The sequence below is a fragment of the Rhodococcus sp. SB1D genome, assembly GCF_048573875.1.
Lineage (GTDB): Bacteria > Actinomycetota > Actinomycetes > Mycobacteriales > Mycobacteriaceae > Rhodococcus_F > Rhodococcus_F qingshengii.
On record NZ_JBMAIQ010000014.1, the window covers coordinates 1 to 115,343 of the forward strand.

The following is a 115,343-nucleotide window of genomic DNA, read 5'->3' on the forward strand; positions in this document are numbered from 1 at the left end:
CTAGCCGGCCACCGCTTCGAGCTGCGGCGTGATCGATTCGAGCGAGTGCTTCAGCGACAGCGACGACGGAGTGTTCAGGCCGGCAACAGTCGGATAGTCGACGATGGCCAATCCGCCACCCTTGACTGCAGGCAGGTCGGCAAACCCCGGCAGCTTCATCATGTCGTCGAGCGACCCGCCGTTGGGCAGCAGCACCACGACGTCGGCGCTGAGAGCGTCGACCCGTTCCGGGCTGAGTATCAGCCGGCCACCGGTCACACCGGCCTCGTCGACCAGCTTGGGCGGCAACGACATTCCCAGACGCGTGAACAGTCCCGAAGCACCGTCCTTGGGATCAGCGACGATCACCAACTGCGACGTCGGGAAGACGTACTGCGACAAAAGAGCGGTCTTACCCTTCAGCCCCGGCAACCGCTGTGCGAGCGCATCGATCTGCCCGTTTGTCGCCTCGACGATCTCGTCGGCTCGCGACTCCTTGTCGAGAACCCGGCCGAGAATCTCCACCTGGTCCTGCCACGGATCGACCTGGACGTCGGACAGACCGGCAATTGTCGGAGCGATCTTGCTCAACTGGTCGAAATCGTTCTGATCGGCGACGGAGAACCCGCCGAGAATCAGATCGGGATCCAAGGCTGCAATTTCTTCAGCTTTGAGCGGGACACCGAACTGCTGGATCGCCGAGCGATCGAGTTCCTTCGCCGACGCGTCCACGCCACTCTCCCACGGGAACAGACCACGCTCGTCGCCCATCGGGCCGGCAGCCAGGTACCCCACCGGCTGGATTCCGAGTTCGAGCAGAGCGTCGAGCCACTGGGTGTCGGCCGCGACGATGCGCGTCGGCGTCCCGGTGATCGTGGTGGCGCCGAACTTATGGTCGATCGTGGTCACCCGACCGTCCGCGATCTCGTCGGCGTCCGAGGACGAACATCCGCTGATACCTACGACCAGCGCTCCCAAGAGAGCCACCGCCGAAAACTTCATCGCACGCACGAAAATACTCCTCCACTAGTTAGCAGAGGCTTACCTTCTCATATGGGACCCGGCTGTGTCCGACCTTGCTTTCAGGCGAAACGAGAGAGCAGACGCTCCGCATCGGCGCCGATGCGTCGAACCACGTCGCCGGCCGGATGGGTTCCGTGTACGAGTCCGACAGCTTCTCCGGCGTAGACGACTCCGCTGTGCGGATCCGACGGGTCGTACGCCTTTGCCAGCATTTCCTCATCGGCGTCGACTCCGTGCCAGGCGGCAGTGAACTCGTTGGCCACCGCGCGGCCACCCCACCGCTGCGGCCACGGTTGACTGCGCGCTCGGTCGAACACCGAGGTGTAAATCGTGTCGGCACTTCCGGCTTCGACGACGCGGTCGCGGGCATAGTCCGGCCCGACCGTCTCCGGGCTGGCGAGCAGCGCCGTTCCGATCATCACGCCTTCCCCGCCGGCTGCCAGGACTGCGGCCAAACCGCGGCCGGTCCCGATTCCGCCGGCCGCCAGTACTGGAAGTGATGTCGTTTCGAGGATCTCCTGCAGCAGCGGCAAGGTTCCGATTCGGCCCGTGTGACCGCCTGCCTCACCGCCTTGCGCGATCACGCCGTCGACACCCGCGGCCTCGACAATGCGAAGGTCTTCGAGCGTATTGATCTGTGACACAACGGGAATGCCCGCATCGTGGATTCGTCCGACATACGAGGCGGGATCACCGAACGACAAGGTGATCATGGTCGGCTCGACGGCAATCGCGGCGTCGAGCATCAACTCGTTCTCGGGCAGCGACCACGTCATCAGGCCGACGCCGAACTTTCCGCCGATCGAGCGGGCCACTTCGGCTTCGGCCTCGATCCACTCCGGTGTGTTGTACCGAGCCGCGCCGAGCAGCCCCAACCCGCCGGCCGCCGATACAGCTCCGGCGAGCGCGCCGCCCGCGCGACCACCCATGGGCGCCCCGAGAACCGGGATTTCGATTCCGAACTCTCGGGACAACCAGGTGGTGACCATGCGCTCCTACTTCTTGGGCTTCTCGCCGACCGATTCCGACGTCAAGGCCGCCACGAATGCTTCCTGCGGCACCTCGACGCGACCGATGGTCTTCATGCGCTTCTTGCCTTCCTTCTGCTTCTCGAGCAGCTTGCGCTTACGGCTGATGTCGCCGCCGTAGCACTTGGCGAGAACGTCCTTGCGGATTGCGCGAATGTTCTCGCGCGAGATGATCTTCGCGCCGATCGCGGCCTGGATCGGAACCTCGAACTGCTGGCGAGGAATCAGCTCACGAAGCTTCGACGTCATGCGTCCGCCGTAAGCGCCGGCGTTGGAACGGTGCACGATCGAGGAGAACGCGTCGACGGCCTCGCCCTGCAGCAGGATGTCGACCTTCACCAGATCGGCCTGCTGCTCACCGGCCTCCTCGTAATCGAGGCTGGCATAACCCTTGGTGCGGGACTTGAGGGCGTCGAAGAAGTCGAACATGATCTCGCCCATGGGCAGTTCGTAGCGCAGTTCGACGCGAGTCTCGGAGAGGTAGTCCATGCCGCCGAGCTCACCGCGACGGGACTGGCACAGCTCCATGATGGCGCCGACGTACTCACTCGGGGCGATGACGGTGCACTTGGCGACGGGCTCGTAGACCTCGCGAACCTTGCCTTCCGGCCAGTACGACGGGTTGGTGACGATGACCTCGGCCCCGTCCTCCATCACGACGCGGTAGACGACGTTGGGCGCGGTGGAAATCAGTTCGAGGCCGAACTCACGCTCGAGGCGGTCGCGGGTGATCTCCATGTGGAGCAGGCCGAGGAAGCCGCAGCGGAAGCCGAATCCGAGGGCAACCGACGTCTCGGGTTCATACGCCAGGGCCGCGTCGTTGAGACGGAGCTTGTCGAGGGCATCGCGCAGCACGGGGTAGTCCGAGCCGTCCATCGGGTAGAGGCCCGAGTAGACCATCGGCTTGGGATCGCGGTAGCCGACCAGCGGTTCGGTCGCGCCGTTGCGGGTGGTGGTGACGGTGTCACCGACGCGCGACTGACGGACGTCCTTCACACCGGTGATGAGGTAGCCCACCTCGCCGACGCCCAGACCGATACTGGCCTTCGGCTCGGGGGAAATGATGCCGACCTCGAGCAGTTCGTGTGTGGTGCCCGTGGACATCATCGTGATCTTCTCGCGGGGACGGATCCGACCGTCGACCACACGCACGTAGGTGACCACGCCGCGGTACGCGTCGTAAACGGAGTCGAAGATCATCGCGCGGGCGGGGCCGTCTGCATCGCCGACAGGCGCAGGTACCTGCTTGATCACCTCGTCGAGCAGTTCCTTGACGCCCATACCGGTCTTACCCGAGACGCGCAGGACATCACCGGGCTCGCAGCCCGTGATGTGCGCGATCTCTTCGGCATAGCGGTCGGGATCCGCGGCCGGGAGGTCGATCTTGTTGAGGACGGGAATGATCTTGAGATCCTTCTCCATCGCCAGGTAGAGGTTCGCCAGCGTCTGAGCTTCGATGCCCTGAGCAGCGTCGACCAGCAGAATTGCGCCCTCGCATGCTTCGAGCGCACGGGAGACCTCGTACGTGAAGTCGACGTGGCCGGGAGTGTCGATGAGGTGGAGGACGAACTCTTCGCCGTCGACGGTCCAGGGCAGACGAACGTTCTGAGCCTTGATGGTGATGCCGCGTTCACGCTCGATGTCCATACGGTCCAGGTACTGCGCACGCATCGCCCGCTCTTCGACCACACCGGTGAGCTGAAGCATGCGATCTGCCAGCGTCGACTTACCGTGGTCGATGTGCGCGATGATGCAGAAGTTCCGGATCTGCGCAGGATCCGTGAACGTCTTGTCGGCGAAGCTGCTGATGGGAGACCCCTTAGTCGGACCGGCACCGGCCCGGATCCGGGCCACTGTCAACCCTCAGGATATCCAAGTCTCGGCGCCGCCGTACCAGGGGTTCCCACGGGCGGGTGATTATGCTCGAACGCTATGGCAAGCATGTGGAAGCAGATCGGCAGAACCCTCGGCGCCCTCGCGGTGGAGAAGGGCCCTGCGTTGCTGCGCCAGCTGCAGTCGTCCACGTCCCAGTCGTCTGCCTCGAAGCCGGGTCCGTCCGGCCGCCCGATCGCCGCGCGGACGTCTCCGACCGCACATCGCGCCCGCAAGGTCGAGTACTCCCCCGACCTCGACGGCAAGGCCGATCCGGGCGAAATCGTCTGGACCTGGGTTGCCTACGAGGAGGATCCGACCCAGGGCAAAGACCGCCCGGTGCTGGTTGTCGGCCGCGACGGCAACACGCTGCTCGGTTTGATGCTGTCCTCGCAGAGCAAACGCGAAGGCGAGCGTGATTGGCTCGCAATCGGTTCGGGTCCATGGGACGGCGAGGGAAGGCCCAGCTGGGTCCGGCTCGACCGGGTGCTCGACGTTCCCGAGAGCGGGATCCGGCGCGAGGGCGCCATCATGGATCACAAGAAGTTCGACGCGGTCGCGGCAAAACTTCGGGCCGACTTCAGCTGGAGCTGAAGCCGACCCGGACGATGGAAACAGTGTCGATCAGCTGTCCATACGGTTGAACCGTCCGAAGAGTGCTCGATAGATGAGTGCACCGAGCGCACCGCCGATGAGCGGGAACACGATGAACAACCACACCTGACCGAGTGCACCGTCCTGGAACGGCGCGACAGCGAGGCTTCGAGCGGGGTTGACGGAGGTGTTGTCGATCGGGATCGAGATCAGGTGAATGACGGCCAGGGTGAAGCCGATGGACACCCCGGCGAGAGGCACGTCGGAGATCTGGTCGGTCGACGCGAGAACGACGAATACCAGCAGTGCTGTCAGCAGGATCTCGATGATCATGGCGGCACCGATGCCGTAGCCGTCGGAAACCACATTTCCGAGAAGATTCTTCTCGGCAGACGGACTGTGTGCGCCCCAACCGTTTGCACCCAAACCGTCAGCAGCACGGTTGTACGCCGGGAGACTGTTGGCCACCGTGTAGATCACGACGCCTGCGACCAAGCCGCCGATCACTTGCGCGACAACGTAAATCGCCGCATTGACGGCTGAGATTCGCCCGATCACGAATTGGCCGAGAGTCACGGCTGGGTTGACGTGGCAACCGGAAATCGGGCCGATCGCATATACGAGGAACAGCAGGGTCAGGCCGAATGCGAAGGCAACTCCGAGGTTGCCGACTTTCGCACCTGCAAAGACGGCAGTTCCGACTGCGGAGAACACGAGCACAAATGTTCCCACCGCTTCGGCCGCATACTTCTTCACATCCGAGATCGGTTCGATCTCAGTCAATTCCTGTGCAGTTGGAGACATATTCCCACCTTCTTCTCATCGAACGGTAGTAATGCTCACGCGCCTAGATTTGCCGGACTTTACGCAAGCCTGGTGATCTCCACAACAACTTCGAGATCTGTGGAACGTCCACCGGAAAAGATTCCCTTCAAAGGCGGCACATCCGAATAGTCCCTTCCTATTCCGACCGAGACATGCTGTTCATTCACAGCTATCGCATTGGTCGGGTCGTATCCCCACCACGCGCCGGTCCACGCCTCGATCCACGCGTGCGATTCGCCGACCACCGTGTCCCCGACTGCCGCATCACGTTTGGGGTGGAGATAGCCGGAAACGTATCGACACGGTATCCCCATCGTTCGAAGCAATACCAAGGTCAGATGCGCATAGTCCTGGCAGACGCCTTTCCGTGCCGACCACGCCTCGACCGCCGACGTATGCACTCCGGTCGTACCGGGAACATATGACATTTCGCCGTAAACCCATTGCGACGCAGCCACTACTGCATCTTCAGGTGATTTATCTTTGCGCAATTCCTTGGCAATTGTCGCCAGCTTACGATCACGCGGAACATATCTCGTGAAACTCAGTTGTTCGTTGAATCGATCTTTAATCGCGTTTCCCGACAATTCATCCCAGTCGACGGTTTCCTCGGGCTGAACGAACGGTTCCGTCTCCACCACCGACAGCCCGGTCACTTCGAGTTCCGTATGCGGGGCGTGCAAGTCGAAGGCGGTCACCGCGGTGCCCCAGTAATCGGTGTATCGGTAGGAACGCGTTGCCGGCTGGGTTTCGACGCGCGTGAGTATCACCGTCTGCCTGGTGTCGCCGCGAGGTGTCAATCGCGCTTCGTTGTACGACGACGTCACCGGGGCGTCGTACGCATATCCCGTGGTGTGCACGACCCTCATCCGCCAGCTCACAGCTCTCCCTCCACCGTCGACTCCGCATACGCGGCGCCGGCATCCGTCCACGCGACCCACGGCGCAGCGTGGAAGTACTGCAATGCAATTGCCTCACCCAGTTCGCGGCAGGTCTCCTGCCAACCGAGCAACCGTCCCTGCAGATCCTCGAGCAACACGCCCTGCGGCAGGAACTCGAGTTCGCTGCGTGCGCGGCCCAGAAGCCGCGGCGCCTCCGCCCGGATTCCGACGCGACTGCCCGGCTGCGGGTCGAGCTCCTGCAGGCACTTCTCGGCCTGCCTGATCGAGTGGAACACCGAGCGCGGAAAGAGCCTGTCCAACAAGATGAACTCGACGACGCGATTGGCGTCGAGCGCTCCGCGATACGTACGCAGATACGTGTCATGTGCGCCCGCCGAGCGAAGAACGCTGACCCATGCCGGCGACGACGGGCGGTCACCGGCGCGCGCCAGAAGCATCCGCACGATCATGTCGACACGTTCGATCGACCTGCCCAGCAGAAGGAACCGATAGCCGTCGTCGCGACTGAGCGTGGAATCCGCCAGGCCCGCGAACATCGCTGCGCGTTCCTCCACATAGCGGAAGAACTCGTGTGGCCCCAGCCTGCGTGAGGCACGTTCACGCTCGGCCAGTCCGTTGTACGTGGTGTTCAGGCACTCCCACATCTCACTCGACGTGACCTCACGCGCCCCGCGAGCATTCTCACGAGCACTTGCCAGCGAGTCCACGATCGAACCAACCTGGTTGCGGCTGAACGCAACCAGATCGGTGAGCGAGCGCACGTCGAGCTTGCCCTCCGGCGCCTCGATGCCGAGGACACGCAGGAGCAGACGCGACGTGCGGTCCGGGTCGACGGTGGCGTCGTCGAGCAATTGATGGACGGCGACGTCGAGGATCCGAGCAGTGTCGTCGGCGCGCTCGACGTAGCGGCCGATCCAGTAGAGGGACTCTGCGTTGCGAGCAAGCATCGGTCACCACGCTCCGTTCACTGATAGTTCTTGGTAGCTGGGCACTTCCGAGGTGTTCACTGTTGCTGCTGCTGTTGTTGCTGCGAGGTGCTCAGTTCGGGACCCTGCACCGGCTCCGCGGATTCCGGGGGCTCGGACACCAGTTCCTCGCCTGACAACTCTGGGTCTTCGTCAGAGGTGCGACTCGCAAGCACCCACGTGTCCTTGCTTCCGCCGCCCTGGCTGGAGTTGACCACCAGCGAACCTTCCGGAAGTGCCACCCGGGTCAGGCCGCCGGGCAACACCCACACGTCCTCACCGTCGTTGACGGCAAAGGGCCGCAAGTCCACGTGGCGCGGCGAGAGAACATCGTCGATCTTGGTCGGCACCGTGGACAACTGCACGAGTGGCTGCGCAATCCACCCGCGCGGGTCTGCCTTGATCTTGCGGGTGATCGCGGCCAGTTCCTTGGGGCTCGCGTCGGGTCCGAAGACGATTCCGTAGCCACCGGACCCTTCCACCGGCTTGATGACCAGTTCGGCGACGCGGTCGAGGACTTGCTCGCACTCCTCGTCCAACCAACAGCGGAACGTGTCGACGTTCTGCAAGAGCGGCTTCTCACCGAGGTAGTAGTCGATGATCTGCGGAACGTAGGTATAGACGAGTTTGTCGTCACCGACTCCGTTGCCGACGGCGCTCGAGATCACCACGTTGCCCGCCCGCGCCGCATTCAGTAGGCCTGCGACGCCGAGAATCGAATCCGGACGGAAGTGCATCGGGTCGAGATACTCGTCGTCGATGCGGCGATAGATGACATCGACCTGGCGCTCGCCTTCCGTAGTGCGCATGTACACCATGTTGTCGCGGCAGAACAGGTCGCGACCTTCGACGAGTTCCACACCCATCTGACGAGCGAGCAACGAATGCTCGAAATAGGCGGAATTGGCGATACCCGGTGTGAGAACAACCACTGTCGGGTCCGCTTCGTTGAGTGCAGCACCCGCACGCAGCGCCCTCAGCAGGTGTGTTGCGTAATCACCGACCGCCCGCACCTTGTGGGACATGAACAGATCCGGGAACACCCGAGTCATGGTGCGACGGTTTTCCATCACATAGGAGACACCGGACGGAGATCGCAGATTGTCCTCGAGGACTCGGAACTCTCCCGCCTCGTCTCGGACCAGGTCGATACCCGCGACGTGAATTCGCACACCGTTGGGCGGCACGATGCCGGCTGCTTCACGGTGGAAGTGCTCGCACGAGGTCACCAAGCGGCGCGGCAACACGTGATCGCGCAGGATTCGCTGCTCGCCGTAAATGTCCGCGAGGAACAACTCGAGCGCCTTCACTCGCTGCTTGATGCCCTTTTCAAGCCGCGACCACTCCTGCGCGGCGATGACGCGCGGCACCAGATCCAACGGAAACGGTCGCTCCTGCCCGGACAGCGAGAACGTCACGCCCTGGTCGATGAATGCGCGTCCGAGTGCGTCGGCACGCGCGGCAAGGTCGGCGCTGCTCGTCGGCGCCAGGGCTTTGTACACACCCTTGTACGGACCACGCACCGAGCCGTCGGGCTCGAACATCTCGTCGAAAGCCAACTCGTAGCGACCGATGTCTGAATATCCGTCGAACACTGCGGCAGGACGCGCTCGGGTGGTGGTCGAACCTGTTTTACTCGAACTTTTCGAAGGCGGCGGCGTCATAGGGCAACATGCTGCTACAAGTGGGGCTATTCGGCAGCGCGGCGAGAAATCGGGCGCTCGGTGTACCCTTCTCGACAGACGCAACGTGCGACGGTTTGGGTTCTTGGGCCCTCGGCTGGTAATCTTGCCAGTCGGTGCATCAGTGCGCCCACAGCTTTCTCGACCGTAACCAGCTAAAGACGACAAGGATTTTACGCGTGGCCAACATCAAGTCCCAGGTGAAGCGAATCCGTACCAACGAGGCGGCCCGACTCCGTAACCAGTCGGTGAAGTCCTCGCTGCGTACCGCGATCCGTTCATTCCGCGAGGCTGCGGCAGCCGGTGACAAGGACAAGGCCAACGAGCTCCTCGTCTCCACCAGCCGCAAGCTCGACAAGGCAGCCAGCAAGGGCGTCATTCACGCCAACCAGGCTGCCAACAAGAAGTCTGCACTCTCGCAGGCTGCCAACAAGCTCTGACGTTTCCACTGTGACGGTTCGCCGTCACACTGGTTCGTCTCGATAGCCGCCAGGTCGAAAGACCAGGCGGCTATTTTGCGTATTCAATCGGGTCAGTGCGAAGACCCGCCATCCATGTCTTGCAGCGAATATGTGGAGCGGGCTGCAACCGTCTGATGATGGCGATCAACGGGCACGGGAAGCGCCCTCGCAGCTGGTTGTTCCCGACTGTCTTCTGGGCGGTCGTCGCTTTCGGCGTAGTGGCCGCCCTGGGAATCCCTCGTTGGTGGGAATCATTGACGGTTGCAGTCGTCGGAGGTGCCGCAAGCTACGGATGGTGTAGGCGCAGGCAACGTAGCGAATTCCGGATCTTCTTCGGCGTGATGTGTTCACTCGTTGCGATTCTGGCGTTTCTCGCCGTTGGACGAGCGGTACTCACCACCGTGAAGGTGCCGGTGGACACAATCGGCCAAGAAACCATTGCCTGCGGCAGTGTGGTGAATCCGGTGTCGCACGACTCACTACGGGTGACCGACATCAGAACAGGTGAACCAACGACACAGCCTCAGGCCATTCCGCATACTCAGTTGGAGCAAGCCTGCGTGAAACGCCTCGACTACCGGGCGGGTGAGGCCACGGCCGCCACTGTCGTCGGACTACTTCTGGCCGGACGCGCAGTAGGCCACGTTGTACTCAGTTCTTCCGCAACGCGCACACTTTCCGCACTGCCATCTCCAGGGCGAAGGACGAGTCGACTGCGGCACCCTTCACGTCGGCATTGAGGGCGGCGACGATCTGCATCGCAGCGCCGATCGACGTGGGATCCCAGCCGCCGACCTCCTTGATCGCCTTCTTGACCTTCCACGGCGGCATTCCGAGATCCGACGCCAACCGGAACGGGTCACCGCCCCGTGCAAACGGGCCGACCTTCGCGATGGTGTGGACTGCGTCAGCGAGGGCATCCGCGAGCAGAACATGGGCTGTTCCGATCTGATCTGCCCATCGGAGCGCCTCGAGCGCACCCCGGGTATCGCCGACGATGACTTTGTCGGCCACGTCGAATCCGGAAACCTCGGCCTTGCCCGAGTAATACTTGTGGACCGCATCGACGTCGATCTTGCCGCCCGTATCTGCCGCCAATTGCGAGCAGGCCGACGCTAGTTCGCGGAGGTTGGAGCCGACGCTTTCGATCATCGCGGCGATCGCATCTGGCGCAACCCTGACGTCTGCGGTCCGAAACTCACCCCGGACGAAGTCGACAAGCTGACTCTTGTTCAGTTTTCCGCAGTTGTGAACCGTCGCGCCGAGCTTCTCGAGGGCCGGCGCCAACGCTTTCGCGCGACCGCCGCCCGAGTGCACGACGATCAGAACCACACCTTCTGCCGGCTCGCGTGCAGCCTCCAGGACAAGCGCTACGGCATCTTTGCCTGCTTCTGCAGCCGATTCCAAGACGATCACACGGTCTTCGGCAAAAAGAGAAGGGCTGAGCAACTCGGCCAACTCGGGAGCATTGGTGTCGCCCGCGCGCATCTTGGTCACCGGGAGATCCGAAATACCCTGGCCGCGGTCACCGCGGACGGCTCTGATGAGCTGCGATACCGTGCGGTCGATCAGGAACTCGTCGTCCCCGAGAACAAGATGCAGCGGATCGACTCCAGACGGATTACTCACCCGAAGATGGTCCCACGAGGAACCGACACGATCGACACAGACCCGCCGCCCCCGCCGTACACAGCGACGGTGCCGTCGACGTCGGTCCGAACCACCGCCCCGCCCAATGAATCCAGTTCATCGAGAACCTCCGCATTCGGGTGCCCGAAACTGTTGCCGACGCCGACGCTGATCATCGTCAACCTCGGACGCACCGCTTCCAGAAATGCCGACGACGTGGTCCGAGAACCGTGATGGGGCAGCTTCAACACATCGGCCTTCACGTCCGTTCCCGATCGGAGGATGGCCTCCTCCCCCGCAACTTCGGCGTCGCCCGTCAACAGAATTCGACCCGCGCCCGTGTGCGCCATCACCACCAGCGACTGATCGTTGGCTGCATCTGCGGCATCGACGGAATCGCGGGGAGCTGGAACCAACGGACCGAGAACCTCCACGTTCACCGATCCCAGCGTCAACTCCATACCTGCGAGCAACGAGACAACCGGAACGGCCTGCGAGTCGGCGGCATCCTTCACCGCTCGAAAACCTGACTCCGGCAACAACATCGACCCGACTCCGATCGCAGCGACCGAACGCCCACTCAGGACTGCTTCCAATCCACCGATGTGATCGGCATGAAAATGACTGATCATCAGCAACGCGATGTCGTTGACGTCCAACATGTTCAGGCAACGATCCATCGACGTGGGATCAGGACCGACATCGATCACGATTACCCTGCCGTCTCCAGTCGAGAGCACAAGACCGTCCCCCTGACCGACGTCGCACATCACCAGCGCCCACCCCGGAGCAAAACGGCCACCCCCGAACACGTGTTGAAAGATCAGGGCCAGAACAACTCCCAGAACAAGAACGCCGAGCACCCATCTCGAAATCCGATTCCACAGCGTCAGGGCCGCGGCCAGTAGGACTCCCACGACGACGAGGGCACCGATGAGTCCTGACGGCACTACCACCGACGCTCCGGGAAGCGCCGCCGCCCGTTCGGACACGCACAGCAGCCACCCCATCGGCGGCCGCACCAATGGCGCGACGAACACCGCGATCGGTGGACAGATCAGCGCACACAAGGCAATCACCGCACCGAACACCGTGATGATTCCGATCACGGGCGCCACCGCCATGTTCGCGGCAATCGTGACTACGCTGAAGGTTCCCGCCATGGCGCCCACCAACGGTGCAGTCACGACAAACGCAGCACCCGAGACAGCTGTCATCTCCGAAAACCAACGGGGCCAGCCTCTTCGGCGAAGCACGTCCACCCACACCGGCGCAATGATCACCAGCGCGCCCGTCGCAGTAGTCGACAGCGCAAACCCCCAGTCGACGGCCAGCTCGGGCATCACGACAACCAGAACGATGACGGCGGCAGCAAGAGCAGGCAGCGCCTGTTTGCGCCGACCAGTGACCAGACTGAGCAGGCCTACCAAGCCCATCACCGAGGCGCGCAGAACACTCGGCGACGGCCTCGCGACGACAACAAAGGCAACGAGGGCTACCGCCGCCAAAGCGGCGCCGACCCGCGGACTGAGCGCCGCGGCTCTGACCAACAGCAGAACGGCCCCGAGCAGAATGCTGATGTTGGCGCCGGACACCGCGGTGAGATGGGAAAGTCCGGCAACGGTGAAGTTGTCCTTCACCACCGGCGACAGCGCCGACGTGTCTCCGACGACGAGGCCAGGCAGCAGACCCGCCTGATCCGGCGGGAGTGCAGCCGAGCACGCAGCCGCGAAACGAATGCGCACCACACTCGCCCATCGCTGATACCAGGGCACTTCTCCCACCGCGACGGGAGGCCCTTCGGACGTGATCACGGCGAGCGTGGAATCGCTACGCCATGGCTGACTCGCCCGGCCACGAACCGTGAGGCTCTGCCCTGGAACAACTTCGAGCCACGACGAACTGGGCGCCCGGATGGTGACCAAGCCGCCTCCGGAGTACCTGCGGTTCTGGGCAGTCACCGAATTGACGGTTGCCCTGAAGACGACCTGACCTTGACCCACCGCGCCGGAGACCGCGTGCGGATCCTCAGTGGGTTCCACTTCGACACTCACCCAAGCTCCCTCGAGAGAAGCTCGGGTCAGTGGGTGCCTCTCCGCCTCGGACGCCCGCCACCCGCCGACGGCACTACACCCGGCACCGAACAGCAATGCAACCAACATGATTCGTGCCCACCCCGCAGATGTGCGGCGCACAATTACGACAGCCACGATCGCCGCTGGAACCGCACACGCCGCCAGCACCCACGCAGTGGTCGCACCGTACAAGATCCCCACCGCACTGCTCCCCCACACCGCGACGGCAGACGGAAGCAGTCGAGCGTCGAGGACCGGCGAGGCTTCCGGTTCGTTCACACCGACACCAGCACTCGCAATTTGGCCAACCTTGCCGGGCCGATCCCGTCGACTTCCCCCAATTGTTCTATGTCCGTGAATTTTCCGTTGGATGTGCGCCAGGAGATGATCGCCGCAGCCGTTACCGGCCCTACCCCGGGAAGCTCGTCCAGTTCGGCCTCGGTGGCGGTATTGAGGTTCACCAGCCCAGCCCCGCCGGATTCCCCCGTAGCTGCGGGGCTGGTCCCTCCTGCAGTGGTACTCGAAGAAACACCACCGGACTGATCGGCCGCACCAACCACGATCTGATCGCCGTCGACAAGTTTCTGAGCCAGATTCAGGCCCACCGTCTCCGCTCCGTCGAGCACGCCACCTGCCGCAGCAAGCGCGTCGGCGATGCGCGAGCCCGAATGAAGATTGACAAGCCCAGGCGTGCGCACGAGCCCGACGACACTGACCACCACAGCCTCGGGCGGCTGCTCTGCCACGACGCCGGTCGGTACAGGACTGGCTGATTCACCATCGCCGGCAGTCACATTCTTCTCCGTGACATTCTGGGGCGAGGGCAACGTTGGGACCGCCTGCATGCTCGGAGAATCCCACCACACGGCGAACAAGCCGATTCCCGTGGCCAGAACTGCAACGATCGCCAACACCCAGGTCGCCGACCGACTCGGGCGCCAACGTGTACCGCGCCAATGTTCGGGCAATCGGTCGAACCGTGACGAGTCGGGCTGAGCGTCGTAGTCGTCCTCGTCGAAGTCCCGAAGCCACTCGGGGGACCTCTCGAAAGACCCTGAATCCTCGAATTCGTCGACGGCCGGTCGCTGCCGGTAGTTTCCGTCCATCGCCGCGAGGCGATCACGCGCCCGCTCGCGCTCCTCGCTGATCCTCATGACTGGACGCTAACGAGAGACCTCGCCACCGAAGACGATGAATTTCGACCTGTGGAGAACTCGGGGATTGTGGAGAAACGATCAGGTGTTCGCGTCGATCTCCGGCAACGGGCACACCACAACACCGATCGCGCCGACACCGACGTGCGCTCCGATAACCGCGCTGAAGTCGGTAACCACGGATTCCGCTACATCGGGAATGCGCTCGGCCAACTGTTCCGCTATCCCGTCGGCACGCTCTCGTGCTCGCATGTGATGCACGGCTATCGCCACGCGGCCGAGACCGGCGCGCTCGACTGCCGAATCAACCAAGCGTGCAAGCGCTTTGGTGGTGGTGCGCGTTTTTTCGCCGAGCACGAGTTTGCCGTCCACCAGATGCAGGATCGGCTTCATCGCCAATGCAGTACCCAGCAACGCAGCGGCGGTTCCGATTCGTCCGCCCCGACGCAATTGATCAAGTTTGTCGACGACGATGTAGCAGCGCCCACGGCTGGCGACGTCGACCGCCCGGCCGTACGCCTCTTCGAGTGAAGCGCCCTTCTCGGCCAAGCGTGCAGCTTCGAGAGCCGGATAGCCCAAACCCATACCGGCGGACTGTGAATCGACGATCCGGACGGCGCCACCGAATTCCTGGGCTGCGACTCGTCCGGCTTCCCACGTTCCCGACAGTTGACGTGAAATGTGAACGGCGAGAACGCCGTCACCGTCGCTCATGTCCAGGGCGCGTGCATACGCTTCGGACAACTCGGCGGGCGACGCTCCGGCCGTTGTCACTCCCGACAGGTCGCTCGGCATTGCGTCGACGCCCTCTCGCAAGTCGCAGCCGTCACGGAGCACGTGGAGCGGAACAACCTGAATGCCACATGCGTCGGCCGACTCCTGCGGGATGCAGGCGGAGGAATCCGTGACGACGACGACCGGCATTCTGCTACCCGACTTCGCTCGGCGGTGCTACCAGTTCCGGCGAAACCACTTTCTGCGCCTCGACCCCGCGAATCGCAGCGATCATCGCGCGGGCTACGCCGAGGTGACCGTCCCAACCCCAGTGAATGCCGTCAGGATTGCCGTTCTCGGAAAAGACGTTGTCACGCACTGCATCTGCAAGGTCGACTACGGGAACGTCTTTCTCCGTAGCCCACTCGGTGATCGCGGACACCGCGGCAGGTCGTCCGGCATGCACGCTGGCGTAGGCATCACTGCGGTGCACCGACGGCAGGGTCGCGATCATCGGCAGTTCGGGCCGCATGTACTCCAACGCATTTCGCGAGCTTTCCAGATACTCGACGCTCAGCTTGGGCGGAAGTGCGACCGGGCGGCCCAGAGGTGCAAGCCGCGGCTGCAGCCACTGATAACCCTCGCGCACCACGCGTCGAAGCGCGGGTGGCCGAACGTAGCGGATGGTCTCGCGGAGCGCGGTAGGCAATGGGGACGGCAGCGAGTCCATCCCGCCGACCGCGAACACGACGGCGCCTGCCCGCGGCACCGCCGCCCACACACGAGGATCCTGAGTCAGTGCCCACCACGCATCGCGGCACGTCCAGCCGATACGGGCGACCAACTCGACGTCCCAGCCGAGTTCGTCGGCCACGATGTTGGGCCAGATCCGTGGGTGGTCTGCCGCGAGGCCGCCTTTGGGGCCGTAATACGACAGCGAATCCGCGAGTACGAGGAGGACGGGGCGCTGCCCGTCGGCACTTTCAGAGGACGTCATTTGCGACACTCGCAGAAGCATTCCATACGTCGAGTCGCCACTCGATCGACTTGACGTCCCCGTGTCCGCTGAGTTGCACCCAACTGGTGTTTCCCAATCCGCCGAGGACGGCCCAGCGATCGACGGGTAGGTCGAGCAATGCCGCTGTCAGTGCCGCGATCAAGCCTCCGTGCGCCACCAGAACCACGGGCCGTTCGGCCCAGTCCGGGTGCGTCTCGAGCAATTCGTGAACTACGGGGAGGCTGCGATTCGCGACGTCGATTCGGCTTTCGCCGCCGGGCGGCGCCAACGTGGCATCCGCCCGCCAGGCAGATCGCACACCGGGAGTGCGCTCGTCGACGTCGTGATGAGTCAGGCCTTGCCATTCGCCCAGGTGTGTCTCACGCAGACGCGTGTCGGTGAGTACCGGAAGTCCGGCGGCATCACCGACTGCGACGGCCGTGAAGTACGCCCGACGCAGATCCGAGGACACGATCGTCAACGGCCTGCGATCGGCGATCACCGGACCTGCACTCTTGGCCTGCGTGCGTCCCAACTCCGACAGGTCGGTGTCGAGTTGCCCCTGCATCCGAGAGTCGGCGTTGTATTCGGTCTGTCCGTGACGCAGCAGGATGAGCCGGCGGACAGGGTTCGACGCCGCACTGGGCGCCGGCGAAGTCACAGCGAGGGATCCTGCGCGTCCGGCTCGGAAACCGTGTCGGTCTCGAACACCGTGTTGGCGTCGGCGGGGCCGGGACGGTTCTGTCCGAGGCCTTCGACCTCGACCGTCGGGCAGTCCTTCCACAGACGATCGAGAGCGTAGAAGTTGCGCTCCTCGTCATGCTGGACGTGGACGACGATGTCGGCGTAGTCGAGCAGTGCCCAGCGGCCCTCGCGGGTGCCTTCACGGCGGACCGGCTTGTGTCCCGCTTCGCGGAGACGGTCTTCGATGTTCTCGACAATCGAGTTGACCTGACGCTCGTTCGTCGCAGATGCGATGACGAAGCAGTCCGTGATGACCAGCTGTTCGGACACATCGAGCACCACCACTTCGGTGGCCAGCTTCTCGTCGGCTGCCAAGGCCGCGATGCGTGCCATGTCGATGGCTTCGGTGTTTGCGCTCACTCGATGTTCTCCAGTTTCGTCTTCAGAAAGTACTTGTTGTGCTCGGCTAGCTCGATTCGGCGCCCGGGACGGCTTCCGACTTCCCCGGTGCGGGCTCCGACATCGTTGTAGCTCCGTCGCGGCGCTCCGCGTCGACAGGTCGATACAGGTTCCGCTTCGAGATGTACTGCACCACTCCGTCCGGCACCAGGTACCAGACGGGGCGGTCTTCACTTGCCCGACGCCGACATTCGGTCGACGAAATGGCAAGTGCCGGAATCTCTATCAACGTGACCGCGTCGGCGGGCATGGTGTCGAGGTGACCGGCCAGGTGCTCTGCATTGAGATCGAAACCCGGTCGCGATACCCCGACGAACTTCGCCAATGCGAACAACTCTTCCCAATCTTGCCAGGAAAGGATGCTGGCCAGCGCATCGGCACCGGTGATGAAGAAGAGTTCGGCGTCAGGGTGGTAGGCCCGGAGGTCTCGCAGCGTGTCCACGGTGTACGTCACTTTTTCACGGTCGACGTCGACCCGAGAGACGGAAAACCGCGGGTTGGAGGCGGTGGCGATGACCGTCATGAGGTACCGGTCCTCGGCAGGACTGACGCCCTTCCCCTGCTTCTGCCAGGGCCGCCCGGTGGGGACGAAGATCACTTCGTCGAGTCCGAACCGGTCGGCGACCTCACTGGCCGCAACGAGGTGGCCATGGTGAATGGGGTCGAAGGTGCCACCCATCACTCCTAGGCGTCGAGCACGTTCCACCGATAGTCCCTTCTGCACGAGTGTCGAGCTTACGGGTCAGACCGGCAGCAGACGGGACACGACGTCGGCAAGCTGCTGGGCCGAGCGGCACTCGTGCATGCTGATGACCTCGTTGTAGACCTTCGCCGCGGAGTCACCCGTTCCCCATTGCCCCTTCGGCTCGGGGTTGAGCCAGTGCGCGTGCTTGGCTACTGCCACCATCTGCGACAGCGACTGAAGGTTGGGATCGCGGTAGTTGTTGCGACCGTCGCCGAGTACCAGTAGCGACGTGCGACTGGTGATCGACTGCGCGAACTTCTCCTGGAACACTCCGAAGGCGTGTCCGTAGTCTGAGTGGCCGTCGTAGGTGATCAGTTCGGCCTCACGCACCATCCGTGACATCGCTGATCCGAGGTCTGCGTTCGAGTCGAAGAACCGCGTGACCTCGTCGGTCGTGTCGATGAACGCGAACACCCGCACGCGCGAGAACTGCTCACGCAAAGCGTTCACGAGCAGCAGAGTGAAATGGCTGAACCCCGCCACCGAGCCGGACACGTCGCACATCACCACAAGTTCGGGCCGCGCCCGCTTCGGCTTGCGCTGCACCAGATCGATCGGCACTCCGCCCGTCGACATGGACTTGCGCAACGTACGACGTAGGTCGATCGAACCCGCGCGAGAGCGGCTACGACGCACGGCGAGACGACTGGCCAACAAGCGAGCCAGGGGTGCGACGTTCTTCTTCAGCGTGGTGAGTTCGGCATCGGACGCTCGCAAGAAGTCGACTTCCTCGGCGAGTTTCGGAACGCCGTACGTGGCGACCCGCTCCTTGCCCAAATTCTCGGCTGTGCGTCGACGCGTTTCCTTCTCGACCATCTTGCGGAAGTCCGCGATGCGCTGCGCTGCCGTGCGCTTGGCGACCTCGGACTGGTAGTCGGAGTTGTCCTTGCCCTCTGACCCGGAACCCTCCTGGTTGCCGAGCAGGCCCTGCAGGATCTTGTTGAGCAACGTCTCCGGGGCGACGTCGCGCAGCGCCTGGTAGGCGGAGAACGACGGGCCGTTACTCGACTGGTACTGCCCGAGTTCCTCGACCATCGCGGCGGTCAGGAGTTCGGTCATCTCCATCGCCTCGTCACTGCCGTCTGTCAGCAGTTCGGCGATCAGCTCACGCAATGCCTGCAGGTCGATCGAGCCGTCTGGCTTGCGCGGCAGTGTGACGTCGACGTCGCCGACCGCACGGTCACCGATCGCCTTGGGGAACCACAGGTCGAAGACGGCGTCGAACGTCGCCCGGTGGGTCGGCCTGCGCAGGAGCGAGCATGCCAGCCCTTCACGAAGCGCTTCACGATCGAGCAGGTCGAGAACAGACATGACCTGACCGGCGTCGACTGTCTCGGACGGGCCGACCATGATTCCGCGTCGTCGCAGAGCCTCGACAAAATCGACGAGGTGACCGGGAATCCCGTGCGGCGCTGCCAGGCCGCCAGGTGAGAGCGGCGACGTCGATCCTGCGGGAGCCATGTCAGACCTCAGTTCAGCCGAAGTTCAGCGGCGGCACGCACCTGGTCCGACTGGTGCTTGAGGATCACGCCGAGCGTGGCGCGAACGGCATCGTCGTCGAGAGTGTCCATGCCCAGAGCAAGAAGGGTGCGTCCCCAGTCGATGGTCTCGGATACCGAAGGGACCTTCTTGAGCTGCATTCCACGAAGAACACGAATGGTGTTGACCAGCTGCTCGGCAATCGCTTCAGGAAGCTCCGGCACACGGCTTGCGAGAATGCGACGCTCGAGGTCGGCGTCCGGGAAATCGAGATGCAGGAAGAGGCAACGACGCTTCAGAGCCTCCGAGAGTTCACGAGTGGCATTCGAGGTCAACACCGTGAACGGCTTGCGGGTGGCGGTAATGGTTCCGAGCTCGGGGATCGTGACCGCGAAGTCGCTGAGCACTTCGAGGAGCAGACCTTCGATCTCGACGTCTGCCTTGTCCGTCTCGTCGATCAACAGCACCGTCGGGTCCTCGCGGCGAATGGCCTTGAGCAGTGGACGTGCGAGCAGGAACTCCTCCGAGAAGACATCCGCCTTCGTCGAGTCCCAGCTGTGGTCGACCGCGACATCACCCCTCGCTCCGCTCGCCCCGCCCGACTGAATCCGAAGAATCTGCTTCGCGTGGTTCCACTCGTAGAGTGCACGAGCCTCGTCGACGCCCTCGTAGCACTGCAGACGCACCAGTTCTGCGCCCGTGGTCTGGGCGACTGCGCGGGCGAGTTCCGTCTTTCCGACACCGGCCGGGCCCTCGATGAGCAGCGGCTTGCCCAGACGATCGGCCAGGAAGACTGCCGTCGCGGTGGCCTTGTCGGACAGATAGCCGGTTTCGGCCAGCCGTTCGATCACGTCGTCGACGGTCGAGAAGAACGGCGTCGTGTCGGGAAGTGCTCGGTCCACGGTTAACTCCTTGAGAGGTGGGGCAAGTCTGGTGAACTTTTCAGGCGGGTCGGGTATGCCCGTCGCCCCAGACGATCCACTTGGTGGACGTCAGTTCCGGCAGCCCCATGGGGCCACGCGCGTGCAGTTTCTGGGTGGAGATGCCGATCTCGGCGCCGAACCCGAACTGCTCACCGTCGGTGAAGGCAGTCGACGCGTTGACCATCACTGCCGCAGCGTCGACTCGAGCGGTGAACTCGCGGGCAGCCGAGAGATCGGACGTCACGATGGCTTCGGTGTGGCCGGTTCCGTACTGGTCGATGTGCTCGACGGCAGCGTCCAAGTCCTTGACGACCTTGAGGGCGACGTCGAGGGTGAGGTATTCCTTCGACCAGTCGTCCTCGGTCGCGGGAACCAGTCCCGGCAGATCACCGTGCACGACGACGTCGTGCATCTGAAGCGCTTGGAGCAGCTTCGGCACGGCAGTCTCGGCGATCGCAGCGTCGACCAGGACGGTTTCGGCTGTATTGCAGACACTGGGCCGACGGGTTTTGGAGTTGAGAAGAATCTTCTCGGCCATCAGTAGATCGGCGGCCGAGTGAACATAGACGTGGCAGTTACCGACACCGGTCTCGATGGTGGGCACGGTGGCATCACGCACGACGGCGCTGATCAAGCCGGCACCGCCGCGCGGGATGACTACATCGACGAGGCCGCGGGCCTGGATGAGGTGCGTGACCGTCGACCGATCCGCACTCGGCAGAAGTTGAACGGAATCCTCGGGCAGTCCCTGATCAACCAACGACGCACGCAGAGCCGCCACCAACGCTTCGTTGGACTTGACCGCCGAGGACGAACCACGAAGCAGCGCAGCATTTCCCGATTTGAGGGTGAGCCCGAAGGCATCGACGGTCACGTTGGGACGAGCCTCGTACACCATGCCGACGACACCGAGCGGAACGCGCTGCTGCCGTAGTTCCAAACCGTTCGGCAGAGTGGATCCACGAATCACTTCACCGATCGGATCGGGTAGTCCGGCAACCTGACGCAAACCCGACGCGATGCCCTCGATCCGGTCAGCGGTCAGACGAAGACGGTCGAGCAGCGATTCCTCGGTGCCGCCCGCCTTCGCGGTGTCGATATCGAGAGCGTTGGCCGCGAGAATCCGATCACTTGCCGCGATTACCGCGTCGGCTGCGGCGTGGAGCGCAGCATCCTTCTGCGCCGTGGTCAGCAGAGCCAGGACACGCGAAGCCTTACGGGCTCGGCGTGCGGCGTCGTGCACGACGGACTTGGTGTCGGACGCGTTCGAGTCGACGGTTTCTGCGTTGGAAGTCACAGCGGTCATGAATACACATTAACCACCCACCGTGACGGCCTGCTCGGCGGAACGAGGCTGTGACCACCCGGGACCATTCCGGCGGACCGCCTGCGAACATTTAGGCGGACCGCCTGCGAACATTTCGGCGGACCGCCGGGGAACAATTCCGGCGCGCGACACTGTTGCACCCACCGACCTTCTTCTTCGAGTCAGGAGCCATCCGTGAGTGTGTTGTTCGAGCCTTTGACCCTGCGCGGCGTCACCATCCCGAACCGCGTCTGGATGGCACCGATGTGCCAGTACTCCGCTGACGTCATCGGCGACCAGGTCGGAGTGCCCAACGAGTGGCATCGCACGCATCTGGTGAGCCGTGCAATCGGCGGCACCGGCCTGATTCTCACCGAGGCGACGGCCGTCAATCCCGAAGGCCGCATATCGGCAGCTGATCTGGGGATCTGGAACGACACGCAGGCGCAAGCCTTCGCCGAGATCAACGCGCAACTCGCGTACTTCGGCGCAGTGCCCGGAATCCAGCTGGCCCACGCCGGACGCAAAGCGTCGACGCAGGTTCCGTGGCGCGGCGGCAAGAGCCTGCCCGCCGACGACCGACTCTCGTGGCAGACGGTGGCCCCGAGCGCGGTTCCGTTCGGTCACCTTGCCGATCCGGTCGAGCTCACCACCGAGGGCATCGAAAAGGTCGTCGCGGACTTCGCAGCGGCGGCAACCCGTGCATTGAAGGCCGAATTCAAGGTCGTGGAAATTCACGCGGCTCACGGATACCTGATCCATCAGTTCCTCTCCCCCGAGAGCAACAAGCGGACCGACCGCTACGGCGGCAGCTTCGAGAACCGCATCCGGTTGCTCCTCGAAATCCTGAGCGCAGTCCGCGAGGTGTGGCCGGCCGAGCTACCGCTCTTCGTCCGGGTCTCGGCGACCGATTGGCTCACGGAAGAACGTGGGCTCGAGGTCGACAGCTGGACCGCCGATCAGACCGTTGCCCTCGCCAACATCCTCTCCGACTACGGAGTCGATCTCGTCGACGTCTCCACCGGCGGTAATTCACCGGCGGCGCAGATTCCGGTGGAACCGGGATATCAGGTTCCGTTCGCCCGTCGCCTGCAGAACGAGAGCCTGCTACCGGCCGCCGCCGTGGGCCTCATCACCGACCCCGAACAGGCCGAGAAGATCGTCGAGGACGGTAGCGCCGTAGCTGTGCTCCTCGGCCGCGAGCTGCTGCGTGATCCCTACTGGGCGCGCCGGGCGGCCCGGGAACTGAACGCCGAGGTAGGACCACATATCCCGTCGCAGTACGCCCGTGCCTTCTAGCCCGAAAATCGGCTCCCGCGCACAACTTTGATAGCGTAAGCGTCTTACTTGCCGGTAGTCCGGAGCCCTGTGGGCTCCGGACACTGCCGCGGGCCAGAGCCGTGCGACGGGGGTCGCAACGAGCCACAGGGCACGCGGACGCTCGATTTCCCGACCGGCTCATCGGCGAGTGGGCAACGAAAAGATGCGTGCATCAGGTACGTGCCCCGCTCGGTTCGATGATTGCGCTGGGGAGCGCATGTCATGACTACACCAGAGAACTCGATCAGCGCTCTCGAAGTGGCCGAATCACCCGATGTCTGCGTCACCGACAATGCGTCCGTCAAGCGCGCTGTCAAGGCGACGATGCTCGGAAATGCCATGGAGTGGTTCGATTTCGGCGTTTACGCATATCTAGCTACCACTATCGGAAAAGTGTTCTTCCCGGACGCGAGCGGCAGCGCTCAACTCCTCTCTACCTTTGCAATTTTTGCGGCAGCCTTCATCGTCCGCCCACTCGGCGGATTGTTCTTCGGTCCACTCGGTGACCGCATCGGACGCAAGAAAGTCCTGGCCACCACCATCATTCTGATGGCGGGCAGCACCTTCGCCATCGGCCTCATCCCGAGCTACGAATCCATCGGTATCGCCGCCCCGATCCTGCTGGTACTCCTACGCCTACTGCAGGGCTTTTCCACCGGCGGCGAATACGGCGGAGCCAGTACGTTCGTCGCCGAATACGCACCGGACAAGCGCCGCGGTTTCTTCGCCAGCTTCCTCGAATTCGGTACTCTGGCAGGATATGTGGCGGCAGCGGGCATCGTGACGATCATCCAGACCGTCGTCAGTGCCGAGGACCTACTCCAGTGGGGCTGGCGCATCCCCTTCCTCATTGCCGGACCTCTGGGTCTCATCGGCCTGTACCTCCGTCTGCGTTTGGAGGAAACTCCCGCATTCCAGATGATGGAGCAGGCCGAAGAGCGCTCCCTCGCAGATGAATCCACAGGCAAGAAACTACGCGAAACTCTCGTCGACAACTGGCGTCCGCTTGTTCTGTGCATCGTCCTGGTGGCCACGTACAACATCGCTCACTACGGACTGCTCAGCTACATGCCGACGTATCTGACCAACACGTTGGGTTACGACGAATCCCACGGACTCGTTCTGATGATCATCGTCATGATCGTGATGATGATGGGAATCAGCTACGTCGGAAAGTTCTCGGACCGCGTCGGGCGTAAACCCTTGCTGCTCAGCGGTTTCATCGGATTCTTCGTCCTGTCCCTGCCTGCCTACCTTCTGATCGGCGTCGGCAACTACGTGACGGTCTTCCTGGGACTCGCAATTCTCGGCGGCTTGCTCCTGCTGTTCGTCGGAGTGTTCCCGTCCGTGCTTCCCGCACTCTTTCCGACCGGAATCAGGTACGGCGGCTTGGCAATCGGATACAACCTCGCGGTCTCCATCTTCGGCGGGACCACTCCCCTGGTGCTCACCGCCCTCGAAAGTGCAACGGGCAGCAACTTGGTCGCACCGATGTACATGATGATCGCCGCCGTGATCGGCGGTATCGCAGTCCTGATGATCCCCGAGACCGCACGCAAGCCACTCGACGGCTCTCCGCCCTCTGTCGCCACCGACGAGGAAGCACGTCGGATCATCCGCAAGGTTCGTCGAAAGAGAATGAAGGCCGATAACCTCGAGGTATGAGCACGCCTCGAATCGTCGTCGTCGGCAGTATCAACATGGATCTGACCACGTCAGTGTCCAGATTCCCCGCTCCGGGAGAAACGCTGCTCGGCACTGCCTTTGCCACCGCGGCGGGAGGCAAAGGCAGCAACCAGGCCATCGCCGCCGCGAAAGCCGGTGGGGACGTGTCGTTCGTCGGCGCGGTCGGCGACGACGGTTTCGGCACCCAATTGCGCGAGACCCTGCAAGACGCCGGGGTCGACACCGCGTTGCTTCGTAGTGTCGACGGCCCGAGCGGCGTTGCCGCCATCACCGTGAGCGAGGACGCGGAGAACAACATCATCGTCGTCCCGGGCGCCAATTCCTCGGTCACCTCGTTGTCCGAAGTAGACCTCGACGCGATCGCACACGCCGACGTTCTCCTGTGCCAACTCGAAATACCCCTCGACACGGTCACCACAGCGGCCCGGCACGCGCGTGCCAACGGAACAACTGTCATCCTCAATCCTTCACCGGTACAAGACCTTCCGGGCGCCCTGATCGAGTCTGTCGACATCCTGATCGTCAACCAGACCGAGTCGGAGCAGTTGGCCGCGGTCACCGGTCGCGTCCGATACCTCGTCACGACGCTCGGGGCCGGCGGCGCGGATCTCCGGTCGGGCGAGGAGACAATCCACGCCGACTCCCCGGCCGTGACACCCGTGGATACAACTGGCGCAGGCGATGCTTTCACCGGCGCCTTCGCCGTGGAGTGGGTGCAGGGCCAGGACCGCGCCCTGCAGTTCGCTGCCACGGCGGGAAGTCTGGCGACGACGGTCCGCGGCGCGTCGGTGTCGTCACCCACTCGCGCTGCGATCGAAAAAGTCCTGAACCGACAGCTTGACTCTGACACCGTGTGAGGTCGTAAACCTGTAGGTATCGGGTTTGTGAGAGAGAAACGGGGCGAGCAAGGATGTTGAGCATCGGAGACTTCGCGAGAGCAGGTCGTGTGTCGGTGCGCATGCTCCGCCACTACGACGCCATCGGTCTGCTCAGACCCGCGAGGGTCGACGCATCCACCGGGTATCGCTCGTACACCGCGGGCCAGTTGGCGCTGCTCAACCGCATCGTCGCTCTCAAGGAGTTGGGCCTGACTCTGGCCCAGGTCCAGCAAGTGGTGGAGTCAGCGGTCACCGTCGACGAGATCCGCGGGATGCTCACGCTTCGCCGAGCAGAACTCGAAACCCGAATCCAGGAAGACACCGCGCGACTGGCGCATGTACAGGCGCGCCTACGGATCATCGAAAGTGAGGGACAGATGTCCGCATACGAGGTTGTGATCAAGTCAGTTCCGGCGCTGCGGGTCGCGGAGTTGACCGGTACCGCCAAGACGATGGATCCGTCGTCGATCGGCCCGGTGGTTCGCGGGTTGTACGAGCGCCTTTGTACCGGTTTGGATCGTGCCGGTATCGCCGCGATCGGACCCGCTGTCGCTTACTACGAGGATGCCGGTGACGACGAGAACGTCGTCGTCCATGCGGCGCTACCGGTAGACGCGAATCCCGATGGCGACTACGAGTTCGCTGTGGTGGACCTGCGGGCCGAAGAGCACGTGGCCTCGCTGCTGCACAAGGGTTCGATGGACAACTGCCTGCCCGCTTATCAGGCGTTGGCCCAATGGATCGACGCAGCGGGATACCGCAATGCCGGCCCCAGCCGTGAGGTGACGCTGGCGTGCCCGGAGGATGTCGACGGCTGGGTCACCGAACTGCAGGAACCTGTTGCCAAGGCCTGAAGCCCGCACGTGTCGGCAGGGTCGTGCACCATGGGGTCCATGACCACCGCCACTGCCCCAGCCATGCGCGACGAAGCCGAGCGGCTGCTCCGCGAACTCGCGGGGCCGGATGCCCGCCTACGCGAGGACCAGTGGACGGCCATCGAGGCGCTGGTGGTGCAGCGCAAACGCGCGCTCGTCGTACAGCGGACCGGCTGGGGCAAATCTGCGGTCTACTTCATCTCGGCGAAGCTGCTCCGGGCAACGGGCCACGGCCCCACCGTCATCGTCTCTCCGTTGTTGGCCCTGATGCGAAACCAGGTCAGTTCTGCCGAACGTGCTGGAGTGCGCGCCGCAACCATCAATTCGGGCAACGTCACCGAATGGGACGACATCCATGCCCGCGTCGCAGCCAATGATCTCGACGTCCTTCTGGTCAGCCCCGAGCGCCTGAACAACCCTGACTTCCGCGATCAGGTGCTCCCGGCCCTGGCAGCTGATGCCGGCCTGGTCGTAGTCGACGAGGCTCACTGCGTTTCCGACTGGGGCCACGACTTCCGTCCCGACTACCGCCGCATCAGGACCTTGATCGCCGAACTCGGCGAGGGCATTCCCGTCCTCGCAACCACGGCGACGGCCAACAACCGCGTCGTCGAGGACGTGTCCGCCCAACTCGGCGTCGGCGGTGAGGAAACCCTCGTCCTTCGCGGCGGGCTCGAACGCGAGTCGCTTCACCTCTCTGTAGTCCACATTCCGGAGGCGACGGCGCGCGCTGCCTGGCTTGCCGACATGCTCGAGACGCTGCCGGGTTCGGGCATCATCTACACGCTGACGGTTTCGGCCGCGCGCGACCTCGCAAGCCTGCTCTCCGAGCGCGGCCATACCGTCGCCGCCTACACGGGCCAGACCGATCCCACTGAACGTGAATCTCTCGAGCAGGACTTGTTGGGTAATCGCGTCAAGGCTCTGGTGGCCACCTCGGCACTCGGGATGGGCTTCGACAAGCCTGATCTCGGGTTCGTCGTCCACCTCGGCGCACCGTCGTCGCCGATCTCGTACTACCAGCAGGTGGGCCGCGCCGGTCGTTCCACCGACAGGGCAGACGTGATCCTCCTGCCGGGGGCCGAGGACAAGCAGATCTGGAGTTACTTCGCCTCGGTCGCCTTCCCCCGCGAGCACCTGGTCCGCAGCGTCATCGAACACCTCGACACCGAAAAGGCCACGTCGACACCGGCACTCGAACCTCTGGTGGAGCTCAATCGCACGCGTCTCGAGATGGTCCTCAAAGTCCTCGACGTCGACGGCGCGGTCAAACGCGTCAAGGGCGGGTGGATCAGCACCGGCGAACCCTGGGTGTACGACGCCGAGCGCTACGGCCGACTCGACGACGCTCGCCAGGCCGAGCAGGCCGCAATGGTCGAGTACCAGAGCATCACGACGTGTCGAATGACCTTCCTGCGTGAACAACTCGACGATCCTGGTCTGACCTCGGAGAACTCACAGTGCGGTCGCTGTGACAACTGCACAGGCAATCGCTACGACACCACTGTCGACACCGCCGCCCTCGACGAGACTCGGGCGCGCTTGCAGCGCCCCGGATTCGACCTGGAGCCGCGCAAGATGTGGCCGACCGGCCTGAGCAAGCTGGGCGTCAAGCTGTCCGGGAAGATCACCGAGGGGCCCGAAACCGGGCGCATTCTCGGACGGATGTCGGACCTGGGCTGGGGTCAACGTCTCCGCGCGCTTTTCGACGGTCCCGACGCCGAGGTACCCGATGCGGTGGTCAGCGCGTGTATCAGCGTTCTGGCCGCCTGGAATTGGGCCGAGCGACCCACCGGTGTCATGGCCCTCGAATCCACAACGCATCCTTTGTTGGTGTCGAGCCTGGCTGCCAAGTTGGCCGAGGTCGGGCGATTGACCGACCTGGGCACTCTTCGCTTGCGCCCCGACCACCCTCCGGTGTCGGCAGCAAACTCCGCCTACCGCGTGTCCGGACTGGTCGATGTTTGGGAAGTCCCGGACATGAGCATCCACCAGGGACCGATACTTCTTGTCGACGCAATCGCCGATACCGGTTGGACTTTCACGATGGCCGCGCGCGCACTTCGACAGGCTGGTGCTCACTCTGTACTTCCGTTGGCGCTCGCAAGCCCGAAATAGCGAGTTTTTGCCCGAAATAGTCGCTCCGACAACGGCAAAAGTTACATAATGTGAGCACCATCACATTCATGTCCTCACCTGGGTCGCAACGGGTTCCACACGGCCCGAAACGGACATCTGCATGACTTCGACAGCAATGATTGTTACGTTCAGATGACCGATGAAGCCTGTTGATACGAGAGCTATCCCGACCACCGCGCCGGACGCGGTGTTGTTCAGAAGCCCACAGATCGATGACGGAGTCCGGCTCTGGGAGATCGCACGTGATTCGAAGGTGCTCGACCTCAATTCGAGTTATGCATACCTGTTGTGGTGCAGGGATTTCAGCGCGACGTCCATCGTCGCGGAGGTAGACGGCCGCGTAGTCGGATTCGTTTCCGGTTATACCCGTCCCAGCGCGCAGGAAACCCTGTTCGTGTGGCAAGTTGCGGTCGACGAAGACCAGCGCGGCAAGGCAATTGCTGCCCGCATGCTGTCCGACTTGATGGATCGCACTGCCCCACTGGGTGTTACACATCTGGAGACCACGATCAGCCCCGACAACGAGGCTTCGATCGCACTCTTCACCGCGCTCGCACGTCGACGCGAAGTACCGATAACCAGGCAGACCTTGTTCTCGCCCAACGATTTTCCCGATGGACACGAAGCCGAAGATCTTTACACGATCGGCGCCTAGCGCACTTCGCGCTCGGCATACAGCATGCCCCGGAGGAACAAAGAAGATATGAATATCAACGAAGCAAGCATTTTTGAAACCCTCGAGTCCGAGGTTCGCAGCTACTGCCGTGACTGGCCCGCAGTGTTCACCAGCGCATCCGGATCCTGGATTCGTGACGAGAACGGGCGCGACTACCTCGATTTCTTCGCCGGTGCCGGCGCCCTCAACTACGGCCACAACAACCCGGTGCTCAAATCCGCACTGGTCGACTACATCATGAGCGACGGCATCACGCACGGTCTCGACATGTCGACAGTCGCCAAGCGTGAGTTCCTCGAGACCTTTCAGCGCAACATCCTCGAGCCACGCGGCCTGGACTACAAGGTCCAGTTCCCCGGCCCGACCGGATCGAACACCGTCGAGGCTGCACTGAAGCTGGCCCGCAAGGTCACCGGACGTTCGGCAGTCATCAACTTCACCAACGCATTTCACGGAATGACACTTGGTGCACTCTCCGTGACCGGCAACTCGATGAAGCGCGCGGGCGCCGGTGTCCCCCTCGTGCACACGACACCGATGCCCTTCGACAACTACTTCGACGGCGTCACCGAGGACTTCCAGTGGTTCTCCCGCGTTCTCGATGATTCCGGCAGTGGAATCAACCGCCCCGCGGCAGTGATCGTCGAAACCGTGCAGGGTGAAGGTGGTGTCAATGTCGCTCGCCCCGAATGGCTTCGGGCGCTGGCAACACTGTGCTCGGATCGCGGAATCCTGTTGATCGTCGACGACGTCCAGATGGGTTGCGGCCGTACCGGCCCGTTCTTCTCCTTCGAAGAGGCCGGAATCGTTCCCGACATCGTCACGTTGTCCAAGTCGATCAGCGGCTACGGAATGCCGATGGCGCTCACGCTGTTCAAGCGTGAACTCGACGTCTGGGGACCGGGCGAGCACAACGGCACATTCCGCGGCAACAACCCGGCGTTCGTCACCTCCAAGGTGGCACTCGACCACTACTGGTCCGACGACGCCCTCACCAAGACGACGTTGAAGAAGGGCGCACGCATCAGCGAATGCTTCGCCAACCTCTCCGATCAGTTCCCCGGCGAGGTCTCGCACCGCGGGCGTGGCTTGGTTCAGGGCCTCGTCTTCGAACAGCCCGAGCGCGCCGGCAAGGTCTGCCAGTTGGCATTCGACGAGGGATTGCTCGCCGAGACCTCCGGACCCTCCGACCAGGTTGTGAAACTGCTTCCCGCACTGACGATTACCGACGACGAGCTCGAGCACGGCCTCTCCATTCTGGCCGAGGCGACACTCAAGGTCTGCAGCTAGAGGAAGGACTCTCCCATGATCGTTCGCACCACCACCGAGATCACCGACACCGACCGCGACATCACGAGTGAGGACGGAAACTGGCGCAGCAAGCGCATCGTCCTCGGCGGCGACCGCGTCGGGTTCTCGTTCCACGAGACCACCATCAAGGCGGGTTCGGTCAACGAGTTCCATTACGCCAACCACGTCGAGGCTGTCTGGCTCGTCGAGGGCACCGGCAAGCTGATCGACCTCGACAACAACAAGGAATACGATCTCGCACCGGGGTCGATGTACCTGCTCAACGGCCACGAGCGTCACCGCGTCGAGCCGGACACGCAGATGCGCATGCTGTGCGTGTTCAATCCGCCGGTCACCGGGCGTGAGGTGCACGACGAGAACGGTGTCTACCCACTGGTGGAGGTCCCCGCGTAGCGTCTAGTCATGGCGACTGACACCTCTCCACGCGTAGCGATCGGCCCCGTCCCCGATGCACTGCTCGACAGCGCGGTGCTTCGGGGCGGCGGTCTGATCAGTCCGATCGACACTGCGGACGCCCTGATCTGGGCGGGCTCACCCGAGACCTTTCCGTCGGAGTTACCGGCGTCGGTCAGGTGGGTGCAGCTTCCGTCGGCGGGAATCGAGGATTGGTTCGACTCCGGTGTGATTCCGAGGGACACAGAAATCACGTGGACCTCGGCGGCCGGTGCATTTTCGGCGTCGGTGGCCGAGCATGCACTCATGCTTCTCTTGGCCGGAGTTCGTCACTTGCCTGCACACATCGAGGCTCGAACGTGGCGTCAGTTCGAGTTCTTTCCCAAGATCGGCACCCTCCGTGGCTCGACGGTTGCGATCATCGGCGCAGGCGGTATCGGCCGCGCGCTGATTCCGATGCTGGCCGCGCAGGGGGCGGACAGCATCGCAGTCAATCGTTCCGGTAGCCCGGTCCCCGGGGCGATCTCCACGTACCCCGCATCCAGAATGGATGAAATCTATTCTCGCGCAGATCACTTCGTGATTGCTGCGCCCGCCACCCCGGCCACCCGTCACCTCGTGGGTCGTGCGCAGTTGGCGGCGATGCGACCCTATTCCTGGGTGATCAATGTCGCGCGCGGATCACTGGTCGACACCGACGCACTGGTCGAGGCCATCGAGTCGGAACAGATCGGCGGCGCCGGTCTCGACGTCACCGATCCCGAACCCCTCCCGGACGGTCACCCACTGTGGGATCTGACGAATGCGATCATCACACCCCACGATTCCAATCCGCCAGGCGTTCGCCCCGCCGCGTTCGCGGATCACGTCTCCAAGAACGTGACCCGCTTCGCGAAGGGTGAGGCGCTGGCTGCCCTCGTGGACCCAGTAGCCGGATACTGAGTACGCCGCCGAAGCTCGAATGCTCGGACCACGGTTGCCACAAATTACTGTGGCGACTGCGTCTCCGGAAAGAAGAGCGCCCGCGCCCGGCGAGCGACCTCTTCGGCAGGTACATCCTCGACCTTCGTGCATACTGCCCACCTGTGGCCGAACGGATCGAGAAACACCCCATGCCGGTCGCCCGAAAATGTATCGGCCACAGCCGTGACCAGCGTGCCTCCCTCGGCGACTGCCCGAGCGACAAACCCGTCCGTGTCCTCGGTGTAGACGACGATCGACGAATGCACCCAGCCGCCCTGTGGTGATTTGAGTCCGAAGTCCGGCATCTCCTGCGAAAGCTGCAGCATCGAATCGCCGATCCGGATCTCCGCATGCATGAGGGAGCCGTCAGGTGCGTTCATCGCATCGACTATCTCAGCTCCAAGTGCTCGTTTGTAGTAGTCGAGTGCGGCATGACCGTCCGGCACCGCGAGGTAGGGAGTGATCGTGCGGTAACCAGCGGGGATTGGGTTCACTGTGTTCATGTCTACGAGTATCGGCGATCGCACACGTGTTCTATTGAACATTTCGGACTTCCTCCGCGCCTCCGTCTCGCACACGCGCCTATCCTGGAGCAGTGCCCACCGACAACAGCCGCCTCGATGCCCTTCCCGAACTCCTGGCCGGCCGTCGCCTGGCAGTTCTGACGGGCGCCGGCATCTCCACCGACTCCGGAATCCCGGACTACCGCGGACCTGATTCACCCCCGCGCAATCCGATGACGTTCCAGCAGTTCATCGGCGATCCGGCGTTTCGGCGGCACTACTGGGCGCGCAACCACATCGGCTGGCGATACATGGACAGCTCCCGCCCCAACCAGGGCCACCGGGCCGTCGCGGCGCTGGAACGAACAGGGCGAGCCGTCGGCGTGATCACCCAGAACGTCGACCTCCTGCACACCAAGGCCGGCGCGCGAAACGTCATCGACCTCCACGGCACCTACGCGCAGGTTCGATGCCTGAGCTGCCAGCGGCTGATCTCCCGCACCACTCTCGCGGAGAGACTGGAAGAAGCCAATCCTGGATTCGCCGAAACAGTCGCTGCTGCAACAGGAGTCGAAATCGCACCCGACGCAGATGCCGTGATCGAATCCACCGCACACTTTCGCGTCGTGGATTGCGCCGTGTGCGGTGGCTTACTCAAACCGGACATCGTCTACTTCGGCGAATCCGTCCCCAAGGAACGCGTCGCCCGTGCGTACAGCCTCGTCGACCAATCCGACGCACTGTTGGTAGCCGGGTCGTCGTTGACCGTGATGTCCGGCCTACGTTTCGTCCGGCATGCCGCCAAGACCGGGAAGCCGATCGCCATCGTCAATCGAGGCACGACTCGCGGCGACGAATTCGCCGACCTCAAGCTCGAAGTCGGTTGCGCTGAAGCACTTTCCGCCCTCGTCGAACACGAAAGCTACAGCGCCACCAAGTCGTCCGCGTGAACCACAGGACGCTGCATGTCAGCCGGTAGATCGGTGGTGGAGCGCCCCAGGATCTCCTCGATCTCCGCAGCGTCGAACGCAACGACACCCCGGGCGACGGGCTTCTCCCCCGGCCCCATCAGGGACACGACGTCGCCGGCGTGGAAGTCACCGGATACACCGACGATGCCAGCGGACAGAAGGCTTCGACGCTTGGACACGACCGCGCGGACGGCGCCTTCGTCGAGGTGGAGGTCACCCGATGTGTCAGCGGCGTGACGAACCCAGAATCGGCGGGCCGACAATCGCGTCGGCCGGGGCGCAAATGCCGTTCCGACATCGGCACCACTGAGTGCCTGCGCAGCGTCCGATGCTGCCGCGAGCAGAACTGGCACGCCGGAATCCGCGGCCAGGCGTGCTGCTGAGAGCTTCGACGCCATGCCTCCGGTACCGAGGGCGCCACCCGAACCGGCAACCACACCGTCGAGATCCTCGGGACTGTTGACCTCGGGAATCAGTGTGGCATCGCCCTTTCGGGGATCCCCGTCGTACAGTCCGTCCACATCCGACAACAGGATCAACGCGTCGGCGCCGACCAGATGAGCAACCAGAGCAGCCAGCCGATCGTTGTCACCGAATCGAAGTTCGGTGGTGGCAACGGTGTCGTTCTCGTTCACGATCGCCACCGCGTGCAATGCCCGTAGACGATCGAGTGTCCGTTGGGCGTTGCGGTGCTGCGTCCGTCGAGCGATGTCGTCAGCCGTGAGTAGAACCTGCCCGACGGTACGGCCGTAACGGGCGAACGACGTACCCCAGGCGTGAGCCAGAGCCAACTGACCGACGCTGGCCGCAGCCTGCTTGGTCGCGAGATCGCGAGGCCGCTTGGTCAGTCCCAGCGGCGCCAGTCCGGCGCCGACGGCACCGGACGAGACGACGACGACATCGGAACCCGCACGCATGCGAGCCTCGATGGCATCGGCCAACAGATCGAGTCGGTGAGTATCGAGTCCCGCCACCAGACTGGTGAGCGCAGACGACCCGATCTTCACGACGATACTGTGAGCCGACGCTATCGACTCCCTGGTGGACCCGAGCACAGTCCCGTTCCCTCTCTTCGGTTTTCGTCCTGAAATCGCGTGGGTCAGGCGTCTTCGTCGAGCAAGCCGCGGCGGACACGACGCGCGTGCTTGCGCTCGTCGGCGCCGATGCGCTCCACCTGATCGAGACGCGGGTCGGTTCCACGGCCCGTGCGGGTCAGATCGATACCGGCCGGCGTCATCGGCTCCCACTCGAAGCTGACGTCGCCGATGGTGACGGAAGCTCCTGGCTGAGCGCCCTTCTTGACCAATGCGTCCTCGACGCCCAATCGAGCAAGACGGTCGGCGAGGTAGCCAACGGCCTCGTCGTTGTCGAAGGCGGTCTGACGAATCCACCGCTCCGGGCGGGTGCCTCGGACGACGAACCCACCGGGAATATCGGGATCCTTCTCGATGGTGAAGCTGGAATCCTTGACCTTGACCGGGCGAATGACCTGGCGCTTCGGCTCGGGCTTCGGATGAGCTTCGCGGTAGTCGCGGACCATCTTCGCCAGCGCGAATGTCAACGGTCGCAATCCTTCTCGGCTCACCGCCGAGATGGTGAAGACCGGCCATCCGCGAGCTTCGATCTCAGGCGTGACCATTTCGGCCAATTCGGCGGCCTCGGGAACGTCGGTCTTGTTGAGGATGACGACGCGCGGGCGCTTGTCGAGGTCACCGAGTCCCGAGTCGCCGGAGAGCGCGGGCGTGTACGCGGCCAGCTCTGCTTCCAGGGCGTCGATGTCGGAGATCGGGTCACGTCCCGGATCGAGGGTGGCGCAGTCGATCACGTGCGCCAATACGGCGCAGCGTTCGATGTGGCGCAGGAAGTCCAGGCCCAAACCGCGGCCTTCGCTTGCACCGGGGATCAGCCCGGGCACGTCGGCGACGGTGAAGGTGGTGTCACCGCTCGAGACGACGCCGAGGTTGGGGACCAGAGTTGTGAAGGGGTAGTCGGCGATCTTCGGCTTGGCCGCAGAGAGAACGGACACAAGCGAGGACTTACCGGCGGAGGGGAATCCGAGCAGACCGACGTCAGCTACCGACTTGAGTTCGAGAACCAGGTCACGCTCGACACCGTCCTCACCGAGGAGTGCGAAACCGGGAGCTTTGCGGGCTTTCGAGGCGAGTGCTGCGTTGCCGAGTCCGCCGCGGCCGCCCTGAGCGGCGTCGAAGCGTGAACCGACTCCCACGAGGTCGGCAAGCACGTTGCCGTCGGTATCGAGAACCACAGTTCCATCCGGAACCTTGAGGATGAGGTCTTCACCGTTTGCACCCTCGCGGTTACTGCCGGCGCCCTGCTTGCCGTTGGTCGCCTTCGCGTTGGGATGGAAGTGAAAGTCGAGGAGGGTGTGGATGTTCTCGTCGACCACGAGGATGACGTCGCCACCGCGACCTCCGTTGGCACCGTCCGGACCGCCGAGCGGTTTGAACTTCTCGCGGTGTACGGAGGCGCAACCATTGCCGCCTTTTCCAGCGCTGACGTGCAGCACAACACGGTCAATGAATCGGGACATGACTGCCGGATCCTTCCTCAGTCAATTGCGGGTCTCACGCGATGAGCTGAACTTCTGGTGAGCAGGGTTGCTCGGGGCAAAACGGGTACTGCTTAAACAAACGATAGGGGCGGACCGGGTTATTTCAACCCTGGTCCGCCCCTATCGGGAGCTTGGAACGCGTCACTCTCTTACCGAAAGCAGAACCGGCTTACCGAAGTAGAACCGATGACGCACAACTAGCGAGAAAGACTAGACCTCAGCCGCAACGACGGCCGGAACGATGTTCACGGTCTTGCGTCCACGCTTCTGGCCGAACTCGACTGCACCGGCAGCGAGAGCGAACAGGGTGTCGTCGCCGCCACGGCCGACGTTGACGCCGGGGTGGAAGTGCGTGCCGCGCTGGCGAACCAGGATTTCGCCTGCGCTGACCGACTGGCCGCCGAAGCGCTTCACGCCGAGGCGCTGGGCGTTTGAATCGCGACCGTTACGGGAGCTGGATGCACCCTTCTTATGTGCCATGCTATTGACCCTCCTCGGGTGAAATTAGCTAGAAAGAACTGGTTACTTGATGCCCGTGACCTTGAGCACCGTGATCGGCTGCCTGTGGCCCTGACGCTTGTGGTAACCGGTCTTGTTCTTGAACTTGTGGATGCGGATCTTCGGGCCCTTGGTGTGCTCGACGATCTCACTGGTGACTGCGACCTTGGCCAGCTTGGCCGCGTCGGTGGTCAGGTCGGATCCGTCGACCACGAGAACGGGAGCAAGCGAGACAGCAGTGCCGGGCTCACCCTCGATCTTCTCGACCTTGACGAGGTCACCAACAGCGACCTTGTACTGCTTTCCGCCGGTCTTGACGATCGCGTACGTTGCCATCGGAGGGCTACCCCTTGCTTCTTCGAACTTGCTCGCGCTGCTGCCTGAGGCTTCAAATGCATCGCGACTGGTCTGGTTTATGTCACCTCGGCTCGGCACTGACGTACCGGGACATTCACGCACACTCTAGGCACACGGAATCTCTACCGCCGGGTGGCGACCCTCCAAGGTTACGGGAAAGCAACCGTCAGGGTCAAACCGCCCCGCCGAGGGGTGGTGCTCACTACTCTGTACTGCTTCTACCAGCTGAAACTTCGGATAACGGTTGGATGTCCTCGCTCATCGCGAAGTCATCCAACCGACCGAAAGCCAGTAGTTCTTACTCTCCGTCTACCGGAGGCCCTGCGGGACGTGCTGCTGCACGCCTGCGACGGGGTCTCTTGACGACGACAACTTCTTCCTCAGCCGGAACTTCGGTGGCCGGAGCCGGAACGTTTTCCGCGACCGCGTCCACCACGGGTTCCGGAGTCGGAATCACGAAGACCGTGCCCACCTCGGGAGCTGCCTCGGCAACCGGTGCCGACGCTGCCCGCGACGCCCGGCGACTACGCCGACGACCGCGCGGAGCTGCTTCGGTCGAAGCTGCGGCCGACTCGTTGTCCACTGCGGATACTTCTTCCGCAGCAGAGTCCACAACAGGAACGTCATGGTGCTCAGCAGCAGCAGGAGTATCGATCGGCCGATCTTGTTGCCGATCGGCACTTTTGGATGCATCGTCCCCCGAAGACACACCGGCGGAATCAGACTCGGTCGAGTCGGCCGCGACGGTCTCGTCGTCGTCGTGGTGATGCGAGGCCATCGCCAATGCCACCGGATGAGCCCGCTTGACCGTCGCGTCGACGGCCGGAACCTCCGGCGCCGGAGCTTCCTGTCCGTTGGACTCGGTCGAAGCCGACTTGTCTCCGCGGCCACGCTTGTTCTTGCGCGAGGTACCGGAATCACTGCGCTGCGAGCCCGAACGCGATCCTCCGTCGTCCGAGGACTTCACCTCGACGGGCTCGGAATGGACGATGATGCCGCGGCCGTGGCAGTGCTCACAGGTGGTCGAGAAGGCCTCGACCAATCCGGTGCCCAACTTCTTGCGCGTCATCTGCACGAGCCCGAGTGACGTGACCTCCGACACCTGATGGCGCGTGCGATCGCGACCCAGGCATTCGGTGAGCCGACGCAGGACCAGGTCCCGGTTCGATTCGAGAACCATGTCGATGAAGTCGACGACGATCATTCCGCCGATGTCCCGCAGGCGCATCTGGCGAACGATCTCCTCGGCCGCTTCGAGGTTGTTACGGGTGACGGTCTCTTCGAGGTTTCCGCCGGCTCCGGTGAACTTGCCGGTGTTGACGTCGACGACGGTCATGGCCTCGGTGCGGTCGATCACCAGGGTGCCGCCGGACGGCAGCCACACCTTGCGATCGAGTGCCTTGGCCAACTGCTCGTCGATACGGCGAGCCGCGAAGACGTCGATACCGTTGTTCGGCGTGTACTTCTCGAGCCGCGGAAGCAGGTCGGGCGCAACGGAGTTGATGTAGTTCTCGACCGTCGTGTGCGCCTTCTCGCCCTCGATGACCAGCTTGGAGAAGTCCTCGTTGAACAGATCACGAATGACCTTGACCAGCATGTCAGGCTCTTCGTACAGCGCCTGCGGGTTGCCGGACTTACCGGTGTCCGCAGCCGCAGCCTGCTCCTCGATGCCGGCCCACTGAGCCTGCAGACGAGTCACGTCGCGCGCCAACTCTTCTTCGCTGACGCCCTCGGACGCCGTGCGAATGATCACGCCCGCGTCGGCGGGCACGATGTCGCGCAAGATTTCCTTGAGACGCTTGCGCTCGGTGTCCGGAAGCTTGCGGCTGATACCCGTGGACGTACCACCGGGCACGTAGACGAGGAAACGACCGGCAAGCGAAATCTGTGTCGTCAGTCGAGCACCCTTGTGGCCGACCGGATCCTTGCTGACCTGAACGAGCACCTGATCGCCAGGCTTGAGAGCCTGCTCGATCTTGCGCGAGTTGCCACCGAGACCGGCAGCCTCCCAGTTGACCTCACCGGCGTAGAGAACACCGTTGCGGCCACGTCCGATGTCGATGAACGCAGCTTCCATGCTGGGGAGCACGTTCTGGACACGTCCGAGGTACACGTTGCCGACCATCGACGCCGACGCCGAGTTGGTGACGAAGTGCTCGACCAGCACTCCGTCTTCGAGGACTGCTACCTGTGTAGTCGCATGCGGCTGACCGCTGTCTGCCCGATCGCGCACGACCATGACGCGATCGACGGCCTCACGACGCGCGAGGAACTCCGACTCGGTCAGGATCGGTGGGCGACGTCGGCCGGCGTCACGACCGTCGCGGCGACGCTGACGCTTCGCTTCCAGACGTGTCGAACCACTGATGCCCTGGACCTCGTCCTTGACGCGGGTCTTGTTGCGAGGTTCGCGCTCGTGAACGACGGTGTTCGGCGGATCGTCCTCGGACGTCGCAGTCGCGTCGGTGGCACCGTCGGTGCCGGTCTTGCGACGACGACGACGGCGGCGACGGCGGCTCGATCCGTCGGCATCGAGATCGGAATCGTCGGCATTCTCGGAATCCGCATCAGCGGTGGACTCGGACTTATCACCGGATTCTTCGCCGGCAGCGTCGTCGGTTTGCTTCTCGACTGCCGCAGGGGCAGATTCCTGCTCCGATTCGGTAGCGGTATCCGACTCTTCGTCCGAACCCTGCTCGCCACCCTGTTCACCGCGACCACGTCCACGTCCACGGCGTCCACGACGACGGCGACGCGGCTGATCGTCGTCCTCGTCCTCGGACTCGGCGCTCTCGCCCTCGGTTTGCGGTGCGGTCACAGCCGGCTCTTCGACGGCAGGAACTGCAACCGGCGCTGCCTCGGGAACGACGGTTTCGGCTTCCGCGGTTGTCTGCTTCTCTTCGACGACCGCCGGTGCAGCAGGCTCGCGGCGTGCGCGACGGCGACGCGGAGCTACCTCGGCGGCTTCGAGATCCGGCTGCAGGAACAGCGGGACCTGCGGCGCGGCGGGAGCCACCTCGGGCTGATGGGTCTGCGGCGCCTCGAAGGAAGTGAACAGATCGGACTGCTCGGCTTCCTTGCTCTGCAGCGCAGCAGCGGCGTCGAGTCCAGCGCTGATCTCGGCGACAGCCGGATCCACTGCTTCTTCTGCTGCAGGTTCTTCGACGACGACCTTTTTGCGGGTGCGACGAGCCCTGACAGGCTTCTCGGCCGGAGCCTCTGCAACAGGAGCCTCCACGGGAGCTTCTGCAGCAGGCTCCTCGACAACAGGCGCCTCGACAACCGGGTCGATGAGGGTGTCGAGCTCGGCGACGACGGGCTCGATGGCCTCGGCCGCGGAAGTCAACGAGGCATGAATCCGCTGAGCGACGTCACGGTGGAGACTCGACTGCGCGCTGCGCAATTCGGTACCGAGCGCTGCGGCTTCGGCAAGGACCTGCTTGCTGGTGACGCCGAGCAACTTCGCCAGCGCGTGTACGCGCATCTTGTCGGGAAATTCCGGGGTGGTGCTGGAATCTGATTCGGTTGGGGATTGATCGGCCACGTAAGTCTCCTCAGCCCCCGGGCGCGTCCAACCCAGAAGTCGAGTTGTCACGCGGCCACGCGGGAGCGTGCTGTGTGTACTCGCACTCAGAAGTGAGTACGAGATTGTAAGGTCTCGCTCCGCATGGTCCGCAATGCCCGTTATTCACTGCGAGCACATGAAGTGCCTGGCTGGATGGCCGTTGTCCTGTGCGCGAGCGCCTGATCATCCAGCGTGCAGAGGTCCAGGGATTTCCTGTTGACCTGGAGCAGCGATGAAAGGGCATCGAACCTAGGTGTCATCCGGTTGAACGTGCGTAAAACAAATTGCGGTTCAACTGAAAGCAGTATCCCACACCAACGCGCCTGCAACTGCAAAGGGCGCACCGATGTGGGATACGTGCCGAGAATTCGCTGTGGAGATGTGGGCCGAAGGCCCGTTCATGTGGGCCAGAGGCCCGATCGGAGATTCAGATGGACGACAGCGCGGGGAACCACAGAGCGATTTCACGCTCTGCCGACTCCACGGAGTCGCTGCCGTGAACGAGGTTCTGCTGCGCTTCGAGTCCGAAGTCGCCGCGGATCGTACCCGGAAGAGCCTTGTCGACCGGGTCGGTTCCGCCGGCCAACTGACGGAAAGCAGCGATGGCTCGGGGGCCTTCGAGCACTGCGGCCACCAGCGGACCGGAGGTGATGAACTCCAACAAGCTCGGGTAGAACGGACGCTCGGCGTGTTCTGCGTAGTGGCTACCAGCCACCTCTTCGGAAGCTACGCGGAGGTCGAGTGCTGCAATTGTCAGGCCTTTGCGCTCGATACGGCTGAGGATTTCTCCTACGTATCCACGGGCAACGGCGTCGGGCTTGATCAGTACGAGGGTGCGCTCAGTCACAGCGGACAGCCTAAATGGTCAGTCCCGCTGACCGGGAAGCAGGCCCTTGTCCATCCGGCGCTTGATGTCTCTCTGCAGGTAGACGAGGTATCCCCAGACGATCCCGAAGGTGATCGCCACACCGGCGATCGACGGGTGGACGAAGAAACCGAACAGAAGAATCACCTGCAGCGCGACGTTGAACCCCATCGCCCACGGCTTGCCCTGGATGCCCGCACCCAGAATCATCAGTACCGCCAACCCGATGATGAATCCCGCGGAGGCCGCGGTGAGGCCTCCGCCGACGACCGCGACAACCGGCAAAGCCAGCAGCACGACGATCGCCTCGAGGATCAGGGTTCCGGCCATCACTCCGCGGAAGCTTTTCCACGGGTCCTTGGTCGGCGGCCCGAACTCGCCGGCAGTGTCTCCGGGCTCGTGGTCTCCGGACTCGGGATTGGCATCTGACGGGGTACTCACGCGGGGTCCTTTCCGAACAGCGTGCGGGCGGCGCCTGCGGTCACGACGGATCCCGTCACCACCACACCCGCCCCTGATACGGCCTCACCGGGTTCGGCGACCTGCTCGGCGATTTCGATCGCGACTTCCAAGGCGTCGGCAAGCACCGGCGCAACGACGACGCGCTCGTCGCCGAACTTCGCGACGGCGATGTTCGCCAGTTCTTCGACGTCCATCGCCCGGAGTGACCCGTTGTGGGTGACGACGATCTCGTCGAAGACGGATTCGAATGCAGTCAAGATGGCGTCGACGTCCTTGTCCGCCATGACGCTGACCACTCCCACGAGCTTGCGGAAGTCGAACTCGGCGGACAGTGCGGCCGCGAGAGCGCGAGCACCGTCTGGATTGTGGGCGGCGTCGAGAAAGACCGTCGGCGCACTCCGAACACGTTCGAGGCGACCGGGATTGACGACCGAGGCGAACCCGTTGCGGATTGCATCCTGATCCAGTTGTCGATCCGGACCGGCACCGAAGAACGCTTCTACGGCAGCGAGCGCGAGCGCGGCGTTGCGCGCCTGATGCTCACCGTGAAGGGGGAGGAAGATGTCGGTGTACACACCGCTCAAGCCTTGAAGTTCGAGCTGCTGTCCGCCCACCGCGATCTGGCGAGCAAGCACCTTGAACTCCGAGCCTTCACGAGCGACCGCGGCCTCCACCTCGACAGCACGCCGCAGCAATACCTCCATGACTTCGGGAGTCTGCTCGGCGATGATCGCGACGGTGTCCACCGGAACCAGGTCCTCGCGGCCCTTCTTGATGATCCCGGCCTTCTCCTCCGCGATCCCGGCCAGGTCGGTGCCCAGGTACTCGGCGTGATCGAGGCTGATCGGGGTGATCACCGCAACCTGCCCGTCGATCACGTTGGTGGCGTCCCAGCGTCCGCCGAGGCCGACCTCGACCACGGCGACGTCGACCGGCGCCTCCGCGAAGGCCGCATAGGCCATGGCGGTGAGCACTTCGAACTTGCTCATCGCCGGTCCCCCGGCTTCCTCCGACTGTGCGTCGATCATCTGCACGTACGGCTCGATCTCGCGGAACGTGTCCACGTAGAGCCGCGGCGAGATCGGATGACCGTCGATGCTGATCCGCTCGGTCGCGATCTGCAGATGAGGGCTGGTGGTTCGCCCGGTGCGACGATGCAGAGCCGTCATCAACGAATCGATCATGCGCGTTACCGACGTCTTACCGTTGGTTCCCGTGACGTGCACCGACGGATAGTTGTGCTGAGGCGAGCCCAGGACATCCATGAGCGCCTCGATACGAGTCAGTGACGGCTCGATCTTGGTCTCGGGCCAACGCTTGTCGAGTTCTGCTTCCACCAGCGCCAGTTCGGCGATGTCGACCGGAGTCGGAACCGAACTCTGAGCGTCGAATTGGGACGGCTCGTACGAACTCACTTGTCGGCCAACTCCTTCAGACGTCCCGTGATGCGCTCGATCTCTTCGACGGCGATCTGGCGACGTGTCTTGATCTTGTCCACGACGGCGTCGGGCGCCTTCGCCAGGAAGGCCTCGTTCGCCAGCTTGTTGTCAGCGGTGACGAGCTCCTTCTGCGCTGCCGCGAGGTCCTTTTCGAGCCGCTTCTTCTCCGCGCCGAGGTCGATGGTGCCCGAGGTGTCGATGTCGACAGTGACGGTGCCCTGGCTCAGGCGCACCTCGACGGAGATCGACGCGGTGAATCCCTCTTCGGGTTCGGTCAGCTTGGCCAGCGCCGCCACGTAGGCGAACTGGCCGTCCATGCCGGCCTCCGAAAGCCCGGACGCACGAGCCGGGACCTTCTGGGAAGGCTTGAGTCCCTGATCATTTCGGAATCGTCGCACCTCGGTGATCAGCTTCTGCGTGTCTTCGATCCTGGTTGCGGCCTGGGCGTCGACTGCCTCACCGGACAACACGGGCCATTCGGCGACGACGACGGACTCGCCGCCGGTGAGCACCTTCCACAGGGTTTCGGTCACGAACGGAATGACCGGGTGCAGGAGGCGGAGCAGTGCATCGAGAATGTTGCCGAGCACGGCGCGGGTGTTCGCGGCGACGGCCTCGTCGGCGGCGAACTGCACCTTGGCGAGTTCGAGGTACCAGTCACAGACCTCGTCCCACGCGAAGTGGAACAGGCCTTCGCACGCCTTGCTGAACTCGTAGCGATCGAATGCGGCGTCCGCCTCGGCCTGGACCGTGTCGAGACGGTCGAGGATCCAACGATCGGCGTCGGTCAGTTCGCTTCGAGCGGGCAGCGGCGCGGGAGCAGCGCCGTTCATCAGAGCGAACTTGGTCGCGTTGAACAACTTGGTCGCGAAGTTGCGCGAGGACTGCGCCGAATCCTCACCGACGGACAGGTCGCTGCCCGGGTTGGCGCCGCGTGCAAGTGTGAATCGCAGGGCGTCGGCGCCGAAACGATCGACCCAGTCGAGTGGGTCGATACCGTTGCCGCGAGACTTCGACATCTTCTTGCCGTACTGATCGCGGACCAGTCCGTGCAGGAACACGTCCTTGAACGGCATCTGCGCGCCGGACTTACCCGGACCGGCGGTGATCGACTCGTCCTCGGACACGTAGGTGCCGAACATCATCATGCGGGCGACCCAGAAGAACAGGATGTCGTAGCCGGTGACGAGAACGCTGGTGGGATAGAACTTTTCGAGTTCGGGCGTATTGTCCGGCCAGCCCATCGTCGAGAAGGGCCACAGTCCGGAGGAGAACCAGGTATCGAGGACGTCGGGATCCTGGACCCAGCCTTCCGGCGCCGTTTCGTCAGGACCGAAGCACGCAACTTCACCCTCGGGGCCGTACCAGACCGGAATGCGGTGACCCCACCAGAGCTGACGGGAAATGCACCAGTCATGCATGTTGTCGACCCAGTCGAACCAGCGTGGCTCCTGGCTCGCCGGGTGAATGACGGTGTCCCCGTTGCGAACCGCGTCACCCGCAGCCTTGGCGAGCGTCTCGACCTTGACCCACCACTGCAACGAGAGACGAGGCTCGATGGCCTCGCCACTGCGCTCGGAGTGCCCGACGCTGTGCAGGTACGGGCGCTTCTCGGCGACGACGCGTCCCTGCTCGGCGAGAGCTTCGCGAACCTTGACGCGAGCCTCGAAGCGGTCCATTCCGTCGAATTCGGTTCCGGTGTCGGCAATCTTGCCGGTCTTGTCCATGATGGTGGGCATCGGCAGGTTGTGCCGCAGGCCCATCTCGAAGTCGTTGGGATCGTGAGCCGGCGTGATCTTCACAGCGCCGGTTCCGAACTCGGGGTCGACGTAGTCGTCGGCGATGATCGGGATCTGACGCCCGGTGAACGGATGATCGAGAGTGGTGCCGATGAGGTGCTTGTAGCGCTCGTCCTCGGGATGGACCGCTACTGCGGTGTCACCGAGCATCGTCTCGACGCGAGTGGTCGCGACGATGACGTGCGGCTCGTTGTCGTCGAGCGAGCCGTAGCGCAGGGAAACCAGCTCACCCTCGACGTCCTCGAACTTCACCTCGATGTCGGAGATCGCGGTCTGCAGCACCGGCGACCAGTTCACGAGACGCTCGGCGCGGTAGATCAGGCCCTCGTCGAACATGCGCTTGAAGACGGTCTGGACGGCGCGGGAGAGGCCCTCGTCCATCGTGAAACGATCACGACTCCAGTCGACGCCGTCACCGATGCGCCGCATCTGGCCACCGATGGTTCCACCGGATTCGCGCTTCCAGTCCCAGACCTTGTCGATGAACAGCTCGCGGCCGAAATCTTCCTTGGTCTTTCCGTCGGCAGCGAGTTGCTTCTCGACGACGGACTGCGTGGCGATACCGGCGTGGTCCATGCCTGGCAGCCACAGCACCTCGTAGCCCTGCATCCGCTTGCGACGGCTGAGCACGTCCATGAGGGTGTGATCCAGGGCATGGCCCATGTGCAGGCTGCCGGTGACGTTCGGGGGCGGCAGCACGATGGAGTAGCCGGGCTTGTCGCTGGTCGCGTCGGCCTGGAAGTACCCGGCGTCTACCCAGCCTTGATACAGATCGGCCTCTACCGCGCTGGGGTCCCAGCTCTTGGGTAGGGCGTCGGCGGGGGTCTGGGGGTTCTCTGGAGCTGCACTGGTCACCACTTGATCCTAATGACTCCCCCGTCGTGAACGAATTCGCCCGTCGGCCGCCGCAGCGCACACGAACGACTGCCCCGCAGTCCGGGGTCAGCCGAACAAACGATATTCACCGATCCGCTCCGCTGACAGGATCGCTCTGAAGGACGACCGACCAACTACCCGTGGAGCAAATATGTTGAACAACTGGAGTTCTCGCCGTCCCGGCGTTCGAACCTTGGCGGCGGCCGCGACGATCGGAGCGGCGGTTGCCCTCGTGCTTCCGGCGACTGCGTCCGCTGCCCCCGGCATCGAAGAAAGTGTGCAAGGAAGCATCGACAGTGGCAGCGCCACGATCAACGGAAGCGTCGGCGATATCGGGAACGACATCGCAAACGGCATCGCCAGCGGCAGCGTGGGTGACATCGTCGGCGGGATCGCCACCGGGAACCTCAACGACGTCCTCGGCGGCCTGAACGCCGGCTCGACCAGCGCGACGGACATCGTCAACGGCCTGGCCAGTGGCAACGTCAGGGACATTCTCAGTGGCCTGGCCAGCGGCAGCGGCGGCGGCGGATCGTTTGCGCCCACGCAGCGCTGCGACGCCTCGACCGTCTCGGGCGGCGCAGGAATCACCAGCACCAAGCACGAACTCGGCCGCGGTGGCCCGACCTCGTTCGTGCTCGGCTACGAGACCGAAAACGTCCCGGACCTGATCGAGGTGTACTACGAAGGTCGGTTGATCCACAGCACCGGATACATCGGCGACAACATCAACGAGGGAACTGGTTCAGCTGTCGTCAACGTGCCCGCCGGTGGGGCGTCGTCCGTTCTGGTTCGCGTCACGGGCCCTGACCACACCGAGTGGTCGTACACCGTTCGTTGCCCCGGCGCCTGATTCCGGTCCGGATCCACGCGAAGACGCTCGTGCCTCGTTCGGTGTTTCATCCGAACGAGGCACGCGCGGGTTCAGCCCAGAATCTCCGGTAGCGCGACATCTTCGCCGAGAACGTGCTCGGAGAGGAACGCGGTGACCACCTCGTACCAGATCTTGGTGTGCTGCGGCTTGAGCACCCAATGATTCTCGTCGGGGAAGTAGAGGAAGCGATGGTCCGTTTTCCCGTCGTCGTTGGCGGGCAGACCTGACTCGGCAAGCAGTTCGTACCAGAGTCGCAAGCCCTCACCGATCGGAACCCGGTAGTCCTTGTCGCCATGGATGACCAGCATCGGAGTCGTGATGTCCGCGACGTACAGATGCGGCGAATTCTCGACGGCCATCTCAGGCGACATCTCGCGCTGCCAGTACCAGGCAGCGTCCGTCGTCGGGCCGAATTGATCGAGTGCCCACAGACTCGCGTGGGTGACGATGGCGTCGAAACGGTTGGTATGTCCGGCAATCCAGTTGGCCATGTAACCACCGAACGAACCACCCATCGCGCCGGTTCGCTTGGGGTCGATCTCGGGCTGGGCGACAGCAGCATCGGTGATCGCCATCAGATCGGTGAAGGGCGCCTTGCCCCACTGACCCCACCCCCGCTGGACGAAGTCCTGGCCGTATCCGGTCGAGAGCGCGGGATCTGGTAGCAGTACTGCATAGCCCTTGGCGACGAGCAGCCACGGATTCCACCGCCAGGACCAGGTGTTCCACGAACCGAGTGGGCCGCCGTGGACCCAGAGAAGCAATGGCACCGGTGCATGCGGCGCGGCGCCCGTCGGCAGCGCCAACCAGCTACGCACCGTCGAACCGTCCTCGGCACGCGCGGTGATCTCGGTCAGTGTTCCCGGCAGCTCCGGCAAAGTGTCGGGCCCACGAAGTGCGGTGATCTCACCTGATCGCAGATCGACCCGCACCACGTGCGGGGGCGCTTCGTACGAGGCTCGCAACGCGTAGATCGACTCACCGTCCGGCGCCACTCGAACGTCGGTGTACGCCGCGTCGTCGGCTGTCAGGCGCACTGGTTGGCCCCACAGGTCGATGGTGAAGATCGGACCGCGGCCGCCGTCGTCAGCGGTGACGACCAGCCCGGATCCGTCGGGTAGCCAGGCAAGTGAGGTAGGCCAGCGATCCCAGCCGTCGGCGACGCCGGTCACGACACCGGATCCGAAGTCGTAGAGCTGCAGAGTCATTCGTGGTGCGGACTCCGGTGTGGTGAGTGTCTCCCGGATGAACGCGAGCTTGGTTCCGTCCGGCGAGAGCACCGGGTTGTAGACGTCCGCGTCGGCCTCGTCGACAAGCGTGACTCGGTCACCGGTCACCGTGTCGATCCGAACCAACGTCGATCGGCGGGCGGCACTCGCATCGCCGACAGTCCACGTGGTCACGACGAAGAGACCGTCGTCGGAAATCGTGGTCGACGTCTCCCGCAGCGCTGCGCCTGCCGTCGGTGTGATGTCCCGCAACTCGACGGATTCCTTCGAATCCGTCTCGGCCACAACCAGATGCGGATGATCGGGGCCCAGGTCGTGGTCCCAGTGGCGCACCGGATAACCGGTGTGCAGCATCGCCGTGACTTTCTTGTCCTTGCGCGCCGATCGCACCTGATCGTCCTGGTCGAGGCTGATCGCCGAAGCCATGACCGACGTCTGGGCCACGAACGTCGGCGCCGCCTTCGCCGCTGATACCGACGAGACACCACCGGGACGCGAGATCAGCAGCTGAGCTTCTCCGCCCGCCGCTGGTAGGCGCCAGAGTGCTGGTTGCGGATCACTCTCGCCCGGCACGGCTCGCGTGGCAGTGAAGAGCACGTCGCCGTCGAACGCGAAGGCAGCACCGGACTCGCTGGTCGAACCCCAGGTCAACCGACGCGCAGGACGCCGGCCTTCCGGGTCGATCTCCCACAACGAGGACACGTATTCGGCGCTCTTGTCGTCGAGAACGGCGCGCGCGCAGATCAGCAGCGAGCCGTCAGGTGACAACACCAGGCCGGACAACCTGGCCAGAGCGATGTAGTCGTCGAGTTCGTCGAACGGTGTGCCTGCGTGGAGCTCGGGAATCTGGGTCACCACTAGTTCGTATCACGCGCCCCGCGGTTGACGCATCATTGCGTAGATCGTCGGCCCGCCGCCTGGCATGACGATGTCACGGGTCACTTCGAAACCGAAGCGGTTGTAGTACGGGATGTTCGATTCCTTGCTGCTCTCGAGGTAAGCGTCGACATGTTCACGGTCACAACGCTCCAACCGAGAGTTCAGCAGCGCTTTGCCGTATCCCCCACCGCGCGCCGCGCTGCCGGTCCCGACGGTCGCGAGATACCAGTGCGGCGAATTCGGGTGTGCTCCTTCGAGAACGGAGCTGACCTCGGCCGCGTGTCGTAGCCCCCTGCCGAAGACACGCACCATTGCGGGCAGGCTCACGAGCCCGGAAATCCACGACTGCTTCCACCGCCCCGGCGGATCCCACAGAGTTGCCCCGCCGATCAGGCCGTTGTCGTCGGTGGCCACCTCGACGCCGCCCCCGGCGAGGTGGTGGTAACGAGCTTCTGCGGCAAACAGTTTCGTCAGGCGATCAGCCCTGGTGGCCTCGTCCGGCAACATCCACGCCATCAAGGGATCATCTTCGAACGCCTCGGCCAACACTGCCGACAGTGCCGGAATATCGGATCGGACAGCCGGCCGTACGTGTACACCCATGAGGCGAGAGTACCGCCGACTGTCCGAATCACTGGACTTTGAACAGCGCTGTCCTTGAACCGATCAGACGAGCAAGCCCGCAATCCGCGGCGGAATCTGTTCGAGCGCGTACGGCAAGCTCAGTACGGTGCTCCACGTCATGGCTTCGGCAGCAGCGTCTTCCAGAATGATCGCGCGGCCGTCCTTCACGACGTCGAGTTCCTGGTAGATCGGGGTCTTGTCCAGCTCCGCGCGAAGCTTGTCGCCGTAGCCGCCACCGGCGTACCAGACGAGTACGTCGACGTCCGCGAGCGAGAGTTGCTCGGTGCTGATCTCGGCGAAGTTACCCGTGATCTGATCGGTGACAGGCGGATTCACGAATCCGAGTTCGGTGAAGAACCGCACCTTCGGGTCTTCCGGTCCGTAGACCCCGAACTGCCCCGGCCCCTTCAACGCGCCGACCAGAACGGTCTTGCCGGCAAACGCCGGATTGGCCGTCTTCACGTCGGCGAACTTCTGGTCGACGCCGGCGATCAGCTCGGCGGCCTTACCCTGCTGCCCCAACGCTTCGCCGATGATGGTCGTCTGGTTCTGCCAGGGGATTCCGTAATCCGCGAACTCCTTGGGCTGCGCCACCGTCGGTGCAATAGCACTGAGTTTGTCGTATTGCGCCTGAGTGAGCCCGGAGTAGGTGCCGACAATCAGGTCGGGTGTCGTGGCAGCGACCTTCTCCATCTGAATGGTGGTGCCCGCGGTTCCGATGATCTCGGGAGTCGCCCCGTTCAGCAGCGGCTGCGCCCAGGGCCACACGCCGTAGGGGTAATCGCCGTACCAGTCGAAGGTTCCGACCAAGGTCCCACCGAGCGCCAGGATCGCATCTTGATCGTTGTATCCGACACTGACGATCCGCTGCGGATCCTTGGGCAACTCCGTAGCCCCGAACTTGTGGGTGATCGATTCCGCAGAGTCACCGCTGGGAGGTGTGTCCTCGTCGTTCGAACTGGAGCAGGCTGCGGCGAATGCCAGCAACGCTCCCGACGTGCCGATCAGAAATCCGCGCCGGGTCAGCCGACCTGCGTCCGTTCGATCCATGTTCCTACCCCTTAAAGTCTGCTGGTTCGGTAGGTAAGGCTAGCCGATGAAAGCTTCATTCCGGCTAGTTCGACCGGCCCATTCGATGGCAGTACCGCGCCGATCGGGCCACTATGGAGACATGACGCGCCAGGGCCCCTCGAAGGACATCGACGAATCGGATCTCGAAGTCACGCACCCCAAGGACTACGCCGCCGGAGTTCCGGCCGTTCTGGTGTCGCTGCAACGAGGAATCGAGCAGATGGGAGCCTTGCGGACCGCCCGAACGCTCACCAGACTCAACCAACGCCACGGCTTCGACTGCCCGGGGTGTGCGTGGCCGGAGACTCCCGGACATCGCAAGCCCGCCGAATTCTGCGAGAACGGAGCGAAGGCTGTTGCCGAGGAAGCAACGCTTCGCACCGTCACACCCGAATTCTTCGCGGAGCACTCGATCGCCGATCTCGATGGCAAGACCGACTACTGGCTCGGACAGCAGGGGCGACTGACGCACCCGATGGTCCTGACGCCTGGAGCAACCCATTACCGGCCGATCGACTGGGACGGCGCGTACGCACTGATCGCCGAACATCTGAACGGCCTCGCATCGCCGGACGAAGCGGTGTTCTACACCTCCGGTCGCACGTCCAACGAAGCCGCGTTTCTCTACCAGTTGATGATTCGCAGCTACGGCACCAACAACATGCCCGACTGTTCCAACATGTGTCACGAGTCGTCCGGAAGCGCACTGACCGAATCCATCGGCATCGGCAAAGGCTCGGTGACGGTTCCCGACCTCGAGAACGCCGATCTCATCCTCATCGCCGGACAGAACCCCGGCACCAACCACCCTCGAATGCTCTCGACGCTGGAGAAGGCAAAGAGCAACGGCGCCAAGATCATTGCCATCAATCCTCTACCCGAGGCGGGATTGCGCAGGTTCAAGGATCCACAGAAGGTGTCCGGCGTGATCGGGCACGGAGTCGACATCGCGGACGAGTTCCTGCAGATCCGGCTGGGCGGCGACATGGCGCTGTTCCAAGGCCTGGGGAAGCTGCTGCTCGAGCAGGAAGATCGCGCTCCCGGGACGGTCGTCGACCGCGCTTTCGTCGACCGGTACTGCGCCGGTTGGGACGAATACGAGAAGCACATCCGCGCGGTCGATCTCGACACGGTACTCGAGGCAACGGGTCTGTCGATGGCACAGCTCGAGGAAACGGCTGCCGCACTTGCCCGATCCGAGCGAACCGTCACCTGCTGGGCCATGGGGATCACTCAGCACACACACGGAGTCGCCACCATCGAAGAAGCAGTCAACCTGCTGCTCATGCGTGGAATGATGGGCAAACCCGGTGCCGGCGTTTGTCCGGTGCGAGGACACTCCAATGTCCAGGGTGACCGCACGATGGGCATCTGGGAAAAGATGCCGGAAGAGTTCCTGGCCGCGCTCGATACCGAGTTCTCGATCTCGAGTCCCCGCAAGCACGGATGGGACACCGTCGACGCGATCCGCGCCATGAACGCAGGCAAGGCAAGCTTCTTCATGGCGATGGGCGGCAACTTCATCCAGGCAAGCCCGGACACCGCAGCGACTGAAACAGCGTTGCGTCAATGCGAACTCACCGTGCAGGTGTCCACCAAGCTGAACCGCAGTCACGTGGTCCACGGGCAGACCGCGATCATCCTCCCCACCCTCGGACGCACCGACCTCGACGTCCAAGCCGGCGGAAAGCAGCTTGTCTCCGTGGAGGATTCGATGTCCATGGTGCACCTGTCGCGCGGACGCCTCACACCGGTCAGCCCCTACCTGCGTAGCGAAGTCGCCATCATCTGCCAACTCGCCCGCGAACTACTCGGCAACGATCACTCCGTCCGCTGGTCGGCCTTCGAGGGCAACTACGATCTGATCCGCGATTCCATCTCACGGGTAGTGCCAGGCTGCGAAAACTACAACTCCCGCGTTCGAGAGCCAGACGGATTCCAACTCCCCCACCCGCCGCGTGACTCGCGTGAGTTCCGCACGCACACCGGCAAAGCCAACTTCGGCGTGAACGACCTGCACTGGATACCCACTCCGAGTGGGCGCCTGATTCTGCAGACGATGCGCAGCCACGACCAGTACAACACCACGATCTACGGCCTCGACGACAGATACCGCGGCATCAAGGGCGGACGCAAAGTCATCCTCGTCAACGCCGAAGACATCACCGCGCTCGGATTCCGTGACGGCGATCTCGTCGACATCGTGTCCGAGTGGACAACACCCGACGGCACACTCGAAGAGCGTCGGGTCACGGAATTCCGCATCGTCTCCTACGACACCCCGCGCGGCAATGCTGCGGCGTACTACCCCGAGACAAATCCGCTCGTTCCCCTCGAACACGTTGCAGCCAAGTCGAACACGCCGGTGTCGAAGGCCGTCACCGTTCGACTCGAAGCATCGGGCGCCTGAGATGGGACGAGTCACCGCACGAACACCGGTCGTTCGAATCTCGGGTGATCGGGTCGTCACGCGCCCCGACACGCTGGCCGTCGAGGAACCACTCGAAATGAGAGTTGGCGGTCAGGTGCTGGCAGTGACGATGCGGACCCCCGGCAACGACGTCGATCTCGTGCACGGATTCCTTCTCAGCGAAGGTGTCATCGCCACCCGCGACGACGTGAGCGTCGTCCGCTACTGCGACGGCGTCGACGAATCCGGTGCGAACACGTACAACGTCCTCGACATCGCTCTCGCTCCCGGAGTGCCGTTGCCCGACCACACCACCGACCGCAACACCGTCGTCAGTTCCGCGTGCGGAGTGTGCGGCAAGACCTCGCTCGACGCCGTCCGAACCACGACGCGACATCCGCTGGTCGGTGACACGACTTCCGTCACCTCGACCATCCTGTCGGCCATGCCGGTCACACTGCGGGAGAGCCAACGGATCTTCGAGCGCACCGGTGGCCTGCACGCGGCCGGATTGTTCACCGCCACCGGCGAACTCCTTGCACTGCGCGAGGATGTCGGCCGTCACAACGCCGTCGACAAGGTGATCGGTTGGGCCATCACCGACGGCCGAGTGCCCCTCTACGACACGATCTTGATCGTCAGCGGGCGGGCGTCGTTCGAACTCGTCCAGAAGGCCGTCATGGCCGGCATTCCGATCCTCGGTGCTGTCTCCGCGCCGTCGTCGCTGGCAGTGGAACTAGCGCAGGAGTCCGGGCTGACTCTCGCCGGTTTCATCCGCGGCGATTCGATGAACGTCTACTCGCACCCGCACCGAGTCGAGGTCACGTCGAACTCGCACGCAACTGAGCCGACAGTCGCACAGCGGAGTTGACTTCCCCGTAGCCCTCGTATCCACCCACCCGCTGCACGACCTCGAAGAACAGGTCTCCCCCGACGGTCGGGGTGAACAGGTGGAAGAACTCGCCGTGAGCGTCCGCGTCGTAAAGAATTCCGGTGCTGCGCATCCGGTCGAGCAGTTCCGGATTCAGTCCGAAACGCGCGTCCAGATCGTCGTAGTAGTTCGGGGAAATGGGTAGCGGAGCAAATCCCCAGTCCTGCATGGACGCAGCGGCACCGAAGATGTTCTCACACGCGAAGGCGACGTGGCTGACGCCGCCGCGACGGACCGTCGGCAGCCCACTTCGACTTCCCTCCACCATGTTCAGCGAGATGCGCAGGGTATGTCCGTCACCGCCTTGAACGAGCGTGAGCGCCTGGCTTCGCATGAGGCCGACAGAATCGGTGACGTCCTGCCCCTCGTGTGGTTGCATCTCGAACACGGACCGCAGGAGCAGCATGATGCCGTCCCAGCTCTCGGCCGGAACCGCCAGTGCCACGTGGTCGATCCCGGTGAACACTGCGCCCTGTTCACGATTGCGCTCGGCGGGCAGCGGGTAGATCTCGAATGCCGATTCCCACGCTGCAGCGCTGCCGGGGCCACGAAGGTCGATCGATGTCGCATCGGTGACCTTCAGGCGTACGACGTCCGGTACCTCGGAGTTCTCGTCGCTCGACCCCGGCAACTGCACGCGCGTCGCCGGCACTTCGAGAGCCAGAGCGCGCTCTCCCCACACCTCGGGTTCGGTTGCCCTGATGCCGATCTGAGTAAGAACCGGTAGATCCGCAGGCAGCCCGGGCGCCGTCCACACCGTGCCCGCAGTCGCATCCACGGCAACGGTGAGCGGTCCGTGCCGCCACAACTGCAAATCGTGATCGTGGTGCCGTCCGACAAGATGAAAACCGACGCGAGAGAGCATCGAGTGCACCTGGTCCTGTTTAGCCGGACCCGCAGCGATTCGCAGAGACACGATCCCTTCGAGCGGGGTGCGCTCCGGGGCGGTGAACAGCGTGGGTCCACCGGCGGCAGGGTTCGCGGCAGCGACCTGTTCTTCCAGATGGAGGAGCGACCGATGAGCGTCGATTGCCGTCCGCTGGGTGTCCGCGCGGCGGAATACGTCGTTGAAGATCTCGAGCGACCACGGTCCGTCGTAACCGGTGGCGTAGACATGCTGAGCGAACGCACTGAGATCGAAGCTGCCCTGCCCCGGGAAGTTTCGGTGATGCCGGCTCCACTGGAGGATGTCCATCGCCAAGAACGGAGCGTCCGCCAACTGGAGGAAGAAGATCTTCTCGCCGGGAATCTCGCGAATTCCGGCGGGATCGTCACCGCGCGAGAGGATGTGAAAGCTGTCCAGACAGGTACCGAGCGAAGGATGGTCGACGCCCTCGACGATCTGCCACGCATGGCCGTACGTGTTGACGTGGGCACCCCACGCGAGCGCCTCGTAGGCAACCTTCTTGCCGTGCTCGGACGCCAGTTCGGCGAGAGCTCGGAATTGCTCTGTCAACTGACCGTCATCGTGACTTGCGGTCGGCAGGGGCGAGGAGCACACCAGGAGCGTCTCGCACCCCAGTTGATCCATGAGCTCGAATTTGCGTTGCACTCGAACAAGATTCCGAGCAAATTGGGCCTCGTCCACCGTGTCGAAGTCACGGAACGGCTGATACAGATCGAGGGTCAAGCCCAGATCCGCAGCCCTCGTTCGTAATTCCTTCGGGGACCACGGCGAAGCAACAAAATCCGGCTCGAACACCTCGAAGCCGTCGAAGCCGGCAGCAGCGATGGCGTCGAGCTTCTCCTCGAGAGTGCCACTGAGCGATACCGTCGCGATCGACGTCCGGACCGGGGCACTCACAGCGCTGCCGCAGTCTGTTCGCCGTGTACAAGTTCCGTCATGTGCGTGAGCATCCGCTTACTGTCGGGCTCGATGCCCGTGAAGATCCGGAACGCGTCGACGGCCTGGAAGACAGTCATTCCGCCTCCGCTGAGCGTCGGGGCTCCGATCAACCTTGCCTGACGCAACAGTTCGGTTTCGAGTGGACGGTAGACGATTTCGGCCACCCACAGATCAGGGCGAAGCAGATCCGGCGAGAATGCCATTCCGGGATGAGCCGCCATTCCCATCGGCGTCGCGTGGATCAATCCGTTTGCCTTGCCGAGCACTTCGGCGAGGGCGCTCGTGTGCCGCGCCTCGACAACCTGCGCCGGAAACTGCTGCGCGAAGGTTTGTGCAAGTTCCTGCGCGCGAGGCAGGCTCGAATCGACCAACGTCAGTGTCCCGACGCCACGGGTGAGCGCGGCATAGGCAACCGCCGCACCGGCTCCGCCGGCACCGAGCTGCACGACGCGATCGAGCTGTGCGCCGGGAAGTCCGTCGTCGAAATTTCGGCCGAAGCCCGACCAATCGGTGTTGTGTCCGATCGCCTTGCCGGAGTCGAAGAGGACCGTGTTCACCGCTCCGAGCCGGCTCGCATCCGGCGAGAGCTCGTCGAGGTGCTCGATCACCAACTGCTTGCACGGGTGAGTGATGTTGAGGCCGCGGAACCCGAAACGTCTTGCATAGGTGAGAAGTTCACCGATGTCCGACGGCGCCATCCCCATCGCATCGAGATCGAGGATGCGGTAGACGTACGGCAGGCCCTGTCTGCGCCCTTCCTCCTCGTGCATGATCGGAGTCAAGGAGGCTCCGATGCCGGTGCCGATCAGACCGCAGAGGATCGAATCACTCATCAGTTCTTCCCTTCTCGGACGCAGACGAATTCGACTGCGGCGCTGTAACCGTCGATTCCCAATCCGCAGATGACAGCGTCGGCGATCCCGGAGACATACGAGTGGTGACGGAATTCTTCGCGACTGTGGATGTTGCTGATGTGCACCTCCACGACGGGGGCATCGAGTGTGACCAGAGCGTCACGCAACGCAACGGAGGTATGCGAGTACCCACCGGGATTGATGACGATGCCCGCAACGTTTCCCCTGGCCTCGTGGATCCAATCGATCAGTTGGCCCTCGTGGTTCGACTGCCTTGCCTCGACCACCGCTCCGAACTTCGCGGCCGCCGCTTCACAGCGGGAAACTACGTCGTCCAGCGTGTCTCTCCCGTAGAACTCCGGTTGGCGCTGGCCCAACAAATTCAAGTTGGGCCCGTTGAGGACCAGAATCGGTAGAGATGAAGTCATCAGGGGCACCTCGGGGTTGACGCTCGAAACTAATGTACGAACTAGTGAGTTAGTTCACTGGACGTTACTCCCCCGACGCGGACTCGACAAGCAAAGTCGACAAACTGCTGACAGATAGAGTGAGCACATGGTTTCCGAGCAGTCAGTGAACTCCGTGGTGTCGAAGCCGGAGAAACGACGCCGAAACAGCGATCTGACCAGGGTGAACATCATCGCCGTCGCCACCGAGGAGTTTGCCGACAAAGGCTTTGCCGGCGCCCGAGTGGACGAGATCGCAACCAAGACTCACACCACCAAGCGCATGATCTACTACTACTTCACCGACAAGGAAGGGCTGTACAAGTCCGTCCTCGAACACGCGTACAGCGTCATTCGTGCGCAGGAACGTGAACTCGACCTCGAGGGATTGAAACCCACGGCAGCAGTCCGCGCCTTGGCCGAACTCACCTTCGACCACCACGAACAACACCCGAACTTCATTCGGCTGGTAGCCAACGAGAACATGCTCCGCGGTGAGCACATCGAGAAATCCGAGCTACTCAGCGGTCTCGGCGCCCCCGCCGCCGACCTGGTCTCGCAGATCCTCCACGACGGACAGCAGTCGGGAGCATTCCGCTCCGACGTAGATGCTCTCGATATTCACATGTTGATCAGCAGTTACTGCGTCTTTCGTATCGCCAATCGTTACACCTTCAAAGCGCTCTTCGACCGCGACCTGACCGACTCGACGCATCGTGAGCATCTTCGAACAATGCTCGGCGACATGGTTGTTGCGTTCTTGACCTCGAAGGCGCCGTCCTGACCCACCCCGAAGTCCGAAAAATCCCCCTACGGTGGTGAGTGGAACTCACAGCTGCCACCGGGAGGAATGACGTGACCGAGAATTACGTAGACGGGCTTTCACTCGAGGAGAAGGCGTCGTTGACGTCGGGCTCGGATTTCTGGCACAGCCAGTCCGTTCCCGGAATCGAATCGATACTCCTGACCGACGGTCCGCACGGAGTCCGGAAACAACCCGAGGGCGGCGACGCACTCGGACTCGGCCACAGCATTCCAGCGACATGTTTCCCACCGGCGGTCGGGTTGGGCTCGTCGTGGAACCTCGACCTCATCCGCCAGGTCGGTGAGGCTCTGGGCGACGAGGCCAAAGCCGAACAGGTCTCGGTCCTCCTCGGCCCAGGCATCAACATCAAACGATCACCCTTGTGTGGCAGGAATTTCGAATACGTCTCCGAGGACCCATTCCTCTCCGGCCGCGTCGCGGCAGCGCTGATCACCGGCATCCAGTCTCGCGGCGTCGGAACCTCGCTCAAGCACTTCGCTGCCAACAACCAAGAACACGACCGGATGAGAGTCAGTGCCGACGTCGACGAACGGACGCTGCGCGAGATCTATCTGGCCGGCTTCGAATACGCCGTCAAGACCGCGGCCCCGACGACGGTCATGTGCTCGTACAACAAGATCAACGGTGTGTACTCGAGCCAGAACCATTGGCTGCTCACCGAGGTACTCCGCGAACAGTGGGGCTTCGACGGCCTCGTCGTTTCGGACTGGGGAGCGGTCAACGACCGCGTGGCGGCACTCGCCGCGGGCCTCGACCTGGAAATGCCGCCGACCGGAACCGATACCCAGATCGTCGACGCCGTGCGCGGCGGCGACCTGGACGAATCAGTGCTCACCACTGCCGCCGAGCGCCTGGCGACGCTGGTGGCACGCACCGCCGCCGCGCGCACCGAAGGCCACACGTACGACGTCGAGCGTCACCACGAACTGGCACGGACCGCTGCAGCGGAGTCCGCTGTCTTGCTGGCCAACGACGGAGAACTACTGCCGCTGACCCCCGGCGGGCAAACCGTCGCGGTGATCGGCGAATTCGCGTGCAGCCCGCGGTACCAGGGAGCCGGCAGTTCACAGGTGGTCCCGACCAAGCTCGACAATGCCTTGGACGCGATCCTCGACCTCGAAGGCGCCGACCGCGTCACTTTCGCACCGGGCTTCACCTTCGACGGCACTCCGGACGACGACATGGTCACCGAGGCTGTCGACGCCGCACGCCGCGCCGACGTCGCGGTGCTGTTCCTCGGACTACCGTCCGCCACGGAATCCGAAGGATTCGACCGAACCGACATCGAACTGCCGGCTGACCAGATCGCCCTGCTGGAAGCGGTCCACGGCGCGAACCCGAACACGGTCGTCGTGCTCGCCAACGGCGGCGTGGTTTCGATCGAGCCTTGGAAGGATCATGCCGCCGCAATCCTCGAGGGCTGGCTACTCGGCCAGGCGGGCGGCTCGGCGATTGCCGATCTTCTGTTCGGCATCACGAATCCGTCCGGCCGCCTGACGGAGACCATTCCGCTTCGCCTCCAAGACAATCCGTCGTATCTGCATTTCCCGGGATCACAGCAGCACGTCCGCTACGGCGAAGGCCTGTACGTGGGATACCGCTACTACGACTCCGCGCTGCGCGAAGTGGCGTACCCGTTCGGGTTCGGGCTGAGCTACACCACCTTCGACATCACCGATACCTCCGTCGAGGCCGGTGAGAACTCCGCCGAAGTGACCGTCACCGTGCGCAACAGCGGCGACCGATCGGGCAGCACCGTCGTTCAGGTCTACGTCCACGACGCCTCGGCAAGCATCGATCGACCCGCGCAGGAATTGAAGGGCTTCGCCAAGGTCCACCTCGACCCCGACGAATCCGCGACTGTGACCATCACGCTCGACAGCAGGGCATTTGCCTATTGGTCTGTCACGGAAAAGGACTGGGCGATCGAGGCCGGCGACTACGAGATCCGCGTCGGCTTCTCGTCTCGGGACATCGCAACCACCGACACGATCACCCTGGCCGGGAACGTCGGCGTCGGCACGCTCGACGCCATGTCGACCATCGGCGAATGGCTCGCCCATCCCGTCGGCAGCGCAGTTCTCGGCGCCGCCATGGCTGCCGCAGCGGGCGACGGTGCACAGGCGGTCAGCCCCGAGATGATGGCACTCGCAGGCTCGATGCCGCTCGGAAAACTCGCCACCTTCGGCCTCGGGATCACCGAGGAACAGGTGGAGCAGTTGGTGGCGGCCGCAGCACAGCCGGCCTCCTAACTCTCTGAACTGCGGTTTCGACGAGCAGCGTGACCGCCAGTAGATTTTTATGAACTATTTGGTTAATAATCTTGTGTAGTTGCTGTGGCGTCGGTTACATTCCTTGTATCGCTCTCCGCACAGACGTTCTTGATACGAACACAATCGGCGGATGTAGAGCCTCCACGACGCTTCCACCCAGGAGATGAGCATGTCAGCTAGCACGGTTACACCGTCCGGGCCCGAGGCGGGATCCTTGGCAAGGCCGGATACGACCAAGGTCAAGCGCGCCGCAACGTCGTCGTTTCTCGGCAGCATGCTCGAGTACTACGACTTCTACATCTACGCCTCCGCCGCTGCGCTCATCTTCCCCACGGTGTTCTTCCCGGACAGCGGGCATGCGGCTCTACTTTCGCTGGCCACCTTCGGTGTCGCGTACGTCGCGCGTCCCCTCGGCGCTGTAGTCCTCGGCCATTTCGGTGACCGCGTCGGCCGCAAGAAGATCATGCTGCTCACGCTCATTCTGATGGGCGCAGCCACCTTCCTCATCGGATGTATTCCCAGCGCCGATTCGATCGGAGTTCTTGCACCGATCCTTCTCGTCCTGATGAGAATCGCCCAGGGCATCTCCGCTGCCGGTGAACAGAGCGGTGCCAGCTCACTGACGCTCGAACACGCCCCCGAAGGCCGACGCGCGTTCTTCTGCAGTTGGACCCTCAACGGCACCCAGGCCGGCTTCATCCTCGCCAGCCTCGTATTCCTGCCCATCGCCGCGCTCCCCGACGACATCCTCTACACGTGGGGCTGGCGAATCCCGTTCTGGGGCAGCCTGATCGTTCTGGTCGCGGCATACATCATGCGTCTCAAGCTCGAAGAGCCCGAAGAGTTCACCGAGCAGCAGGAATCCAAGACCGTCGCCAAATTGCCTGTTGCCGATCTTCTTCGCACCCACAGCGCAAATCTGATTCGCGTGATCTGCTGCGCTTTCATCGCCGTCGTCTCGACCATCTTCTCCGTCTTCGGTCTCGCTTTCGCCACCACCGAAGAAGTGGGGATTCCGAAGTCGACCATGCTCTGGGTTGCCATCGCAGCCAACGCCGTAGCCCTGCTCAGTCAGCCCGCCTGGGCGATGCTCTCCGACCGGATCGGTCGCAGGCCGCTGTTCATCGGTGGCGCCCTCGGTAGCGCGGTGTTCATCTACGTGTACTTCGGCGCAATCGCCAGCGGCAACATTCCCCTGATCTTCCTCGCCGCAATCGGATTGATGTCCGTCTTCTACGCTGCCCCGAATGCCATCTGGCCGTCGTTCTACTCCGAGATGTTCAACACCAAGGTCCGCTACTCGGGTATTGCGATCGGCACCCAGGTCGGCTTCGCCCTCGCAGGCTTTGCCCCCGCCATCGGCAACGCCCTCATGGGCGGCGACAAGACCCACTGGATGCCCGTTGCCATTCTGACTTCGGTGGCCTGCGTCATCTGCGCGCTCTCGGCGTTCACCGCCAAGGAGACGTTCCGCACTCCCCTCAAGGAACTCGGCAACCCGATCTAGCCGAATACCCGACAGACATCCTGCACGAACCACTGTGTTGCACGAACCACTGTGTTGCGCGAACGACTGTGGCCCGGCATCTCGCGAGAGATACCGGGCCACAGTCGTTTTGAAGTTCTACGCCGTCTTGTCGCGACGCTCGCCACGTTCCGGCTTACGCGGAACGATGGTCGGAAGTACGTTGTCGTTGACGGTCTCCGCGGTGACGACCACCTTTTCGACGTCGTCACGGCTAGGGATGTCGTACATCACCGGAAGAAGAACCTCTTCCATGATGGCGCGCAGGCCACGAGCGCCGGTTCCACGCAAGATCGCCTGATCAGCAATAGCGTCGAGCGCTTCTTCGGTGAACTCGAGTTCGACGCCGTCCATGTCGAACAGGCGACGATACTGCTTGACGAGAGCGTTCTTGGGCTCCGACAGGATCTGAACGAGCGATTCCTTGTCGAGGTTGGTCACCGACGCGATCATCGGCAGTCGGCCGATGAACTCCGGAATCAGACCGAACTTGATCAAATCCTCCGGCATGACCTCGGCGAAACGATCGACCGTATCCAGTTCGGCCTTCGACCGAACCTCGGCACCGAATCCGATACCGCGCTTGCCGACACGATCGGAGACGATCCGCTCGAGACCTGCGAAAGCGCCCGCGACGATGAACAGCACGTTCGTGGTGTCGATCTGAATGAATTCCTGGTGCGGATGCTTACGGCCACCCTGCGGCGGGACGCTTGCCTGCGTACCTTCGAGGATCTTCAGCAACGCCTGCTGAACACCTTCGCCGGACACGTCACGCGTGATCGACGGGTTCTCGCTCTTACGGGCGATCTTGTCGACCTCGTCGATGTAGATGATTCCGGTCTCGGCGCGCTTGACGTCGTAGTCGGCAGCCTGAATCAGCTTGAGCAGAATGTTCTCGACGTCCTCACCGACGTAACCGGCCTCGGTCAACGCCGTCGCGTCAGCGATGGCGAACGGGACGTTGAGCATCTTCGCGAGAGTCTGAGCGAGATACGTCTTGCCACAGCCGGTGGGGCCGAGCATCAAGATGTTGGATTTCGCGAGCTCAACCGTCTCACCCCGCGCGTCACGGCCCTTGTCGCCGGCCTGAATGCGCTTGTAGTGGTTGTAGACGGCCACGGCCAACGTCCGCTTGGCGGAGTCCTGACCGATGACGTAGTTCTCGAGGAATTCTCGGATCTCCGCAGGCTTGGGAAGCTCGTCGAGCTTGACCTCGCTCGATTCGGCCAATTCCTCTTCGATGATCTCGTTGCAGAGGTCGATGCACTCGTCGCAGATGTACACCCCGGGTCCTGCAATGAGCTTTTTGACCTGCTTCTGACTCTTACCGCAGAAAGAGCACTTGAGCAGATCCCCGCCGTCGCCGATGCGTGCCATCTCGTGAGGTCCCTACTTTCCATCATGTACGTGCACTCGCCGCCACTCGATCGGTCGAGACGCTCCGCAGTACTTCGGTAGTTGTCAGATCAGACAAACTGATCGAACAAATCTGGTCGAACAATCGCAGAACGCCGGTCGAGAACCAGCCCGTGAAGTGACGGTACCCGCAGATCCCGAACGGGGTCGACCTGTTCTCGGCGTTTCGTCTGCGGATAAAAAAGAAAAGAGTCGAGATTTCAGCCTGGCGAGCGCTCCACCAGGCACTTCTCGACGTGTCCGCCTCGTGTCGGGAATCGGGATACAGATCCTCGACACGAGGCGGAAATCGACTACTTCTGTGCGCTGAGCTTCCGGTAAGCCAGCACGTCGTCGATGATGCCGTACTCCTTGGCCTGCTCGGCCGTGAGGATCTTGTCGCGATCGGTGTCGACGCGGATGGTCTCCGGATCCTTACCCGTGTGCAGCGACAGCGTGCTCTCCATGAGCCGACGCATACGCTCGATCTCCGCAGCCTGGATCTCCAGATCGGAAACCTGACCCTGGATGCCGCCCGTAGCCGGCTGGTGGATCAGAATGCGCGAGTTGGGGAGCGCGAAGCGCTTGCCCGGCGTACCGCCGGCCAGAAGCACGGCAGCTGCCGAAGCAGCCTGACCGAGGCAGACGGTGGAAATGTCGGCACGGACGTACTGCATCGTGTCGTAGATCGCCATCAGCGCGGTGAAAGAACCACCGGGCGAGTTGATGTACATCGTGATGTCGCGGTCCGGATCCTGCGATTCGAGAACCAGCAACTGCGCCATGAGGTCGTTGGCGGACACGTCGTCGACCTGCGAGCCGAGGAAGATGATGCGCTCCTCGAACAGCTTGTTGTACGGGTCGGACGTCTTGACGCCGTAGCTGGTCTGCTCCGTGAACTGGGGCAGGATGTAACGCGATTGGGGGCCCGACGGCGCCTGGCCGCCCAGCGAGTTAGCTCCGAAAAGATTGGTCATCAGTTCTCCAAAGTATGAATTGGGCAGCGAAAGGATGGGCGAACCGGCTCAGTTGCCGGTGCCGCCGGCCTGATTCGCACGGGAGACGACGTGGTCGACGAAGCCGTACTCGAGAGCTTCCTTCGCCGTGAACCAACGGTCACGATCGGAGTCCGCGGTGATCTGCTCGACCGTCTGGCCGGTGTGCTGAGCAATCAGCTCGGCCATTTCGCGCTTGGTGTGCTTGAACTGCTCGGCCATGATCGCGATGTCACTGGCGGAACCACCGATGCCGGCGGACGGCTGGTGCATCATGATGCGGGCGTGAGGCAGTGCGTAGCGCTTGCCCTTGGTGCCTGCCGAGAGCAGGAACTGACCCATCGACGCCGCAAGGCCCATGCCGAAGGTGGCGATGTCGCACTCGGCGAACTGCATCGTGTCGAAGATCGCCATACCTGCGGTCACGGATCCACCGGGCGAGTTGATGTAGAGCGAGATGTCTCGCGTCGGGTCCTCGGCCGAGAGCAGCAGGATCTGTGCGCACAGCTTGTTGGCGATGTCGTCGTCGACCTGGGTACCGAGGAAAATGATGCGCTCTCGCAGCAAGCGCTCGTACACCGAGTCGCTGAGGTTCAACCCAGCGGTCGCTGAAGTCATGGCGGGACTCTGCAAAGTCTCCAGGTGATTGGAAGTCACGGTACCTGCCTTCTATGTGGATCTACTTGTGCGGTGGATCGTCTATGCGAAACACTTCTACTGACACAGACAGTAACGAAGTAGGGCGGCACCGGAGTCCCGGTGCCGCCCTACTTCGCTCAAAGCGGAAAACTCAGTGCAGTCGATCGTGGTGAAAACACCCGTCCGCCTGCGTTTTTACTTGTCTTCGCTCTCGGCGGAATCAGACTCGTCCGCTTCGGTTTCGGCCTCACTGCTGCCGAACAGCTCTGCGGTGTCGACAACTGCGCCGGAGGTGTCCTTGACACCGGCCGACTCGACGACGGACGCGAGAGCCTTGCCACGACGGACGTCTGCGAAGACGGCGCCGAGCTGGTTGGCCTGCTGGATCTGCTGGATGAACTGCTCAGGAGCCATGCCGTAACGCTGCGCCTGGAACAGGATGCGCTCGGTGAGCTCGTCCTGACCGACGGTGACGTTGCCCGCATCGGCAATCGAGTCGAGCAAGAGCTGCGTCTTGACGGAGCGCTCAGCGGCTTCCTGTGCATCCTTGTCGAACTCTTCGCGGCTGCTGCCCTGCTCTTCGAGGAGCTTGTTCAGTGCCTCTTCGTCGTGATCGAGACCGTGAACGGCGTCGTGCAGTGCAGCGTCGACCTCAGCCTTGACGACAGCCTCCGGCAACGGAACCTCGACGGTCTCGAGCAGCTGCTCGAGAACCTTGTCGCGGATCTGACCGGCCTGCTCGACCTTGCGGACGCGTGCGACGCGCTCACGGAGGTCAGCCTTCAGTTCTTCCAGGGTGTCGAACTCGCTGGCGAGCTGAGCGAACTCGTCGTCCTCAGCCGGAAGCTCGCGCTCCTTGACCGTCTGCACGGTCACGGTGACAACAGCTTCCTTGCCTGCGTACTCGCCGGCGACCAGCGTCGATGTGAAGTCCTTGGACTCCCCCGCCTTGAGGCCGATGATGGCTTCGTCGAGGCCCTCGATGAGCTGGCCCGAACCGACCTCGTGCGACAGTCCGCTCGCGGTTGCCTCGGCAACGTTCTCGCCGTCGACGGTGGCCGACAGATCGATGGAGACGAAGTCGCCGTCCTCGACTGCGCGGTCGACGCCGGTGAGGGTGCCGAAACGCTGACGCAGCGAAAGCAGCTGCTCTTCGATGGCTTCGTCGGTGATCTCGATCGGATCGACCTCGACGTTGATGGAGCTGAAGTCAGGGAGCTCGATCTCGGGGCGCACGTCGACCTCGGCGGTGAACTCGAGGAGCTCGCCGTCTTCGATCTTGGTGACCTCGATCTCGGGCTGGCCGATGGCCTTCACGCCGGCGCTGGTGACAGCCTCGGAGTAACGCGACGGCAGAGCGTCGTTGACGACCTGCTCGAGCACAGCGCCGCGACCGACACGCGCTTCGAGGAGGCGGGCCGGAGCCTTGCCGGGACGGAAGCCGGGGAGACGAATCTGCTGCGCGAGGGCCTTGTAGGCCTTGTCGAAATCAGACTTGAGTTCCGCGAAGGGCACCTCAACGTTGATACGGACTCGCGTCGGGCTGAGCTGCTCGACGGTGCTCTTCACGAAACTTCGCTCCTTCGTCTGGTCTTGCTCACAACTTGTGTTGAATCGGTACTGCTGTCTGGCGCGGCACTTCACTCCCGGACTTACTGGAGGTGAAGTGCCATGTACGTACTTGTCGGGATGACAGGATTTGAACCTGCGACCCTCCGCTCCCAAAGCGGATGCGCTACCAAGCTGCGCTACATCCCGTTTCCGATCACATGAAACACACGATACGGCCATCCGAGGCCACTAAGACAGCGGGCCACCAAGGGCAGCCACCATCGGTGACCGCGCACAACCCTATCGCGCTCACTACTCTCTCACGAACCCGACCGCCATTTGTACACGGCCCGGCTGTCGACCCCGTCAGTATGTCATCCGACGGCAGCCACATACGGCAGCCACATACAGCCTTGCCTCAACTGCCATTCAGAGCCGGAATCAGAAGTCGCGCCTGCGGCCGAGACACCCCGACTCGCCGAGCAATTCGCCAATTCCCCAGGTGAACGACGGTCTCGAACTTCTCCGACCCCCCGATTATGAAATCCGGTGGGGCATTGGGTACAGTTTCGTATCGCAGACGACGAACACGGCGATCCCGAGTTGTCGTATGCACGGGGATGTAGCTCAATGGTAGAGCCTCAGTCTTCCAAACTGATCACGCGGGTTCGATTCCCGTCATCCCCTCCATCAGGAGGGAAACTCCACAAAAGATCCGCATCGGCCCAGCCGGTGCGGATTTTTTGTATTCCGACTTTGTCCACTCAGACCACTCCCCTGCGGTCCGTATCCTGGAGTTGTCCGGATCGATTCTGCTCGGGAGGCCACTCGTGACCACGATTCTTCTCATACTCGTCGTTCTGGCCGTAGTCGTATTTCTGGTCATGAAAAGCCAGCAACGCGGTTCCGGCCACAGCGCAACACAACTCGACGATGCGAAAGCCGATGCCCGGCAGGCGATCGAACGCCTCGGCGGTCAGGTCTACAACCTGACCGGCAGTGACGACGCGTCGCGCCAAGCCCTCGCCGACGCGGCCGAACGGTACAACGCCGCAGGCTCGCAGATCGATCAGGCCGCAACGCCGGTCCAAGCACGTCTCGCGAAACAGACTGCACTGGAAGGGCTTTACTACATCCGCGCGGCACGGGTGGCGATGGGCATGGATCCGGGACCGGAAGTTCCTTCCATCGACGGACAGAAGGCTGCCGGTTCGGTCACCGAAGACCGTGAGGTCGAATTCGAGGGCCGCAAGGTCGCCGCATCACCCAATCCGTCGTCGCACACACCCAACTACTACCCCGGTGGCCGAGTCGCCGGACGCCCGGTCCCGGCCGGCTGGTACTCCGAACCCTGGTGGAAGCCTGCACTCGTCGCCGGCGCCTGGGGTCTGGGTTCGATGATGCTGTTCTCGACCATGTTCTCCGGCATGGCCGGGGTTCCTTACGGCGCAGAGGCTTTCGCCCAGGGTGGCGATCCCGGCGCCGACACAGGCTCCGGTGACTCGGGAGATCAGGGTATGGACGCCGGTGATCCCGGCGCCGACCAAGGGAGTATCGACAACACGGACTACACCGCTGACGGCGGAAGCGACTGGTCTGGTGGCGACGGAGGCGGAATGGATTTCGGGGGCGGCGGGGACTTCGGCGGCTTCGACTTCTAAGCCGACTGACACACCGGGCACCAGAACAGGTTTCGCGCCTTCATGACGGAATGCAGGATCGGTGTGCCGCACACGCGGCACGGCGATCCTGCTCTTCTGTAGACATAGGTACGCGGACGATCCTTCGCGTACGCCGGATCTCCGTTGTCGTGCTCGGCGCGAACGACGTGCATCTTCCCCCGTCTGACGCCGACTTTCATCAATTCGACTAGGTCTGCCCACATGGCGGTCCACTCGCCGTGAGAGACGAGATTCCCCGGTCGTTCAGGGTTGATTCCGTGACGAAAGAGAAGTTCGGCGCGATAGACGTTGCCGACACCCGCCAGGACCGCCTGGTCCATCAGCAGGGCGCCGATTGCCGTCTTGGACTTGGAGATTCGCAACCAGGCCTTCTCTGGATCCGCGTCGCGGCGCAGTGGGTCCGGCCCGAGTCTGGCCTCGATCGCGGCGACCTGAGGAGGTAGCAGGACTTCGCAGGCGGTGGGACCACGAAGGTCGGTGCCGAAATCGGCACCGACCATTCGCATCCGGACCTGGCCTACCGGTTCTTCCATCGGCAGGGCGGCGTCGGTGAACTTTCCGTACAACCCGAGGTGTACGTGAACTGTCAGACCGTTGTCGTACGTGTGCCAGAGGTGCTTTCCCCAGGCATCCGAGGACGTGAGTACGTGTCCGTCCACCAGGCGCGCGTCCTCGGCGAATCTGCCTTGCGGACTGAGGACGCGGACCGGTGAACCGACGAACTTGCGGGCATGCAACCGTGCCAGCCGGTGCAGGGTATGACCTTCAGGCACGGAACAACTTTCGGATCAGGCTTGCGGCAGAGCCGGTGCGACGCCGGTCTTCTCGTACTCGGACAGGATGTCGATACGACGCTGGTGGCGCTCTTCACCCGACCATGCGGTGGCGAGGAAAGCGTCGACGATGGCAAGCGATTCCTCGAGGGAATGCATACGTCCGCCGATGCCGATCAGCTGAGCGTTGTTGTGCTCACGTGCCAGCTTCGCCGTTTCGACGCTCCAAGCGAGGGCGCACCGTGCGCCGGGAACCTTGTTCGCTGCGATCTGCTCGCCGTTGCCACTGCCACCCAGGACGATTCCCAGGCTGCCCTCGTCGGCGACGACGCGCTTTGCGGCTTCGATGCAGAAAGCCGGGTAGTCGTCCACGGCGTCGTACTCGTGAGCACCACAGTCGATGGCCTCGTGGCCGTTCGCTTTCAGGTGTTCGATGATCTCGTTCTTACGTTCGAATCCGGCATGGTCGGCACCCAGGTATACGCGCATGGCGACAATTCTCTCAGGCCCGACCAGCCGGGCGCACCCGGGTCGACGTCACACTTTCAGGAACACGCATCGTCGCGCGAGCACACCTATCGTGGTGCCCATGTACCCCGTCAACGGCCAGGCCGCTGCACCCGCCCTTCGTGTGTCACCGGGCAGTGACGCCGTTCGCCACCCGTGGGAAATCCCGCTACTCGTGCTCGCGGTGCTGACGACGGTCGTCACTTATGTGGTGGCGATCGTTCTGATCGCTGCGGGTGATCTGTCGACGTGGATCCTCGTGGTGCTCGCGGCTCCGATCCTGCTGTTCCTCGCGCGAGGTCAGCTGTACGGATCGCAACAGGTCAACGGAATCAAGATGACGCCTTCACAGTTTCCGGAGGGGTATCAGCTGGTTGCCGAGGCTGCGGCACGGTTCGGCATGAAAACTCCGCCGGATGCCTACGTCGTGCTGGGGAACGGACGGATCAACGCGTTTGCGTCGGGGCACGGATTTCGCCGTTTCGTCGTCGTCTACAGCGACCTGTTCGAAGTCGGTGGGCAGGCACGCGAGCCCGATGCGCTCGCATTCATCATCGGCCACGAGGTCGGCCACATCGCTGCCGGGCATGCGTCGTACTGGCGCCAGTGGGGACAGTTCGCGTCGAACTACATTCCGGTGATCGGGTCTTCGCTGTCGCGTTCCATGGAGTACACGGCGGACAACTTCGGCTTTCACATGCGCCCTCAGGGTGCACCGGGCGCGATGGGCGTCCTCGGCGCGGGAAAGTATCTGGTGGGTCTGGTCGAGTTCGACGAACTGGCCGATCGGGCGACACTCGAATCCGGGTTCTTCCCGTGGTTCGTCAACATCTTGTCGTCGCATCCGGTGCTGACCTGGCGTGCGGCTGCGCTTCGCAACCGCACGCACTCAGGGCATCTGTTCTTCCGGCCGGGTCAGCTCTACCGAAATCCGGCGCTCACTGCCGCTCAGTCGAACTGAGGATCCTCGTTGCGGGTCCGCTTGAGCTCGAAGAAGTGGGGGTAGCCGGCCAGCGCGACTGCGCCGTCCCACACCTTGCCTGCGTCCTCGCCGCGCGGGATGCGTGAGAGCACGGGGCCGAAGAACGCCACACCGTTGACATGGATCGTCGGGGTTCCGACGTCGGGTCCGACGGCGTCCATGCCCTTGTGGTGGCTCTCGCGCAGAGCCTCGTCGTACTTGTCGGTGTCGGCGGCCTCGGCCAGTTCAGGTGGCAGGCCGACCTCGGCAAGGGACGACTTGATGACGTCGGCGAAGTCCTTGTTTCCCTCGTTGTGAATCTTCGTCCCCATCGCCGTGTACAGCGGCAGCAGGATCTCGTCACCCTTCAGCTGCGCTGCAGCGATGGCGACACGGACCGGGCCCCAGGCCTTGGTCATCATCTCCCGGTACTCGTCGGGAAGGTCACGGCCCTCGTTGAGAACCGCAAGGCTCATCACGTGGAACTTGGCCTCGATGTCGCGTACCTGCTGGGCCTCGAGAATCCAGCGTGAGGTGATCCAGCACCACGGGCAGAGCGGATCGAACCAGAAGTCAGCAGTGTCCGTGGTCTTGCTCGAGGTTGCGCTCACGAAGAAACTCCCTATCAGTTCATGTCGGTCAGGTCATATCAGTTCGGGGACATACTCCCGTTCTGCCAACAATCATGAACCCGCAATCCTTCCCGCGCTTTCCCCCGAACCACCTCCCGATCGCAGTAGTGTCGAAAAGAAACGAGTACGAAGGAGTGGTTCAGTAATGAGCACCAACCGGAGATTCGTGATCGTCGGCGGCGGGCTCGCGGGCGCAAAGATCGCAGAAGCCCTGCGTGACAGAGATTTCGACGGTGAGATCACCGTACTGAGTGAAGAAGACCACCTCCCGTACGAGCGTCCGCCGCTGTCGAAAGAGTTCTTCGCCGGCAAGAAGACGCTCCCCGAATTCACCGTCCACGACGGCGAGTGGTTCCGCGACCATCATGTCGATCTTCGCCCGGGAACGACGGCAACGGCCATCGACCCCGCTGCGCACACCGTGTCACTTCCGGACGGTTCCACGATCAGCTACGACAAGCTCGCCTTGGCCACCGGTTCGCGGTCGCGGCGCCTCGACATCCCGGGATCCTACGCCGAGGGCGTTCACTACGTGCGAACAGTCGATCAGGCCGCCGCGCTGCTGCGCACCCTGGCCGCCGACAAGAAGCTCGTCGTGGTCGGTGCCGGCTGGATCGGCCTTGAAATTGCCGCGTCGGCTCGCGGTTTCGACGTCGAGGTCACCGTGCTCGAACATGCCGGCCTTCCGCTCGAATCGACCCTCGGCCCGGAAATGGGTGAGGTCTTCGCCGCGCTGCACCGCCAGAACGGGGTGGACTTACGCACCGGCACGGACGTCACTGCAATCTCTGTCGACGGCGGTCACGCCTCGGGCGTCACTTTGAGCGATGGAACCGTGATTCCGGCCGACGCCGTGTTGATCGCTGTCGGCGCATTGCCGAACACCGAGTTGGCATCGGAGGCGGGTATCGACGTCGAGAACGGGGTTCTCGTCGACGCCGGTCTGCAGAGCAGCGACCCCGACGTGGTCGCAGTGGGTGACATCGCGGCCGCACAGCATCCGATTCTGAATGCACGAATTCGGGTGGAGCACTGGGCAAACGCACTCAACCAACCCGAGACGGCCGCAGAGACCATGTTGGGACGGCCCGCCGAGTACGTCCGCATGCCGTATTTCTTCACCGATCAGTACGACCTCGGAATGGAATACGTAGGTCACGCACCGCACGGCGGCTACTCCCGTGTCGTCACTCGCGGCGACGTCGACAAGCGCGAGTTCCTGGCATTCTGGCTGGATTCCGCGAACAAGGTGCTCGCCGGAATGAACGTGAACATCTGGGATTCCGGTGACGCCATCAAGGAATTGGTCGCGTCTTCGCGTTCCGTCGATCCGGAGCGGTTGGCCGACCCGGAGATTCCGCTGGCAGAAGTGTCCGCTTGAGTGAAGTCGTTCTCTTCGTGATGGGATGGACGTAATAGATCCGCACCATCTACGAGGAGATCTTTGTGGTCGCACCGAACCTGACACGCGAAACCGCAGCGCAACGGTCAGCAATCCTGACCGTCGAGAACTACCTGATCGAACTCGATCTCACCGACGGCAAAGACGCACCCGGCGAGGAGACGTTCTCCTCGAAGACCACCGTCACGTTCACCGCCACGGCCGGAGCAAGCAGCTTCATCGACATCGTCGCGGCCAGAGTCCATTCCGCGGTCCTCAACGGCACCGCGCTCGACGTCTCCGGCTACGACGAGTCGACTGGCATCAGCCTGCCGGACCTCGCTGCCGACAACGAGTTGGTCATCGAGGCCGATTGCATCTACTCCCACACCGGCGAGGGACTGCACCGATTCGTCGACCCGACCGATGACTCCGTCTACCTCTATTCACAGTTCGAGACGGCCGACGCCAAGCGCATGTTCGCGTGCTTCGATCAGCCTGATCTCAAGGCCACGTTCGACGTCCGCGTCACCGCTCCCACGTCGTGGAAGGTCATCTCCAACTCCGCGGTCGTCGAGACCCTTGCCGCCGATCCCGGCAAGCACGTTTTCCGGACCACCCCGAAGATGAGCACGTACCTGGTGGCGCTCATCGCCGGTCCCTACGCGCAGTGGACCGACAACTACTCCGACGAGCACGGCGACATCCCGCTCGGAATCTTCTGCCGCGCTTCGCTGGCCGAGTTCATGGACGAGGAGCGACTGTTCACCGAGACCAAGCAGGGATTCGACTTCTACCACCGCAACTTCGGTGTTCCCTATGCTTTCGGCAAGTACGACCAGCTCTTCGTCCCCGAATTCAATGCGGGCGCGATGGAGAATGCCGGCGCCGTGACATTCCTCGAGGACTACGTCTTCCGCTCCAAGGTGACCCGCTACTCGTACGAACGTCGTGCCGAAACGGTCCTGCACGAAATGGCGCACATGTGGTTCGGCGACCTCGTCACGATGGCGTGGTGGGACGACCTATGGCTCAACGAGTCGTTCGCGACCTTCGCTTCGGTCCTGTGCCAGACCGAGGCCACGGAGTACACGAACGCCTGGACGACGTTCGCCAACGTCGAGAAGTCGTGGGCGTACCGCCAGGACCAGTTGCCGTCGACGCACCCGATTGCCGCGGACATTCCGGACCTGGCCGCCGTCGAGGTGAACTTCGACGGCATCACGTACGCGAAGGGCGCCAGCGTCCTCAAGCAGTTGGTGGCATACGTCGGACTCGAGCCGTTCCTCGCCGGACTGCGTGAGTACTTCCGTGAGCACGCATTCGGAAACGCAACCTTCGACGATCTGCTGGGCTCACTCGAAAAGTCCTCGGGCCGTGACCTTTCCGACTGGGGTCGGCAGTGGCTCAAGACCACCGGTTTGAACATCCTGCGCCCCGACTTCGATGTCGACGCAGACGGAAAGTTCACCCGCTTCGCCGTCCTGCAGGACGGTGCTGCACCAGGCGCCGGGGAGCGTCGAATCCACCGGATCGCCATCGGAATCTACGACGACGTCGACGGCAAGTTGGTGCGAAGCCATCGCGTCGAACTCGACCTCGATGCCGCGGAAAGCACGGATGTCCCCGAACTTGTCGGCGTCGCCCGCGGTGCACTCGTGTTGGTCAACGACGACGATCTCACCTACGGCTCCGTGCGACTCGATCCCGAATCGTTGGCGACGGCGATCGAGCGGGTCGGCGACATCACCGACTCACTCCCCCGCACCCTGGTCTGGTCGGCGGCGTGGGAAATGACCCGTCAAGCCGAACTGAAGGCACGCGACTTCGTCGCGCTGGTCGAGCGCGGCATCAGTTCGGAGACCGAAGTCGGTGTGGTGCAACGTCTCTTGCTCCAAGCCCAAACCGCCATCGGCTCCTACGCAGATCCGGCCTGGGCCGAGGCCGAAGGCGCGGCGAGCTTCGCCAATCGGTTGCTCGAACTCGCACGTGAGGCAGAGGCCGGGTCCGACCACCAGCTGGCATTCGTCAACGCACTCACCGGCGCAGCACTCTCCCCGTGGCACACCGAGGTACTGCGCGAATTGCTCGACGCCGATCCCTCCACCGTTGGGCTCGACGGCCTGATCGTCGACACGGACCTGCGCTGGCGCATCGTCGGGGCACTCGCGGCCGCCGGTGAGATCGACGCCGAAGGAACCGCAACTCCATTCATCGACGCCGAAGCTCAGCGTGACCCGACCGCTGCGGGCGCTCGTCAAGCCGCAGCGGCCGCGGCCGGACGTCCGCAGGTCGCTGTCAAGGAAGAGGTCTGGGCAAAGGTCGTCGGCGACGACTCCGTGCCCAACATCACCGCGCGATCGATCATCGGCGGGTTCGCTCGCGAAGGCCAGGACGAATTGCTCGAGCCCTTCGTCTCCCGCTACTTCGCCGATATCGCGGCGGTGTGGGAACGACGCTCGAGCGAAGTGGCACAGACGGTCGTCATCGGGCTGTACCCGTCGTGGTCGATCTCGGACGAATCCGTAGCGGCAGCAGACCGGTTCCTCGAAGGCGACATCCCTCCCGCGTTGCGTCGCCTGGTCGTCGAAGGCCAGGCCGGCGTGGTTCGTTCACTCGCAGCACGAAAGTTCGACGCGAGCTGACATGCGAAAGGCCGGTGCTCGCTTCGATTCTCACGAATCGAAGCGAGCACCGGCCAGTGTCTTACAAGTCAGGGCGCTGAAATCGCGGCTGCCATAACGCGGATAGCGCTGATCAGTCCGTCGATCAGGTTGCCTTCACTGAAGGATGCAACAGCTGCCGTTGCTCCGAGCTGGGTAACACGATCGGTGACCCGATCGGCGATTGCCCGACCGCTGCGAACCTCGACGGTGCGCTGGTTGGGCGAAACGGCGATCAGGACGGAACGCTCGGCTTCGGGCGTGGTCGGGAACAATGCGTCGGCACCCGCTGCCGGATCAGAACCGAGATCACCGACGTACGCGTTGAACCGCACCTTGGTGGCCCGCGTCGCTTCGGTCATCGCGACGTCGAGCGCGACCAGATCCATGGTCTCGAACGGAAGATCGTCGGTGAACGGCTCGCCGATGCGATGCACACCGGATACGCGTCCACTGGACGTGACGACGCTGCCGACGGGCAGGTCCTCGGGCGCTACTGCGAGCGCGGTCGAATGATCACCATTTGCCACTTGCGGACCCTCCGATCAGATCAGCCGAACCGGCTTCGATTGCGTGTGCACTGCCGTGATGGCCACCGCGAACGGTGACCTCGTCGACAGCACTCCACAGCACGGGAGCGTGATCCCACGACTCACCGAGATGGAACGCCGGCGGAACCGGTCCCGGCGTCTTCTTCCCGAGGAAGGACGCAGCCGCGAAGAACGCGGTGATCAAGGCCGGAATCCCAACGTATATCAGTACTACCTCGAGAATGCTCACACCAGATAACGTAGCCCAGAACGCCAGGAAGGAAAGCGTCAGGGCCACAAATTCTCGGGCAATTTCGTTTCGGTGACGCTAGAACTCAATTCAGGCTGCGCCCACGCCGACACATTGCTCAGGCTGCGCCCACGCCGAGATAAGGCATCCACGCCGGATGCAATTCCTTGGTCGCCGCGAGCAGACGCCAGTGCGGTCCGGACGGCGGGACCAGTTCCGCACGGAGGGTCCATCCGAGTTCGCTGAGCATCTTGTCGGCCTTGCGGTGATTGCAGGGGGCACAGCACGCGACGCAGTTCTCCCACGAATGCCCGCCACCTCGGCTGCGAGGAACGACGTGATCGATGGTTTCGGCTTTGGCTCCGCAGTACGCACATCGGAAGTGGTCACGATGCATCAGTGCGGCACGGGTCATGGGGATGCGGGCGCGATACGGAACGCGCACGTAGGTGCGCAATCGAATGACCGAGGGAACCTGCACCGACCAGTCCGCGGAATGGACTACCGGGCCCTGTTCGTCCTCGTGGACGGTATCGGCCTTGCCGCAGGCCATCAGTACGACCGCGCGCCTGGCAGGAAGGGCGGTCAGCGGTTCGTACGTGACGTTGAGCAGTAGCACCCGACGTTTCACCCACTCGGGGACGACGCGATCGGGAGGGAACATCTCGAGGTGAGAATGCTCGTCGGAAAAGAGTGGGTCAGCGGTGTGCGCGAACCCGTCAGGAACAACTTCCAGAACAGCCCCTAACGCGTGGTCGTTCCGCGCGCTAGTGGGCTGGAGTTGTCGGTGATTGCGTGCAGCATGTCGGTTCTTCATACGACCTCCGGGAGACTGCCCCCAAGTTGACCACGGATGATCGCGTTACGCACTCCCATTTCGAACAAAATTGCCAGGACGGCCGGTGAATTTCCGGTGAATGGGTACGCACTCCGACTCGATACAACCGTCGTCGACCCGGAAACCGACCACTACGGCCGTCAGGCACAATGGAACTTGCCATGAATGACGTACAGCAAGACGTGCAGCAGACCTTCTACGACGCCGTCGGCGGAGCCGAGACGTTTCACAAGCTCACCGCGCGATTTTACGAAGAGGTCGCGAAGGACGAGGTTGTGCGCCCGCTCTACCCCGAGGCCGATCTCGGCCCGGCCGAGCGGCGGATGCGGATGTTCCTCGAGCAGTACTGGGGCGGACCGCACACGTACTCGGAGGAGCGTGGACACCCGCGTCTGCGGATGCGCCACAATCCATTCGTGATCGGCCCGATCGAGCGTGATGCGTGGCTGCGGTGCATGCACGTCGCCATCGCGTCCATCGACGAGAAGACTCTGAGCCCGGTGCACCGCAAGCAGTTGATCGACTACATGGAGATGGCTGCCGCGTCCATGGTGAACTCCGCTATCTGACCGTCTACTTAGCCTTCGGCCTGAACACGCGCGCGACCCGGCGGGCTGCTCGTACCCCGAACGACACCGTGGGATGCAGGGGCGAACTCAAGATTGCATGCTTGCGCACGTACTCTTCGACCTCCCACTCCGACCAACTGCCCGCACGGAAGAGTGCGGCATCGCCGACACTCAGGGTTCGCTCGGCGATTCCGTCGGCCTGAACGGTGACCGACCCTTCGATGATGTGCACGATTTCGTCCGCGTGGAAGTACCAGCGGAAGCGCCCCTTCGTGCAATCCCAGACGTGTGTAGTCGTGGTCCCGTCTTTACTCGCCGACCATTGCGCCGACCGTGCAACCGGTGTGCCGAAGATTATCCAGTCGCGGTTGATCGGATCATCCTCGAGCAGTACATGATCCAAACTGACCGCTTCGATTGCCGACAAAGTCAAGGCCAAGCCCCCTTGGTTGAATTCCCGAATACTTCTCCCCCGGCAGTAACACCAAAGTTGCCACATGGTGTCACCGCGTGAATGCAAAGTACACCAAGGCTAGGTAAAGAGTCACGCTTTTGCCGTGTCCAAGTCGTGAGAGCGCCAGACGTTTGGCACTATGAACTGCTGTGAGCACCCCCGCGGATTCGTCCTCTGTAAGCCGGCCCGAAGCCCCGTGGTGGAACGAGGCGGTCTTCTATCAGATCTATCCGCGTTCTTTTGCCGATTCGGGCAGCGACGGTATCGGCGACCTCGGCGGAGTCGAGGAGAAACTCGGCTACCTCGAACTGCTCGGCATCGATGCAATCTGGTTGAGCCCGGTGATGAAGTCACCGATGGCAGACCACGGCTACGACGTCTCGGATCCTCGCGACATCGATCCCTTGTTCGGCGATCTGGCGACGATGGATTCACTGATCACGTCAGCCCACGAACGCGGAATCAAGGTCACGATGGACCTGGTCCCGAACCACACGAGTGATCAGCACGAGTGGTTCAAGGCAGCCCTGGCGTCGGCGCCCGGTTCTGCGGAGCGATCCCGTTACATCTTCCGAGACGGCAAAGGTGAGAACGGCAACGAACCGCCGAACAACTGGCCGAGCATCTTCGGCGGCCCGGCGTGGACCCGCGTCACCGAAGCCGACGGAACACCCGGCCAGTGGTACCTGCACATCTTCGCCAAGGAACAGCCCGACCTGAACTGGGACAACCCCGAGGTCTTCGACGACCTCGCCAAGACTCTGCGGTTCTGGCTCGAGCGCGGAATCGACGGATTCCGCATCGACGTGGCCCACGGAATGGCCAAGCCCGACGGTTTGCCGGACCACGACTGGGAGCTCAACGAGCTCATGCGCAATTCCGACGACGACCCGCGGTTCAACAACCCGGCAGTTCACGAAATCCACCGCGGCATCCGCAAGGTCATGGACGAGTTCCCGGAGGCGATGACCGTCGGCGAGATCTGGGTGAAGGACAACCAGAAGTTCGGCGAATACATCCGGCCAGACGAACTGCATCTCGGATTCAACTTCCGACTTGCAGAAACCGAATTCTCCGCCGAGTCCGTCCGGGAGGCCGTGGAGAACTCTCTTGCGGCCGTCGCCGAGGTCGGGGGTGTGCCCACGTGGACGCTGTCGAATCACGACGTCGAACGTGAAGTCACGCGCTACGGCGGGGGTGAGATCGGAACCCAACGCGCACGGGCGATGATCCTCGTCGAACTGGCGCTTCCGGGCGCGAGCTTCATCTACAACGGAGCCGAACTCGGCCTGCCGAACGTCGACCTGCCCGACGAGGCACTACAGGACCCGGTCTGGGAACGATCCGGACATGCCGAGCGAGGACGCGACGGCTGCCGAGTGCCCCTTCCGTGGGAAGGAAGCGAACCCCCGTTCGGATTCACCACCGGCGCGAGCACCTGGTTGCCGATGCCACGCGAGTGGTCGACGCTCACGGTGGAGGCGCAGATCGAGGACGTCGACTCGATGCTCTCGCTTTATCGCGCCGCCCTCGAACTTCGTAGCGCCAGGCCGGAGTTCTCCGGCGCCGACATCGATTGGTACGGCAGTCCCCCCGGCTGCCTCGCTTTCCGTCGACGCGGTGGTCTGATCTGTGCTCTCAACACCACGGAGGTGCCGATCGCACTGCCGAGCGGGCAGCTACTGTTGAGCAGCGCACCACTCGTCGACGGTCAACTACCCGTCAACGCTGCGGCGTGGCTGATCTGAGAGAACACCGCACCCGCCACCTGAACTCCTATCGTGCGACCATCAGCGGTATCGAACCACCGCGGTGACGGTAGATCGAACCGAACCGTGCATCGAGCCGCACCCAGGATTTGCTCGCCCGCACCCGAACCAGTTCCGAGGCGTCGATCTGCTCGAGGTCGATGTCGGCGGTCATCGCCTCGGACCCGGCGTGCGGAACGAATCCCATTGCGGTCAAGGCAAAAACAACCCGCATCGAGATCCCGACCGTGCCGGACGGACCACTGACCTCGAGCACGTCCTGATCGAGCAACGACGCCGGCGGACCGTGACTACTTCCATGCTCCAGTGCCAAGGCGTTGCCCCGCTGCGCCAGTTCGATCAGCACCCGGGCGGGTACGTCGTCCAGGTGCTCGAAGCCGTCCATCGGCGGCAACGCCCCACGCCACGCCGAATCCATGGCGAACCCCGGATCGATCAGCTCACTTGTCGCCTGCTCCACCGCCGAGAGCAACTGATCGCCGGCAGCCGAGGTGTCGTCAGGGTTGATGGTGCCCGCCACGGTTCGCGTAGCGAGAGCGTCGAAACCCGTTGACGCCCAAACGCTCAGGTGAGCATCTCCGCGTCGACGCATCCGGATGACCGTGGACTCGTCCAAACGCAAGGCATGACCGATGAAGCCGGCCAAGTTCTTTCGCTCGGCCTCCTCGGGCACGGTCAGTACACGTTCATGCACGTTGCCAGCTCTCCAAGTACTCGCGCTCGGGCCCGCTGAGGCGACGCAAACGTTGAGTGTCGATATCGAAGGCCGCGATCTGAGTCGACGCCACGATGGACGGCGGGACACTGAGATCCGCACCGCGGGGGCGAACCTCGTACGCGATGGTGAAGTCCACCGCGCGCACCTTTTCCACCCACATGAAGACGTCGAGCGGCGAATCGTCGTGCCGCAGTTGGCCGCGGTACCGCACATGGAGATCGGCAATCACGGCCCCGTCACGCAGGGTGACCGTCGGGCGCGAGTCTTCGAACAACCAAGGAATCCGCGCCTCTTCGAGCAACGTCACCATCCGTGCGTGGTTGATGTGCTGGAAGGCATCCATGTCGGACCACCGAACCACAACTTCGGCGTGGAATCCTTCGCTCAACGTCCTACCTCCGATCGGGTGCCCATGCTGCGCACCATGCTACGAACCTGACGCGCCGCCACCGAGAGCGTCGCGAGGTCAAGCGTCCCAGACTCGAAGATCTCGACGAGAGCTGCCCTCGCCCGGCTCAGACGCGAGGCGTTGGTCGACTCCCATTCGTCGATCTTCTCCTGCGGCGACTCCCCCGGCTCGCCGCCGGCCAGAACCTCCATCGTCAGCTGCCGAAGCGAACTGTAGAGGTCGTCTCGCAACGCGAGCCTCGCGAGCGAGTGCCATCGATCGCCGCGCTCGAGTCCCGAGACCGCGCTCAGCAACCAGTCGATTCCCAGATGCGCGTCCAAGGCGTAGTACAGCTCCGCGACTTCGGTGATGTCGTGATCTGCGATGTCGGCGATATCCGCGATGTCGAGCAGGCAGTAGACGTCGAGCAGTCGGAACACGTCCAGCGCCAACGCTTCCGGAGCCCCGCGATCGATCACCGATTGAGCCCGCACCAGCAGATCGTCGAGTTGATGGCCCGCAAGCAGCCCCGGAACCAGAGGTGCCGTCGCCCGATACGCCGCCGAGTAACGCGCTACCTCGGCGCCGACGGCGATCGGCTGGGGCCGATTGGCCAGGAACCACCGCGACGCGCGGTCGAGCAAGCGGCACGACTCCACGATCAGCTCGTTTTCGATCTCTGCACTGACGCCCGCCGAGCGGATTCGCGACCACACCTCGTCGAGCGCAAACACCTCTCGCACAGCGGCGTAGGCACGGATCGAGTCGGTACTGCTCGCTCCGGTCTCCTCGGCCAAGCGGTAGGCGTACGTGATTCCGCCGTTGTCGATCACTTCGTTCACGAGCATCGTCGCGACGATCTGCCGCCGCAACGGGTGTGCCTTGATCTCCGTTTCGAACCGATCGCGAACAGCGGTCGGGAAGTACTGCGGGATCTGCTGGGCGAAGAAATCGTTGTCCGGCAACTCGGTTGCGAGCAGATCGTCCTTGAGTGAAAGCTTGACGTGCGCCGTCAGCGTCGCCAATTCCGGCGACGTCAGACCCACACCGGCCTCGAGTCGACGCTCGATCTCCTTGTCGGTCGGCAACGCCTCGAGCTTGCGGTCAAGGCCACGTGCCTTGGTCAGATCCGTCAACTGACGGCGGTGAACACCGAGCATCTGAGAAGCGGTCACGCGGGAGATTCCGAGCAGCGCGTTCTGAGCAATGTTGTCCGCCAACACCAGCGCCGCCACGTCGTCGGTCATCGACGCCAGCAACGGATTCCGTTCCTGCGTGGGCAGTAACTGCGAACGCACGAGCGAATCGAGAAGAATCTTGATGTTCACTTCGTGATCGGAGCAGTCGACGCCGGCCGAGTTGTCGATGGCGTCGGTGTTGATGTGACCGCCGCTGGCGCTGAACTCGATTCTTCCCAGAGCAGTGACGCCGAGGTTGCCGCCCTCCCCGATCACCTTGACCCGCAGATCTTGACCGTCGACACGCACGGCGTCGTTGCTCTTGTCGCCAACCTGCGCATTGGTCTCGGTCGACGCTTTGACGTATGTACCGATTCCGCCGTTCCACAGCAGATCCACCGGTGCCGACAGAATCGCCTGCATCAATTCCGGCGGCGAGAGCTTCGTGACCCCCTCGGCCAGACCCAGTGCGATCCGGACGCTTTCGGCGATCGGAACCGACTTGACCGTGCGGTCCCAGACGCCGCCACCTTCACTGATCAGGCTCTTGTCGTAGTCGGCCCATGACGACCGTGGCAACTCGAAAAGTCGTTGACGTTCGACGAACGAGCTCGCTGCATCCGGGTTCGGATCGAGGAAGATGTGTCGATGATCGAACGCGCCCACCAGACGGATGTGCCGACTGAGGAGCATTCCGTTGCCGAACACGTCTCCGCTCATGTCGCCGACGCCTACCGTCGTGAAATCCTGCGTCTGCGTGTCGACCCCGAGTTCGCGGAAGTGCCGCTTGACGCTTTCCCAGGCGCCGCGAGCGGTGATACCCATGCCCTTGTGGTCGTATCCCACGGAGCCACCGGAGGCAAACGCGTCGCCGAGCCAGAAGTCGTACTTGGCGGCAACCGAATTGGCGAGATCCGAGAACGTCGCCGTGCCCTTGTCCGCGGCGACCACCAGGTAGCGATCCTGATCGTCCTTGCGCACCACTCGATCCGGCGTCACAACTTCGCCGGTAGCCGCGTGCACGTTGTCGGTGATGTCGAGCAATCCGGAGATGAACGTGGTGTAGCAGGCCTTGCCGGTTTCCAGCGTCGCCATTCGATCAACGGCCGGATCACCCGTCGGCAGAGGCGGATTCTTCACGACGAAGCCGCCCTTGGCGCCGACCGGCACGATCACCGCGTTCTTGACGGCCTGAGCCTTCACCAAGCCGAGCACCTCGGTGCGGAAATCCTCGCGCCGGTCGGACCAGCGGAGCCCGCCGCGCGCGACTGCGCCGAATCGCAAGTGGACGCCTTCGACCTCGGGCGAGTACACGTAGATCTCGAAAGCCGGCCGCGGCTTGGGCAACTCGCTGATCCGTGAGGGATCGAGCTTGACCGACAGGTAGTCGCGCGAGCGGCCATCGGCGTCGACGACGTAGAAATTGGTACGCAAGGTCGCCTTCACCAAGGAGAACATTCCACGCAGAATGCGATCGGCATCCAAGCTGAGTACCTCGTCGATGGACGCACGCAACTGCTCGTCCAATTCGGCGACGCGAATGTCGTCCTGCTTCTCGGGGTCGAACATCGCCTCGAACAACTGCACCAATGCAAACGCGGTCTGCGGGTGTGTAAGCGCGATTCCTTCGATGTGGAACTGACTGTACGGAAATGTGGCCTGGCGCAGATACTTTGCGTAAGCACGCAGCACCACGGCTTGCCGCCAGGACATTCCGGCCCGCAGCACCAACTCGTTGAATCGGTCAGCTTCTGCCCGGCCGAACCAGACTGCACCGAATGCAGCCGTGAATCGCTTCTGGACCTCGGTCAGCGGGGCGGTACTGGTCTCGAGCGGCACCTGCGCATCGAGGTCGATCTCGACCGACGCCCGAAGATCCGCCGGTACCGACAATCCGAAATCGTAGATCCAGCACTGAACGCCGTCGAGTCGCTGCACGACGTGCGGCCGCTCGTCGAGAACTTCGACGCCGAGTGACTGCAGCACCGGTAGCACCTGGCTCAACGAGATACCGTCGCCGCCGACGAAGAGCGTGAAGCGCCAGGCACCGGGCGCGGAGTCCACAGCACGATAGAGCAGTACGTCGATCGCGCCTGGCGCCAACGCCTCGAGTCGGGCGATGTCGGCCAACGCGCGTGACGGTTCGAAGTCCTCCTTGTATCCATCGGGAAGCACCCGCGAATACCGCTGCACCAGTTCCGGATCCACACCCGGACTTTCACGAACAAGGTCGTTGATGCGGTCGTCCCAGCTACGACTGACTTCGGTCAACAGAGCCTGAACTCGCTCGCGGTTGGCCTCGGAGACATCCAGATGAACCGGCTCACTGTCCGGATCGCGCCGGATCGTCACGTGCAACAGCGCAAGATCGTTCTCGGTAACCCGGGCGGTGTAATCGACTGTGCCTGGTCCGAATTCGCGCCACAGCAGGTTTTGCATCGCCAGTCGCACCCGCGTCGTGTACCGGTCGCGGGGTAGGTACACCAAGCAGGACACGAAGCGTCCGAACGTGTCCTCGCGGACGAAGAGTCGCACCTGTCGACGCAGCCCGATGCTGTGCACGGCGTGGACGGTCTCGAACAAGGTCTCGGCGTCGCTCGAGAACAACTCGGTGCGTGGGAACGACTGGATGACCTCGAGCATCGCCTGACCGGAGTACGAATGCAGGTCGACACCGGCACGCGCGATGACTTCGCGAACGCGGCGCTCGATCAGAGGAATCGCGAGGACGTTCTCGTGGAGTGCGACCACGGTGAACACACCCAGGAATCTGTGCTCCCCCACGATGTTTCCCTCGTCGTCGAGGATCGAGACACCCACGAAGTACGGGTAGACAGCGCGGTGCACCGTGGCGGGGAACGATCCCTGCGTCAGGACCAGAAGCGGTCGATCCGGGAGATCTGCGACGGGAGGCAAACTCATCGGGCCTTCGGTGACCGCGTCGGAGCGCAGCACGCCGAGCCCGCTGCCGGCGACCGTGCGTGAACCGTCCTTCGTACCCTCGAATCGCCGGTATCCGAGCACGGCATAGTTTCCGTCCGCCATCCACCGCAGCAGCCGAGCGGTATCGGAGAATTCTTCGGGGGTGATCCTCCCGGAGGCAGTTTCTGCAGCACTCTCCAACTCGTCGGCAACGCGCAGTTGCAATGCCTTCATGTCCGGGGTGTCACCAACCACCTGGCGGACGTCCGCGAGCACCTTGCCGAGGTGTGCTTCGATCGCGTCGAGAGCGGAATCCTCGACTTCGGAGTCCAACTGGACGTGCATCCAGGATTCTTGGATACCGCTGTCGCCCAAGGACATCAGATTGCCCGAGTCATCGCGTTCAACCGTCAGGATCGGATGGGCGAATTGACTGATTCCCACACCTTGTCGGTTGAGCATCGCGGTAACGGACTCGACGAGCAACGACATGTCGTCGGTGACGATCTGGACGGCAGCGCCGAGACCCTCGGATCCTGACGGGCGGTACACACGCCATACGGCCGTGCCCGGGGTCCGCTGCCTCCCGAGCGCAAGATGCGCGAGCAGGACTCGATCCGATCGACCGTTGATGACGTCGTCGCTGTCACCCTCGTCGATATGCGTGAAAAAGGCCTCGCGAAGACGCGTCAACAACGTCGCTTCGTCGAGGCCTGTGCCCTGCTGCCGTACACGGTCTGTCATTCCTGGCTCACATCCTTGTGGGTTCTGATCGCCGCGACCAATCTCTGACTCGAGACTAGCCGCGGCAACCAGTACCTAGGGTGAACTGAGAAACGAAATCTACGATGTCGTCATCTGAACAAGCGATGCTTCGAGCACCGCGCGTTCGCTGTCCGCCAGCGGTCTGGACTTTTCGGACACCGTGTCGAATCCGACCATCAACGCGTCGCCGAAAGCGCATTCGACACCCGCGTTGTCACGGATGACGTGCCGAACCGTGAACGAGGAAGTCCCGACGTGAGTCGTGAAGATCTCCACATTCAAGGGACCGGACCGATCGGTGACCGGCTTGAGGAACTCGACGGTCATCTTTCGAACCACGAGGTATCCCGGCCGGCCGCCGAGCGGCGCCAGTTTCGCTTCCAGGAACTGGATGCGCGCTTCCTGCATGTACTCGACGTAACGCGTGTTGTTGACGTGACCCAACCGGTCGGAATCGCCCCACCGGACCTGGATCTGCGCTGTGTATACGTCGGACACCGGATCAGTCCCTGGTGAGCTTGCGGTGAGTCACGCGGTGCGGGCGTGCGGCGTCGGGGCCGAGTCGCTCGACCTTGTTCGCCTCGTAGCCCTCGAAGTTGCCCTCGTACCAGTACCAAGCTGCCTCGTTGTCGCCGAAGCCACCTTCCCACGCGAGGATGTGGGTACAAGTCCGGTCCAGGAACCAGCGATCGTGCGAGATCACGACGGCGCAGCCGGGGAACTCTTCGAGAGCGTTCTCCAGCGAGCCGAGGGTTTCGACGTCGAGGTCGTTGGTGGGCTCATCGAGCAGGATCAGGTTGCCGCCCTGCTTGAGCGTCATCGCCAGGTTCAGGCGGTTGCGCTCACCACCGGAGAGGACGCCGGCCGGCTTCTGCTGATCGTGGCCCTTGAAACCGAACGAGCTGATGTACGCGCGCGAGGGGAACTCGGTCTGGCCGACGACGATGAAATCGAGCCCGTCGGACACGGTCTCCCAGACCGTCTTCTTGGGGTCGATTCCGGAACGGTTCTGGTCGACGTAGCTCAGCTTGACCGTCTGACCGATCTTGACCTCACCGGCGTCAGGCTCCTCGAGACCGACGATGGTCTTGAACAGCGTCGTCTTACCGACGCCGTTGGGGCCGATGACGCCGACAATTCCGTTGCGCGGCAACGTGAACGAGAGATCCTTGATCAGAACGCGACCGTCGAAGCCCTTGTCGAGGTTCGAGACCTCCACGACCACGTCACCCAGGCGCGGCGGTGCCGGGATCTGGATCTCGTCGAAGTCGAGCTTGCGCGTCTTCTCTGCTTCGTTCGCCATTTCCTCGTAGCGATCGAGACGAGCCTTGTTCTTGGCCTGGCGGGCCTTGGCGCCGGAACGAACCCATGCGAGCTCGTCCTTGAGGCGCTTCTGCAGCTTCTGATCCTTCTTGCCGGCAACTTCGAGGCGTGCAGCCTTCTGCTCCAGGTAGGTGGAGTAGTTGCCCTCGTACGGGTACAGGCGTCCGCGGTCTACTTCACAGATCCACTGCGCGACGTGATCGAGGAAGTAACGATCGTGAGTCACGGCGAGGATTGCGCCGGGGTAAGCAGCGAGGTGCTGCTCGAGCCACAGGACAGATTCGGCGTCGAGGTGGTTGGTGGGCTCATCGAGGAGCAGGAGGTCGGGCTTGCTCAGCAGCAGCTTGCAGAGCGCAACGCGTCGCTTCTCACCACCGGAGAGGTGGGTGACCATCTCTTCCGGCGGGGGGCAGCGCAGGGCGTCCATAGCCTGCTCGAGCTGCGAGTCGATCTCCCACGCATCTGCGTGATCGAGCTTCTCCTGCAGTTCGCCCATCTCTTCCATGAGCTCGTCGGAGTAATCCGTAGCCATCAGCTCGGCGATCTCGTTGTACCGCTTGAGCTGGACCATCGTCTCTCCGAGACCGTCCTCGACGTTCTCGCGAACAGTCTTGGTCTCGTCGAGCTCCGGCTCCTGCATGAGGATGCCGACGGTCGCGCCCGGAGCCAGGAATGCCTCGCCGTTGCCCGGCTGGTCCAGTCCGGCCATGATCTTGAGGATGCTGGATTTACCAGCGCCGTTCGGTCCGACGACACCGATCTTCGCGCCGGGGTAAAAGCTCATCGTGACGTCATCGAGGATGACCTTGTCACCGTGCGCCTTGCGCACCTTCTTCATCGTGTAAATGAACTCGGCCACGCCGTGGGTCTCCTAGCTGGGAATTCTTGAGTACGACCTCGGGAATCTCTCTCAGATCCCCCACAGGCCATTCGGGCTTCTATCCCTCGATGTTATCCGACAAACCAAATCGGCCCCGGTTGGTGCGCTAACACCAGCTCCGGAGCCTCGGAACGAAGGAATCCAACTTCCCGTGAACCGTACCAAGATTGTATCGACACCCACCGACAAACTCTTTACCAGCAGAAACGTGCGTGAAGCCACCGCCGTCATGCTGATCCTCTTCGCCAGCTACGCCGTCGTCTACGGCGCACTGAAGGTCCTAGTCCTCTTGGGCTGGCACGCCTGATCCAAGTGGCGAAGCCAGTGATGCTCGGACCGATCCGGCACCCGTAGATCACCACTCCCCCGTTCGGAACTCAGATCGACCTCCTGCGCCCGAGAGATATTTCGGGTGGGCCAGCTAGCCCCTGGTGCCGTCTCCCGTTGCTGGGAATAAGCATCATCTCGATCACAAGATGACACCAGGTCCAAGGCAGGCCCGAGCTGGAACGGCGTGGCAGCCGTAGCGCATCTGTGAACACACCGGCCCTGACGCCCTGCGACTAATACCCGCCAGGCGTGGACACATCAACCAACCGACCGCAGTGACCGACGCGGCACGGCGAGTGTCCCCGTTCCAATCGCGAACGGGGAACGCTCTGCCCTTCCCTCCCGCTACTCCCTCTGCGGTCACCAAAGCTAAGCCCTCACAAGACTTCTCAGCGCCTAATGGCGCTCCCGCAGACACGGAGCTAGAGACATGAGCAACATCGAACTGACCCACTGGCTTGGCAGAGTTTCGGCCACAGCAGTGTGCAATGAATTCGCAATCGCAGTAAGCACCGTCGTCGACACAATGCTCGGCCCACGCCACCAACTTGTCATCAACCAAGCAGACCAACAGGTGATCGTGGATGCCAAACAGTCACCATGGCTTCTGCGCCTTCTTCTGGATGGCGTTCGCGCTGTCGAGACCTTGGATCCGACTGTTGAATCGCGGTCGTGGCGGGTTGAGTCACAGCGAGCGCGTGATGTTGAGGAGGCCAGGGCATACCGGTTCCTCGCGTCGGTGGAACAAGATCAGCGTTCGTGCGAGGTGCGCGAACTGGTCGCGTCGTGGATCGAACGAAGCGGTGCTGACGTGGACGCCTTCCGCGAATGGTGGGCGGATTCGGGCGTCGCCCTCTGAAATTTCAGAGGCTCGGATGTAAGTCCATAGCCATTCGAACGATGAAGCGCCCCACCTGTCGCATAGTCAGGTGGGGCGTTCGCCGTACAGAAGGCCGTTCGACCTGATTGCTCTCAACTGTGCGGACGCAATGGCAGCCAACGCAAACGGAACAGGCTTAAAGTCTACGGCTGAGCGATCGTGACGACTGCACGCGCGGCATCCGGGTCGAATGAAGCATCCTAAACCAAGCTGAATCACACGAGTGGCATTTTGTTACCGGATCCAACAGCAGCACATACGAACTCACCACGTGACCATCCACGATCTCCACGTTGCCGGCATCAACGGATGACGAGGCGAGCTGTCGCTGTTGCAGCAGGCCTGTCCACGGCACCTCAGTAGGGGCAACAGGCCGTCGATTGCCCGTAGACGGATCAAGCTCTGGGGGGTTGTCCTGCAACAACACCCACTTCTCAGGTAGTTTCGACATCAGCCCGGCACAATCGTGAAAGCGCCACCGAATTGAACTCCCACCGCTGGATCGAGTACAGCCAGATCATCAGCGGAGAAGAAGATCAGCGACGGATCGACATCCACATAGGTGGTGCTGATCTCCGGGTACTGTTCCGAGCGGACCCGCAACCCCACTCGCATAGCATCTACAGCGCGAGCCACCGCAGTGACCAGGACCCCCGTAACGAGCGCAGAACTCAGCGAGCCCTGCGCGATACGGGTGTCAATGTCCAGCGGATACGCACGCAGTCGAGCCGACGCGAAGTCGATCAACGACTCAACCTGAAGGCGTTCAGCATCATCGAAGGTTTCCCCCAGACGAAACTGAACGTCTTCAACTGTGATGAGCGGGCTAAGCGGTGCCGTCACTCGATGCCCCTGCGGGCTTCTTGGGGGCTGCCTTTGCGGGAGTGGTCTTCACAACAGGCTCAACCTTCTCGGTCTCGACCGTCTCAGCCTCAACCGTTTCGGTTTCAAGCTTCTCGATCAGGCCACCCGCAGCGAGACGCGCAACATCCGCTTCCGACACGTCAAGCGGCACAACCGCATCCTGATACAGGTACTTCAGCTTTCCATCAGCACCATTCACCCCGACAAGGGGCGCAACAACAACATAGGACATACTCAAACCCCTCAGATTCCGGTGATCTTGATAGCAGCACCAGGCTCATTCACATACGGAACGCACACACGCCGGCCACGAACACGCCACTGATCGTTGTCCTCGTCGCGAATCGACTTCGTCTCAACGGTGTCGCCGACGTAACCTTCACCGAGTTTCTCGTCACCGATACCGCCGAGGGCGTTGGTGTCAATAACCCATGCGCCGGCAGCAGGCAGGTTCGGGGTCGGGAGAATCGTCAGACCCGCAATGGTGCGGAACTCACCCGTGTACACCGAGTTACCCTTGTCCTCACGAGCCATCAAAGTCGACAGCTTGTCATCAGACGCGAGGAGAGCCCACGTGAGGTCATCCACGACAATAACGTCGGGGTCATAGCCTTTGTTCAGGCCCTTCACCTTCGCCTTCGCGAGCATGATGTCGCGAAGAATCTTGGTGGAACTAGCCCACGCACCATCCGTCACATTCTGGGCAGCAGTGACCTGAGACGCGATCAGCGACAGCGACAACGAATCAACTGTCTTCACAAGCTGATTCACAATGACGTTGAACGCCTTCTCAACCGGGGAGAAGTTCGACCGCTTGATCTTCTCATCCGTGATCGGCACGTCCTGGCCCCACTTGGTGACCCGAACCGCCTGCGGGGTACCCGAACCGACACCAGCCAGCGGGTACTCAGCGCCAGGCGAAACAGCCTGCACCGGACGATCCGTGTAAAGCGGGTCATCCTGATCGAACACGATCGCCCCACCCGACACATCCTGGCGAGAAGTCAGAATGAAGTCAGAAATGAAACGCTGACTTGCGATCTCGTTCACGCGAGCCGCGACAAGCGTCGGATCCTTCAGGAAACGATTGATCGTCGCGACATCCGCCGAGAACGTGGGCGGACCAGCGGGATAAGTAATAGCCAATTTTCGGCCCTCCAGAGCCTAAAGAAGCCCACCACAAAGATGTGGCAGGCTTCGAAGAATTGAGTTGAAAGAACGGGGTGCGTCAGCGGAGTGCGACAGACACCTTGCCGTTAGCAGCAGCCGAAACCGCGATACCAACAACCTGGTCCGGGGTGCCGGCACCAACAGTGGCGACCGCGCCAGCAGCAGCGGTAATCACGTTGGCACCAGCCGCAATTGCACCCGAAGCGGTGAGCGGATGTACGCCCCCGCGGTGAACGGTCACCTTGTCGCCAGCAGCCGCATCAAACGCTGCAACACCAAACCACGCCGCCGAAGCAGCAGTGGCAGGAGCGACACTGTCGTTGCCGGAAATCATCACGACCTGACCGCCAGTAACAGCAGCCGAAGCTGTCAACGTCACATCTGCGCCAGGCTTCCAGAACGGAATATGATCAGCCATAAGTGTTATCTCACTTTCGATTCGGAAGAGATCCGTAGATCCCCTCATAGACGAGGTCGCCCTCGGTTTTGGTTGGGCCGGGCTGCGGTCCCGGAGACGGAACCGGAGCAGGAACGCGAGGTGCGTTCGGATCGACAGCAGCCACCGGGGCCACCAACGTCGGCTGCAGGATCGCCCAGTCAGCCGCAAGTTCTTCAGGAGTCGAGCCTTCGAGGCGATTCACCCATTCCTTGGGGACGCCGTTGTTGTAAGCGAAGTTAAGACGCAGATTCTCCTGCGCTTGCTTCTCCGCCGCAGCGGTCGCTTCAGTCGCAATCTTCTGCGCCCGTTCAAGTTCCGACAGCTTCGCATCCTCAGCCGCCTTCGCATCAGCAGCAGCCTTGTCGCGCAAAGCCTTCAAATCTCGTTCAGCTTTTTCTGCACGTGCACGTTCGGCATCGAGCGCCTTCTTGCCGGGGTCACCGAGACCCTCGGGATACTGAGGTTCAGCCGTCGCGGCCGGAACAACAGGAGCAGTCGGCACAGGAGCTGCAGGCACAACAGGTACGGCCTCAGGAGTGACACCAGGAACCGGCGGCACAACATTCGGATCAGAAACAACGGGAACAGCAGGGGTAACTTCAGACATAGGTAGAACGCCTCCATCGCGGGGGAATTGGCCCGCACCGGATCGCCCGGACGGGATTGAGAACAGCCACAGACCGTGGCCAAAAGAATTTGGGTACAAAAATGGCCCCGGAGCAGAAAGCTCACAGGGCCTCAAAGATTGGGATCTACCAACTCGCGTTGGTTACCAAGATTTCACCGGTTTCGGGCATGAAAAAACCCCGAAGCATCAAACACTTCGGGGTTCAACAGCAAGTGCACGCTTACGCAGCAGAGCGGACCCGTTCAGCAACAACACCCTCACCCGGAGCGTCATCAGACGTCAACAGCAAACCCCACCCCGTACGCGCAACCAGCGCATCGAAGATGAACTGTGCGCACCGCCGGCGGGCAGCCAAACCACCCGCGTAGTAGATCTCCACCAACACAGTGCCGGCATCCTCAGGGTCCGGGGAAACCCCCACCCGAGTGCGATCATCTGGGGTCATCCACGGCTGCGGCCCATCCAGCACCGCAGCCCCGAGAACATCCGAAACCGCCGAAACAACATCATTCAGGGAGGAAGCACCTGACACTTCCACGTAATCGACGTTAGCCATCAGAGCCTCCAATCCTTCGTTGTAACGGCAAACCATCCGCGCCGGCGGCACCGATGATCCAGATCTCGTGCACATCAGCATATCTACCAATCAAGTTCGAAGACAGCTCTTCAGCTGCCTCGAAACTGATATCCGACCGGTTGATATCCAGAATCCAACGATTCGCCTGTTCACCCATGCTTTTGGTGATCTGCCGCATGATGGTGTTTCTACTGGAAGATGTAGGCGATTTGAACTCCCAAGCGACAGCCCCATCAGGTCCCTCGATCAGAACATCTTCACGGCGAGCTGCGATCGGCGGCCGGAACGTCACGTTCTGGCCCAGCAGCGCCAGCCGCTCGGCAGTGTCCAACTCGTGTTGTTCCACATGCTTGACCTGCGTGCGGTCCACTTTGCCTTTACGGGGCGGATCGCCGCCTTGGATCGATTGACCACGCGTCGGAGGCTTGACGGGAGGCTTCCCACCACCAGCGCTAGTCAAAGGAACCGGCTTCGATCGCACAGGAACCTCGTCTGCCATGTAGCCGTACAGCTTCAGGAGACGCAATGCATCAGGACGATCCTCGGCCATCGCCATAATCGACTCAGGCATCAACCTGGGTGTACTCGCCTGAAAGTAACGTCGTCCGCGAACATCAGTCGATCTACGGGCAGACCCCGCGTTCGACATCGCCCGGTAAGCGACACCTCTACGAGTCACACCTTCGTGAGTCGCAAGCAGCTCCTCGCCGAACACCTGCGCCGTGGACATCCCCCGACGTGCATTCACAACCTGACTAATGTCAGCACCATCGCGAATCGCCTGAGCGCCAGCAACAGTGAACTGCCGGTCCTGCTGCTCCACAGAAAGGGACTCGAAATACTCGTTCGGATCGGTGGTCAGATCACCGGAGCGGTTTTCCGTAGAGGGGATATGCCGGCAATCGCACCCCGGGTGCCTAAGGAACCCCACGTTGTACTTGTAGAACGTGCCCGCCAACACTGTGCACCGCGGACATGACGGCGGATTGAGCATTCGCACGTACCCGACTCGTCGCCTCGACGCGATATGCAGCGACGTTGCAGCGCGAGACGCATCCGCAACCTGTACCTGCATCCTCACAAGCAACGCAGAAAGCCCCGACGCCCACGCCTGAGCCGTAGACGCACCCTGAGCAACCTGGCCCTTAGCGGTGACCACAGCGCCGTACATCAACGACTCCAGCGCACGCCCATCAGAGGCCACACCGACCAAGCCATCAAGATTCGGCACCGCATCCGGTTGAACGCCAATACCCAACTCGTCCAGCACATCAGCGACATACACACCCGACCCGGCCATCGCCCGACCTTGACCAGACGCCACCAACTGCATAAGCATCGGCAAATTCCGGTCAAACCACGCATCGAAATCGGAAGGCGGTCGAGAACCCCACATATCGGCGGCGATCCCCAACACCTCAGCCGTAATCCCCCGCTGCTCCGCGTAGTGCGCGGCCGCAGCATCAGGCAGCATTCGCCTTCACAATGCCGGCAATCTGATTTGCAGGAGAGACTTCCTCATCCATCTTCCGCATCTGCTCCCGCTGAGTAGCGCTGTATCCCAGATCGATACGCGTCTGCTCCAACGGAACCAAACCAGACTCATACTTCTTCACCGCAGCATCAGCAACCTGCGCCACAGTCGGTGTCGATGGATCACGCCACACCGTCTCCAACTGGTAATCGCGATCCTCCAACTCAGGCTTCCCTCGCATGAACATCAAGTTGATGCGCTGAACGTCTTCCCACGCCCCACCGAGGAACGTGTGCTTCCGCTCAACCTTCTTCACCAACTGCGACTCCGAAGAGCGCATCGCATCCGCCGAAGGAGGGTTGTCACTGTTGAACCCCATGTAATGAGGCGGCAGCGCAGCCATCTGGGAAGTCAACTGCGCCAACAGTTTGATCGTGCCATGGAAGTTCGCGAGGTCGGCCTCAGGGAAGGTGCCAACATTGACATCTTTGTTCTCAGACGCCCACAGACGCCCCTTGATCTTCGACCACGAACTCACCGGATTGCCCTGACGGTCAACGAAGTCGCTCGCCTTCAACCCGAACGCCCACCGGCGCGGCATCGCATGAAACTCAGCCGAAGTCATCATGTCCGTAGCCATCTTGTTCGCCGCATCAGCTAACGGAATGATGTCCCTGAACTCCGTCATCCCATCCGGACGTAACAGGCGAGGCTTATTGACCAGCGGCACAACAGGAACAATCCCAAAGTTGTGCTTGTCTTCGAACCCGTCCTGCTTCCAGTCGCCACCGTCTTTGACGAACTCCACTGTCTCAGCAGGCGTGTACACGAGGACATGCTCGACCTTGTCCAGGTCTTTCCACTTCTTGATCGCCGCATTCACCTTGCGGGTCTTCGGATCGCGCTGCGCCCACACCTGAAACGGTGACTCGACCGTATTCCGCGGCGGCTTGTCCTTCTCCTCATTCGAGGAAATCAGCACATAGGCTCGCGACAACGCCAACGAATCCAGATGCCCCTGCTGAGACTGCTCATCCATGTCGTTGTACTGCCAACACGCCCACAGATCTGCATCCTCAGTGTCCGAGTCCGCATACCGGAAACCTTCGACATCCAAACGGTTCTCATACGCATCAGCAACCAGACGAGCCCAGTTCAACACCAACTCGACAGCGGTGTCACCAAGCTCTTCCTTCATCGCCTCAGACATGTACTTGAGAGGCTGCTCGCCCTCCAAATAGTTGTCCCACTTCGTCAGATTCGCCAGATCAGCCGTCAAACCCTTTTCAAGAACCGGGATCAGGTCAATAGCGTTCACAGTGTCGGCCATCGGCACAACCACCCACTTTCAGAAAACAATCATTCGGCTACTCGGAGCGTCCGACCAACCAGCCTCACGAGCATCAGCCGCAGCCTCATGAGCAAGAATGGAAGCCATTGCAGGATCAATCTTTTGATGATCCGCCGGCTTACCCAACACATACTTCTGACCCGGCTTCGCGACCTTCCGACAATTCGCCATAGCGATCGCCGTAATCGGACAACCATCCTGAGTGATTCGCCCACTAGCCAGATCCGTCTCAAAACGCCTAATAGCGTGAAACATTCGATCAATCTTGTTCGTCGGCCACTCCGACACATGCCCATCACCATGAGCAAGAGACCAATCACCGATCTCCGAATACCAGTCCTGCGGGTCACAATAGAACCGGCCAACACGCCACGTCGAAAAGATCTCATCCACAGCAGCATTCACCTCGCCACGCGGAATCTGATCACCCCAATCAACAGGCTTCCAAATCGTCGGCAACCGATCAGGCCCATACAACGGCGTGAACTGAAAACCATCACGCGTCTCAGCCCGAATCGCAGTCCAGTCATTATTTTCCGACCCGTCGAAACCCAACGAAATCGCAGTTCCAGGAGCAGGATTAGGCAACGCCTCTTTCTTCGACACCAGCGAACCTCGACTCCCACAAACCATCACGAAGCCAAGACCCCTGGCCATACACCAGCCGATTACCGAAGAACCGCTCAGCCTGAGCCGGATCACGCTCCAAAATCTCGGCCGCGTCAGCCTCGATCGAATCCAGATTCACCCACCACGAACCCTCGTAGACATACTGGTGAATCTTCCTACGATCACGCTTATTCCGATAAGACAACCCAGCCGGCGGCTTCCGATAGAACCGGAAAATGTCCTGCACCTGAGACTCATACGTAGCCTGCGCAACCGAATTCTCGGACGGATCCCAACAGTTCGTGGTCTCCAACGTCCGACCGCCCATACCAGCAGCACCACGACGCTGCGTATCAGCAACATTCACCATCTTATTCGTCTTGGTGTACAGACCGGTTTCATCCTGCAACGCGAAACTAATCGGATTACCAAGACGCGAATTCGCCGACGCAGTCACAACATCGATACGGTCACCATCATCATCGCCAGACTCACCAGCAATACGAATGAAGCCCTCACGCGGATACATCAAATCCGACAACGGACCCAACTTGATCATCGCCACAAGCGGGCGATACACATTCGCAACCTGATCCTCAGACGTAGCCGTCAACTGAATCAACGGCGAAGGATGACGCATCCCCATCGGCTCACCAGGCAAATACGGGTACTCCCAACCACACCCACAACCCCAATCGGAGCAGGCATAGCCATCACCCTCACCAGCCCAACCAGCAAACAAACTCGGACCAACAGCCTCCACAGCCACAATCCCCGCCGACCACGGACCCTTACCCGTCTTCTGCGGAGCCACAATCTGCGAACGCCGATACGTAAACGCCTGATTCAACAACGGATTCTCAGGAACCCACTCAGCATCCGACCGAATCCTGTAATGGTTAGCAGTACACCAAAACTGCCAGTCAGCCATCTCAAACGGCTTACCACGCTGAAACCCATTCGGGACACGACAATGCTGCCGCACCCACCCATCCTGCAAATCACCCAACGTCGGAAAATCAACCACAAACTCACTGCCCGACATCAACAGCCCGCAACCGACGCTCAGGAGGACCTACCGCAACAACAGGACCAGAACTCTCCTCACGAACAACGCCAACCTCATCCGACGCGATCGACCAACCATTCTCACGCAACCCCGCCGGCGACATCCCCACCTGATCAGCCAAACGAAACATCGCCGTAGCCTCCCCCGGACCAGCATCAGCAGACTCAGCACGAACCTTCCACCGAACCCACATCGCAACCGTCTCCCAACGCCACGACTCCCTAGCCCACGCAGCAGCCTGAGGCGACTCCCACGCCTTCCCCCACACCTCAAGCTCACGAGCAGTCCCAGACCCAAACGGCCAATCAGGCACCGGCCCCGAATAGCCCTCAGCCGGCAACACCACACCACCACCCACACCACGCCGATCAGAACGACCAGAAGTCGGATCAGGCTGCGGCCCAGACCTACTACGAGCACCACCACGAGCCACCACAACCACCACCTTCAGCAGCATCGCGCCGCATCAAACCAAGCCAGCATCGCGCCGGCCTGAAAACTTTTGAACTATTCGCACCATTGCGCGCCCTCACCCGCGGTGATTTTCGTTTTCGCGTTTGGGGGTTTGCCCCCACCCCTTGCGTTGGTGCAGGTCAGCTTGGTCGTTCGCTTTGCGTACGGTTTGCGTTTGTGCTGGTCAGGGGCTTGGGCGTGTGCCGGCTTTGGAGCTGTTGCATGCCCGGCAGAGGACTTGGAGGGGTCCTGTTGGTGAGCCTCCGTGTTGGATGTCTTGGATGTGGTCGGCTGTGAGGTCGGCGCTGGGGTGTCCTGGTCTGTTGTGTCCGGAGCACCAGTTGCCTTCGCGTGTTCGATGTTCGGTTACTGCTGCGGCTCTGCGCTTCTGCTCAGCGGCTGTGCGTGTGCGCTTGGTGGGTGTGGTTGCCCATTGGTGGGCGTCACGCTGTGCCCTGTGTTGCCTGCATTCGGGCTCTGGTTGCATGTGGTGGCATCCGGGTTGTGAGCAGACGCGTGTGCGTGCTCGTGGCATGGGTGCTCACCTCGCATACTCATCGTGTCGTTGGCGTGTCTGTTGCTGTTGTCTGCGTGGGGCTGTCTGGTTCCCTGTGTGCGGGTGCCTGTGCCCTGTGTGTACGTGTGCGACGCGTATGGATGCTGGGTGCTGTTGTGTTGCGCCCGTTGGCTGCTGGCCTGTGTGGTGGTCCGGTAGCCGGTGTGCGTGTGTGTCCGTGTTGGGGGTTGTGTCTTCTCGCCGGCTTCTCCGCGTTTGGTGAGCTGCCTTCGTCGGTGTGCTCACCGTGCTGGCGATGCTCGTGCTGCCAACTGTTGTCCGCGGATTTTGTTTCAGAAAAAATCTGATTAGAAAAAATCTGATTGAGAAGTTTCTGTTTAGATTTGTTTCTGCGTTTTAGATTCGCCGGCAGTTTGTTTCGGCCGCCCGAGTTTCAGGCAGGTATTCACCGCCTGGTGTTCCGTAGGACTGGTAGTGGATGATCCGTCCGATGCTCGGCTTCATGCTGACACCTCACTTGCAAGCGCACTGACTACAGCTGAGAACACGTCGTCCTTCAGCTTCTGATCAGCGGGCAGGTTCCCATAGTCAACGAGACATGGATGAGTCTTGGCGTCGGCGTCCTTCACCTTCCCGGACTGCCAGCCATCGGCGCGTTTGAACTCGCACCACGACTGGTGCAGTTGTTCTGGCGTTGCACCGTCAATCGCCTTGCGAACACCGTCAACCGCAGATTCTCGCTGCCACGACGGGGCATCGTCCCAATGGGGTGACACAGCTGGATCGCCTGTCTCAACTTGCAAGGCGCGGTTCGCTTCGTGAGCAATTCTGGCGATCGATTCGAGCTTCATCCTGTAGATGCCTTTCGGTCCTGTGCGGGTCATTCGAGGTCTGCCTCTTCTGTCTGCCCGATCAACTCCGGGATCTCACTCAGCAACCCTTTGATGGAATAGGTGAGTGGTCCACCGAAAGGCAGCGCTAGGTACTGGGTTGAGTCGACGGTGCCTTCATCTGTGAAGCGTTGCTGCCCAACCACGAGTGCGTAATGAGAGACGATCCAGGATTCTCGTGTGCCTTCGGCTTCGTCGGCTGCGGTGGTGAGTTCGTTGATCGCGGCGTCGAGTTGTTCGTATGCCCGGGTCAGTCGTTCACTCACGGGCACCTCCGCCTATCCAGTTCCGCACCTGCGAGTCGCAGCCAGTTCCCCAGAAGTTGCAGCCGTAGCCCTTCAAAGTCCCAGCAGGAGCGTGCGCCTCGATGAAGCCGAGCATGACTTCCTCGCCGTCTTCATTGGCTGTGTGCACGTACAACTCAACCGGCCAGAAGTTGTACTTCTGCATCCAGCGGAGGACGGGCATCACTGTGTCGGTGGCATACCCGAGGTCATGATCGAGGGACAGGCAGTCGATCGGCTGCCGCAGGAGTCGGTGCGTTCGAAGCGTCTCGATCGCGGCTTCCGCAGTCATGCGCAGCACCCAGCCGTCGGGCGCGGGACGCTCGTCATCTACGAAGAGCTTCACGGGCACCTCCAGGTCATCGATTTATGGAGGAGCTAAACGCCGCTAGTGCCTCTTCGAAAGACGTTTTGACAATCGCAGACGGCGACGGCAACTCGTGCCCGCCAACATTCACCGCCACACGAGTGTCCGGGCGGTAAGTGAACTGCGCCGTATCCGGTTCTCGCGCGTAGTAGTTTTCGCCGAGGTAGTTGATGACCTTGCGGTCTTCGCTGATGCAGAAGCCGTTGCCCGGCTGATCCTCAGCGTTGAGAGGGGTGGATGATCGAACACCTAAACCTTGAGACCGCACAATCACGTGTGCAGCATCCATCACCAGATGATCAATCACATCGGGGTCGAATCGTGCTTCGTCCAGCTCGTCACGGTATGTGGTGAGTGCTTGCGCTGTGGTGGGTTTCAACTTGCTCCCCGCCTGGTTTTGGACACAAAAAGCCCCACTGACCCGAAGGTTGGCAGGGCAAGATTTGTTTGACGCGTGGGCTGTAAGGCTTATATGTCCATCATGACAGTCACAGGGACACACCAGTTTTAGTTCTACATCTGCTAAAACCTTGTGTTGCAGGGCAGTTGATCTAGGTCGTCGGCTGTCATCCTGGCGCGATCTCTGTCTCAGGTTCCGGTGCATACTCCAACGGATCTCTCTGCGACGGTTCAGGAGCCCCGACTGGACGAGGCTTCGAAGCAGGCTGCTCCCGTCCGCTAGAGTCAGTTCGTGTGGCTAATCTAGCCACGCCACCCTCGGCTTCAAGCTCGCTTCGCACGCCGCCCACTGTTGTGTGGTGGCTACCAGTCCTTTTGGCGTGCTCGCGATCTGACAGTTGTGGGTCGGCCTTAATCGACTCCGCGATCAGCGCTCGCGTATACGCCAATCCTGGTTATGGAATCCGAACCCCGCAAGGTTCCTCAAGGAGCAACCTCATCGGTCAACTTCGCATCGTGACTGACCAATTCTTGGAACACGCGAGTCTCGACGGCTTGACCACCCACGTCGTCGGCCTCGACCGTGGTCTGAACCAAGACCCTCACGTACCGGCCAAGCCTGAAGGCGTCCCCACCAAGCGCGCCCTCGGGGACCGACTCGACAAGCACTTTGCTTCTCTTGTCGACCTTGATAATGACCTTGCCATCGAGTTCTGCGCCGTAGACGGATCCATTGATCTGCTCGGTAAATACACGTGGCTTTCGTTCGAAAAGATTACGCGCGTACTCTCTTCCGACATCGCTGATCTTTGAAGTTCTCCGCGCCCCATGTGGGCTTAAGAAGTCAACTTCGAGGTTGACGTCCGCTGCATCGAGAGCCTTCACCAATTTCCGAAGGTTCTCCCACCGCTCGGAAGGGGCCTTGATCTCGGAACTCTGTCGTTCAATGGAGTCATGTAGGTCAAGGATTTGGCCCAGCGCCGCCTCGACACTCGACACCACGCCGAGATCAAGTTGGCCTTCCTCCGCCTTAGCCACAAAGTGCGGCAACGCATGGATTATGACGCTTCCCTGACCCACACCCACGAATTGAAGGCGAGCACTATCCCGAAGTTCCTCAGGCAGAGCGGCTTGGAGTTCCTGATCGAGCCTCTGCAAAACGGGGCTCGCGCTGAAGTCAAACACCCCGTCTTGGACTGATCCGCCGAATAGTCGAACGTCGAGCCGAAGCGGGTAAGCCGCGGTCGGCGCAATCCGGCGCATTGCCTCAACGACCGCTTTGCGAGCTGCTCCCGCCAGGTCATCCTCCACCGCGTCGTCCAACAACCAGCTCGGCGGCTGGAAGCTGTGTGATTCCGCCGCGCGTCCGACCTTGCTCACAGAATCACCTCCAGGTATCCGCGACGCGAGGGTGCGTCCTCAATGCGAGGCGCAACCTTGGGGCCGGCTGGCCGGACCCTTTGCCAGAAGTCGTCCAGCGATCCCCGCGTCTGGTAGTAGTCTGCCTCCAAAATTGAGCAGGTGCCAGCGAACGGCGAGGCTACTGGGTACCACGTTATCGGGAACGGCTCCACTCCGTACTCCGACACCACCGTGGGTCGGTGCCCAAACAGGGTCTTGAGCGCTTTCGTGCCGGGCTTCCCGCTGAGAGCGGCTAGCTTGAGTCCATTCACCTGCGGCGAAACATCGACATCATCGGGGTCTAATACGCTGGAGGTGAAGCTTCCGCCGATCCACAACGACATCAGAACGTCGGGATCGCCAACCTTGCCCTGTATGAACTTCCAAGCCTCGATGTAGTTCGCGAGGCCCTCGTACCGATCGCGTCGCGTGACTGACGAAGCAAACTGTGGATCCGCCACGAAACGGGCTTCAATTTCTTCGAGCGCGCATCGGTATCGCCCGAGCGGAAGATGTCCAGTCGTGGGGTCGAGGGGCGGAATCATGCGCAATCCAACTGCAACCGCATTTGTAGTTGTGGCATGCCGTTGACCCCTTCGCTCAGTGACGACTGCTACGGAATCATGTCACGAGCCACTTCATTTAATACCACCCGGTATGTACTTTCGATGCAATGTGTGTCAACGGCAGGGTTCGAACCTGCCACCTCTCGGACTTCAACCGAGCGCTCTACCAACTGAGCTACAACGACTGAGGCAGGGTGGTGGTCTCAACCAGACCACCACCCGCCAAGGCGGACCACGGGAACCACCCACAAGCTCACCGGGTCAACACCAACCTGCCGCGACTGGCCAACGCCCGCAGATTCTCACACCGACATGTGAGCCGTACCCCGTGCGAGAGTTGAACTCGCACACACATTCCTTTGTGGAATGCCGCTTTGCCTGTTTGCGTAACGGGGCAGATCTTCCGCCCTTTGTGGGCGGGGATGCAGCAGCTGGTTTGGCCGGTCGCGATTAGTATCTGAGACACCCAACTTCAAACCAGCTACAACTAAAGTTTACGGTCCAGTCACCCGAGCCTGTTTATGCCGCAACGGCCATGGAGTCAAGGAACACCCCACTGAGAACCCGGGAACCAGTTATCGACATCGCGTCGACCAGATATGCCGTTGAGTTCTCCGAGTTGTCGAATGCGCCTTGCTGCTTCTGAAGATTGCCGCGACGATTTTCCAACAGGTGGAGCAGGTCCTCTGCGGTCAAGCTCCCCGTCGGGATGATCACCCCGTTGACGCGCACCGGAAGCTCTAGGTGCTTCGAGGCGGAACCCCAAAGCCCTTCTCCCGCTTGCTTCAATAGTTGAACTAGTTCCGCCAGGTTGCGGTTAAACGTGCTCCGCGAGTAGTCAACCCACCGTTTCTGTTGCGCCCTTACCATTTGGGCGATCGGGTCTAGGTTGGGAAAATAGCCAGCAGCGACCTTGGATCGGAAGTCCGCTTCGACCGACGACCATAGGTGTGTCTCGTCGATGCCGCCGGCGTCGTTTGCCAGTTGGGCGACAGTCTCATTGAAGAACTTGTTGAGGTCTTGGTTCATTTCTTTGTCCACTCCAGGAGGTCGCTGAGGAAGCTGATCGCGCCCTCAATTTTGTCGGCGGTGTATGCGGATGCGTTGAGGTCGGCCAACTCCTTAGCGTTGAATCCGTCCATGAATTCTGCAGCTGGGATGTTGCGTTTCGCTGCGAGCGGGAGGATGGATTGTGCGCAGCCGGTGTACAGGCTGTAGCGAATGTCGCGTTCGGCTTTGGCGGCGCGTTCGGCTTCCTCAGCTTCACGTCGAGCCGTCGCGGCCTCCCTCTTGAAGTCCGCTTCCCAGCGCGCTTTTGACACGGATGGTGGTTCATTGTCTGTGAGGTAGTCAGGCGCTTTGGCTTCGAGGAAGGCGCGTGCATCGGTCTCGCGCTGCTCCGCACGTTTCTCTTCTTCGAGCAGCGACGTTTCGTAATCCCGCTTCTCGCATGCTTTCTTGAAGGCCGCATCGAGGGCGAGGGTGCCAGCCACCACCTGCTCAGCAAACTCGGGAGCGAAGTCCAGGACGATGCCAGCGTCTTTCAACGCCTTGATCCAGGCCGAGTTAATAGAGGATTCTCCATTATCTCCGATCTGGACGCTGCCGCGCTTCCATCGGCCGTCATTTCTACGTCCGTCCGCTTCCAACACCAACGCCGTAGACATAGCCCGGGCACCAGTGGACATGTGACGACGCCCGACATTGCAGGCGATGACGAACTCAGCGAAATCATCGCCGTCGTAGACGTCGATACGCGCCTCGACGCCGGCCCGATTACACGCTTCTAGGCGATTGCGGCCATCCAACAACAGGCCGTCATTGGTGACTGTCAGCGGATGGAGTAAGCCGACCGACTTGATCGACTCCGCCAGCTCATCCAACTCACCATCCGACAACATAGGGAAATGGTCCGCATACCGGTGGACTCCAACGATATTCATGTGAACTCCTTAATGAAGGCTACCTACCCGCGTGATCGCGAGGTAGTTTTTGATTTCTATCGTCCGTAAGCCATATCGGGTTTCGGCCGGCCCGCAATTTCCGGCTGCCGCTCGGAACTGAATCGTCCACTGGCCTTGTTGGCCTCACTCTGATGTTTGATGCGAAGGAGGTCAGATAGTCGATACTTCGCGTACCTACCTTGGCCTCGTTGCTCGATGTCGTTCTGCGTGATCCAGCGGGCGATTGTCTGCTTTGATCGGGATAACCGATCAGCAGCCTCGTATCGGGTGATCCAATCCTGTTCCATAGGGTGTTCTCTTTTCTAAGTGTGAGTTCGGTCTTTGTGTAGGCATAAAAAGGGCCACCCCAAGGTGTTGTCGGGGTGGCTTCGCTATCTCGAACGGATTAATCCGCTACATATGAATGGTGGCATAGCTGCGGACGAGCCGGTTTACGTCAAGATTCGCCGGTTTCTGCACGGAAGAGTGCAGCTAATCGACTCCTCCGTTCCTCGGTGAGAGGAGGGGCTGCGACGAGTAACTCGGCGACACGTGGGTCTGCCTGGGGTTGTTCGAGTTTTGACACAGTTCTCCTATTCGAAGGCACAGATCTGTTCAGTTCGGTTGGTGCAACTACGCGTTGGCCCTCTCCCAAGCCACGATCTTGTCCACGTTGAATCGCCACAACTTTCCGATCCGCATCGCAGGAACTTCTCCGCACGCCGCGAGGTCACGGACTCTTCGTTCGGAGATCACCCATCGCATCGAAAGGTCCTTCACAGTCATAAACGTTGTCTCTGCCATTCTTCCTCCTGTTCTGGTGTCCAATCTGTACGTTCGGAGACGTGAAGAATTTCCTCACGTCGTGAGATTCCATCGAGGATCCGGTGACTCACTGAGCCTTCAGTGAGGATTCAGTGAGTGTTGGAAAGATTTACCACCCCGAAATCAACCCATAGAGGGATCGCCACTCGGAGAGCTACCGCGCCAATGGACCCAGCGCAAAGATCGCCGCCTTCCCATGCCTGGCACCAGAATGTCCACTGGACAATTTTTCGAGCCATCCAAGTTGAACCAGCTTGCCCAACGCCGTCCGAATCCTTTGCCGGTTGAAACCCGTTGCGGCCTCGACATCCCGCGTCGGGCAGGTGACCGACCTCCGCTCACGACGTACGATTTCATTGGCCACGAAACACAAAGTCGCCCTCTGCGGTTCGTTCAAACCCAAGTCCAAATCCGGATCATCGAGCAGATCCACGACCGCGAACGCCTCCTCAACCGCCTTCTGCCGCATATCGAAAGAGTTGTATGGATCATCAAGGTGCTCCTGGGCTCGATCCCATGCATCGCGAAACGCCCGCGCCGCACTCCCAGCAGGGAACTCTTTTCCCTTGTGGTCGACGGAAAGCTGCCTCCACAGACCGGATTTGAGCGGATCGCACACATGAGACTCGGTTCGCTCCCGACTCCACCCTCGAATCTGGGCAGCCATGCAGATCGAGACGAGCATCCCGAATTGTTCGGGCCGCTTACCCCTGACCCCGTCGTGGACAGCGTCGACATACTGGGCCGGTAGTGCTTCATCGAGTTGAGGCGTCAGTGGTGGTTCTAGGACGCCGGTGGCCGGCATAAGTTTCCTCCTCGTGAGCTAGGAGGGCATCGTGAATTTGATCAGCGAGGTCCTGAAGAGCCGTCGGGCTCATCGACCACACGCCAGCTGGGCCGTTGCCCCTTTGGCGAGAGACCAAAAAGCGCTGAAAGGGCTTGTGCCCTTTGCGGCGCTGCGTCTCTGACGTAACTGTGAACTCGGACATTTAGACCAGCACCACCCGATTTGTTGCGTTCAGCAACACCTTGGCGGCACCGTGATCGGATCGAAAAGCATCAAAGTTCAATGTGATAATCTCCTACGTAGTTGACGATCGATTGCACTCGATCGAGTTGACAAAGCGGGAATGCACCACACGCCTTAACGGCATGCAGCGTTAGATCTGACGCTGTGAAATTGACAAGGATCCCCCACCTGGCAGCGGGTAGAGCTGTAGCCGACAAATCGGCGCGAAGAATGACGCAACGAAATCCGCATTGTGCGGGCGTTGCGTCACAAGAATGAGCTGCGATGCGGGGACTGTTAGTTGTCGCCCCGGCGAGTCTGCTCAATCGGCATGCTACACCGCGTCCCGCTCCACCGCAAGCTTAGACCTAGTGGCCGACAGAAACACATAACGCGAGATGTTGCGAGTCAGATCGATGAAAAACCCAGCACGCCTCTGTCAGCACACACATCGTGCGGCGCATCGGCGTGCCGTCTGTCACATTTCTAATCGCAGACTCGACCTTATGCATCCAAAGGGTCCCCAGCGTCGGGAAGCTTCAGTCCGGTACTGGCTATTCCCGATGGAGGACTTCGCCAAGATCATCGAGCGCGCCATGGCATCAGCGCACAACAGTGGCAACAACGTCACTGGGCGTTTTACGGGATCCCGTAAAACGCCGTCTGAGGGGGTGGGCCAGCCACTTTGGACTACGCCCTCTCTCGTTTCGCCGCGTACCTCGTAGCAACGAATGGCGACCCGAGCAGCCCGAGATTGCAGCCGCAAAACTCGTGACAACAAGGCTTCAACGGGACCGAGTGTCCGTGTGCGGGAAACTAACCCATTAAGCCCCAAAAGCTATATGGGTTGATCTGAGCAACCTGGTCCACAATCGACACCTCGAAGCCATCGAGGTCGGAGACAAGGAGTTCGTCGGCTGTCATGCCTGGCGCGGATTCAGTTTCTCGGTTGGAATGGTCGATTGACGGATCTGGCTGTCGTGGTGCGGAATCGACAACCGGCCGAGGCTTCGTGGCAGGACGTTCTTTGCCGTCCGCCCCGACTGTTCGCTCCAACTGGTGAATTTCACCAGTTGACTCAAGTTCGTCACGAACCGCGCTGACGGTGGTCTTATCGACGCCCGTCCGCTTGGCATGTTCACGGTTCGACAGTTGCGGGTCCGCTTTGATGGACTCAGCCACCAAAGCCCCGACGCTGCCCACGGTAGCCCTGGGTTCGTGGCCCCACCCTCGATCGGGCCCCTCCTCACTGCACGCCGGATCTACGCCGACGCGGTGACAGTTCATGCCAAGCAATACCTCGCCGACCTGCCATGACCACCACATGTAACGGCGCTACACGTGCGTTACAGGCTCCGTTACATCTCCACTGGGTCTAAATAGGGTCTACAGAGACTCTCAATAATTCGCCACGGGCCTGCCTGCGACGGCCCTTTGCGACAACTTGCAACAGACTGCTGCAACAACATGTCCCCTGGGGACACATGCGGGGACTCCCCGAGGATTCCCGCCGGGACAAAACACCATCACCGCAGGTAGCCTGCGGAATCCTACAGCCAAACTCAGGCCACACAGTTGGCCTAAAGTCGGCGAAAAGAACCTTCGGCGCACGGCGAAGGTTTTTCCCGGAGGCGGGAAGATTCCCGGTGCCGGCTGTGGCAAAGCGCTAGCACCCGCTAAGCACTTCCTAAGCGCCTGCTGTAGCAAAGCGCTAGCGCCCGCCACGGATCCAGGCAGTCGCGACATAGTCGGGAGCATTCCCGAAGGTGTCGGGAATCGGCGCAAAGTAGCTCTGGGGCGGCCGGGCCAGAGCTACTTGCAGTGAGCGCTCAGTGAGCATTCAGTGAGGATTCAGTGAGCGCTCCGTGAAGCAACCGACATAGGCGAGGTGCGCCAATTCGGACACCTGAGTTAGCTCAGTGACTTAGTTCAATGCAATCCCTGCACTCAAAGCAGACCATCGAACACAGCGCGGGTCTTCTCGTCCTCCCCTGGCCACAGATGTGAATAAACCGCCAACGTCACCATTGGCGATGCATGACCCAACCTCTGCTGAACCGTCGTCACCGAAGCACCTGACGCGATCAACGCGGACGCAAAGAAGTGACGTAACGAATGCCAGGAGTGATTCTCAACGCCAGCCTCCGAAGCCACTGCTCGCCACACTTTCGCAATGTGCGCGCTCGACCATTGACCGCCCTGAGTGGCACGAAACAGCGGCGTGCTCGGGCCGTAGTCCGGATGAGATTCGAGATGCGCCTCGATAGCTCGAATCGTGGAATCCGGCAGCGGGATCGTTCGCCGAGACTTCTCAGACTTCAGGGGTCGCCAACCAAACGCGGTGTGATGTCCGTCAGCCTGCTCGGTTACGTCCACGACTTGACGTTCGAAATCGATCGAACGGACACGCAATCCAGCAAGCTCACCAGCTCGCAGACCACTTGTCGCACCGAACTCAAGCATTGTTACGAATGGTTCACCAGCCGCAGCCATCAGCGCTCGAATCTCATCGAGCAATAGGATCTGATGGGGCTCGACAGCCTGATTCGCGGTCCCCTTTTCGACGCACCGCAGTCACCGGATTTCTAACGATCTGGCCTTGGGCCACTGCATCATTGAACACAGCCGACAAGGTGCCAGTGAGCGTACGGATCGAACTGTTCGACAGCGGCCGACCATCAACCCACGGACGCCCATTCGCAAGGACTGCTCGCCATCCCCGAACATCGTCGGCGTCGATGTCGCCTAGCTTTTTGAACTCAAGATCACCGAGGTTCGCGGCAAGATGCGTGCGTACTGCCCGAGTTGACTCGGTTGCAGATTGTTCAATGTGGGCTTCGAGGATTTTGCTGAGCATCTGATTGTCTACGCGTGCGCCAGTTGGCTTGAGTCCTTCGCGATCCCGGATCCAGTCACGGGCTTCTTTCTGCTTCGCGAAGCTCTTCGAGATTTCCTTGCCGCCGACACGCGTCCGCGCAATGTACCGGGGCGGCTTCCCCTCGGCGTACGTGCGGCGCTGTATCGATCCCATTCGAGGAGTGTATCGGTTGCGGGGGACTCCCACATATCCCCCGACCGAAACAAACTTTGCGCGCCGAACGTGCCGCAAACGCACACACTCTCGTGAGCAGAAAATGGGCTATCAACTGCAAATATGCCCTCTACCATTGACAATGGATTCACATTGTGCGTAGGGTCTACAACAACATCGTGTAAATGAACTCAGCCATGACCGCCAGCCTATCGGTGTTTGCCCTATAACCCACATTGCGCGTTGGCCGTCACTCCGATGCGGGTTCTGCGGACAGTCCGAGGTCATCGACCAGATTCACCGACATGCTCATCGACCCCCACGAAAACCGCGATGGGGACACCTCCGGGTGCCCCCAGGACGGCTCAGATCATTGCCCTGTGGATGCCCTTCGGCTCGCCACCGAGCTGCGAGAGCGTCGACGCATGGAAAATGGAGCCAGGTACGTGGATCGCATGTGCCAAACCGGCATGAGCATCACGCCAGAACCGCTGCATCGGCGTGTTCAACTGCAAAGCCCCACCACCGGAACGAGCAAAGATCTCGTCCACCGCCCGCACCGCCCGCCACGCCGCAGCAGTCTGCGTACGCCGACCGATCGCACGAAGCTCGAACGAAACTTCCTGCCCCTTCTCCGTCATGTCCCAAAAACGATCCACCGTCTCCAAGATCGCAGCCCGAGAAGCAGCGATCTCGGCCGCCGCCTCACCGATCGCGAACAGCACGTACGGATCTTCCTTGATCGGAACACCACTGACCGTCACACGCTCACGCTGCGCCGCCATGTTGCACGCCAACGCACCTTCGGCGATACCGATCAACGACGAAGTGATCCCCAACGGGAAAATGCACGAGAACGGGAACTTGTACAACGTCTCCGTACGACCCGCTTCCTTCCACGCCGTCCCGTCGAAAACCTTTCCGGCGTCGATCGTGCGGTACGTCGGCAAGAACGCATCCTTGACGATCAGATCCTTCGACCCCGTACCGCGCAGACCCACGACATTCCAGCTGTCCTGGTCGATGTCGTAATCCGAACGCGGCAGCAGTACGTGCAGAATCTTCGGCGGCATCAACGGCTTACCGGACTCGTCACCGACCATCGCACCGATCATGATCCAGTCACAATGATCAGTACCGGACGAGAACGACCAACGACCGTTGAGGATGTACCCACCCTCGACCGGCCTCGCCACACCCATCGGCGCATACGGCGACGCCATCCACGTATCGGGATCGGTTCCCCACACCTCTTCCTGAGCCTTGCGGTCGAAGAACGCAAGCTCCCACGGATGCACACCGACGATGCCGCTGACCCAGCCCGTGGCACCATCCATCGCACCGATAGCCATTGCCGTCTCGGCGAATTCACGCGGATGCGCCTCGAGGCCACCGAACTCCTTCGGCTGCAACATCCGGATGACGCCGGAGTCGCGCAAACGCTTCGCGCTGCCGTCCGTCAAGCGCATCAGCTTGTCACCCTCGACCCCGTCGGCGCGGATCTCGTCGGCGAACTGTGAGATGTTGTCCAGAACCTGACCCATGATCTTCCGCCTCCATTGATAGCCCGCCAACCTTCAATAAAGTAGAACACGTTCTAGAAAAATGCGGAAGTAGAACGGCCAGTTCGTTCAGCGCCGATCAATACGAATGCGACAAGGCCAGTGGCGTTCAGGTCGACACGTGCCCCAGTCCCGCGGTCAGAATACGAATACACCTCATCGCAACTTCCGCAGGCGAGCCGTCGCCATACGCCGGGGAGTCCCCGTCAACCCACGCGACAACGGCCATCCGCTGGGCCGTGTTCGCTGCAATTGCAAGCAAACGCACTTCCAGTGGGTCTGCGCCGGGTCCCATCAAATCACGCAGTACGAGCACCAAAGCAGTCTCGGTGTCGTTGACCAAGCTCACCACGCGTTCCGAAGCGCCGGATCGCCAGGAACAATCCTTTGAAGTCGGCGAATCAACGCAATCGCATCGGGTGTTGCGGCAGGTGAATTCAGTGCGACGCGGGCGGCGGATGCCAGCACCTGAACAACAGGCGTACCCGGCGAACTGGACGCGATATACCCGAGCCATTCGTCGATCCCGTTGGCGAGTATCGGCCTCACCGCATCTTCCTTCGTCCGAAGTATCGATAGAACGTGCGAAGTCCGATTCCAGCTGCGCGTGCAATGCCCTCGGCGGTCACCGGATTCTCGCCGCGAAGGACAAAAAGCTCTGCAGCACAACGTGATATCTCCAACTTTGCCTGCTCCTTCCGCCGTTGGGTGAGCGACGGGGAGTTAGACACTGAACCATGCTCATGCCAGTATCGCACGGTGCGCCACCGTGCTTCGGAGTCGAACAGGAAGAACCCTGGCATCGGCTGCGGAAGCCATGAACCGTCCACTTCGCCTTCGATCAGTTCCGCCACCGGCTGGACATCGAGACGCCAGGCCAGCCTCGTCTCACCCCCATCGCCATTTGACGCGATTCGAGGCGGCAGCGCAGGACCAAGTCTACGGATCATCGACGTTCACGAACGCATACGCCTGGGTCCCGCCGACGGCAACGCTCGCAGTTCACGCATGGTGCGTTGAACATCGAAATGTGTCGCAGTTTGGCCGGCCGCCCCCCAAATCGATGACGCGACAAGGCGGACAGGTACCGCACTTCGGTAGTCGAGTTTGAGCATCGCGGACGGACCGGAAACAGCAACGGCAGCAATCGCGTTTCCTTGCGGCCCAACCGGTGCAGCAACGCAATTGAGGCCGGGACTCAACAGCCCCGCGCCGTACGCTACGCCGGTATCACGTATTCGACTGAGTTCCTGCCTTAGAGTCATCGGCGCTTCAGCGCCCACAGGGGAGCCTCCGAACGCAAGGAGCGCACGTCCAAGAGCCGACCTGTCGGCCGAAGAACGTTCGCCGACACGAGTAGGAACTACACCGGACAGCATTCCGCCGATCTTGTCGAGGTAAACGACATCCGGCGCGTCCAGCACTCCGAACTGCACTACCAGTCCGGTCACTCGATGCAACTCGCGGAGGAAGGGCAAAGCGACCGAATACAATCGATCCTGTTGTATTGCAAGGCTTCCCAGCTCCATCAATCTGATTCCAAGGCAGTAATCAGTGCCATCCCGCCGGAGCCACTTCTTGGCGACGAGCTGCTCGAGCATGCGATGCACCGACGAACGAGGCAAGCCGGTAATTCGCGAAACTTGACTGAGAGTGAGCTGTCCGGACACTTCGAAAGCATCCATGACCGACGCCAGTCGATCCAGGAACCCCGCCGGGGTCGTAGCGTCTGCACGAGCGGAAGCTTGCATGCGAATTCCTTGAAGTCATTCCCACAATTTATGGTGCATGTGGGGCACGTGGAGCCGAAAAGCGCTACCGGGCTTACTGGTTACGGCCCGCTGCAACAGCACCGCGACACCAGGCCGTCCGTCACCGTCGGATGTTCGAACGATCTCAGTGTGACAAATTGTGCCATGTTGACATCGGGTGTGAAGAGAAAAACCTCAGGAGCATTCACAGAAGGATCACGGTGGACGTTAACGCCGCAACATGAACAGAGAAGGGCGAAATACGTTGCCCCGGAGGCATATTCCACTAGACCAGAAAGTCGCACGGAAGATTTCCGTCAAATCCGTTGGGCCATTCGCCACGCTTGTGCCGCAAGCCTGTCCGCCTGGGCGCCGAACGATTCCGCCGACCGCTCGATTTCGCCCATCGCGCCACGTAGCGTGCGGCTGTACACACCCTCGACAATGCATGCGATCTTCCACCAGTTGAACGCAATGTAGAAGTCGATATTGAAGTCCGCATCTTGTTGGGCCGCAGAGATATAGACGTCCAACAGCTCATCGCGCGACGGGAAACCTTCGATTCGAGTCGGAGCATTCTCCAATGCACAAACATCGTCATCGGGTTCGGCCCAATAGACCAACAGTTGGCCCAGGTCTGCCAAGGGGTCACCCACCGTGGCCAGTTCCCAATCCAGTATTCCGGCGATCACGCCGTCGGCGCCGACAATGCAGTTGTCAAGGCGAAAGTCACCGTGCACGACGCTGCTACTGCACTGAGGGGGAATATTTCGAGACAACTTGGCATGTGTGCGTTCGAGGTCGAGGCTATCTCGCACACGATCACCCTTCCAGTTCCGCAACCACCGATTCAACTGACGATCGATGTAGTCCGTCCGATCGGCCAGAGCATTCCATCCGATCTCACGAGGGTCGACCGAGTGCAGGGCGGCAAGATTGCGAACCAGTTCCGCGGCCAATCCGGCTCGCGTTTCGTACGGGATTTTCGCGCGTACTACCTCCGGATCACGCAGGACTGCGCCGTCGATGAAGTCCATGACAAAGAACGGAGCACCAGTCACAGATTCGTCAATGCACTTGCCTACAACGATCGGTGACGGAACCGGCACGTTCTGCAGTCGCTCGAGAATGTCAGCTTCGCGAATTACATCATGGGCGGATGCATGCCTGATTCCGAGCGGGGGTCGACGTAGCACCCATCGAGAACCTGCCTCGTCGCTCACCGAGTAAGTCAGGTTCGAGCGTCCACCGGCGATCCGTTCGAATTCGAGCAATCCTTGCGTGGCATCGGGCAGATACTCACGGAACCACGCCGCCACCAGGGGCTCACACAAACCGTTGTCGCCCTGCGGTGCCAGGTTCACGACCTCACACCCTCACGCGCGGGACCACTTCCGACAGATGCTGATTTCAGCGGCGCATCGATGCCGTCGAGAAACACCGAAACGACGGCATCGGCGAGCTCTGAAAGACCGAACTCCTCTGTGGGGCTGAACCATCGGAGCGACAACCACACAGCGTCGCGAATCAGTCCGTAGAGAATCTCCGCCGGCAGGTCCGATCGAAACTCGCCTGCGCTCATTCCGGATTCGATAACAGCGATCCAGGCGTCCTTGGTGCTACGGGCGGCCTCACGGATGTCGTGATAGGAGTCAAGTTTCCGGAGATAGGTGCTGTTGTTCTGATAGATCTCGGAGGCGTGTGGGTGCGCCTGACTGACCTGAAACGAAGCTCGAACCAGCGAACCGAGGCGAGTACGTGGGTCACCGGCAGATTCCAGGATCGACCCGTATGCGCTCGTGAGCGCCTGAAGATATTGTGTGACAATTGTATTCGCGATTGCATCCTTCGACGGGAAGTAGTGATAAAGGCTTCCGGACAGAATTCCCACCGCATCAGCGATATCGCGAACTTTGGTGCCCGCGATCCCCTTGGTGGCGAACAGTTCTGCAGCCTGTTCGAGTATCAAGTCGTGACGATCCGACCATTCCATTCAAGTCCTCCTGACGAGTCTTCACGTGTCACCTCTGACGAGGTTGCAATTTTGACTCTATACCGCGAATCAAACGTTTGCTACAGTCGCTCCGTACCGCGTAGCAAACGTTTGATACGAGACTTTGAGCGCTCGTGAAATACCAGGAGAGGACGGACGCGTGTCGGACAAGACAATGTCGGAAGCAGATGTCGTAAGTCGACTGAGATCGGGAATGACAATCGGAATCGGCGGGTGGGGTTCGCGCCGGAAGCCGATGTCACTCATCCGAGAGATCCTCAAGTCAGAACTGACCGATCTGACCGTTGTGTCGTACGGCGGAGCTGATGTGGGGTTGTTGTGCGCAGCCGAAAAGGTTCGAAAGGTTGTGTTCGGTTTCGTCTCGCTGGACTCGATACCCCTGGACCCTCACTTCAGAGCAGCCCGACAGGCTGGTCGTATCGAGGTCAGCGAATACGACGAGGGCATGCTCCAATGGGGCCTGTACGCGGCCGGGATCCGTATGCCCTACCTGCCGACTCGCGCGGGACTCGGTTCCGACGTCCTCCGGGTGAATCCGGAACTGCAGACGATCGTCGATCCTTATGCGGGCGAATCATTGGTTGCGATGCCGGCGCTCCCCCTCGATGCCGCGCTGGTACATATGAACCGCGCGGACATGCATGGCAACGCCCAATACCTCGGGCCGGACCTGTACTTCGACGACCTGTTCTGCCTAGCTGCCGAATCGGTCTATGTCTCTTGCGAACAAGTGGTTCCCACTGCGGAGTTGACCGCGGATGCACATCCGTCGACGATTCGAATTCCCCGGTTGCTTGTATCGGGAGTCGTTCACGCTCCAGGTGGTGCGCATTTCACATCCTGCGTACCCGACTACGATCGTGACGAGGCTTTCCAACTCGAATATGCCACTGCAGCAAAAGATCCAGAAGCTTGGCAACGCTTCGTCGACCGATATCTGTCCGGCTCCGAGGCCGACTACCAGAGACTCGTCGCTGCGGAATTCGAAGGAGTGCCGGCATGAGTGACGCCACTCGGGCAGAGGTCTGCGCGATCGCGTGCGCCGAGGCGTACCGAGGCAACGGTGAAGTGATCGCGAGCGCATTCGGCGTGATACCTGCAATCGGTGTGCGATTGGCGCGTCACACTTTCGAACCCGATCTCGTGTTGTCCGACGGAGAAGCGTCAGCCGTGCGCGGCACGTGGGCCGTCGACCGAACTCCGGCAGGCGAGGTCGAATCGTGGTTGCCCTTCAACCAGATCTTCAATCTCGTCTGGAATGGCAAACGGCACATCATGATGATTCCCACGCAGCTCGATTCCTATGGGAACTGCAACATCTCCGCGATAGGTGATCATTCGCGGCCGACAGTGCAACTCTTGGGAGTCCGCGGAGCGCCGAGCAATACCGTGCATCACCCGACAAGTTACTGGGTGCCGAAACACAGTGCACGCGTTCTCACTTCACAGGTCGACATGGTTTCCGGTGTCGGAAACGACAATGCACGCAAGGCCGGACCGTCGGCCAGCCGATACCACGAGTTACGACGAGTTGTCACAAATCTCGCAGTTCTGGACTTCGAGCCGGATAGCGGACAGTTGCGTCTGGTGTCGACTCACCCCGGCGTAACCGTCGAGGAAGTAGTAGCCGCAACCGGGTTCGAACTCCACCTGCCCAAAGCCGTACCCACTACTCGAACCCCCACAAGCGAGGAACTCGACCTGATTCGCAACGTCATCGATCCACGGAACCTACGTGACAT

At 62.0% G+C, this 115,343-nt stretch carries 109 protein-coding genes and 4 tRNA genes (1 of these 113 running past the window's edge); 28 read left to right on the top strand and 85 right to left on the bottom strand.

What is annotated here, in order from left to right; all coding sequences use genetic code 11:
* The 3 genes from ACN50D_RS26150 to lepA all read right to left on the bottom strand — a co-directional run bounded on the left by ACN50D_RS26150 (position 1) and on the right by lepA (position 3,890).
* Entirely contained in the window at positions 1 to 981 is a 981-nt protein-coding gene (locus ACN50D_RS26150; RefSeq protein ID WP_231917467.1) for an ABC transporter substrate-binding protein, read from the bottom strand.
* An 80-nt stretch (positions 982 to 1,061) separates the two neighbouring features.
* Positions 1,062 to 1,991 carry an NAD(P)H-dependent flavin oxidoreductase gene (locus ACN50D_RS26155; protein WP_030536619.1) on the bottom strand — a complete coding sequence of 310 codons (930 nt, stop codon included), beginning with the start codon at positions 1,989 to 1,991 and terminating at the stop codon, positions 1,062 to 1,064.
* Positions 1,992 to 1,997: 6 nt separating this feature from the next.
* On the bottom strand, positions 1,998 to 3,890 hold the full coding sequence (gene lepA, locus ACN50D_RS26160) for a translation elongation factor 4 (protein WP_003944564.1): 1,893 nt from the start codon (positions 3,888 to 3,890) through the stop codon (positions 1,998 to 2,000).
* Between the two features lie 72 nt (positions 3,891 to 3,962).
* Here lepA and ACN50D_RS26165 point away from each other — a divergent pair, with 72 nt between their 5' ends.
* Positions 3,963 to 4,496, top strand: coding sequence for a type II toxin-antitoxin system PemK/MazF family toxin (locus ACN50D_RS26165; RefSeq protein ID WP_050654647.1), 534 nt, complete (start codon positions 3,963 to 3,965; stop codon positions 4,494 to 4,496).
* A 30-nt stretch (positions 4,497 to 4,526) separates the two neighbouring features.
* Here the strand turns inward: ACN50D_RS26165 and ACN50D_RS26170 are convergent, their stop codons facing one another.
* The 4 genes from ACN50D_RS26170 to ACN50D_RS26185 are packed head-to-tail and all read right to left on the bottom strand — an operon-like array spanning position 4,527 to position 8,852.
* The gene (locus ACN50D_RS26170) at positions 4,527 to 5,300 is read right to left on the bottom strand and encodes an aquaporin (RefSeq protein ID WP_003944482.1); all 774 of its coding nucleotides are present in this window, start codon (positions 5,298 to 5,300) and stop codon (positions 4,527 to 4,529) included.
* 59 nt (positions 5,301 to 5,359) lie between these two features.
* A complete protein-coding gene (locus ACN50D_RS26175; RefSeq protein ID WP_007731033.1) occupies positions 5,360 to 6,190 on the bottom strand; it encodes a transglutaminase family protein in 831 nt (276 codons plus the stop codon).
* Between the two features lie 8 nt (positions 6,191 to 6,198).
* Positions 6,199 to 7,170, bottom strand: coding sequence for an alpha-E domain-containing protein (locus ACN50D_RS26180; protein ID WP_003944483.1), 972 nt, complete (start codon positions 7,168 to 7,170; stop codon positions 6,199 to 6,201).
* A 56-nt stretch (positions 7,171 to 7,226) separates the two neighbouring features.
* Positions 7,227 to 8,852: a circularly permuted type 2 ATP-grasp protein gene (locus ACN50D_RS26185; RefSeq protein WP_003944471.1), complete on the bottom strand. Its 1,626-nt coding sequence runs from the start codon at positions 8,850 to 8,852 to the stop codon at positions 7,227 to 7,229.
* Positions 8,853 to 9,049: 197 nt separating this feature from the next.
* Here ACN50D_RS26185 and rpsT point away from each other — a divergent pair, with 197 nt between their 5' ends.
* Entirely contained in the window at positions 9,050 to 9,310 is a 261-nt protein-coding gene (rpsT, locus tag ACN50D_RS26190) for a 30S ribosomal protein S20 (RefSeq protein ID WP_003944567.1), read from the top strand.
* A 672-nt stretch (positions 9,311 to 9,982) separates the two neighbouring features.
* Here rpsT and holA read toward each other — a convergent pair.
* The 11 genes from holA to ACN50D_RS26245 form a co-directional block, all read right to left on the bottom strand.
* The gene (gene holA / locus ACN50D_RS26195) at positions 9,983 to 10,960 is read right to left on the bottom strand and encodes a DNA polymerase III subunit delta (protein WP_003944476.1); all 978 of its coding nucleotides are present in this window, start codon (positions 10,958 to 10,960) and stop codon (positions 9,983 to 9,985) included.
* A complete protein-coding gene (locus tag ACN50D_RS26200; protein WP_050654645.1) occupies positions 10,957 to 13,314 on the bottom strand; it encodes a ComEC/Rec2 family competence protein in 2,358 nt (785 codons plus the stop codon). The genes holA and ACN50D_RS26200 overlap by 4 nt, the downstream gene beginning before the upstream one ends.
* A complete protein-coding gene (locus ACN50D_RS26205; protein ID WP_050654644.1) occupies positions 13,311 to 14,189 on the bottom strand; it encodes a ComEA family DNA-binding protein in 879 nt (292 codons plus the stop codon). The genes ACN50D_RS26200 and ACN50D_RS26205 overlap by 4 nt, the downstream gene beginning before the upstream one ends.
* Positions 14,190 to 14,270: 81 nt before the next feature.
* The gene (locus ACN50D_RS26210; protein WP_050654643.1) at positions 14,271 to 15,113 is read right to left on the bottom strand and encodes a DegV family protein; all 843 of its coding nucleotides are present in this window, start codon (positions 15,111 to 15,113) and stop codon (positions 14,271 to 14,273) included.
* Between the two features lie 4 nt (positions 15,114 to 15,117).
* A complete protein-coding gene (gene octT / locus ACN50D_RS26215; protein WP_050654642.1) occupies positions 15,118 to 15,900 on the bottom strand; it encodes a diglucosylglycerate octanoyltransferase in 783 nt (260 codons plus the stop codon).
* The gene (locus ACN50D_RS26220) at positions 15,887 to 16,561 is read right to left on the bottom strand and encodes a histidine phosphatase family protein (protein WP_075833651.1); all 675 of its coding nucleotides are present in this window, start codon (positions 16,559 to 16,561) and stop codon (positions 15,887 to 15,889) included. The genes octT and ACN50D_RS26220 overlap by 14 nt, the downstream gene beginning before the upstream one ends.
* Positions 16,558 to 17,004 carry a ribosome silencing factor gene (gene rsfS, locus ACN50D_RS26225; protein WP_003944502.1) on the bottom strand — a complete coding sequence of 149 codons (447 nt, stop codon included), beginning with the start codon at positions 17,002 to 17,004 and terminating at the stop codon, positions 16,558 to 16,560. The genes ACN50D_RS26220 and rsfS overlap by 4 nt, the downstream gene beginning before the upstream one ends.
* Positions 17,005 to 17,050: 46 nt before the next feature.
* Complete coding sequence (nadD, locus tag ACN50D_RS26230) at positions 17,051 to 17,767, bottom strand: nicotinate-nucleotide adenylyltransferase (RefSeq protein ID WP_003944462.1); 717 nt, start codon at positions 17,765 to 17,767, stop codon at positions 17,051 to 17,053.
* Positions 17,768 to 17,785: 18 nt separating this feature from the next.
* Entirely contained in the window at positions 17,786 to 19,249 is a 1,464-nt protein-coding gene (locus ACN50D_RS26235; protein ID WP_003944477.1) for a vWA domain-containing protein, read from the bottom strand.
* Between the two features lie 8 nt (positions 19,250 to 19,257).
* Entirely contained in the window at positions 19,258 to 20,169 is a 912-nt protein-coding gene (locus ACN50D_RS26240) for an AAA family ATPase (protein WP_003944506.1), read from the bottom strand.
* A 40-nt stretch (positions 20,170 to 20,209) separates the two neighbouring features.
* Positions 20,210 to 21,496, bottom strand: a complete 1,287-nt coding sequence (locus ACN50D_RS26245) for a glutamate-5-semialdehyde dehydrogenase (protein WP_162113801.1) — start codon at positions 21,494 to 21,496, stop codon at positions 20,210 to 20,212.
* 195 nt (positions 21,497 to 21,691) lie between these two features.
* On the opposite strand from ACN50D_RS26245, the gene ACN50D_RS26250 reads away from it, so the two are divergent.
* The 9 genes from ACN50D_RS26250 to ACN50D_RS26290 all read left to right on the top strand — a co-directional run bounded on the left by ACN50D_RS26250 (position 21,692) and on the right by ACN50D_RS26290 (position 31,716).
* On the top strand, positions 21,692 to 22,795 hold the full coding sequence (locus ACN50D_RS26250; protein ID WP_118602577.1) for an NADH:flavin oxidoreductase/NADH oxidase: 1,104 nt from the start codon (positions 21,692 to 21,694) through the stop codon (positions 22,793 to 22,795).
* A 243-nt stretch (positions 22,796 to 23,038) separates the two neighbouring features.
* Entirely contained in the window at positions 23,039 to 24,481 is a 1,443-nt protein-coding gene (locus ACN50D_RS26255; protein WP_003944479.1) for an MFS transporter, read from the top strand.
* Positions 24,478 to 25,359, top strand: a complete 882-nt coding sequence (locus ACN50D_RS26260; protein ID WP_030536629.1) for a ribokinase — start codon at positions 24,478 to 24,480, stop codon at positions 25,357 to 25,359. Before ACN50D_RS26255 ends, ACN50D_RS26260 begins: the two co-directional genes overlap by 4 nt.
* A 53-nt stretch (positions 25,360 to 25,412) precedes the next feature.
* The gene (locus ACN50D_RS26265; protein WP_007731010.1) at positions 25,413 to 26,234 is read left to right on the top strand and encodes a MerR family transcriptional regulator; all 822 of its coding nucleotides are present in this window, start codon (positions 25,413 to 25,415) and stop codon (positions 26,232 to 26,234) included.
* Between the two features lie 39 nt (positions 26,235 to 26,273).
* Positions 26,274 to 28,373: a RecQ family ATP-dependent DNA helicase gene (locus ACN50D_RS26270; RefSeq protein WP_030536630.1), complete on the top strand. Its 2,100-nt coding sequence runs from the start codon at positions 26,274 to 26,276 to the stop codon at positions 28,371 to 28,373.
* A 160-nt stretch (positions 28,374 to 28,533) separates the two neighbouring features.
* Complete coding sequence (ectA, locus tag ACN50D_RS26275) at positions 28,534 to 29,049, top strand: diaminobutyrate acetyltransferase (protein ID WP_003944572.1); 516 nt, start codon at positions 28,534 to 28,536, stop codon at positions 29,047 to 29,049.
* Positions 29,050 to 29,097: 48 nt separating this feature from the next.
* Complete coding sequence (gene ectB / locus ACN50D_RS26280) at positions 29,098 to 30,360, top strand: diaminobutyrate--2-oxoglutarate transaminase (RefSeq protein WP_007731008.1); 1,263 nt, start codon at positions 29,098 to 29,100, stop codon at positions 30,358 to 30,360.
* A gap of 15 nt (positions 30,361 to 30,375) precedes the next feature.
* Entirely contained in the window at positions 30,376 to 30,774 is a 399-nt protein-coding gene (locus ACN50D_RS26285; protein ID WP_003944463.1) for an ectoine synthase, read from the top strand.
* 9 nt (positions 30,775 to 30,783) lie between these two features.
* Entirely contained in the window at positions 30,784 to 31,716 is a 933-nt protein-coding gene (locus tag ACN50D_RS26290; RefSeq protein WP_211921219.1) for a D-isomer specific 2-hydroxyacid dehydrogenase family protein, read from the top strand.
* Positions 31,717 to 31,760: 44 nt separating this feature from the next.
* On the opposite strand, the gene ACN50D_RS26295 is transcribed toward ACN50D_RS26290, so the two are convergent.
* Positions 31,761 to 32,282 (bottom strand): VOC family protein, encoded by a 522-nt coding sequence (locus tag ACN50D_RS26295; RefSeq protein WP_083059232.1) that lies wholly within the window; start codon positions 32,280 to 32,282, stop codon positions 31,761 to 31,763.
* A 50-nt stretch (positions 32,283 to 32,332) separates the two neighbouring features.
* Here ACN50D_RS26295 and ACN50D_RS26300 point away from each other — a divergent pair, with 50 nt between their 5' ends.
* The gene (locus tag ACN50D_RS26300; RefSeq protein WP_042450219.1) at positions 32,333 to 33,190 is read left to right on the top strand and encodes an NAD-dependent protein deacetylase; all 858 of its coding nucleotides are present in this window, start codon (positions 32,333 to 32,335) and stop codon (positions 33,188 to 33,190) included.
* On the opposite strand, the gene proB is transcribed toward ACN50D_RS26300, so the two are convergent.
* The 9 genes from proB to ACN50D_RS26345 form a co-directional block, all read right to left on the bottom strand.
* Entirely contained in the window at positions 33,163 to 34,266 is a 1,104-nt protein-coding gene (proB, locus tag ACN50D_RS26305) for a glutamate 5-kinase (RefSeq protein WP_003944552.1), read from the bottom strand. The genes ACN50D_RS26300 and proB overlap by 28 nt on opposite strands.
* Before the next feature lie 44 nt (positions 34,267 to 34,310).
* On the bottom strand, positions 34,311 to 35,762 hold the full coding sequence (gene obgE, locus ACN50D_RS26310; protein ID WP_003944579.1) for a GTPase ObgE: 1,452 nt from the start codon (positions 35,760 to 35,762) through the stop codon (positions 34,311 to 34,313).
* 231 nt (positions 35,763 to 35,993) lie between these two features.
* The gene (gene rpmA / locus ACN50D_RS26315; RefSeq protein WP_003944532.1) at positions 35,994 to 36,263 is read right to left on the bottom strand and encodes a 50S ribosomal protein L27; all 270 of its coding nucleotides are present in this window, start codon (positions 36,261 to 36,263) and stop codon (positions 35,994 to 35,996) included.
* A 42-nt stretch (positions 36,264 to 36,305) separates the two neighbouring features.
* A complete protein-coding gene (rplU, locus tag ACN50D_RS26320; protein ID WP_003944533.1) occupies positions 36,306 to 36,617 on the bottom strand; it encodes a 50S ribosomal protein L21 in 312 nt (103 codons plus the stop codon).
* A 319-nt stretch (positions 36,618 to 36,936) separates the two neighbouring features.
* Positions 36,937 to 40,182 (bottom strand): translation initiation factor IF-2 N-terminal domain-containing protein, encoded by a 3,246-nt coding sequence (locus ACN50D_RS26325; RefSeq protein WP_211921221.1) that lies wholly within the window; start codon positions 40,180 to 40,182, stop codon positions 36,937 to 36,939.
* Positions 40,183 to 40,630: 448 nt separating this feature from the next.
* Entirely contained in the window at positions 40,631 to 41,050 is a 420-nt protein-coding gene (ndk, locus tag ACN50D_RS26330; RefSeq protein WP_003944527.1) for a nucleoside-diphosphate kinase, read from the bottom strand.
* 18 nt (positions 41,051 to 41,068) lie between these two features.
* Positions 41,069 to 41,509 carry a DUF4233 domain-containing protein gene (locus tag ACN50D_RS26335; protein ID WP_003944448.1) on the bottom strand — a complete coding sequence of 147 codons (441 nt, stop codon included), beginning with the start codon at positions 41,507 to 41,509 and terminating at the stop codon, positions 41,069 to 41,071.
* Positions 41,506 to 42,945 carry a bifunctional tetrahydrofolate synthase/dihydrofolate synthase gene (gene folC, locus ACN50D_RS26340; protein WP_211921223.1) on the bottom strand — a complete coding sequence of 480 codons (1,440 nt, stop codon included), beginning with the start codon at positions 42,943 to 42,945 and terminating at the stop codon, positions 41,506 to 41,508. Before folC ends, ACN50D_RS26335 begins: the two co-directional genes overlap by 4 nt.
* Complete coding sequence (locus ACN50D_RS26345) at positions 42,942 to 45,623, bottom strand: valine--tRNA ligase (RefSeq protein ID WP_211921225.1); 2,682 nt, start codon at positions 45,621 to 45,623, stop codon at positions 42,942 to 42,944. The genes folC and ACN50D_RS26345 overlap by 4 nt, the downstream gene beginning before the upstream one ends.
* Positions 45,624 to 45,795: 172 nt before the next feature.
* On the opposite strand from ACN50D_RS26345, the gene ACN50D_RS26350 reads away from it, so the two are divergent.
* Positions 45,796 to 46,497, top strand: a complete 702-nt coding sequence (locus ACN50D_RS26350) for a hypothetical protein (RefSeq protein ID WP_019749074.1) — start codon at positions 45,796 to 45,798, stop codon at positions 46,495 to 46,497.
* A 71-nt stretch (positions 46,498 to 46,568) separates the two neighbouring features.
* On the opposite strand, the gene ACN50D_RS26355 is transcribed toward ACN50D_RS26350, so the two are convergent.
* From ACN50D_RS26355 to ACN50D_RS26365, 3 genes are all read right to left on the bottom strand, one after another.
* Positions 46,569 to 48,602 carry an alpha/beta hydrolase family protein gene (locus tag ACN50D_RS26355; RefSeq protein WP_211921227.1) on the bottom strand — a complete coding sequence of 678 codons (2,034 nt, stop codon included), beginning with the start codon at positions 48,600 to 48,602 and terminating at the stop codon, positions 46,569 to 46,571.
* Positions 48,603 to 48,614: 12 nt separating this feature from the next.
* Positions 48,615 to 49,229 carry a GNAT family N-acetyltransferase gene (locus ACN50D_RS26360; RefSeq protein ID WP_030536638.1) on the bottom strand — a complete coding sequence of 205 codons (615 nt, stop codon included), beginning with the start codon at positions 49,227 to 49,229 and terminating at the stop codon, positions 48,615 to 48,617.
* Between the two features lie 63 nt (positions 49,230 to 49,292).
* Positions 49,293 to 50,300 (bottom strand): iron-siderophore ABC transporter substrate-binding protein, encoded by a 1,008-nt coding sequence (locus ACN50D_RS26365; RefSeq protein ID WP_064444106.1) that lies wholly within the window; start codon positions 50,298 to 50,300, stop codon positions 49,293 to 49,295.
* Between the two features lie 121 nt (positions 50,301 to 50,421).
* Between ACN50D_RS26365 and ACN50D_RS26370 the strand changes: the two genes are divergently transcribed.
* Both ACN50D_RS26370 and fdhD read left to right on the top strand, forming a co-directional pair.
* Positions 50,422 to 52,731, top strand: a complete 2,310-nt coding sequence (locus ACN50D_RS26370) for an FdhF/YdeP family oxidoreductase (protein WP_193777181.1) — start codon at positions 50,422 to 50,424, stop codon at positions 52,729 to 52,731.
* 1 nt (position 52,732) lies between these two features.
* Positions 52,733 to 53,602, top strand: a complete 870-nt coding sequence (fdhD, locus tag ACN50D_RS26375) for a formate dehydrogenase accessory sulfurtransferase FdhD (protein WP_003944453.1) — start codon at positions 52,733 to 52,735, stop codon at positions 53,600 to 53,602.
* Here the strand turns inward: fdhD and ACN50D_RS26380 are convergent.
* Genes ACN50D_RS26380 through aroQ form a run of 3 tightly spaced genes read right to left on the bottom strand, consistent with a single transcriptional unit; the run spans position 53,553 to position 56,790 of the window.
* Complete coding sequence (locus tag ACN50D_RS26380; protein WP_211921229.1) at positions 53,553 to 55,466, bottom strand: sugar phosphate isomerase/epimerase and 4-hydroxyphenylpyruvate domain-containing protein; 1,914 nt, start codon at positions 55,464 to 55,466, stop codon at positions 53,553 to 53,555. The two genes, fdhD and ACN50D_RS26380, sit on opposite strands and share 50 nt — an antisense overlap.
* A complete protein-coding gene (locus ACN50D_RS26385; protein WP_211921231.1) occupies positions 55,463 to 56,341 on the bottom strand; it encodes a shikimate dehydrogenase in 879 nt (292 codons plus the stop codon). Before ACN50D_RS26385 ends, ACN50D_RS26380 begins: the two co-directional genes overlap by 4 nt.
* The gene (gene aroQ / locus ACN50D_RS26390) at positions 56,341 to 56,790 is read right to left on the bottom strand and encodes a type II 3-dehydroquinate dehydratase (RefSeq protein ID WP_007730969.1); all 450 of its coding nucleotides are present in this window, start codon (positions 56,788 to 56,790) and stop codon (positions 56,341 to 56,343) included. The genes ACN50D_RS26385 and aroQ overlap by 1 nt, the downstream gene beginning before the upstream one ends.
* 127 nt (positions 56,791 to 56,917) lie before the next feature.
* Here aroQ and ACN50D_RS26395 point away from each other — a divergent pair, with 127 nt between their 5' ends.
* From ACN50D_RS26395 to ACN50D_RS26405, 3 genes are all read left to right on the top strand, one after another.
* Positions 56,918 to 57,592 carry a TetR family transcriptional regulator gene (locus ACN50D_RS26395; RefSeq protein ID WP_007730968.1) on the top strand — a complete coding sequence of 225 codons (675 nt, stop codon included), beginning with the start codon at positions 56,918 to 56,920 and terminating at the stop codon, positions 57,590 to 57,592.
* Between the two features lie 71 nt (positions 57,593 to 57,663).
* Complete coding sequence (locus tag ACN50D_RS26400; protein WP_211921233.1) at positions 57,664 to 59,886, top strand: glycoside hydrolase family 3 C-terminal domain-containing protein; 2,223 nt, start codon at positions 57,664 to 57,666, stop codon at positions 59,884 to 59,886.
* A 190-nt stretch (positions 59,887 to 60,076) separates the two neighbouring features.
* Positions 60,077 to 61,414 carry an MFS transporter gene (locus ACN50D_RS26405; RefSeq protein WP_211921235.1) on the top strand — a complete coding sequence of 446 codons (1,338 nt, stop codon included), beginning with the start codon at positions 60,077 to 60,079 and terminating at the stop codon, positions 61,412 to 61,414.
* 117 nt (positions 61,415 to 61,531) lie between these two features.
* On the opposite strand, the gene clpX is transcribed toward ACN50D_RS26405, so the two are convergent.
* From clpX to ACN50D_RS26430, 5 genes are all read right to left on the bottom strand, one after another.
* Positions 61,532 to 62,812 carry an ATP-dependent Clp protease ATP-binding subunit ClpX gene (gene clpX / locus ACN50D_RS26410; RefSeq protein ID WP_003944582.1) on the bottom strand — a complete coding sequence of 427 codons (1,281 nt, stop codon included), beginning with the start codon at positions 62,810 to 62,812 and terminating at the stop codon, positions 61,532 to 61,534.
* A 332-nt stretch (positions 62,813 to 63,144) separates the two neighbouring features.
* Positions 63,145 to 63,807, bottom strand: a complete 663-nt coding sequence (locus ACN50D_RS26415) for an ATP-dependent Clp protease proteolytic subunit (RefSeq protein ID WP_003944539.1) — start codon at positions 63,805 to 63,807, stop codon at positions 63,145 to 63,147.
* Between the two features lie 48 nt (positions 63,808 to 63,855).
* Positions 63,856 to 64,443, bottom strand: coding sequence for an ATP-dependent Clp protease proteolytic subunit (locus tag ACN50D_RS26420; RefSeq protein ID WP_007730960.1), 588 nt, complete (start codon positions 64,441 to 64,443; stop codon positions 63,856 to 63,858).
* A 216-nt stretch (positions 64,444 to 64,659) separates the two neighbouring features.
* Positions 64,660 to 66,033, bottom strand: a complete 1,374-nt coding sequence (gene tig / locus ACN50D_RS26425; RefSeq protein ID WP_007730958.1) for a trigger factor — start codon at positions 66,031 to 66,033, stop codon at positions 64,660 to 64,662.
* Positions 66,034 to 66,148: 115 nt separating this feature from the next.
* A tRNA-Pro gene (locus tag ACN50D_RS26430) sits at positions 66,149 to 66,222 on the bottom strand.
* Positions 66,223 to 66,631: 409 nt separating this feature from the next.
* Here ACN50D_RS26430 and ACN50D_RS26435 point away from each other — a divergent pair.
* Together ACN50D_RS26435 and ACN50D_RS26440 are read left to right on the top strand one after the other, a co-directional pair.
* Positions 66,632 to 66,705: transfer RNA gene (locus ACN50D_RS26435), tRNA-Gly, on the top strand.
* Between the two features lie 194 nt (positions 66,706 to 66,899).
* The gene (locus tag ACN50D_RS26440; protein WP_050654637.1) at positions 66,900 to 67,676 is read left to right on the top strand and encodes a hypothetical protein; all 777 of its coding nucleotides are present in this window, start codon (positions 66,900 to 66,902) and stop codon (positions 67,674 to 67,676) included.
* Here the strand turns inward: ACN50D_RS26440 and ACN50D_RS26445 are convergent.
* Together ACN50D_RS26445 and ACN50D_RS26450 are read right to left on the bottom strand one after the other, a co-directional pair.
* Positions 67,673 to 68,470, bottom strand: a complete 798-nt coding sequence (locus ACN50D_RS26445; protein ID WP_003944531.1) for an Fpg/Nei family DNA glycosylase — start codon at positions 68,468 to 68,470, stop codon at positions 67,673 to 67,675. The two genes, ACN50D_RS26440 and ACN50D_RS26445, sit on opposite strands and share 4 nt — an antisense overlap.
* Positions 68,471 to 68,485: 15 nt before the next feature.
* Entirely contained in the window at positions 68,486 to 68,959 is a 474-nt protein-coding gene (locus tag ACN50D_RS26450; RefSeq protein ID WP_003944571.1) for a ribose-5-phosphate isomerase, read from the bottom strand.
* A gap of 100 nt (positions 68,960 to 69,059) precedes the next feature.
* Between ACN50D_RS26450 and ACN50D_RS26455 the strand changes: the two genes are divergently transcribed.
* Positions 69,060 to 69,938: a M48 family metallopeptidase gene (locus ACN50D_RS26455; RefSeq protein ID WP_211921237.1), complete on the top strand. Its 879-nt coding sequence runs from the start codon at positions 69,060 to 69,062 to the stop codon at positions 69,936 to 69,938.
* On the opposite strand, the gene ACN50D_RS26460 is transcribed toward ACN50D_RS26455, so the two are convergent.
* Positions 69,926 to 70,549, bottom strand: a complete 624-nt coding sequence (locus tag ACN50D_RS26460) for a DsbA family oxidoreductase (RefSeq protein WP_003944541.1) — start codon at positions 70,547 to 70,549, stop codon at positions 69,926 to 69,928. The two genes, ACN50D_RS26455 and ACN50D_RS26460, sit on opposite strands and share 13 nt — an antisense overlap.
* A 166-nt stretch (positions 70,550 to 70,715) precedes the next feature.
* On the opposite strand from ACN50D_RS26460, the gene ACN50D_RS26465 reads away from it, so the two are divergent.
* Positions 70,716 to 71,951, top strand: coding sequence for an NAD(P)/FAD-dependent oxidoreductase (locus ACN50D_RS26465; protein ID WP_211921240.1), 1,236 nt, complete (start codon positions 70,716 to 70,718; stop codon positions 71,949 to 71,951).
* A 65-nt stretch (positions 71,952 to 72,016) separates the two neighbouring features.
* Positions 72,017 to 74,596, top strand: a complete 2,580-nt coding sequence (pepN, locus tag ACN50D_RS26470) for an aminopeptidase N (RefSeq protein ID WP_211921242.1) — start codon at positions 72,017 to 72,019, stop codon at positions 74,594 to 74,596.
* Between the two features lie 68 nt (positions 74,597 to 74,664).
* Here pepN and ACN50D_RS26475 read toward each other — a convergent pair whose 3' ends face one another.
* The 3 genes from ACN50D_RS26475 to ACN50D_RS26485 form a co-directional block, all read right to left on the bottom strand.
* Complete coding sequence (locus tag ACN50D_RS26475; RefSeq protein WP_211921244.1) at positions 74,665 to 75,144, bottom strand: DUF5130 domain-containing protein; 480 nt, start codon at positions 75,142 to 75,144, stop codon at positions 74,665 to 74,667.
* The gene (locus tag ACN50D_RS26480; protein WP_007730943.1) at positions 75,131 to 75,394 is read right to left on the bottom strand and encodes a hypothetical protein; all 264 of its coding nucleotides are present in this window, start codon (positions 75,392 to 75,394) and stop codon (positions 75,131 to 75,133) included. The genes ACN50D_RS26475 and ACN50D_RS26480 overlap by 14 nt, the downstream gene beginning before the upstream one ends.
* Positions 75,395 to 75,512: 118 nt before the next feature.
* Positions 75,513 to 76,211, bottom strand: a complete 699-nt coding sequence (locus tag ACN50D_RS26485) for an HNH endonuclease (RefSeq protein WP_003944465.1) — start codon at positions 76,209 to 76,211, stop codon at positions 75,513 to 75,515.
* A 182-nt stretch (positions 76,212 to 76,393) separates the two neighbouring features.
* Between ACN50D_RS26485 and ACN50D_RS26490 the strand changes: the two genes are divergently transcribed.
* A complete protein-coding gene (locus tag ACN50D_RS26490; RefSeq protein WP_218960207.1) occupies positions 76,394 to 76,801 on the top strand; it encodes a globin in 408 nt (135 codons plus the stop codon).
* Positions 76,802 to 76,805: 4 nt separating this feature from the next.
* On the opposite strand, the gene ACN50D_RS26495 is transcribed toward ACN50D_RS26490, so the two are convergent.
* Entirely contained in the window at positions 76,806 to 77,234 is a 429-nt protein-coding gene (locus ACN50D_RS26495) for a cupin domain-containing protein (RefSeq protein ID WP_228232653.1), read from the bottom strand.
* Positions 77,235 to 77,404: 170 nt separating this feature from the next.
* Between ACN50D_RS26495 and ACN50D_RS26500 the strand changes: the two genes are divergently transcribed.
* Positions 77,405 to 79,003, top strand: a complete 1,599-nt coding sequence (locus tag ACN50D_RS26500) for a glycoside hydrolase family 13 protein (protein WP_030536650.1) — start codon at positions 77,405 to 77,407, stop codon at positions 79,001 to 79,003.
* A gap of 28 nt (positions 79,004 to 79,031) precedes the next feature.
* On the opposite strand, the gene ACN50D_RS26505 is transcribed toward ACN50D_RS26500, so the two are convergent.
* From ACN50D_RS26505 to ettA, 5 genes are all read right to left on the bottom strand, one after another.
* Positions 79,032 to 79,718, bottom strand: a complete 687-nt coding sequence (locus ACN50D_RS26505) for a hypothetical protein (protein ID WP_030536651.1) — start codon at positions 79,716 to 79,718, stop codon at positions 79,032 to 79,034.
* On the bottom strand, positions 79,711 to 80,130 hold the full coding sequence (locus ACN50D_RS26510) for an acyl-CoA thioesterase (RefSeq protein WP_003944573.1): 420 nt from the start codon (positions 80,128 to 80,130) through the stop codon (positions 79,711 to 79,713). Before ACN50D_RS26510 ends, ACN50D_RS26505 begins: the two co-directional genes overlap by 8 nt.
* Positions 80,127 to 84,974 (bottom strand): NAD-glutamate dehydrogenase, encoded by a 4,848-nt coding sequence (locus ACN50D_RS26515; protein ID WP_007730933.1) that lies wholly within the window; start codon positions 84,972 to 84,974, stop codon positions 80,127 to 80,129. Before ACN50D_RS26515 ends, ACN50D_RS26510 begins: the two co-directional genes overlap by 4 nt.
* A 99-nt stretch (positions 84,975 to 85,073) precedes the next feature.
* Positions 85,074 to 85,493: an acyl-CoA thioesterase gene (locus ACN50D_RS26520; RefSeq protein WP_003944475.1), complete on the bottom strand. Its 420-nt coding sequence runs from the start codon at positions 85,491 to 85,493 to the stop codon at positions 85,074 to 85,076.
* 4 nt (positions 85,494 to 85,497) lie between these two features.
* Positions 85,498 to 87,177 (bottom strand): energy-dependent translational throttle protein EttA, encoded by a 1,680-nt coding sequence (ettA, locus tag ACN50D_RS26525; protein ID WP_007730925.1) that lies wholly within the window; start codon positions 87,175 to 87,177, stop codon positions 85,498 to 85,500.
* A gap of 781 nt (positions 87,178 to 87,958) precedes the next feature.
* Here ettA and ACN50D_RS26530 point away from each other — a divergent pair.
* On the top strand, positions 87,959 to 88,387 hold the full coding sequence (locus tag ACN50D_RS26530) for a hypothetical protein (RefSeq protein WP_211921246.1): 429 nt from the start codon (positions 87,959 to 87,961) through the stop codon (positions 88,385 to 88,387).
* 471 nt (positions 88,388 to 88,858) lie between these two features.
* Here ACN50D_RS26530 and ACN50D_RS26535 read toward each other — a convergent pair whose 3' ends face one another.
* From ACN50D_RS26535 to ACN50D_RS26700, 34 genes are all read right to left on the bottom strand, one after another.
* The gene (locus ACN50D_RS26535; RefSeq protein ID WP_211921248.1) at positions 88,859 to 89,251 is read right to left on the bottom strand and encodes a hypothetical protein; all 393 of its coding nucleotides are present in this window, start codon (positions 89,249 to 89,251) and stop codon (positions 88,859 to 88,861) included.
* Positions 89,235 to 89,504, bottom strand: a complete 270-nt coding sequence (locus tag ACN50D_RS26540) for a hypothetical protein (RefSeq protein WP_211921250.1) — start codon at positions 89,502 to 89,504, stop codon at positions 89,235 to 89,237. Before ACN50D_RS26540 ends, ACN50D_RS26535 begins: the two co-directional genes overlap by 17 nt.
* 11 nt (positions 89,505 to 89,515) lie before the next feature.
* Positions 89,516 to 90,418, bottom strand: a complete 903-nt coding sequence (locus tag ACN50D_RS26545) for a hypothetical protein (protein WP_211921252.1) — start codon at positions 90,416 to 90,418, stop codon at positions 89,516 to 89,518.
* An 82-nt stretch (positions 90,419 to 90,500) separates the two neighbouring features.
* Positions 90,501 to 90,860: a DUF2190 family protein gene (locus tag ACN50D_RS26550; protein ID WP_211921254.1), complete on the bottom strand. Its 360-nt coding sequence runs from the start codon at positions 90,858 to 90,860 to the stop codon at positions 90,501 to 90,503.
* A 10-nt stretch (positions 90,861 to 90,870) separates the two neighbouring features.
* Positions 90,871 to 91,488 carry a hypothetical protein gene (locus tag ACN50D_RS26555; protein ID WP_211921256.1) on the bottom strand — a complete coding sequence of 206 codons (618 nt, stop codon included), beginning with the start codon at positions 91,486 to 91,488 and terminating at the stop codon, positions 90,871 to 90,873.
* Positions 91,489 to 91,729: 241 nt separating this feature from the next.
* Positions 91,730 to 92,065 carry a hypothetical protein gene (locus tag ACN50D_RS26560; RefSeq protein WP_211921258.1) on the bottom strand — a complete coding sequence of 112 codons (336 nt, stop codon included), beginning with the start codon at positions 92,063 to 92,065 and terminating at the stop codon, positions 91,730 to 91,732.
* On the bottom strand, positions 92,058 to 93,560 hold the full coding sequence (locus ACN50D_RS26565) for a hypothetical protein (RefSeq protein ID WP_211921259.1): 1,503 nt from the start codon (positions 93,558 to 93,560) through the stop codon (positions 92,058 to 92,060). Before ACN50D_RS26565 ends, ACN50D_RS26560 begins: the two co-directional genes overlap by 8 nt.
* Entirely contained in the window at positions 93,550 to 94,890 is a 1,341-nt protein-coding gene (locus tag ACN50D_RS26570; RefSeq protein WP_211921261.1) for a phage portal protein, read from the bottom strand. The genes ACN50D_RS26565 and ACN50D_RS26570 overlap by 11 nt, the downstream gene beginning before the upstream one ends.
* 18 nt (positions 94,891 to 94,908) lie before the next feature.
* On the bottom strand, positions 94,909 to 95,517 hold the full coding sequence (locus ACN50D_RS26575; protein ID WP_257230614.1) for a terminase: 609 nt from the start codon (positions 95,515 to 95,517) through the stop codon (positions 94,909 to 94,911).
* The gene (locus ACN50D_RS26580; protein ID WP_211921263.1) at positions 95,492 to 96,565 is read right to left on the bottom strand and encodes a terminase; all 1,074 of its coding nucleotides are present in this window, start codon (positions 96,563 to 96,565) and stop codon (positions 95,492 to 95,494) included. Before ACN50D_RS26580 ends, ACN50D_RS26575 begins: the two co-directional genes overlap by 26 nt.
* Positions 96,566 to 98,059: 1,494 nt before the next feature.
* The gene (locus ACN50D_RS26585) at positions 98,060 to 98,443 is read right to left on the bottom strand and encodes a RyR domain-containing protein (RefSeq protein WP_211921265.1); all 384 of its coding nucleotides are present in this window, start codon (positions 98,441 to 98,443) and stop codon (positions 98,060 to 98,062) included.
* Positions 98,440 to 98,715 carry a DUF7213 family protein gene (locus tag ACN50D_RS26590; protein ID WP_211921267.1) on the bottom strand — a complete coding sequence of 92 codons (276 nt, stop codon included), beginning with the start codon at positions 98,713 to 98,715 and terminating at the stop codon, positions 98,440 to 98,442. Before ACN50D_RS26590 ends, ACN50D_RS26585 begins: the two co-directional genes overlap by 4 nt.
* Entirely contained in the window at positions 98,708 to 99,079 is a 372-nt protein-coding gene (locus tag ACN50D_RS26595; protein ID WP_211921269.1) for a cyclic-phosphate processing receiver domain-containing protein, read from the bottom strand. Before ACN50D_RS26595 ends, ACN50D_RS26590 begins: the two co-directional genes overlap by 8 nt.
* 13 nt (positions 99,080 to 99,092) lie before the next feature.
* Entirely contained in the window at positions 99,093 to 99,479 is a 387-nt protein-coding gene (locus ACN50D_RS26600; protein ID WP_211921271.1) for a hypothetical protein, read from the bottom strand.
* 503 nt (positions 99,480 to 99,982) lie between these two features.
* Positions 99,983 to 100,879, bottom strand: coding sequence for a hypothetical protein (locus ACN50D_RS26605; protein ID WP_211921273.1), 897 nt, complete (start codon positions 100,877 to 100,879; stop codon positions 99,983 to 99,985).
* A complete protein-coding gene (locus ACN50D_RS26610; RefSeq protein WP_372450121.1) occupies positions 100,876 to 101,445 on the bottom strand; it encodes a DUF6932 family protein in 570 nt (189 codons plus the stop codon). Before ACN50D_RS26610 ends, ACN50D_RS26605 begins: the two co-directional genes overlap by 4 nt.
* Before the next feature lie 133 nt (positions 101,446 to 101,578).
* A tRNA-Phe gene (locus ACN50D_RS26615) sits at positions 101,579 to 101,651 on the bottom strand.
* Positions 101,652 to 101,788: 137 nt separating this feature from the next.
* A tRNA-Leu gene (locus ACN50D_RS26620) sits at positions 101,789 to 101,862 on the bottom strand.
* Positions 101,863 to 101,985: 123 nt separating this feature from the next.
* Positions 101,986 to 102,495, bottom strand: a complete 510-nt coding sequence (locus ACN50D_RS26625; RefSeq protein ID WP_211921277.1) for a hypothetical protein — start codon at positions 102,493 to 102,495, stop codon at positions 101,986 to 101,988.
* On the bottom strand, positions 102,492 to 103,409 hold the full coding sequence (locus ACN50D_RS26630; protein ID WP_211921279.1) for a ParB N-terminal domain-containing protein: 918 nt from the start codon (positions 103,407 to 103,409) through the stop codon (positions 102,492 to 102,494). Before ACN50D_RS26630 ends, ACN50D_RS26625 begins: the two co-directional genes overlap by 4 nt.
* Before the next feature lie 56 nt (positions 103,410 to 103,465).
* Entirely contained in the window at positions 103,466 to 103,717 is a 252-nt protein-coding gene (locus ACN50D_RS26635; RefSeq protein WP_372450122.1) for a helix-turn-helix domain-containing protein, read from the bottom strand.
* A 325-nt stretch (positions 103,718 to 104,042) separates the two neighbouring features.
* Entirely contained in the window at positions 104,043 to 104,213 is a 171-nt protein-coding gene (locus ACN50D_RS26640; RefSeq protein WP_211921281.1) for a helix-turn-helix domain-containing protein, read from the bottom strand.
* A 175-nt stretch (positions 104,214 to 104,388) separates the two neighbouring features.
* Positions 104,389 to 105,039: a hypothetical protein gene (locus ACN50D_RS26645; protein ID WP_211921283.1), complete on the bottom strand. Its 651-nt coding sequence runs from the start codon at positions 105,037 to 105,039 to the stop codon at positions 104,389 to 104,391.
* Between the two features lie 1,020 nt (positions 105,040 to 106,059).
* Entirely contained in the window at positions 106,060 to 106,425 is a 366-nt protein-coding gene (locus ACN50D_RS26650; RefSeq protein WP_211921285.1) for a hypothetical protein, read from the bottom strand.
* Positions 106,426 to 106,954: 529 nt separating this feature from the next.
* Complete coding sequence (locus ACN50D_RS26655) at positions 106,955 to 107,083, bottom strand: hypothetical protein (RefSeq protein ID WP_276116649.1); 129 nt, start codon at positions 107,081 to 107,083, stop codon at positions 106,955 to 106,957.
* Positions 107,084 to 107,190: 107 nt separating this feature from the next.
* Positions 107,191 to 107,706, bottom strand: a complete 516-nt coding sequence (locus tag ACN50D_RS26660) for a site-specific integrase (RefSeq protein WP_249342908.1) — start codon at positions 107,704 to 107,706, stop codon at positions 107,191 to 107,193.
* 43 nt (positions 107,707 to 107,749) lie between these two features.
* Positions 107,750 to 108,274 (bottom strand): phage integrase SAM-like domain-containing protein, encoded by a 525-nt coding sequence (locus ACN50D_RS26665; protein WP_211921290.1) that lies wholly within the window; start codon positions 108,272 to 108,274, stop codon positions 107,750 to 107,752.
* A gap of 365 nt (positions 108,275 to 108,639) precedes the next feature.
* Complete coding sequence (locus ACN50D_RS26670) at positions 108,640 to 109,818, bottom strand: acyl-CoA dehydrogenase family protein (RefSeq protein WP_211921292.1); 1,179 nt, start codon at positions 109,816 to 109,818, stop codon at positions 108,640 to 108,642.
* Between the two features lie 127 nt (positions 109,819 to 109,945).
* The gene (locus ACN50D_RS26675) at positions 109,946 to 110,185 is read right to left on the bottom strand and encodes a hypothetical protein (protein WP_007733370.1); all 240 of its coding nucleotides are present in this window, start codon (positions 110,183 to 110,185) and stop codon (positions 109,946 to 109,948) included.
* Positions 110,182 to 110,385 (bottom strand): hypothetical protein, encoded by a 204-nt coding sequence (locus tag ACN50D_RS26680; RefSeq protein ID WP_007733369.1) that lies wholly within the window; start codon positions 110,383 to 110,385, stop codon positions 110,182 to 110,184. Before ACN50D_RS26680 ends, ACN50D_RS26675 begins: the two co-directional genes overlap by 4 nt.
* Positions 110,382 to 110,786: a TetR family transcriptional regulator gene (locus tag ACN50D_RS26685; protein ID WP_283569091.1), complete on the bottom strand. Its 405-nt coding sequence runs from the start codon at positions 110,784 to 110,786 to the stop codon at positions 110,382 to 110,384. The genes ACN50D_RS26680 and ACN50D_RS26685 overlap by 4 nt, the downstream gene beginning before the upstream one ends.
* A 6-nt stretch (positions 110,787 to 110,792) precedes the next feature.
* Positions 110,793 to 111,587, bottom strand: a complete 795-nt coding sequence (locus ACN50D_RS26690; RefSeq protein WP_211921294.1) for an IclR family transcriptional regulator — start codon at positions 111,585 to 111,587, stop codon at positions 110,793 to 110,795.
* Positions 111,588 to 111,904: 317 nt separating this feature from the next.
* Complete coding sequence (locus ACN50D_RS26695; RefSeq protein WP_042446088.1) at positions 111,905 to 112,951, bottom strand: phosphotransferase family protein; 1,047 nt, start codon at positions 112,949 to 112,951, stop codon at positions 111,905 to 111,907.
* A complete protein-coding gene (locus tag ACN50D_RS26700) occupies positions 112,948 to 113,580 on the bottom strand; it encodes a TetR/AcrR family transcriptional regulator (protein WP_007733365.1) in 633 nt (210 codons plus the stop codon). The genes ACN50D_RS26695 and ACN50D_RS26700 overlap by 4 nt, the downstream gene beginning before the upstream one ends.
* Positions 113,581 to 113,740: 160 nt before the next feature.
* Between ACN50D_RS26700 and ACN50D_RS26705 the strand changes: the two genes are divergently transcribed.
* Positions 113,741 to 114,604: a CoA transferase subunit A gene (locus ACN50D_RS26705; RefSeq protein ID WP_007733364.1), complete on the top strand. Its 864-nt coding sequence runs from the start codon at positions 113,741 to 113,743 to the stop codon at positions 114,602 to 114,604.
* Positions 114,601 to 115,343 carry the 5' portion of a CoA-transferase subunit beta gene (locus ACN50D_RS26710; RefSeq protein ID WP_065456260.1) on the top strand. It continues 16 nt past the right edge of the window, so the window shows 743 of its 759 coding nt (coding positions 1-743); the start codon lies at positions 114,601 to 114,603; its stop codon lies off the right edge, out of view. The genes ACN50D_RS26705 and ACN50D_RS26710 overlap by 4 nt, the downstream gene beginning before the upstream one ends.

Coding starts and splice junctions, on each gene's coding strand:
- ACN50D_RS26420 (WP_007730960.1), bottom strand. CDS start 64,443: ATGACTTCAGCGACCGCTGGGTTGAACCTCAGCGACTCGGTGTACGAG.
- ACN50D_RS26365 (WP_064444106.1), bottom strand. CDS start 50,300: ATGGATCGAACGGACGCAGGTCGGCTGACCCGGCGCGGATTTCTGATC.
- rpmA (WP_003944532.1), bottom strand. CDS start 36,263: ATGGCACATAAGAAGGGTGCATCCAGCTCCCGTAACGGTCGCGATTCA.
- ACN50D_RS26265 (WP_007731010.1), top strand. CDS start 25,413: ATGTTGAGCATCGGAGACTTCGCGAGAGCAGGTCGTGTGTCGGTGCGC.
- ACN50D_RS26150 (WP_231917467.1), bottom strand. CDS start 981: ATGAAGTTTTCGGCGGTGGCTCTCTTGGGAGCGCTGGTCGTAGGTATC.
- clpX (WP_003944582.1), bottom strand. CDS start 62,812: ATGGCACGCATCGGCGACGGCGGGGATCTGCTCAAGTGCTCTTTCTGC.
- ACN50D_RS26550 (WP_211921254.1), bottom strand. CDS start 90,860: ATGGCTGATCATATTCCGTTCTGGAAGCCTGGCGCAGATGTGACGTTG.
- ACN50D_RS26655 (WP_276116649.1), bottom strand. CDS start 107,083: ATGCTCACTGAGCGCTCACTGCAAGTAGCTCTGGCCCGGCCGCCCCAG.
- ACN50D_RS26570 (WP_211921261.1), bottom strand. CDS start 94,890: ATGGCCGACACTGTGAACGCTATTGACCTGATCCCGGTTCTTGAAAAG.
- ACN50D_RS26630 (WP_211921279.1), bottom strand. CDS start 103,409: ATGAATATCGTTGGAGTCCACCGGTATGCGGACCATTTCCCTATGTTG.
- ACN50D_RS26180 (WP_003944483.1), bottom strand. CDS start 7,170: ATGCTTGCTCGCAACGCAGAGTCCCTCTACTGGATCGGCCGCTACGTC.
- ACN50D_RS26440 (WP_050654637.1), top strand. CDS start 66,900: ATGAAAAGCCAGCAACGCGGTTCCGGCCACAGCGCAACACAACTCGAC.
- ACN50D_RS26395 (WP_007730968.1), top strand. CDS start 56,918: ATGGTTTCCGAGCAGTCAGTGAACTCCGTGGTGTCGAAGCCGGAGAAA.
- ACN50D_RS26700 (WP_007733365.1), bottom strand. CDS start 113,580: ATGGAATGGTCGGATCGTCACGACTTGATACTCGAACAGGCTGCAGAA.
- ACN50D_RS26690 (WP_211921294.1), bottom strand. CDS start 111,587: ATGCAAGCTTCCGCTCGTGCAGACGCTACGACCCCGGCGGGGTTCCTG.
- ACN50D_RS26555 (WP_211921256.1), bottom strand. CDS start 91,488: ATGTCTGAAGTTACCCCTGCTGTTCCCGTTGTTTCTGATCCGAATGTT.
- ACN50D_RS26350 (WP_019749074.1), top strand. CDS start 45,796: ATGTTGAACAACTGGAGTTCTCGCCGTCCCGGCGTTCGAACCTTGGCG.
- ACN50D_RS26245 (WP_162113801.1), bottom strand. CDS start 21,496: ATGACCGCTGTGACTTCCAACGCAGAAACCGTCGACTCGAACGCGTCC.
- ACN50D_RS26165 (WP_050654647.1), top strand. CDS start 3,963: ATGGCAAGCATGTGGAAGCAGATCGGCAGAACCCTCGGCGCCCTCGCG.
- ACN50D_RS26530 (WP_211921246.1), top strand. CDS start 87,959: ATGAGCAACATCGAACTGACCCACTGGCTTGGCAGAGTTTCGGCCACA.
- ACN50D_RS26540 (WP_211921250.1), bottom strand. CDS start 89,504: ATGTCCTATGTTGTTGTTGCGCCCCTTGTCGGGGTGAATGGTGCTGAT.
- ACN50D_RS26685 (WP_283569091.1), bottom strand. CDS start 110,786: ATGATCCGTAGACTTGGTCCTGCGCTGCCGCCTCGAATCGCGTCAAAT.
- ACN50D_RS26385 (WP_211921231.1), bottom strand. CDS start 56,341: ATGAGTGATTCGATCCTCTGCGGTCTGATCGGCACCGGCATCGGAGCC.
- ACN50D_RS26260 (WP_030536629.1), top strand. CDS start 24,478: ATGAGCACGCCTCGAATCGTCGTCGTCGGCAGTATCAACATGGATCTG.
- ACN50D_RS26370 (WP_193777181.1), top strand. CDS start 50,422: ATGACGCGCCAGGGCCCCTCGAAGGACATCGACGAATCGGATCTCGAA.
- ACN50D_RS26360 (WP_030536638.1), bottom strand. CDS start 49,229: ATGGGTGTACACGTACGGCCGGCTGTCCGATCCGATATTCCGGCACTG.
- ACN50D_RS26415 (WP_003944539.1), bottom strand. CDS start 63,807: ATGACCAATCTTTTCGGAGCTAACTCGCTGGGCGGCCAGGCGCCGTCG.
- ACN50D_RS26670 (WP_211921292.1), bottom strand. CDS start 109,818: ATGGGTCAGGTTCTGGACAACATCTCACAGTTCGCCGACGAGATCCGC.
- ACN50D_RS26585 (WP_211921265.1), bottom strand. CDS start 98,443: ATGACCCGCACAGGACCGAAAGGCATCTACAGGATGAAGCTCGAATCG.
- ACN50D_RS26210 (WP_050654643.1), bottom strand. CDS start 15,113: ATGCCGGTCGTCGTCGTCACGGATTCCTCCGCCTGCATCCCGCAGGAG.
- ACN50D_RS26155 (WP_030536619.1), bottom strand. CDS start 1,991: ATGGTCACCACCTGGTTGTCCCGAGAGTTCGGAATCGAAATCCCGGTT.
- obgE (WP_003944579.1), bottom strand. CDS start 35,762: ATGTCCCGATTCATTGACCGTGTTGTGCTGCACGTCAGCGCTGGAAAA.
- ACN50D_RS26580 (WP_211921263.1), bottom strand. CDS start 96,565: ATGTCGGGCAGTGAGTTTGTGGTTGATTTTCCGACGTTGGGTGATTTG.
- ACN50D_RS26235 (WP_003944477.1), bottom strand. CDS start 19,249: ATGGCTCCCGCAGGATCGACGTCGCCGCTCTCACCTGGCGGCCTGGCA.
- ACN50D_RS26185 (WP_003944471.1), bottom strand. CDS start 8,852: ATGACGCCGCCGCCTTCGAAAAGTTCGAGTAAAACAGGTTCGACCACC.
- ACN50D_RS26565 (WP_211921259.1), bottom strand. CDS start 93,560: ATGCTGCCTGATGCTGCGGCCGCGCACTACGCGGAGCAGCGGGGGATT.
- ACN50D_RS26610 (WP_372450121.1), bottom strand. CDS start 101,445: ATGATTCCGCCCCTCGACCCCACGACTGGACATCTTCCGCTCGGGCGA.
- ACN50D_RS26205 (WP_050654644.1), bottom strand. CDS start 14,189: ATGAGGATCAGCGAGGAGCGCGAGCGGGCGCGTGATCGCCTCGCGGCG.
- ACN50D_RS26175 (WP_007731033.1), bottom strand. CDS start 6,190: ATGAGGGTCGTGCACACCACGGGATATGCGTACGACGCCCCGGTGACG.
- rplU (WP_003944533.1), bottom strand. CDS start 36,617: ATGGCAACGTACGCGATCGTCAAGACCGGCGGAAAGCAGTACAAGGTC.
- ACN50D_RS26560 (WP_211921258.1), bottom strand. CDS start 92,065: ATGGCTAACGTCGATTACGTGGAAGTGTCAGGTGCTTCCTCCCTGAAT.
- ACN50D_RS26270 (WP_030536630.1), top strand. CDS start 26,274: ATGACCACCGCCACTGCCCCAGCCATGCGCGACGAAGCCGAGCGGCTG.
- ACN50D_RS26515 (WP_007730933.1), bottom strand. CDS start 84,974: ATGACAGACCGTGTACGGCAGCAGGGCACAGGCCTCGACGAAGCGACG.
- ACN50D_RS26645 (WP_211921283.1), bottom strand. CDS start 105,039: ATGCCGGCCACCGGCGTCCTAGAACCACCACTGACGCCTCAACTCGAT.
- ACN50D_RS26450 (WP_003944571.1), bottom strand. CDS start 68,959: ATGCGCGTATACCTGGGTGCCGACCATGCCGGATTCGAACGTAAGAAC.
- aroQ (WP_007730969.1), bottom strand. CDS start 56,790: ATGACTTCATCTCTACCGATTCTGGTCCTCAACGGGCCCAACTTGAAT.
- ACN50D_RS26290 (WP_211921219.1), top strand. CDS start 30,784: ATGGCGACTGACACCTCTCCACGCGTAGCGATCGGCCCCGTCCCCGAT.
- ACN50D_RS26635 (WP_372450122.1), bottom strand. CDS start 103,717: ATGGAACAGGATTGGATCACCCGATACGAGGCTGCTGATCGGTTATCC.
- ACN50D_RS26625 (WP_211921277.1), bottom strand. CDS start 102,495: ATGAACCAAGACCTCAACAAGTTCTTCAATGAGACTGTCGCCCAACTG.
- ACN50D_RS26295 (WP_083059232.1), bottom strand. CDS start 32,282: ATGTTCAATAGAACACGTGTGCGATCGCCGATACTCGTAGACATGAAC.
- ACN50D_RS26660 (WP_249342908.1), bottom strand. CDS start 107,706: ATGCTTGAGTTCGGTGCGACAAGTGGTCTGCGAGCTGGTGAGCTTGCT.
- ectA (WP_003944572.1), top strand. CDS start 28,534: ATGAAGCCTGTTGATACGAGAGCTATCCCGACCACCGCGCCGGACGCG.
- ACN50D_RS26640 (WP_211921281.1), bottom strand. CDS start 104,213: ATGGCAGAGACAACGTTTATGACTGTGAAGGACCTTTCGATGCGATGG.
- ACN50D_RS26665 (WP_211921290.1), bottom strand. CDS start 108,274: ATGGGATCGATACAGCGCCGCACGTACGCCGAGGGGAAGCCGCCCCGG.
- ACN50D_RS26170 (WP_003944482.1), bottom strand. CDS start 5,300: ATGTCTCCAACTGCACAGGAATTGACTGAGATCGAACCGATCTCGGAT.
- fdhD (WP_003944453.1), top strand. CDS start 52,733: ATGGGACGAGTCACCGCACGAACACCGGTCGTTCGAATCTCGGGTGAT.
- ACN50D_RS26405 (WP_211921235.1), top strand. CDS start 60,077: ATGTCAGCTAGCACGGTTACACCGTCCGGGCCCGAGGCGGGATCCTTG.
- ACN50D_RS26285 (WP_003944463.1), top strand. CDS start 30,376: ATGATCGTTCGCACCACCACCGAGATCACCGACACCGACCGCGACATC.
- ectB (WP_007731008.1), top strand. CDS start 29,098: ATGAATATCAACGAAGCAAGCATTTTTGAAACCCTCGAGTCCGAGGTT.
- octT (WP_050654642.1), bottom strand. CDS start 15,900: ATGACGTCCTCTGAAAGTGCCGACGGGCAGCGCCCCGTCCTCCTCGTA.
- ACN50D_RS26490 (WP_218960207.1), top strand. CDS start 76,394: ATGAATGACGTACAGCAAGACGTGCAGCAGACCTTCTACGACGCCGTC.
- ACN50D_RS26485 (WP_003944465.1), bottom strand. CDS start 76,211: ATGAAGAACCGACATGCTGCACGCAATCACCGACAACTCCAGCCCACT.
- ACN50D_RS26465 (WP_211921240.1), top strand. CDS start 70,716: ATGAGCACCAACCGGAGATTCGTGATCGTCGGCGGCGGGCTCGCGGGC.
- ACN50D_RS26455 (WP_211921237.1), top strand. CDS start 69,060: ATGTACCCCGTCAACGGCCAGGCCGCTGCACCCGCCCTTCGTGTGTCA.
- ACN50D_RS26255 (WP_003944479.1), top strand. CDS start 23,039: ATGACTACACCAGAGAACTCGATCAGCGCTCTCGAAGTGGCCGAATCA.